Annotated in this window: 104 protein-coding genes, 1 tRNA gene and 1 pseudogene (2 of these 106 cut by a window edge); 53 read left to right on the top strand and 53 right to left on the bottom strand. The window is 63.0% G+C overall.

Annotated features, from left to right (window positions below):
• On the bottom strand, positions 1-430 hold the beginning of the coding sequence (locus ACVIW0_RS34290) for a coniferyl aldehyde dehydrogenase (RefSeq protein WP_461356369.1). 1,004 nt of this gene lie to the left of the window's left edge; the window shows 430 of its 1,434 coding nt (coding positions 1-430); its start codon is at positions 428-430; the stop codon falls past the left edge of the window.
• Between the two features lie 316 nt (positions 431-746).
• On the opposite strand from ACVIW0_RS34290, the gene ACVIW0_RS34285 reads away from it, so the two are divergent.
• Positions 747-823: transfer RNA gene (locus ACVIW0_RS34285), tRNA-Met, on the top strand.
• A 382-nt stretch (positions 824-1,205) separates the two neighbouring features.
• Here the strand turns inward: ACVIW0_RS34285 and ACVIW0_RS34280 are convergent.
• From ACVIW0_RS34280 to ACVIW0_RS34200, 17 genes are all read right to left on the bottom strand, one after another.
• Positions 1,206-1,613, bottom strand: coding sequence for a hypothetical protein (locus tag ACVIW0_RS34280; RefSeq protein ID WP_461356368.1), 408 nt, complete (start codon positions 1,611-1,613; stop codon positions 1,206-1,208).
• A gap of 272 nt (positions 1,614-1,885) precedes the next feature.
• Positions 1,886-2,515 (bottom strand): NUDIX domain-containing protein, encoded by a 630-nt coding sequence (locus tag ACVIW0_RS34275; protein WP_461356367.1) that lies wholly within the window; start codon positions 2,513-2,515, stop codon positions 1,886-1,888.
• On the bottom strand, positions 2,512-3,576 hold the full coding sequence (locus ACVIW0_RS34270) for a UDP-glucuronic acid decarboxylase family protein (protein WP_461356366.1): 1,065 nt from the start codon (positions 3,574-3,576) through the stop codon (positions 2,512-2,514). Before ACVIW0_RS34270 ends, ACVIW0_RS34275 begins: the two co-directional genes overlap by 4 nt.
• 9 nt (positions 3,577-3,585) lie before the next feature.
• Positions 3,586-4,707: a CgeB family protein gene (locus tag ACVIW0_RS34265; protein WP_461356365.1), complete on the bottom strand. Its 1,122-nt coding sequence runs from the start codon at positions 4,705-4,707 to the stop codon at positions 3,586-3,588.
• Positions 4,704-5,792 (bottom strand): CgeB family protein, encoded by a 1,089-nt coding sequence (locus ACVIW0_RS34260; RefSeq protein WP_461356364.1) that lies wholly within the window; start codon positions 5,790-5,792, stop codon positions 4,704-4,706. Before ACVIW0_RS34260 ends, ACVIW0_RS34265 begins: the two co-directional genes overlap by 4 nt.
• Positions 5,789-6,919 (bottom strand): CgeB family protein, encoded by a 1,131-nt coding sequence (locus ACVIW0_RS34255; RefSeq protein ID WP_461356363.1) that lies wholly within the window; start codon positions 6,917-6,919, stop codon positions 5,789-5,791. The genes ACVIW0_RS34260 and ACVIW0_RS34255 overlap by 4 nt, the downstream gene beginning before the upstream one ends.
• Positions 6,916-8,028: a glycosyltransferase family 4 protein gene (locus tag ACVIW0_RS34250; protein ID WP_461356362.1), complete on the bottom strand. Its 1,113-nt coding sequence runs from the start codon at positions 8,026-8,028 to the stop codon at positions 6,916-6,918. The genes ACVIW0_RS34255 and ACVIW0_RS34250 overlap by 4 nt, the downstream gene beginning before the upstream one ends.
• Complete coding sequence (locus tag ACVIW0_RS34245; RefSeq protein ID WP_461356361.1) at positions 8,025-9,311, bottom strand: TIGR04295 family B12-binding domain-containing radical SAM protein; 1,287 nt, start codon at positions 9,309-9,311, stop codon at positions 8,025-8,027. Before ACVIW0_RS34245 ends, ACVIW0_RS34250 begins: the two co-directional genes overlap by 4 nt.
• Positions 9,308-10,375 (bottom strand): NAD-dependent epimerase/dehydratase family protein, encoded by a 1,068-nt coding sequence (locus ACVIW0_RS34240; protein WP_461356360.1) that lies wholly within the window; start codon positions 10,373-10,375, stop codon positions 9,308-9,310. The genes ACVIW0_RS34245 and ACVIW0_RS34240 overlap by 4 nt, the downstream gene beginning before the upstream one ends.
• Entirely contained in the window at positions 10,372-11,484 is a 1,113-nt protein-coding gene (locus ACVIW0_RS34235; RefSeq protein WP_461356359.1) for an NAD-dependent epimerase/dehydratase family protein, read from the bottom strand. Before ACVIW0_RS34235 ends, ACVIW0_RS34240 begins: the two co-directional genes overlap by 4 nt.
• A 212-nt stretch (positions 11,485-11,696) precedes the next feature.
• Positions 11,697-12,905, bottom strand: coding sequence for a phosphopentomutase (locus ACVIW0_RS34230; protein ID WP_461356358.1), 1,209 nt, complete (start codon positions 12,903-12,905; stop codon positions 11,697-11,699).
• The gene (locus ACVIW0_RS34225) at positions 12,893-13,843 is read right to left on the bottom strand and encodes a glycoside hydrolase 5 family protein (RefSeq protein WP_461356357.1); all 951 of its coding nucleotides are present in this window, start codon (positions 13,841-13,843) and stop codon (positions 12,893-12,895) included. The genes ACVIW0_RS34230 and ACVIW0_RS34225 overlap by 13 nt, the downstream gene beginning before the upstream one ends.
• Positions 13,840-14,607 (bottom strand): TIGR04290 family methyltransferase, encoded by a 768-nt coding sequence (locus ACVIW0_RS34220; RefSeq protein WP_461356356.1) that lies wholly within the window; start codon positions 14,605-14,607, stop codon positions 13,840-13,842. Before ACVIW0_RS34220 ends, ACVIW0_RS34225 begins: the two co-directional genes overlap by 4 nt.
• Before the next feature lie 23 nt (positions 14,608-14,630).
• Positions 14,631-15,395 (bottom strand): sugar phosphate nucleotidyltransferase, encoded by a 765-nt coding sequence (locus ACVIW0_RS34215; RefSeq protein WP_461356355.1) that lies wholly within the window; start codon positions 15,393-15,395, stop codon positions 14,631-14,633.
• 1 nt (position 15,396) lies between these two features.
• The gene (locus ACVIW0_RS34210) at positions 15,397-16,494 is read right to left on the bottom strand and encodes a CgeB family protein (RefSeq protein WP_461356354.1); all 1,098 of its coding nucleotides are present in this window, start codon (positions 16,492-16,494) and stop codon (positions 15,397-15,399) included.
• The gene (locus ACVIW0_RS34205) at positions 16,491-17,087 is read right to left on the bottom strand and encodes a histidine phosphatase family protein (RefSeq protein ID WP_461356353.1); all 597 of its coding nucleotides are present in this window, start codon (positions 17,085-17,087) and stop codon (positions 16,491-16,493) included. Before ACVIW0_RS34205 ends, ACVIW0_RS34210 begins: the two co-directional genes overlap by 4 nt.
• 3 nt (positions 17,088-17,090) lie before the next feature.
• The gene (locus ACVIW0_RS34200; RefSeq protein WP_461356352.1) at positions 17,091-18,185 is read right to left on the bottom strand and encodes an inositol-3-phosphate synthase; all 1,095 of its coding nucleotides are present in this window, start codon (positions 18,183-18,185) and stop codon (positions 17,091-17,093) included.
• A gap of 333 nt (positions 18,186-18,518) precedes the next feature.
• On the opposite strand from ACVIW0_RS34200, the gene ACVIW0_RS34195 reads away from it, so the two are divergent.
• Together ACVIW0_RS34195 and ACVIW0_RS34190 are read left to right on the top strand one after the other, a co-directional pair.
• Positions 18,519-18,827 (top strand): hypothetical protein, encoded by a 309-nt coding sequence (locus ACVIW0_RS34195; protein WP_461357505.1) that lies wholly within the window; start codon positions 18,519-18,521, stop codon positions 18,825-18,827.
• A 62-nt stretch (positions 18,828-18,889) separates the two neighbouring features.
• Positions 18,890-19,876, top strand: coding sequence for a glycosyltransferase family 9 protein (locus ACVIW0_RS34190; RefSeq protein ID WP_461356351.1), 987 nt, complete (start codon positions 18,890-18,892; stop codon positions 19,874-19,876).
• Here ACVIW0_RS34190 and ACVIW0_RS34185 read toward each other — a convergent pair.
• The 4 genes from ACVIW0_RS34185 to ACVIW0_RS34170 all read right to left on the bottom strand — a co-directional run bounded on the left by ACVIW0_RS34185 (position 19,780) and on the right by ACVIW0_RS34170 (position 23,671).
• Entirely contained in the window at positions 19,780-20,577 is a 798-nt protein-coding gene (locus ACVIW0_RS34185) for a Crp/Fnr family transcriptional regulator (RefSeq protein WP_461356350.1), read from the bottom strand. The two genes, ACVIW0_RS34190 and ACVIW0_RS34185, sit on opposite strands and share 97 nt — an antisense overlap.
• A 186-nt stretch (positions 20,578-20,763) precedes the next feature.
• On the bottom strand, positions 20,764-21,834 hold the full coding sequence (locus tag ACVIW0_RS34180; protein WP_461356349.1) for a DUF305 domain-containing protein: 1,071 nt from the start codon (positions 21,832-21,834) through the stop codon (positions 20,764-20,766).
• A 102-nt stretch (positions 21,835-21,936) separates the two neighbouring features.
• On the bottom strand, positions 21,937-22,473 hold the full coding sequence (locus tag ACVIW0_RS34175) for a hypothetical protein (RefSeq protein WP_461356348.1): 537 nt from the start codon (positions 22,471-22,473) through the stop codon (positions 21,937-21,939).
• A gap of 22 nt (positions 22,474-22,495) precedes the next feature.
• Positions 22,496-23,671: a zinc-dependent alcohol dehydrogenase gene (locus ACVIW0_RS34170; RefSeq protein WP_461356347.1), complete on the bottom strand. Its 1,176-nt coding sequence runs from the start codon at positions 23,669-23,671 to the stop codon at positions 22,496-22,498.
• A gap of 167 nt (positions 23,672-23,838) precedes the next feature.
• Between ACVIW0_RS34170 and ACVIW0_RS34165 the strand changes: the two genes are divergently transcribed.
• A complete protein-coding gene (locus ACVIW0_RS34165; RefSeq protein ID WP_461356346.1) occupies positions 23,839-24,624 on the top strand; it encodes an SDR family NAD(P)-dependent oxidoreductase in 786 nt (261 codons plus the stop codon).
• Between the two features lie 95 nt (positions 24,625-24,719).
• On the opposite strand, the gene ACVIW0_RS34160 is transcribed toward ACVIW0_RS34165, so the two are convergent.
• On the bottom strand, positions 24,720-25,991 hold the full coding sequence (locus ACVIW0_RS34160; RefSeq protein WP_461356345.1) for an Nramp family divalent metal transporter: 1,272 nt from the start codon (positions 25,989-25,991) through the stop codon (positions 24,720-24,722).
• 443 nt (positions 25,992-26,434) lie between these two features.
• On the opposite strand from ACVIW0_RS34160, the gene ACVIW0_RS34155 reads away from it, so the two are divergent.
• The gene (locus tag ACVIW0_RS34155) at positions 26,435-26,848 is read left to right on the top strand and encodes an NUDIX hydrolase (protein ID WP_461356344.1); all 414 of its coding nucleotides are present in this window, start codon (positions 26,435-26,437) and stop codon (positions 26,846-26,848) included.
• 136 nt (positions 26,849-26,984) lie between these two features.
• On the opposite strand, the gene ACVIW0_RS34150 is transcribed toward ACVIW0_RS34155, so the two are convergent.
• Both ACVIW0_RS34150 and ACVIW0_RS34145 read right to left on the bottom strand, forming a co-directional pair.
• Positions 26,985-27,521: a DUF4142 domain-containing protein gene (locus tag ACVIW0_RS34150; protein WP_461356343.1), complete on the bottom strand. Its 537-nt coding sequence runs from the start codon at positions 27,519-27,521 to the stop codon at positions 26,985-26,987.
• An 11-nt stretch (positions 27,522-27,532) separates the two neighbouring features.
• Positions 27,533-28,021, bottom strand: a complete 489-nt coding sequence (locus ACVIW0_RS34145) for a YciE/YciF ferroxidase family protein (RefSeq protein ID WP_461356342.1) — start codon at positions 28,019-28,021, stop codon at positions 27,533-27,535.
• A gap of 656 nt (positions 28,022-28,677) precedes the next feature.
• Between ACVIW0_RS34145 and ACVIW0_RS34140 the strand changes: the two genes are divergently transcribed.
• From ACVIW0_RS34140 to ACVIW0_RS34130, 3 genes are all read left to right on the top strand, one after another.
• Positions 28,678-28,923, top strand: coding sequence for a DUF3551 domain-containing protein (locus ACVIW0_RS34140; RefSeq protein ID WP_461356341.1), 246 nt, complete (start codon positions 28,678-28,680; stop codon positions 28,921-28,923).
• 110 nt (positions 28,924-29,033) lie between these two features.
• Positions 29,034-29,387: a hypothetical protein gene (locus ACVIW0_RS34135; RefSeq protein ID WP_461356340.1), complete on the top strand. Its 354-nt coding sequence runs from the start codon at positions 29,034-29,036 to the stop codon at positions 29,385-29,387.
• Between the two features lie 411 nt (positions 29,388-29,798).
• Positions 29,799-30,023, top strand: a complete 225-nt coding sequence (locus ACVIW0_RS34130; protein ID WP_461356339.1) for a DUF6894 family protein — start codon at positions 29,799-29,801, stop codon at positions 30,021-30,023.
• 1,817 nt (positions 30,024-31,840) lie between these two features.
• On the opposite strand, the gene ACVIW0_RS34125 is transcribed toward ACVIW0_RS34130, so the two are convergent.
• On the bottom strand, positions 31,841-32,227 hold the full coding sequence (locus ACVIW0_RS34125) for a response regulator (protein WP_461356338.1): 387 nt from the start codon (positions 32,225-32,227) through the stop codon (positions 31,841-31,843).
• Between the two features lie 485 nt (positions 32,228-32,712).
• Here ACVIW0_RS34125 and ACVIW0_RS34120 point away from each other — a divergent pair, with 485 nt between their 5' ends.
• Positions 32,713-33,570 carry an SDR family oxidoreductase gene (locus tag ACVIW0_RS34120; RefSeq protein ID WP_461356337.1) on the top strand — a complete coding sequence of 286 codons (858 nt, stop codon included), beginning with the start codon at positions 32,713-32,715 and terminating at the stop codon, positions 33,568-33,570.
• Positions 33,571-33,643: 73 nt separating this feature from the next.
• Here ACVIW0_RS34120 and ACVIW0_RS34115 read toward each other — a convergent pair whose 3' ends face one another.
• The 12 genes from ACVIW0_RS34115 to ACVIW0_RS34060 all read right to left on the bottom strand — a co-directional run bounded on the left by ACVIW0_RS34115 (position 33,644) and on the right by ACVIW0_RS34060 (position 44,670).
• Positions 33,644-34,030: a c-type cytochrome gene (locus ACVIW0_RS34115; protein WP_461356336.1), complete on the bottom strand. Its 387-nt coding sequence runs from the start codon at positions 34,028-34,030 to the stop codon at positions 33,644-33,646.
• A gap of 20 nt (positions 34,031-34,050) precedes the next feature.
• The gene (locus ACVIW0_RS34110) at positions 34,051-34,674 is read right to left on the bottom strand and encodes a c-type cytochrome (RefSeq protein ID WP_461356335.1); all 624 of its coding nucleotides are present in this window, start codon (positions 34,672-34,674) and stop codon (positions 34,051-34,053) included.
• Between the two features lie 3 nt (positions 34,675-34,677).
• Complete coding sequence (locus ACVIW0_RS34105; RefSeq protein ID WP_461356334.1) at positions 34,678-35,505, bottom strand: substrate-binding domain-containing protein; 828 nt, start codon at positions 35,503-35,505, stop codon at positions 34,678-34,680.
• Positions 35,489-37,285, bottom strand: coding sequence for a methanol/ethanol family PQQ-dependent dehydrogenase (locus ACVIW0_RS34100; RefSeq protein ID WP_461357504.1), 1,797 nt, complete (start codon positions 37,283-37,285; stop codon positions 35,489-35,491). The genes ACVIW0_RS34105 and ACVIW0_RS34100 overlap by 17 nt, the downstream gene beginning before the upstream one ends.
• A gap of 164 nt (positions 37,286-37,449) precedes the next feature.
• Positions 37,450-38,205, bottom strand: coding sequence for a GlcG/HbpS family heme-binding protein (locus tag ACVIW0_RS34095; RefSeq protein WP_461357503.1), 756 nt, complete (start codon positions 38,203-38,205; stop codon positions 37,450-37,452).
• Positions 38,206-38,308: 103 nt separating this feature from the next.
• Complete coding sequence (locus ACVIW0_RS34090) at positions 38,309-39,241, bottom strand: cytochrome c oxidase assembly protein (RefSeq protein ID WP_461356333.1); 933 nt, start codon at positions 39,239-39,241, stop codon at positions 38,309-38,311.
• Positions 39,229-39,591, bottom strand: coding sequence for a hypothetical protein (locus ACVIW0_RS34085; RefSeq protein ID WP_461356332.1), 363 nt, complete (start codon positions 39,589-39,591; stop codon positions 39,229-39,231). The genes ACVIW0_RS34090 and ACVIW0_RS34085 overlap by 13 nt, the downstream gene beginning before the upstream one ends.
• Complete coding sequence (locus tag ACVIW0_RS34080) at positions 39,588-40,187, bottom strand: cytochrome c oxidase subunit 3 (RefSeq protein WP_461356331.1); 600 nt, start codon at positions 40,185-40,187, stop codon at positions 39,588-39,590. The genes ACVIW0_RS34085 and ACVIW0_RS34080 overlap by 4 nt, the downstream gene beginning before the upstream one ends.
• A complete protein-coding gene (ctaD, locus tag ACVIW0_RS34075) occupies positions 40,184-42,097 on the bottom strand; it encodes a cytochrome c oxidase subunit I (RefSeq protein ID WP_461356330.1) in 1,914 nt (637 codons plus the stop codon). The genes ACVIW0_RS34080 and ctaD overlap by 4 nt, the downstream gene beginning before the upstream one ends.
• On the bottom strand, positions 42,094-43,104 hold the full coding sequence (coxB, locus tag ACVIW0_RS34070) for a cytochrome c oxidase subunit II (protein ID WP_461357502.1): 1,011 nt from the start codon (positions 43,102-43,104) through the stop codon (positions 42,094-42,096). Before coxB ends, ctaD begins: the two co-directional genes overlap by 4 nt.
• Positions 43,105-43,188: 84 nt before the next feature.
• Positions 43,189-43,311 carry a hypothetical protein gene (locus tag ACVIW0_RS34065; RefSeq protein WP_461356329.1) on the bottom strand — a complete coding sequence of 41 codons (123 nt, stop codon included), beginning with the start codon at positions 43,309-43,311 and terminating at the stop codon, positions 43,189-43,191.
• An 87-nt stretch (positions 43,312-43,398) separates the two neighbouring features.
• Positions 43,399-44,670 carry a DUF892 family protein gene (locus ACVIW0_RS34060; protein ID WP_461356328.1) on the bottom strand — a complete coding sequence of 424 codons (1,272 nt, stop codon included), beginning with the start codon at positions 44,668-44,670 and terminating at the stop codon, positions 43,399-43,401.
• A 273-nt stretch (positions 44,671-44,943) separates the two neighbouring features.
• Here ACVIW0_RS34060 and ACVIW0_RS34055 point away from each other — a divergent pair, with 273 nt between their 5' ends.
• From ACVIW0_RS34055 to ACVIW0_RS34000, 12 genes are all read left to right on the top strand, one after another.
• Positions 44,944-45,180, top strand: coding sequence for a hypothetical protein (locus ACVIW0_RS34055; RefSeq protein ID WP_461356327.1), 237 nt, complete (start codon positions 44,944-44,946; stop codon positions 45,178-45,180).
• Positions 45,181-45,686: 506 nt separating this feature from the next.
• Positions 45,687-46,319 carry a phosphatase PAP2 family protein gene (locus ACVIW0_RS34050; protein WP_461356326.1) on the top strand — a complete coding sequence of 211 codons (633 nt, stop codon included), beginning with the start codon at positions 45,687-45,689 and terminating at the stop codon, positions 46,317-46,319.
• Positions 46,306-46,911 carry a cupin domain-containing protein gene (locus ACVIW0_RS34045; protein ID WP_461356325.1) on the top strand — a complete coding sequence of 202 codons (606 nt, stop codon included), beginning with the start codon at positions 46,306-46,308 and terminating at the stop codon, positions 46,909-46,911. Before ACVIW0_RS34050 ends, ACVIW0_RS34045 begins: the two co-directional genes overlap by 14 nt.
• The gene (locus tag ACVIW0_RS34040) at positions 46,908-47,255 is read left to right on the top strand and encodes a DUF3147 family protein (RefSeq protein ID WP_461356324.1); all 348 of its coding nucleotides are present in this window, start codon (positions 46,908-46,910) and stop codon (positions 47,253-47,255) included. The genes ACVIW0_RS34045 and ACVIW0_RS34040 overlap by 4 nt, the downstream gene beginning before the upstream one ends.
• Entirely contained in the window at positions 47,252-47,725 is a 474-nt protein-coding gene (locus tag ACVIW0_RS34035) for a DUF3147 family protein (protein WP_461356323.1), read from the top strand. Before ACVIW0_RS34040 ends, ACVIW0_RS34035 begins: the two co-directional genes overlap by 4 nt.
• 227 nt (positions 47,726-47,952) lie before the next feature.
• Positions 47,953-49,023, top strand: a complete 1,071-nt coding sequence (locus ACVIW0_RS34030) for an ROK family protein (RefSeq protein ID WP_461356322.1) — start codon at positions 47,953-47,955, stop codon at positions 49,021-49,023.
• A 380-nt stretch (positions 49,024-49,403) separates the two neighbouring features.
• Positions 49,404-49,565, top strand: a complete 162-nt coding sequence (locus tag ACVIW0_RS34025) for a DUF2934 domain-containing protein (RefSeq protein WP_075968978.1) — start codon at positions 49,404-49,406, stop codon at positions 49,563-49,565.
• 22 nt (positions 49,566-49,587) lie between these two features.
• On the top strand, positions 49,588-50,142 hold the full coding sequence (locus ACVIW0_RS34020) for a hypothetical protein (RefSeq protein WP_461356321.1): 555 nt from the start codon (positions 49,588-49,590) through the stop codon (positions 50,140-50,142).
• Positions 50,143-50,164: 22 nt separating this feature from the next.
• Positions 50,165-51,442, top strand: a complete 1,278-nt coding sequence (locus ACVIW0_RS34015; protein ID WP_461356320.1) for an SDR family oxidoreductase — start codon at positions 50,165-50,167, stop codon at positions 51,440-51,442.
• Positions 51,442-51,918: a DUF2269 family protein gene (locus ACVIW0_RS34010; protein ID WP_461356319.1), complete on the top strand. Its 477-nt coding sequence runs from the start codon at positions 51,442-51,444 to the stop codon at positions 51,916-51,918. The genes ACVIW0_RS34015 and ACVIW0_RS34010 overlap by 1 nt, the downstream gene beginning before the upstream one ends.
• A 405-nt stretch (positions 51,919-52,323) precedes the next feature.
• Positions 52,324-53,874 carry an alpha-amylase family glycosyl hydrolase gene (locus ACVIW0_RS34005; RefSeq protein WP_461356318.1) on the top strand — a complete coding sequence of 517 codons (1,551 nt, stop codon included), beginning with the start codon at positions 52,324-52,326 and terminating at the stop codon, positions 53,872-53,874.
• Between the two features lie 129 nt (positions 53,875-54,003).
• Positions 54,004-55,551, top strand: coding sequence for an FAD-dependent oxidoreductase (locus ACVIW0_RS34000; protein WP_461356317.1), 1,548 nt, complete (start codon positions 54,004-54,006; stop codon positions 55,549-55,551).
• Positions 55,552-55,612: 61 nt separating this feature from the next.
• On the opposite strand, the pseudogene ACVIW0_RS33995 reads toward ACVIW0_RS34000, so the two are convergent.
• Together ACVIW0_RS33995 and ACVIW0_RS33990 are read right to left on the bottom strand one after the other, a co-directional pair.
• Positions 55,613-56,089 (bottom strand): annotated as a pseudogene (locus ACVIW0_RS33995) (glycosyltransferase); the annotation flags it as partial.
• An 8-nt stretch (positions 56,090-56,097) separates the two neighbouring features.
• A complete protein-coding gene (locus ACVIW0_RS33990; RefSeq protein WP_461357501.1) occupies positions 56,098-57,717 on the bottom strand; it encodes an alpha-amylase family protein in 1,620 nt (539 codons plus the stop codon).
• Between the two features lie 713 nt (positions 57,718-58,430).
• On the opposite strand from ACVIW0_RS33990, the gene ACVIW0_RS33985 reads away from it, so the two are divergent.
• A complete protein-coding gene (locus ACVIW0_RS33985) occupies positions 58,431-60,053 on the top strand; it encodes an alpha-amylase family glycosyl hydrolase (RefSeq protein WP_461356316.1) in 1,623 nt (540 codons plus the stop codon).
• Between the two features lie 807 nt (positions 60,054-60,860).
• Here ACVIW0_RS33985 and ACVIW0_RS33980 read toward each other — a convergent pair.
• Positions 60,861-62,375, bottom strand: coding sequence for a helicase HerA domain-containing protein (locus ACVIW0_RS33980; RefSeq protein ID WP_461356315.1), 1,515 nt, complete (start codon positions 62,373-62,375; stop codon positions 60,861-60,863).
• Between the two features lie 284 nt (positions 62,376-62,659).
• Here ACVIW0_RS33980 and ACVIW0_RS33975 point away from each other — a divergent pair, with 284 nt between their 5' ends.
• Together ACVIW0_RS33975 and ACVIW0_RS33970 are read left to right on the top strand one after the other, a co-directional pair.
• Complete coding sequence (locus ACVIW0_RS33975) at positions 62,660-63,625, top strand: MFS transporter (protein WP_461356314.1); 966 nt, start codon at positions 62,660-62,662, stop codon at positions 63,623-63,625.
• Positions 63,579-63,947, top strand: a complete 369-nt coding sequence (locus ACVIW0_RS33970; RefSeq protein WP_461356313.1) for an MFS transporter — start codon at positions 63,579-63,581, stop codon at positions 63,945-63,947. Before ACVIW0_RS33975 ends, ACVIW0_RS33970 begins: the two co-directional genes overlap by 47 nt.
• Before the next feature lie 45 nt (positions 63,948-63,992).
• On the opposite strand, the gene ACVIW0_RS33965 is transcribed toward ACVIW0_RS33970, so the two are convergent.
• Complete coding sequence (locus tag ACVIW0_RS33965) at positions 63,993-65,165, bottom strand: OpgC domain-containing protein (protein ID WP_461356312.1); 1,173 nt, start codon at positions 65,163-65,165, stop codon at positions 63,993-63,995.
• Positions 65,166-65,580: 415 nt separating this feature from the next.
• On the opposite strand from ACVIW0_RS33965, the gene ACVIW0_RS33960 reads away from it, so the two are divergent.
• From ACVIW0_RS33960 to zigA, 4 genes are all read left to right on the top strand, one after another.
• The gene (locus ACVIW0_RS33960) at positions 65,581-66,678 is read left to right on the top strand and encodes an asparaginase (RefSeq protein WP_461356311.1); all 1,098 of its coding nucleotides are present in this window, start codon (positions 65,581-65,583) and stop codon (positions 66,676-66,678) included.
• Positions 66,679-66,690: 12 nt separating this feature from the next.
• Positions 66,691-67,497, top strand: a complete 807-nt coding sequence (locus tag ACVIW0_RS33955; RefSeq protein ID WP_461356310.1) for an MBL fold metallo-hydrolase — start codon at positions 66,691-66,693, stop codon at positions 67,495-67,497.
• A gap of 84 nt (positions 67,498-67,581) precedes the next feature.
• Positions 67,582-69,447 (top strand): molecular chaperone HtpG, encoded by a 1,866-nt coding sequence (gene htpG / locus ACVIW0_RS33950; protein ID WP_461356309.1) that lies wholly within the window; start codon positions 67,582-67,584, stop codon positions 69,445-69,447.
• A gap of 239 nt (positions 69,448-69,686) precedes the next feature.
• Complete coding sequence (gene zigA / locus ACVIW0_RS33945; protein WP_461356308.1) at positions 69,687-70,892, top strand: zinc metallochaperone GTPase ZigA; 1,206 nt, start codon at positions 69,687-69,689, stop codon at positions 70,890-70,892.
• A gap of 53 nt (positions 70,893-70,945) precedes the next feature.
• Here zigA and ACVIW0_RS33940 read toward each other — a convergent pair whose 3' ends face one another.
• Positions 70,946-71,782 (bottom strand): IS5 family transposase, encoded by an 837-nt coding sequence (locus tag ACVIW0_RS33940; RefSeq protein ID WP_461350771.1) that lies wholly within the window; start codon positions 71,780-71,782, stop codon positions 70,946-70,948.
• A gap of 269 nt (positions 71,783-72,051) precedes the next feature.
• On the opposite strand from ACVIW0_RS33940, the gene ACVIW0_RS33935 reads away from it, so the two are divergent.
• Entirely contained in the window at positions 72,052-73,203 is a 1,152-nt protein-coding gene (locus tag ACVIW0_RS33935; protein ID WP_461356307.1) for a DUF3095 domain-containing protein, read from the top strand.
• Positions 73,204-73,260: 57 nt separating this feature from the next.
• Here ACVIW0_RS33935 and ACVIW0_RS33930 read toward each other — a convergent pair whose 3' ends face one another.
• The 3 genes from ACVIW0_RS33930 to ACVIW0_RS33920 form a co-directional block, all read right to left on the bottom strand.
• Positions 73,261-73,701, bottom strand: a complete 441-nt coding sequence (locus ACVIW0_RS33930; RefSeq protein WP_461356306.1) for a DUF2147 domain-containing protein — start codon at positions 73,699-73,701, stop codon at positions 73,261-73,263.
• A gap of 265 nt (positions 73,702-73,966) precedes the next feature.
• On the bottom strand, positions 73,967-75,352 hold the full coding sequence (locus ACVIW0_RS33925) for an MATE family efflux transporter (RefSeq protein WP_461356305.1): 1,386 nt from the start codon (positions 75,350-75,352) through the stop codon (positions 73,967-73,969).
• Between the two features lie 257 nt (positions 75,353-75,609).
• A complete protein-coding gene (locus ACVIW0_RS33920) occupies positions 75,610-76,140 on the bottom strand; it encodes a GNAT family N-acetyltransferase (protein ID WP_461356304.1) in 531 nt (176 codons plus the stop codon).
• Between the two features lie 202 nt (positions 76,141-76,342).
• Between ACVIW0_RS33920 and ACVIW0_RS33915 the strand changes: the two genes are divergently transcribed.
• From ACVIW0_RS33915 to ACVIW0_RS33850, 14 genes are all read left to right on the top strand, one after another.
• Positions 76,343-76,942, top strand: a complete 600-nt coding sequence (locus ACVIW0_RS33915; RefSeq protein ID WP_163152911.1) for a superoxide dismutase — start codon at positions 76,343-76,345, stop codon at positions 76,940-76,942.
• A gap of 181 nt (positions 76,943-77,123) precedes the next feature.
• Positions 77,124-77,510, top strand: coding sequence for a fluoride efflux transporter CrcB (gene crcB, locus ACVIW0_RS33910; RefSeq protein ID WP_461356303.1), 387 nt, complete (start codon positions 77,124-77,126; stop codon positions 77,508-77,510).
• Between the two features lie 1,403 nt (positions 77,511-78,913).
• On the top strand, positions 78,914-79,627 hold the full coding sequence (gene tolQ, locus ACVIW0_RS33905) for a protein TolQ (RefSeq protein WP_016846954.1): 714 nt from the start codon (positions 78,914-78,916) through the stop codon (positions 79,625-79,627).
• A gap of 91 nt (positions 79,628-79,718) precedes the next feature.
• Positions 79,719-80,186 (top strand): biopolymer transporter ExbD, encoded by a 468-nt coding sequence (locus ACVIW0_RS33900; protein ID WP_028340645.1) that lies wholly within the window; start codon positions 79,719-79,721, stop codon positions 80,184-80,186.
• Between the two features lie 36 nt (positions 80,187-80,222).
• On the top strand, positions 80,223-81,158 hold the full coding sequence (locus tag ACVIW0_RS33895) for a cell envelope integrity TolA family protein (RefSeq protein WP_461356302.1): 936 nt from the start codon (positions 80,223-80,225) through the stop codon (positions 81,156-81,158).
• Positions 81,159-81,231: 73 nt separating this feature from the next.
• The gene (gene tolB / locus ACVIW0_RS33890; protein ID WP_461356301.1) at positions 81,232-82,569 is read left to right on the top strand and encodes a Tol-Pal system beta propeller repeat protein TolB; all 1,338 of its coding nucleotides are present in this window, start codon (positions 81,232-81,234) and stop codon (positions 82,567-82,569) included.
• A gap of 183 nt (positions 82,570-82,752) precedes the next feature.
• Positions 82,753-85,077, top strand: a complete 2,325-nt coding sequence (locus tag ACVIW0_RS33885; protein ID WP_461356300.1) for an EAL domain-containing protein — start codon at positions 82,753-82,755, stop codon at positions 85,075-85,077.
• A 172-nt stretch (positions 85,078-85,249) separates the two neighbouring features.
• Complete coding sequence (locus ACVIW0_RS33880; protein ID WP_461356299.1) at positions 85,250-85,984, top strand: N-acyl amino acid synthase FeeM domain-containing protein; 735 nt, start codon at positions 85,250-85,252, stop codon at positions 85,982-85,984.
• Between the two features lie 271 nt (positions 85,985-86,255).
• Complete coding sequence (gene pal, locus ACVIW0_RS33875; protein WP_461356298.1) at positions 86,256-86,738, top strand: peptidoglycan-associated lipoprotein Pal; 483 nt, start codon at positions 86,256-86,258, stop codon at positions 86,736-86,738.
• Positions 86,739-86,991: 253 nt separating this feature from the next.
• Entirely contained in the window at positions 86,992-88,014 is a 1,023-nt protein-coding gene (ybgF, locus tag ACVIW0_RS33870; protein ID WP_461356297.1) for a tol-pal system protein YbgF, read from the top strand.
• Between the two features lie 51 nt (positions 88,015-88,065).
• Complete coding sequence (tilS, locus tag ACVIW0_RS33865; RefSeq protein WP_461356296.1) at positions 88,066-89,100, top strand: tRNA lysidine(34) synthetase TilS; 1,035 nt, start codon at positions 88,066-88,068, stop codon at positions 89,098-89,100.
• Positions 89,101-89,357: 257 nt separating this feature from the next.
• On the top strand, positions 89,358-91,280 hold the full coding sequence (gene ftsH / locus ACVIW0_RS33860; RefSeq protein WP_461356295.1) for an ATP-dependent zinc metalloprotease FtsH: 1,923 nt from the start codon (positions 89,358-89,360) through the stop codon (positions 91,278-91,280).
• A 12-nt stretch (positions 91,281-91,292) separates the two neighbouring features.
• Positions 91,293-91,712 carry a DUF3052 domain-containing protein gene (locus tag ACVIW0_RS33855; RefSeq protein WP_461356294.1) on the top strand — a complete coding sequence of 140 codons (420 nt, stop codon included), beginning with the start codon at positions 91,293-91,295 and terminating at the stop codon, positions 91,710-91,712.
• Between the two features lie 201 nt (positions 91,713-91,913).
• Positions 91,914-93,113: an ABC transporter substrate-binding protein gene (locus ACVIW0_RS33850; protein ID WP_461356293.1), complete on the top strand. Its 1,200-nt coding sequence runs from the start codon at positions 91,914-91,916 to the stop codon at positions 93,111-93,113.
• Positions 93,114-93,291: 178 nt separating this feature from the next.
• Here the strand turns inward: ACVIW0_RS33850 and ACVIW0_RS33845 are convergent, their stop codons facing one another.
• The gene (locus ACVIW0_RS33845; protein WP_461356292.1) at positions 93,292-94,791 is read right to left on the bottom strand and encodes a hypothetical protein; all 1,500 of its coding nucleotides are present in this window, start codon (positions 94,789-94,791) and stop codon (positions 93,292-93,294) included.
• A 404-nt stretch (positions 94,792-95,195) separates the two neighbouring features.
• Between ACVIW0_RS33845 and ACVIW0_RS33840 the strand changes: the two genes are divergently transcribed.
• Both ACVIW0_RS33840 and ACVIW0_RS33835 read left to right on the top strand, forming a co-directional pair.
• Positions 95,196-95,870, top strand: a complete 675-nt coding sequence (locus ACVIW0_RS33840; RefSeq protein ID WP_461356291.1) for a TetR/AcrR family transcriptional regulator — start codon at positions 95,196-95,198, stop codon at positions 95,868-95,870.
• A 184-nt stretch (positions 95,871-96,054) separates the two neighbouring features.
• Positions 96,055-96,483, top strand: a complete 429-nt coding sequence (locus ACVIW0_RS33835; RefSeq protein ID WP_128971061.1) for an OsmC family protein — start codon at positions 96,055-96,057, stop codon at positions 96,481-96,483.
• A gap of 113 nt (positions 96,484-96,596) precedes the next feature.
• Here the strand turns inward: ACVIW0_RS33835 and pyk are convergent, their stop codons facing one another.
• Both pyk and ACVIW0_RS33825 read right to left on the bottom strand, forming a co-directional pair.
• Positions 96,597-98,033, bottom strand: a complete 1,437-nt coding sequence (gene pyk / locus ACVIW0_RS33830; protein WP_461356290.1) for a pyruvate kinase — start codon at positions 98,031-98,033, stop codon at positions 96,597-96,599.
• Positions 98,030-98,590: a DUF1036 domain-containing protein gene (locus tag ACVIW0_RS33825; RefSeq protein WP_461356289.1), complete on the bottom strand. Its 561-nt coding sequence runs from the start codon at positions 98,588-98,590 to the stop codon at positions 98,030-98,032. Before ACVIW0_RS33825 ends, pyk begins: the two co-directional genes overlap by 4 nt.
• Positions 98,591-98,835: 245 nt before the next feature.
• Between ACVIW0_RS33825 and ACVIW0_RS33820 the strand changes: the two genes are divergently transcribed.
• Both ACVIW0_RS33820 and ACVIW0_RS33815 read left to right on the top strand, forming a co-directional pair.
• A complete protein-coding gene (locus ACVIW0_RS33820) occupies positions 98,836-99,138 on the top strand; it encodes a DUF1244 domain-containing protein (RefSeq protein ID WP_461356288.1) in 303 nt (100 codons plus the stop codon).
• A 273-nt stretch (positions 99,139-99,411) separates the two neighbouring features.
• The gene (locus tag ACVIW0_RS33815) at positions 99,412-99,684 is read left to right on the top strand and encodes a DUF2312 domain-containing protein (RefSeq protein ID WP_212016808.1); all 273 of its coding nucleotides are present in this window, start codon (positions 99,412-99,414) and stop codon (positions 99,682-99,684) included.
• Between the two features lie 112 nt (positions 99,685-99,796).
• Here the strand turns inward: ACVIW0_RS33815 and ACVIW0_RS33810 are convergent, their stop codons facing one another.
• Positions 99,797-100,432: a LysE family translocator gene (locus ACVIW0_RS33810; RefSeq protein WP_461356287.1), complete on the bottom strand. Its 636-nt coding sequence runs from the start codon at positions 100,430-100,432 to the stop codon at positions 99,797-99,799.
• A gap of 218 nt (positions 100,433-100,650) precedes the next feature.
• On the opposite strand from ACVIW0_RS33810, the gene ACVIW0_RS33805 reads away from it, so the two are divergent.
• Positions 100,651-102,417: an adenylate/guanylate cyclase domain-containing protein gene (locus ACVIW0_RS33805; protein ID WP_461356286.1), complete on the top strand. Its 1,767-nt coding sequence runs from the start codon at positions 100,651-100,653 to the stop codon at positions 102,415-102,417.
• Positions 102,418-102,658: 241 nt separating this feature from the next.
• Here the strand turns inward: ACVIW0_RS33805 and ACVIW0_RS33800 are convergent, their stop codons facing one another.
• The 3 genes from ACVIW0_RS33800 to ACVIW0_RS33790 form a co-directional block, all read right to left on the bottom strand.
• A complete protein-coding gene (locus ACVIW0_RS33800; RefSeq protein WP_461356285.1) occupies positions 102,659-104,263 on the bottom strand; it encodes a DUF882 domain-containing protein in 1,605 nt (534 codons plus the stop codon).
• A gap of 267 nt (positions 104,264-104,530) precedes the next feature.
• Positions 104,531-106,831, bottom strand: coding sequence for a L,D-transpeptidase family protein (locus tag ACVIW0_RS33795; RefSeq protein WP_461356284.1), 2,301 nt, complete (start codon positions 106,829-106,831; stop codon positions 104,531-104,533).
• A gap of 314 nt (positions 106,832-107,145) precedes the next feature.
• The gene (locus tag ACVIW0_RS33790; RefSeq protein WP_461356283.1) at positions 107,146-108,636 is read right to left on the bottom strand and encodes a sigma-54-dependent transcriptional regulator; all 1,491 of its coding nucleotides are present in this window, start codon (positions 108,634-108,636) and stop codon (positions 107,146-107,148) included.
• Positions 108,637-108,778: 142 nt separating this feature from the next.
• Between ACVIW0_RS33790 and ACVIW0_RS33785 the strand changes: the two genes are divergently transcribed.
• The 5 genes from ACVIW0_RS33785 to ACVIW0_RS33765 all read left to right on the top strand — a co-directional run.
• Positions 108,779-110,710 (top strand): M3 family oligoendopeptidase, encoded by a 1,932-nt coding sequence (locus tag ACVIW0_RS33785; RefSeq protein ID WP_461356282.1) that lies wholly within the window; start codon positions 108,779-108,781, stop codon positions 110,708-110,710.
• A 254-nt stretch (positions 110,711-110,964) separates the two neighbouring features.
• Positions 110,965-111,117: an aa3-type cytochrome c oxidase subunit IV gene (locus ACVIW0_RS33780; RefSeq protein ID WP_021078552.1), complete on the top strand. Its 153-nt coding sequence runs from the start codon at positions 110,965-110,967 to the stop codon at positions 111,115-111,117.
• Between the two features lie 146 nt (positions 111,118-111,263).
• Positions 111,264-112,388 carry a Re/Si-specific NAD(P)(+) transhydrogenase subunit alpha gene (locus tag ACVIW0_RS33775; RefSeq protein ID WP_461356281.1) on the top strand — a complete coding sequence of 375 codons (1,125 nt, stop codon included), beginning with the start codon at positions 111,264-111,266 and terminating at the stop codon, positions 112,386-112,388.
• 11 nt (positions 112,389-112,399) lie between these two features.
• Positions 112,400-112,717 (top strand): proton-translocating transhydrogenase family protein, encoded by a 318-nt coding sequence (locus ACVIW0_RS33770; protein ID WP_016841609.1) that lies wholly within the window; start codon positions 112,400-112,402, stop codon positions 112,715-112,717.
• A gap of 44 nt (positions 112,718-112,761) precedes the next feature.
• Positions 112,762-113,140, top strand: the start of a protein-coding gene (locus ACVIW0_RS33765) for an NAD(P)(+) transhydrogenase (Re/Si-specific) subunit beta (RefSeq protein ID WP_461356280.1). It continues 1,022 nt past the right edge of the window; the window shows 379 of its 1,401 coding nt (coding positions 1-379); it begins with the start codon at positions 112,762-112,764; its stop codon lies beyond the right edge, outside the window.

The following is a 113,140-nucleotide window of genomic DNA, read 5'->3' as shown; positions in this document are numbered from 1 at the left end:
GGTTGCCGGCCGCGATCGCGGCGACCGCAGGCGCCAGCGTCAGCTGCAGCGGATAATTCCACGGCGCGATGATCCCGACCACGCCGAGCGGCTGCGGCATCAGCCGGTTCTTCGCCGGCGCGAACTGCATCGTGGTCGGCACCTTCTGTGGTGCCATCCACGATTTGAGGTGCTTGGCGGCATGCTTGATCTCGCCGAGCACCAGCATGATCTCGGCGATCGCGGTCTCGACCGTGGAGCGGTGGCCGAAATCGGCCGAGATCGCCGCCTCGAATCGCGCCTCGTTCTCGGTCAGGGCGGCGCGCAGGCGGCGCAGCCGGTCGAGCCGCGCCTGCAGTGTCGGCGCCGGCTCGCTCCGCGACAGCTCGATCTGGCGGTGAAAGGTCTCCTCAAGCGCGTACAGCCCCGGGCTCTTCAACAGCCGGTCCATGGCGTTCCCCCTCGGATGACATTTCCTTGACGGATTTTGTTGGGTGCCAGGCTCAGCTTTTGCGGCCGGTCTGGCAAGCCCCGGTTCCCGCCGGTAATTTTGTCAGGAAAACCGGTGATTTGGACGTCACAAAATCCTCAAAAACCCGCATCCGGGGCTTTCCAAACCGACCTCACATTGATACATACGCCCCGCGCCCGACGGCTTCGGCCCGGGTCGCCTTCTCAGGAAGCCCTCCGGACGGATCGATCGGCGCCGTTAGACGCGTTGGCCGGCAGGTTCGGGCACTCTTTCTGCAAGGCACGCAACGGTTTAACGCGGGGTGGAGCAGCCCGGTAGCTCGTCAGGCTCATAACCTGAAGGTCATAGGTTCAAATCCTATCCCCGCAACCAAATTAGTTAATAACCCCAGCAGTCTGAATGGCTTGCTGGGGTTATTTTTTGTGAGCGAAATCGGCCCCAACAACATCAATGACCTAGCTCATAGGTTCAAATCACCCCGCAACCACAGACATCGCGTCGTCACGGGGCGAATGTTCGTGCTCCGGCGGCGGCAAGCTTGGCCGTTCAATCAGAAGCTTAGCGCTTGCTGGCCGAGCACCGATTCTCTCGGCGATCTCTGGACATCGGTCATGAGGAAAAGGAACGAAGAGATCGCCGATCTGACACCCGCATTAATTCCATCTGCGCAGATAAGGCCCTCACGACGCTCGCTCGCCTGATCGGTCGTCACATGGCACACGAGCAGTTTGAAGTCCAAAGCGCTCAGGCGCCGTTATCTCCTTCGAGGGCCCGAGAACCGGAACAGCGATTGCCGCGGGTGAGCCGTCCTCGGGTGACGATCATGCAGGAACTCCGCGAGGGCGGTCGCGACGTTCCCATCGCCGACCGCCGCGGCGAACAGGCGTTCTTGCGCATCGCGCGGGAGATCCGCCCAAATCTTCAACGCCGCATGTCCAAGCAGATTGGCAAACCGGTTTTCATCGTCGGGTGATGACCCCAGCCCGGATGAGACGTTCTGCGCTGAAACGGATCGTTGCCCGAAAGTCAAATCCTCCGCTTCGGCGCCCGGCGCAGCATTGCCGGCGGCCTGACGTTCGCCTTCGCGAGCGAGCCTGCCATTACCCACTATTTCTGCGATGATTTGCTTGACCGTTCCGACGGCCGTGTTCTTGACACTCATCGCAATTCTCCTCACCAAAATGTCTTGGGGCGCTGTCGTCACTACTGATTTCGTATCCCGCCCCATGTCGCGGGGGCATGCCACGGTTATGAAACTGACAAAGCCGCCCAGTCGTTCCTGCTGGCGTGAGCCATCGTAGCCCGGGCGCGCTCCAGCATTCATTGCGGAAACTCGATCGCGGTTTGATCTCCCGCAGGCGCCGGACAGAGATTTGCCCGGATCGGGACACGCGATCCGCGCGGGGCACGCCAAGAGGCGCCGGCTTGCCGTGGTTATTTGATCGGGTCGTGGAGTGAAGAAAATGAGAGTTGCAGCCACTGCAGGGCGATGATCGTTGGAGCGCTTTGGATTTCATTCCGCTTCAGCAGCTCAACGGCTTGGGCAATCGGGCAGCAGATTACCTCGATCTCTTCGCCTTCATCCGGTGCTCCGGCGCGGACCGGTGCCGCAGCGGAATCGACGCGGGCTGCGAAGAGCATCATGACCTCATCCGACAGCGCCGGTGCTGGCAGGAAGTCGAACAGCTGCGTCATCGAAAGCGGCGCAAGCCCGATCTCTTCGATGCACTCGCGCCGCGCGGCCGCTTCGCACGTTTCGCCGGGATCGACTCGGCCGGCCACGATCTCGATCATCTCGCTGCGTCCGGTCGCGAGATGACCCCCGATCCGGAATTGGCGGGTCAGAACGACTTCATCACGCTCGAGATCGATTGCCAACACGCCAACGACGCGCCCGGAACGGAGCACGTCGCGTTCGAATGTCGCGCCGGCCTCGGCCCTTTGCCGGTCCGCTACGGCGAAACGATGGTAATCGCGGTAGCCGCGACCGATCAGCTGTGGAGGAGACACAGTGATCGATCGCGGTTCGCGGTCGCCGCAATCAACCATCTCTGGCGGCATCATTGCTGGCCGGCCAGGGTCAATTGAGCCCGCCTGCGTCGTGCCGACGTGGCCGACGGTCGTGCGCTCACCAGAGCGGGAGCAGGAGTTGATACGCGTAGTGAGAAGTAGGCGATTGTGGCCTCCAGGCCTTCCTGCAACGTGACGCGAGGACGCCAGCCAAGCAATCGCTCTGCGGTTTCAATGACGGGTTTCCGGCGTTTGGGATCGTCTTCCGGCAGTGACTCGAACCGCAGCGGCGACGCCGATTTCGTATATGCAAGAACCGCTCGTGCAATGGCCTCGATGGTGATCTCCTGGGGATTGCCGAGGTTGCAGGGCCCCGTGATCGCTGGTGGACTCTCCATCAGCATTTGGAGGCCCCTGACGAGATCGTCGACGAAGCAGAAACTTCTCGTCTGGCGCCCCTCACCATAGATCGTGATCGGTTCGCCACGCAGCGCCTGGACGATGAAGTTGGAGACGACGCGTCCGTCATTTTCGAGCATCCGGGGTCCATATGTATTAAAGATGCGGGCGACCTTCACTTCCACACCATGCGTCCGCTGGTAGTCGAACATCAACGTCTCCGCCGCGCGTTTCCCCTCGTCGTAACAGGCACGGGGGCCGATCATGTTGACATGACCGACATAGGTCTCCGGCTGCGGATGCACCTCGGGATCACCATAGACTTCGCTGGTCGAGGCCTGCAGGACGCGCGCCGCCTTCTGTCGGGCCAACTCAAGTACATTCATGGTGCCGATGACGCACGTCTTCATCGTGCCGATCGGATCCCGTTGGTAGTGCCGTGGAGAGGCCGGACAGGCTAGGCTGTAGATTTGGTCGACGGGTCCTGCAATGCTTAGGGGATCGCGGACGTCGTGCTGGAGGAAAGCGAACCTCGGATGGTTGAGAAGCGGCCGGATATTGTCAAGCGTTCCGGTGAGGAGATTGTCGACACAGATCACGCGATTGCCGCGCCGCAACAGTGCGTCACAAAGATGCGATCCGATGAAGCCGGCGCCGCCCGTGATCAGCACGACTCGCGGGGACCGGGTGCCCGGGATATGCGCTTGGTACGTCATTGATCCTCCTCAAATCTCTGCGGCTTGCTTGGTGCGCGCGGCCGGCCGGTCCACCGATTTCGGCCGCCGCCGGTCGATCACCTCCTGGACGTAGGATTCGAGCTGCCGTGCGCGATGCGCGGGCGTATGCTCGGCCAGAATCCGTTTACGGGCTCTTGCGCCGATCGATAGCCGACGTTCCTCAGGTATGTCGCGCAGGATCTCGATGACGTCGCTGCTGTCGTCGACCAGCAGTATTTCGGTCTGTGGCTCCAGGATCGTCTCGATACCCGGCCAGCGATCCGAGATGATCGGCGTTCCGCATGCGGCCGCCTCGAACAGTCGTACGCTGGGCGAAAAGCCCAGGGCGCGCATATCCGCACGCGTGACATTTAGCGTGTAGCGTTGCTCGGAGTAGAAACCCGGGTGCCGGGAGGGAGCGAGATGATCGATCCGCGCGACATTTTTCGGCCACGTCATTTCAGGATATTGCGAGCCGGCGACGATAAACTGCGATTCCGGCATAGCATGAGCCGGAGCGACCAAAAATCGTTCGATCGACGGCTGACGGTCATGGCTGTAGGTACCGAGATAACCCAATGCCCATTTGGGCTCGCCCTGCTGGCTCCGATAGAGGTTAATGTCGGCGCTGCAATGAAGGACTCGCGCGAGCGGGCTGCCATATTCGGTCTCAACGACCTTGGGCACGGGTCCGCCCGTGAATGACAGATAAAGATCAAATCGCGGGATGAGCGCCGCGGAAAGATATGGCAAGCCTCGATCGAGCCCTGCGAGTGTGACAGGCGTGTCAATATCGTAGAAAGCCGTTATGCCCCGCGCGTCGGTGGTCACCCAATCAGCAACTGCGACGCCATCGGGAACGTATGATCCGACGACCACGACGTCGGCGGTGCTGACGAGCTTGCCGAACCGGAGTGCAAGGTCTGGCAATGATTGATAGAGCTCAACCGACCAGGTCGATGGTTTGGCGAGGTCACGATGCTCGCGGTACCACGGCATGTCCCGTTCCAGGAACGTCACGCGATGGTCGCGCTGTGCCAAGGCCTCGATCAGGGCGCGGTAGGTGGTCGCGTGACCGTTGCCCCAGGACGAGGTGACCGATAGTCCGATGACGACAATGCTGAGAGTCATTCCGCTGCCTCGATTCTCGGCGTTCTTTCTGCGAACAGGATGTTGAACTGCTGCGCGCGCTGCCGGTAGGTGTGATTTGCGAGGATCCGGGCTCTTGCGCATGAGGCGATTGTGCGCGCCATTTCGTATGTCAGCGAATCCAGATGCTCGGCGACGGCGGCACCGCTCGATGCCACCAACACTTCGCGGCCCGGTTCCAAAAACGCGTCGATGCCCTTCCAATCGTCGGTAATCAGGCATGCTCCGCCGCCGGCCGCCTCGAAAACCCGCGTCGGCGGCGAAAAGCCATAGCGCGCCATGCTCTCGCGATTGACGTTCAGCGTTGCGAGGCCTGAGCAGAAGAACGCGTTGTGATCGCCGGTGCCGACATGACCGACGCGGCGGACATTGGCGGGCGTATCCTTGTCATCCCAGCCCGAGCCGCCCAGCACGAACTGCCTTGACGGCATGGCGCGCGCAACCTCGAGGAAGAAGCTGTCGATGCGTTGCTCACGATCGGGTAAGCGGTTCGCCAGTAGGCCGAGATCGCAGGCAAACCTGGGGCTGGCTGGTGCGGGAAAATGCGTCGAAGTGTCCAGTGCGTTGTAGATCGGAACGCAATCACGCGCGCCGGCAGCGCGGTAGGCTGCTACGACCGGGTCGCCACCGCCATAGGTCAGCACCACGTCATAGCGCGGGATCGCTTTGCGCAGATGATGCCGCGGTTGCTGCGAGATCGCATCGAGCGTCGCCGGCGCGTCGACATCCCAGTAGATGCGGACGGCGCGCGACGGAATCTCGACGACCGCATTCTCAAGCTCCTTATCGAAAACGCCGACCCCACTCGCCTTGATCAGCAAGTCTGCGGATTGAGCGGCCGTCTCCAGCGAACTCTGCCATCCGTCCGACGTCGGCGGATAGACCAGAACCTTGGCCCAGGGCGGGTCGGCGATATCGCGGTGCTGCTGGCGCTGGAAAGCGTCAGGCTCGAAGAACGTAATATCGTGACCAAGGGCTGCGAGCTCCTTGAGCATGCCGCGGTAGTAAGTCGCGGCGCCATTCCAATAGGAGGAGACCAGGCTGGAGCCAAAGAAGCAGATCTTCATGCGAGCACTCCTTCCTGCCGCGACTGGACTATCCTCCGCCGAGGCCCGCGGATTTGCTCGACAATATCGAGGAGCTGAAGGACCCGGTGGCGACAGGTATGACGTTCGGCAATCACGCCAAGGCCTGAGCTCACCGTTGCGTTCGCAAGCTCCGGATCGTGCAGAAGCGCTTGAAGTGCCGTCCGCATTTGTTCGCTATTGCCGGCCCGCAAGTAGGCGTTTTCCGGGAACAGGCCTTCGAGGTCGCTCCAGGGCGCGGATACAAGCGGGATGCCGCAGGCCAATGCCTCGAACATCCGGATGGTCGGTATGCCAGGGAGCGCTTGCACGTAGGGACCGCGCGGCACATGGACTGTCGCGCGTGCGGTGGCGAATGCCGCCGGCGCGCGATGCGCCGGCAACCAGCCGCAATAGTCGATGCCGGCGGCCTCGATCACGCGCAACGCGGCGCTCGAGTAGCGCACGCCGTGTATCTCGCCGCGCAGTCCGAGCTGGGATACCGGCGCGATCAGGAATTCGATGAGCTCGGCTGCCCGCTCGCCGTCTCCCCAATTGCCGATCCAAATCACATCGTTCTGCCGCGGGATGTGCGGCATCGGCCGATAGAGGCTGGTGTCCGCGGCCTCGTGCCAAGTGAAGGCCCGATCAGCCCAGCCCAGACCGAGATAGATCTCGCGCAGGACCTCGCCGAAGGCGAGCACGCCATCGAAGCCTGACAGGTCGAAGCGGGCGAGTTCCTGCGGGGCAGTAATTGCGCGGTGATGGGTGTCGTGAAACAGCAGGGTGTAGTCGCCCGACAGGACACGATGCCGACCGATGGCCTTGACCAGCTCGGGAGGATTCCACTCGTGGACGATCACGAGTCCCGCGCCGTCCAGGGCGCCTTCAAGATCGAAGTCGGATTGATACTGCCTGATATCGATCCCGGGCAGCAGGGTGGCGACCTCCTGGAGCGCCTGCTCGCCGCCGTCACGAAGCGCGTTCAGCCGGCTCCAGCCATCGGTCGGTTCGTAAATGACGACGTCGTGTCCAAGCGCATCGAGCTCGCGCGCGATGCCGCGAAGAAAATGGGCATTGCCATTGTTCCAGCACGAGGTGAACGCATGGTAGAACAAGACGCATTTCATGCCGTCATCTCCAACGCAGACGCGCGCGGTTGGGCAACGCGAGCCGCAGCCAGGGCGGCATAGAGACCGTGATAGGCACCGGCCGTTTGCGCCAATGAGTAACGTCGCGACCGCTCCACCGCAGCGTGTCGAAGCCGCTCACGCCACTCATAGTCGGTGCAAAGCCGTTGCACCGTGTGATTGAGCTCGCGCCCGTCTGCCGGATCGACGAAGACGGCGGCGTCATCCCAGAGTTCGCGAAACGTCGGAATATCCGAGAGGACCAGCGCGCAACCGGCCGATGCGGCTTCGAGCACGGCGAGGCCGAACGGTTCATAAAGCGCCAGGCTGACAAAGATCGCCGCCTGCCTCATGCGGGCCTGCAGCGCATCGTGATCAAGCGAACCGAGCCAGATGGGGCCGGCCGGAACATCCCCCGAAGCTGGGCCGGCCATCAGCACCGGCCATTGCAATCCTCGCGCGAGCTCCGCGATGGCAGAGACGTTCTTGGCACGGTCCCAAAGACGCCCGGCTGCAAGCAGAAAAGCACGTTTGGGTGTCGGCAGAGAACAAGGCAGCGTGCCATTCCAGATCACGATACCGGGTGCGTTCGGTTGATATAGCTCTTGGATGGCGTGCTGTAGCTTTCGGCTGGGGCTTACCCAGTAGTTTGTCGCATTGAGGCCGTCCCGGACTGCTGTGGTGTAGTGTTGCCAAGCCGGTTCATCGAGCCAAGCCGTATCGTTGCAAGCCCGCGCCCACGTGTTCGCGCAGGAATGCGCGACCACGATCGTTGGCGCCATCCATTCGAAGGAAGCCTCGCGGAAGCTGTTGAGGTGAATGACGTCAGGCCGAATATGCGATTCTAGACCCGCGAGTACGCGTCTGGCGTTAGGTACGTCGATTCCGCCCGGGTCTTGCCATTCAAGCGCGAGATCGGTCTCGGTCAGGTGAATCCGAAAATCGCGCAACATGCCGCGCTGTTCGGTATCCGGAGGCGGCCCCATCGTGACAAGATGAACATCCGCGCCCATGCTGACCAATGCCGTAGCGAGCGCGCACGAAAAGCTCCAGACACCGCCGACGGCATCGGTGGTCATCATAACCGTGAGGCGCGAAGTCTGAGTCATGGGCTAACCTGCAGCTCGAGCGCGGCGAGCGGGACCGGACGCTCTTCCTGGACGTCACTGAACTGATCGAATATCGCAAGGTAGTGCTGGTGCGCTCGCTCCCAGGCGACGTCGTCCGGCTCGCCCCAGAGCTTTCGGTAGTCCGGCGATCCCGGATAAGGATAAATCGGCACCGGATCGTTGGCCCAAACGCCTGCATCCTGCATCTGACGCCGCCAACGCTGCACGACCGGATCATCGTCTTCGGGCATCTCGATCAGGTTGGCCTGGACGAAGGGAACGTGCCGCCGCGCCTCGACCAGCCGGTCCGCCAGCTGCTCCGTCGTCATCTTGCAGTTCTTGGCCAGCGCTTCGCGGCCCTCCGGCGTCAGGCTCTCCACGCCAGCCTCGATCGATACGCAGCCGGCGCGGCCGAGCAGCGCCAGCATCTCGGGCTTCCAGAGATCGATTCGGGTCTGGATGCCGAACTTGATGCCGCGGGTGGTCAGCCCGTGCAGAAGTTCGGCGTTCGGCAGGAAGATCTCGTCAATGAAGTAGAGGTACTCGATGTCGTGTCGCCGCAGGCCATCGATCTCCTCGAGAACCGTCGCTGCAGGACGCCGGCGATAGGCATTGCGGAAATTCTCCTTGGCGCAGAACGTGCAGTTGTAGGGGCACCCCCGCGAGGCCTCGACCTCGGCGCCGGGGCCGGCGGGTTCCGCCTCGAACCGGTGATGATGGTGGTGGTGGCGACGGATCATCTCGGCCGGCCATTGCAACGCGGGCTGGTCCTTAAAGGCGACGGCCTGCGGCCCGCCGTTGACCCGAACGGTTCTGCCTTCAAAGAAGCAAAGCCCGGCGAAAGCGCGTTCGCCGTTGGCAAGGCGCAACAACGCTTGCTCGCACTCGCCCATGACGACGATATCGACGCCGAGCTTGCGCAGCGCCGTCCTGGGCGTCGTCGATCCGTGCGGGCCGACGGCCACCAGCGTTGGCGCCAGACCGACCAGCGACAGCAGCAGCTGCTGCGGGATACGCAGCTCGGGCGGCGCGCAGCGCCAGAACAGATAGGTCGGCGCAGTGGTGACCGCGATGAGATCGGGCCTGAAGGCGCGGAGCTCGGCCTCGATGTCACGATGCGAGAGGTCGAACATATGCGCGTCGAGCAGCAGCGTCGGATGCCCGGCTTCGCGCAGATAGTGCGCCGACACGCCGAATTCGATCGGCAAGTGGGGCTGCCGGCAGCCAAAATAGATGCTGCCGTCGAAATTCCAGTTTGGATTGATCAGAGCGACACGGGTCATGCCGAGGCTCCCTTGTGTGCAACGGATGGTCCGAATCGGCCGACGAGCCAGGCGTGCAGCGACTGCAGGCCCTCGCGCAGCGGGACCTTCGGCGTCCAACCCAGCGCCTTGGTGAGCGCGCTGGTGTCGGTGACGTACCAGGGCTGGTCGCCGGGTCGCCAGTCGGCGAACCCGTATGCCACTTCACGACCGGTCAGCCGTGCGACCTCGTCGATCAGTTCGAGCAGGCTTACTGCGTTGGAGGCGCCGCCGCCGAGGTTGAATACGCGGCCATGAGTGAGTGCGATCTGATCGAGCGCCGCCAGCCAGGCCTCGGCGGCATCGCCGACATGCAGCGCGTCGCGCACCTGGCATCCGTCGCCATAGATCGTCAGGGCCCGGTTCTCGATCGCACTCCTGAGGAAATGAGCGATCCAGCCCTGATCCTCGGTGCCGAACTGCCGGGGCCCGTAAATGCAGCTCATCCGCATCACGACAGTTTGCAACCCGAACACCCGCGCGTAGTCGTGGACATACTGGTCAGCGGTCCCCTTCGAGCAGCCATACGGACTATAGAAATCGAGCGGCGCGCCTTCGGAGATGCCTTGAGCCAGGCTGACCGCGACCGGCACGTAGCGCCGGTCGACGCGGGTAACGCCGCTGTCATCGCCAAGTCGGCCGTAGACCTTGTTCGTCGAGGCGAACAGGACCGGCGCCGCCGGGTTGTGCAGGCGGACCGCTTCGAGCACGTTGACGGTGCCCCGCGCGTTCGTCTCGAAATCGCCGGCTGGATCGGACAGGCTGTCGGTCACGGCTACCTGGGCTGCGAGGTGCAGCACGGCGCCTGCGTCCCGAACGGCATCGATGACGGGAATCGGATCGCGAATGTCGGCAACGACAATCTCGACCTGTCCACCATGTCTCGACTTGAGCCAGTGCGCGTTCTCGCGAACGCCGGCGCGGGCGAGATTGTCGAGCACGATCACGGAATCGCCGCGGGCGGCAAGCCGGTCGGCAAGGTTGCAGCCAATGAAGCCGCAGCCGCCGGTGACCAGCACGGGTCTGTTCTGGCTCGGGCTCATCATGCCACCAGACCCCGACGTGACAGTTCCTCGGCAGCCCGCTCGGCATGATCGTCGGCGATCTGGCCGGCAAGGTAGCCGGCAAGCTCGTCAAGGCCGTCCTCGAAGGTAACTCTTGGCGTGAAACCGAGTTCGGCAGCTGCTTTGCCGATATCGGCGAAGCAATGACGGATGTCGCCGACCCTATATTTTCCGGTGATCTCGGGCGCGATGTCGGTTCGCCCCATGACCTCGGCGAGGCTCTCTGCGACTGACAGGATTGTTCGGCTCTGACCTGAACCGATGTTGAAGACCGCGGACAGGTGGTTCGATTCGAGTGCAAGACAGCAAGCTCGCGCCACATCACTGACGTGGACAAAGTCGCGGCGTTGAAGGCCGTCCTCGAACACCAGGGGCGACTTGTTGTTCAGCAGCCTCGCGGCGAAGATCGCCAACACGCCGGTATAGGGATTTGACAGAGCCTGGCGCGGGCCGAACACGTTGAAGAAGCGGAGTGCGACGGTCGGGATGCTATAAGCGTTTCCCGTGATCAGGCACATCCGTTCCTGGGCATATTTGTTCAGAGCATAGATCGAGCTCAGGCATGGTGGCTTGGATTCCGGCGTGGGCAGCGGCTCCAGGCTCCGGCCCGCGCCGTCTCGCAGCTCCCATTCGGCGTCGCGAAGCTGATCGATCGAGCGGTCGCCGGCGGCATATGCGCCATGATCGATGGTCTGATACAATCCCTCGCCGTAGACGCTCATTGAGGAGGCGACGACGAGACGCTCTACACGGTGTCGCAAGAGGGCTTGGAGTAGCTGCGCCGTACCGAGATCGTTGGTCCGGACATAGGATGCGATGTCATACATGCTCTGGCCGACGCCGACCGAGGAGGCCAGATGCAGCACTTTGTCCACGCCGCGTAGCGCCCGCTCAATGGCGAGCTCGTCCGTGACGTCGCCGACAATTAGCTCAGCGTCCTTGTTCAGGTAGGATGGGCGCTCGCCACCCGGGCCATGGACCTGCGGCGACAGATTGTCCAGCAACCGGACCTGGTGGCCCGCGGCAAGCAGCGCGTCGGCAGCATGCGAGCCGATAAATCCTGCACCGCCAGTAATCAAAACACGAGTCATGCGCCCGGTGCTCCCTGTCCGAGATGAGGCCAGACCATGGGACTGGCCGGGAGATGAGAGTGGAAGCGCGCTACGAAAATGGTCGATTGACCGCGCGCCAATCACATTTGAAGAAATACGCGGGCGGAGGAATGTTCGTTCCTGCGAAATGTACAAACGATAATTTGCCTAACCTGGATCAATAACCTGAGTGAAACGCGTGGTGCGGAAGCTCAGAATGCCGTGCCGTGCGCGGGGGGCGGCAGGCCGAGATGCCGCGCAATGGTTGCTGCGATATCCGAGAAGCCGACGCGCTTGCCGATGGACCAGGTTTGACAGTTCGCTCGCGCCAGGATCGGCACCTGTTCGCGGGTATGGTCCGTTCCGCTCCAGGTGGGATCACAGCCGTGATCGGCAGTTATGATCAGGAGATCGTCGGCTTTCAGACGCGACAGCAATTCGGGAAGGCGACGGTCGAACTGCTCGAGCGCGGCAGCATATCCGGCGACGTCGCGTCGATGACCGTAGAGAGTGTCGAAGTCGATGAAATTTGCAAATAGCAGCCCGCCGTCATCGAGATCGTCGAGCGCCGCCAGCGTGCAGTCGAACAGGGCATCGTTGCCGTCGCCGCGCTTGTTGCCGCCGGTCCCGCGATGCGCGAAAATGTCGTCGATCTTGCCGATCGAAACGATGTCGCGGCCGTCATCAGCCGCCAGGTCGAGAATTGTCCGTTCGGGTGGTGGCACGGAAAAATCGCGGCGATGTGCTGTCCGCTTGAACTGTGCGGCTGTTGACCCGATGAAGGGGCGGGCAATGACGCGGCCGATGTTGAGTGGATCGACCAGGCGGCGCGCGATCGCGCATACGTGGTAGAGGCGTTCGAGCCCGAACGTCTGCTCGTGGGCGGCGATCTGGAATACGCTGTCGGCGGAGGTGTAGCAGATCGGCTCGCCGCTCCGCATGTGGCGTTCGCCAAGCTCGCGGATGATCTCCGTGCCAGAGGCATGACAGTTCCCAATAATGCCGGTAACGCCGGCTTGCTCGCAAAGGCGCTCGACGAGTTCTTTGGGGAAGCACGGCTTGGTCCTTGGAAAGTAGCCCCAGTCGAACGGGACCGGTACACCGGCGATCTCCCAATGTCCGGAGGGCGTATCCTTGCCTTTCGAAACTTCGCTGGCGCAGCCGAACATGGCGTGTGAATGCACCGGGCCGCCGAGTGCCGGTGGAATACGGCCAGTGGCGAGGCGACAAGCCTGACCCAATCCCAAGGCGACCAGATGCGGTATTGCAAGCGGGCCGTTGCGAGCATCGTTATCGCCCGCACCACGCGCGCAGGCTTCAGCGATGTGGCCGACCGTGTCGGCGCCGTGATCGCCATAGAAATCGGCATCGGGGCCCATACCGATTCCGACCGAATCCATGACAAGGATCAGAGCGCGCATATCGACTTGCTTTCCGGTTCAGGATCGGCTGGTGACGGCACCGCGCCGGTCCTCGCACAATAGCGCTCGACCATCTGCGCGCAGAAGTCGGCGAACTCGCTAGCATCCAGCGGCGGACTGGTGTGATGCGGTGCTATGCCACGATGTTCCGGCGTGAAGCAGAATGTCAGGGTCACGTCGAACTCGGCAAGGGTTTCCATCTGTCTGTCGAACCAGGCGAGCGCATCGGGGCGAAAGCTGTCGGCCCATGACAGCCCGGTTCGCAGATGTCTTACGCCGAGCCGGCGCATCCAGTCTGCCGCGTCCTGCAAGCGGTGGTCCTCGAAGTGGAACCACTGACACAAGCCCATGACGGGCGCGTATCGCTCGTAGAGCTTGAGGGCCTGTTTTGGCGATCCATCCTCGCGCAACAGGCCCATATGGAAATGCCTGTAATAGGAAGAGCCTTCCGCTTCCCTGTGACGGGTGGTCGCTTCCCAGGTCGATGGCAGATCGTACAGGCTGTACCAATGAATGCGTGGTGCGCGGCCTATGAGAAGATCGGCGGTGCGCTCGAGGCCCCATGCCTGGACCTGCTCGGCGCCAAATGACGATACGCCAACTTCCGTGACCCATACGGGAAGCGCGACCTCAGCTTGAATTTCGGCGAGCTTGCTCGGCCATTGGTCGATCTGCCAGAGATTCCAGTCCAGCGGGAAGCCGTGCACCGCCACCGCGTCGACGTGATCCAGCACGCCGTGCGTCTGCATGGTGCGCATGAAGGCCGGATCGATTGGTGAGATGCCGCCGAGAACCCGCGGCAGTGTAGGGTGCGCGCTGCGAATGGCTTTGCCGGCGGCGATGGCCAGCTCGGCAAATCGGGCCCAATCCGGGTCGAGCAAGATGTCCCAGTGCGATTTGTTGTTCGGCTCGTTCCAGATCTTGGCTGCTTCGATCATCGCGCGGCGACCTGTTCTGGAACGATGGATTTCGTGGGCTCGCGCTGCGCCAGTCGTTTGCAGAGATAGACCTCATCCTCGGGATGAGCGGTGATCGAAAAGCCGGAACTGCGCAGCATCGCCTCCACGCAGGCGCGGTTCGGTACCCACCAGTTGGTCGGGTCTTCGGCATATTTGTGCTCGATAAAGTGCAGCTTGGGGTAGCCGGGCGAGTCGAACTGGTCGGTGGTCCAGAAGTCGTAGTCGTTGTCGATATGGTCGACGCCGCTGTCGCCGCGTTGCATGGACTGGAACAGCAGCAGGTCGGCTGCGACGTGCTCATGAATCAGGTCGAGCGCGAGCAGCGGATGCCGCAAGTGATACAGGACCCCCATGAAGATCACGAGGTCGAATTTCTCGCGAAGCTGCCCGACATCGTAGGCGGAGAGCTTTCGGAATTCGATATCGAGGCCGGTCACTTCGGCGGCAAACCGCGCCTGCGCCAGGTATTCTTCGTCGGTATCAAGTCCGAGCACGCGCGCGGCGCCACGGCGCTTCATTTCGAGCGCGTAGAAGCCCGCATTGCAGCCAATGTCGAGGACGGTCTTGCCCTCAAGATTGGCGGGAATCACCTCGGCGAAGTGACGCCACTTCACGCGCGGATAGTCGCCGAGAAAGTGCGAAGGAGCGGTACTGATGCCGTTGAGATCGAGATTGTGGAACCACGGTCCAAGTGCGTCGACTCGCTGTCGAATTTCTTCTCGGGAGAGTGAAGCACTCGTCATGCGATTCCTCGTTTGTTGGTGTCCTAAAGATGTGCGCGAGACGGCCGGACGAGGTCCGCGGCCTCGACGGCGCTGCCGGATAGCAGCGCCATCGCCGTGCGGTAGCCATTGACGGTCCCGACGTCGACATAGGCGTCACCGGCTTTCACCCCGACGCCGCGGCCGCCGGCCGCGAGATAGGCGTTCACCAGCGTCCCGAAATATTCGTCGCCCCGGTCGGGCAACCTCCACAATTGCCGGAGGTCGCGAAAGCCTGCCGCCGACATTCGGAAGGCGCCCCAGATCCACTTTGTCGTCGCATCGGGGCGCTTGACCTGGATTTCCCGGACCTGCTCGCCTTCGAGCACCACTGCATCGAAGAATTCGGGATGTTCGACAGGAAACAAAAGGAACGAGAGATCGACCTCAGGAAGCTCGCGCAGGGCAGTCTTGGGAAACCAGATCGTGTCGGGTAAGCCCACTACGACGTCGTCGCGATCCCCGACCACGGTGCTTGCCCGGAAGACAGCGTCACACAGGCCGGATGCGTCGGGCTGGACGACATAGGCCAGTTGCGCAGTGTGGTAGTGGTCGCCAAAATATTCGAGGATGTCGGATTTGCCTGGCGAAATGACGAAGCAGATCTTGTCGGCGCCGCCTAGGATCAGCCGCTCAACCAGATATTCCGCTACTGCACAAGGGCGATCCGCGCCGTTGTCATGCCGGCTCCCGACCGGCAGCAACTCCTTGGAAAATGCCAGCGGCTGGATACGGCTGCCACGGCCGGCGGCCGGTATGATGCCCCACATGTCAGGCCTCCATGGGCTGGGTTCGATGGCTGTTGGCTGCGGCCTGTTCCAGCATTGCGATCAGCTCGCAGGCGCGCCGCCCCGACGAGTGCTGCTCCAGCACACGCGCTTGGGCGTTTCGGGCGATGCGCTGCAATTCGGAATCGTCCATTTCCAGGGCGGCAAGAACGTCGTCGGCAGTGTATCCCAGCAGGATCTCATGATCCGGGGTGAAGAACTCAGCGAGGCCTGCCCACGCATCGCTGATCAGGGGGACGCCGCAGGCTGCAGCCTCAAACAATCGTCCGGACGGACACCAGCCCATTTCGGCCATTGCGCTTCGCGTAACGTTGAGCGTGAGGCGCGAGGAGGCGAAGAACGGCGCGTGCTCGGAAGGTGGCAGGTGACGGACGAAGTAGACGTTCGGCGACCACGGAAAATCTTCAGGGTACTGCGCACCCGCAATCAGGAAGCGAAGATCTTGCCGCTCATGCCCCGGAGCGACAAACAGTTTCTCCAGGGCGCGCTGACGATCCTCCGAGTATGTGCCGAGGTAGGATAGCGCTGCCCGATAGTGCGGTTGTGGAGCGACTGGATGATGCACGTCGGCATCGACGTGACCATAGAGGGGACGAACATTTTCCGCACCCAGACCGCGAAATTCCTCCAGTATCCGCGGGCCGCCAGTGAAACTCAGCACCAGCTCGAATCCCGCGAGGCCTGATGTTCCAATGTAGGGAACGGACTCGCCTGACCTGAGATGGGCCAGCGTGATCGGTGTATCCAGGTCATAGAAGACCGGGAGCGCACGACCCCTTTCAAGGATCAGCTCGGTCGCGGCAATGGCATCGGGACAGTAGGATGTGACGATCGCAGCATCGGCGGCCAGCACGTCGGCGCGGGCCCGGTCCCGGATCTCAGGCCACGCCGTGAACAGCTCCAGGCGGCCGCCGGGCAGCTCGAAAAGGTCCCGTGTGCCGGCATAGTACTGGACATCGCGCTCATAGAAAACAATGCTGTGACCAAGCCGGGTGAGGTGCTTGCAGAGGCCGCGCCACAGGGTGGCGTGACCGTTTCCCCACGAGGACGAGATCGTCAGGCCAAAAATCACGATCTTCATGCCGCCACCCCACTGCTGCTGCGCGTGACCTTGATTCGGGGCCCGTCGAACGCCAGTGTGCTGATGCTGGCAGGCTCGACCTCGATCGAGAGAAAATCGTCGAGCGGGATGCCGTTGTAGTGGAGCAGGGCCGCGCGAATGGTTTCGGCATGGCTGACCAGGGCGATGGTCTTTCCTCCATCAGCGCCATGCAGCCGCTCAAGATGGGCGACGATCCGCCGCTGCAATGCTCCCATTGTCTCGCCGCTGGGCGGGCAACTGCTCGCACGCTGCGTGTTCCATTTCGACCAACTTGGATCGCCTTGAAGTTGGGCGAAGGGCAGACCGGTCCATTCCCCATAATCGATTTCGTCGATCTCGACGACAATCTGTACCGGTAGACACAACCCGTAACCCAAAATGTCAGCCGATTGCCGGGCGCGCAATTGCGGGCTGGATTGAATGACGTCGGGTGAAGGCTGCAGCAGCTCTGCGCAGCGTGCCATCTGCCGGCGGCCCAGCGCATCGAGCGACACGCCCGGCATCCGACCGCAGAGCCTATGCGGAAGCAGAGGGTGGTGGCCATGGCGGATCAGGTGAATTGTCCTCGCCATCAGTTACCGCTCGTCATCGATGAAGGCACGCGTGCGCCGACCGGCCTCGTCGTCGGTGAACTGCTGTGGAGGGGATTTCATGAAGTAGCTCGACGGACCGGTCAGGGCTCCGGCGATCCCGCGGTCCATCGCGAGCTTGGCGCAACGGACGGCATCGATCACCACGCCTGCGGAGTTTGGCGAGTCCCAGACCTCGAGTTTAACCTCGGCCGAAAGCGGAACTCCGCCGAAGGTCGTTCCCTCGAGGCGGATGAAAGCAAGCTTGCGGTCGGTGAGCCATGGCACGTGATCGCTCGGGCCAACGTGAACATTGTCAGCATCCATCGGCACGTCAAACTGGCTAGTGACTGCCTGGGTCTTCGAGATCTTCTTCGAGGTGAGGCGATCACGCTCCAGCATATTCTTGAAATCGGTGTTGCCGCCGACATTCAACTGGTACGTTCGGTCGAGCCGGACGCCCCGTTCGCGAAACAGATTGGCAAGAACGCGGTGGACGATCGTGGCGCCGACCTGGCTTTTAATGTCGTCGCCGATCAGCGGGAGGCCAGCCTCCTCGAATCGGCGTCGCCAGATTTGGTCGGACGCAATGAACACCGGAATGCAGTTGACGAATCCGCAGCCTGCTCCAATGGCCTGTTCGGCATACCATTCACCGGCCCGCTGCGAGCCGACCGGCAGATACGAGACCAGCACATCCGTTCGCGACTTCATCAGGGCGTCGACTACATCGACAGGTGGCGTATCATCCACCGGAATGTCGCTTTCGAGGTAGCGACCGACCCCGTCGAGCAGCGGGCCCTTCTGCACGACGACACCGGTCCGTTCGACATCGCAGAAGCGGTGCGTGTTATTCGGGGAGGCCCCGATCGCGTCGGCGACGTCGCGGCCGACCTTATTGATATTGACGTCGAAGGCGGAGCTGATTTCGATGTCGCTGATGTGATACCCACCCAGATTCGCGTTCATCAGACCCGGCACCGGCTCATTCGATTTGGCACTCCTGTAATAGGCGAGCCCTTGCACGAGTGAGCTCGCGCAATTGCCAACTCCAACGATGCCGACGCGAACGCGCCGCCGGTCCTGAAGGCGTGAATGCATCTGCTGTGATCCTCCGGATGTACGCACTGACGTAAGTACGTCGGCGAACGTACCGCAGGGTATGTTCGTTCCTGAGTAGATCCCGTCGGGACGGCCAACATCGCGGTTCATGCCGCATAAATCGAAATTGCTTAACTCAGGATAGTGTCGGGCGGCAGTTCGACGGAACGATCTTCATCCTGGATGAAGATGAAGAAGATGATGCTCCGGTGCGGATCTCAGCGACACCGCGTTCACGCCAAATCGCTAAGAACAAATCGGGCCAGGCGGCGTTTCGCCGAAGAGCCCGAATGGCTCGCCAATCAGAACCAGACAAACGCGCGAGATCAGACGATGACGCAAAGCCACACCAAGGTGGGAGAAGCCGAAGCCCACACCACCACCGATCACAACGCAATCCGGCATTGGGCCGAATCACGGCAAGGTCGTCCGGCAACGGTCGAAGCGACCGAGGAAGATGGCCATGCAGGAATTCTGCGGATCGACTTCGATCCCCCGGACGAGGGGCTCGACGGAATCGGTTGGGACGAATTCTTCCGCAAGTTCGATGAGGCCGACCTTGCGTTTCTCTATCAGGACCGCACCAAGGACGGAAAGACCAGCCGCTTCCATAAGTTCGTTCGGCGCTCCAGCGCCAAATGAGCGGGCGAGCCGTCGCCTCGCCGGATCGGTCGGCGGAGGCTGGACAGGACTGGATCGATGCAATGCGCGCCGGCGATCTCGACCGCGCATGGGCGATCAATGATCGCGATCTGGCGCGGCTGTGGGGACCGGGCGTCGACAAGCACAGGGGACCCCGCCATCTGCAGCGAATCTGGCGCGGCGAGGAGTTGCGAGGCAAGCGCGTCCTGGTTCGTTGCTATCACGGGCTCGGCGATACGATCCAGTTCATCCGCTTCATGCCCGCGTTGCGCGCGATTGCGCGTGAGGTAACGGTCTGGTGCCAGCCGCCGTTGCTTACGCTGATCGGTCGAGCCGCGGGTGTCGATCGTGCCATCCCGCTTCACGATGGTGTTCCTGACGTCGAATTCGATGTCGATATCGAGATCATGGAAGTGCCGCACGCGATCAGGGCTGACCGAAACCAGATCGCATTGCCAGGGCCGTATCTCAGCCTATCGCCGAGCACAACGCGGTTTCAGCGAAGCGATGGCGGCCGAGCGGCAGTAGGCCTGGTTTGGCAGGTGGGTGCCTGGGATAAGCGGAGAGAAATCCCGGTTGCCGAGTTGCAGCGCCTCAGCACGTCCGCCATTGACCTGTACTCCTTGCAACTCGGGCCGGGAGCCGCAATGGCGCGAACGATCGGCGCGCGGGATATCAGCACACCAGATGTCTGCTTGCTGGGCCAGCAAATGGCTCAACTGGATCTTGTCATCTGCGTGGACACGATGGTCGCGCATCTTGCCGGCGCACTCGGGCTCGAGGTGTGGGTCCTGCTGCATGCCGATTGCGACTGGCGCTGGCCGGCGTCTGGTGAATGCTCCCTTTGGTACGCGACGGCCCGGCTATTCCGCCAGACGGGGCCGGGCGATTGGAGGCCCGTCATCGAAGAAGTCCAAGAGGCGCTCCGTCAGCGCAGCGGGGAGGCGCTCCGTCAGCGCAGCGGGGCTGCGACGGCGACTGCATCGGTTGATCTTGCGGCCGGCAGCTCTGCCGGCTCGACCTCGTCCAGCGCGGGCAACCGCAGATAGGCTGGATCGAATCCGGCCAGACGGACCAGGCTGTGCCACTTCGTGATCGTGATGGTTTTCGAATGCCATTGCAGCAGGTTGCTGCGGCGAAGCTCCTGGACAGTGCGATTGGCGTGAACGGCCGATATGCCGCAGGCCGCCCCGAGCTCGGATTGGGTGAAAGGGGAGGGAATGCGTAGGTCTCTTGCCAGACCTACGGCGCGCAGCCGCATGGTTATTTCGCATATGAGATGCGCGACTCGTTCAAGCGCATCGCGGCTGCTCACGTTCAGGATCCAGTTCCTCGAGCTCGCGGCGTCGGTCAGGATGAGCTGCAAGAGAGAACGCGAGAGAGACGGCGAAAGCTCGGCCAAAGTCCGGAAGAAGTGGTGGGGGACCGATGCGACGACGGCGGGACCGACCGTCACGAGATCGTAGTCAACTTGCGGATCATGGACCGTGTAGAGATCCGGAAGGTCGCCGGGTACATGGATCGAAATGATCCTGCCATCGCGCCCCTTGGGATCCTGCCAGCTTAGATATCCCTGCAGCAGCAGATGACAATGCGTTGGAAGCTCACCTCGCCGCAGAAGATGATGGCGAGAGCTGTAATGGCTGATACTGCTTGGCATCTTTGCCAAGAAATCCAAATTATCTGATGACAACTTGCCCAGCGAGGCCAGGCGATCGGCAAACCTCGAGAATGGAAATCCTGCTTGCATGGCGGCGCCTGGAAATGGCTGACAGTGCATGCTAGCGAGTGCGGCCGCCGTGTCATTAACTTAAGACAGGTGGCATAGACGAGGGGGCCGGACTTTGAGCATCGTGCCGACTGGAGAGGCGAGAGTCATTCCTCAAAGAATGTTGATCGCTCGGCTGCCCAATGAACGCGGCTTATTGAGCGGAGCCTAGTTAACATTGTCAGAAAACATGTTGCGGTATGCGTCAGCGACCGCGGGTGCTCCGCTCACGCCATGCATCAAGGCGATTTCGCCTTGCTGCTCGTGACGGATGGCGTGCGCCATGATGCGAAGCCGCAGGTCGCCGCGGCTGCGCCATTCCTGGTCGGCCATCTTTACGGCGCCCTTGTGATGCAGCGTCATCATCCGCACGAACACTCCGTCGAACGCGTCGGATGTGGCGTTGCGAGCCTCTTGCAGCTGTTGGGCGGTCAGAAAGCCCGGCATCCGGCTGCGCTCGTCGTCCGTGCAGTCCGGCATCGAAGTCTCGAACCAGCTTTGCCACCAGCGCTCGAATATGCGGTTCTCGCCGGCCTGGCTCGCGACCATCAGCCCAGCAAGGGCCCGAAGATGGGGATCGCGGGCACGTTCGACACCGAGCCGCGCGAGCTCGATACCCTGGGTGTGATGCGCCGTCATGTGGCGGATGTAGAGCTGATCGGCATCGAGATCGCCCCCGGCCCACGGAAGCTCGCGACCGTTTGCGCCGGCCAGCGCCGAGGCGGAAAGCGCGGTGATCGCGATGATTGCTGCCGTGGCCCAGTTGCGGGCGAAGCGTGCATCGCAAGCCGGCGCATCGCCGGCCGGCCACCGCAGCCAGACGAACAGCGGATACATGACGGCCGAGGAGGTATGCACAAGCAACCCGATCCAGTAGGGCTGCTGCAGCGTGAACAGCGGCTGGAAGAACGGGAATAGCGGGACCAGGACAAACCATTCCATGGCGGACGACAGCACCGCCCATGGCAGCGCGACGAGCAGGATCTGCATCGGTGTCAGGCGCTCGGTCCACCGGCCGAGCAGACCAAAGAACAAGACGGCCCAGGAGAGATCTGCCCATTGATGGAAGGCAATGCCGATAAGGATCGCGCTCCATGACGGCTCCGCGCCGAGCACGGAGTCGCGTGCCGGGATCGCGGCGACCGTCATCCAGTCGACGGCTGCATCGCGGCCGATCCGCGCGGCGGCCAGCTGGCTGACGATGGTGGAGAAGCTGCTGCTGATCAGGCCGAGTTGCACCGCGGCGAGCCAGCGCGATTTGTGGCCCGCGATCGCCGTGGTTCGATCTGGCTCGGCTAATGCGGCCACCGGTCCGCTCTGCCTTGGCCCGCCGCATTGCCCTTAGGATGCGGCGGCGTTGCTGTGCGATAGCATCTTCCGCGCTGCGTCCTTTGCCGCCGCCAGCCCCTTCGGGAAGCCGCTGCGATCCGGATACAGTCGGCGCGGCCCGCTCTGCCGCTGCCGTGTCGTTTCCCGCGCGCCGCGATAGTCCAGCATGGCGATGCCGCCGATCATCAGCAAAGCGAGCGCGACGTTGTGTTTCTTCGGATTGTCCCGATTCATGGCGGACATCAATGCCGCGGCGTCGAGTCCGTCTCCGGCGACCCGGCTCCACAAGCCGGCATTGCGGTCGACCGACAACGACATGATGCCGCTGAAGATTTCCCGCAGACCGAAGGCGCGTACCAGGGTTTCGTCCCCCTGCATGCCAAGTGTCCGAGTAATGCGGCGCGGAGCGAGCAACTCAAAAGCGCCGAGCCCGATGCTGAACCAGCCGAGCGAGCGCGCCAGACGGTCCGCCGGAGGAACATGACGTGGTCCGCTGCGCACGATCTTCGGATCGCCCTTCGAACGCATGATGTTGGCAACATAGTACATGGGGTCAGCTCCCGCTTTGGGTTCAGGGCTTCAGCACGACCTTGACGCAGCTGTCCTGCTTGTCACGGAACAGCCTGTACATCTCGGGCCCGTGCTCGAGGTCCACGGTGTGGGTGATGACAAAGGATGGATCGATTTCGCCGTCGGCGATACGGCGCAGGAGATCGTCGGTCCAACGGTTGACATGGGTCTGGCCGGTGCGGACGGTGAGCCCCTTGTTCATCAAGGCGCCCATCGGAATTTTGTCCGAGAAGCCGCTATAAACACCGGGAATCGAGATCACCCCGCCGGGCCGGCACAGATAGATCATCTCGCGCAGCACGTGCGGGCGATCACTTTCCAGCATCAGCATCTGCTTGGCGCGATCGAGTATCGTGTCGGGCTGCGACGGCATCACATGGGATTCCATGCCCGTCGCATCGATGCACTTCTCCGGACCGCGCCCGTCGGTGAGCTCCTGCAACCGATCCATCACGCTTTCCGTCTTGAAGTCGATGATGGTCGCGCCGCCGGCCTCGGCCATGCTGAGCCGTTCAGGCAAACAATCAATGGCGATTACCTGGTTGGCACCGAGCAGGATTGCACTGCGGATCGCCATCTGCCCAACAGGACCGCAGCCCCAGATCGCAACCGTATCGGTCGGCTCGATGTCGCATTGCGCGGCGGCCTGCCAGCCGGTCGGGAAAATGTCGCTGAGGAACAGCACTTGTTCGTCGGACAGCCCCTCAGGAATCTTGATGTGCGTAGTGTCGGTGAAGGGAACGCGGAGATATTCCGCCTGGCCGCCCGGATACCCCCCGGTTAGATGCGTGTAGCCGAACAGGCCAGCCGTGGTGTGACCAAACACCTTCTCGGCCAAGTGACGCTTGCGGTTGGTGGTCTCGCATACCGAGAAGTTGCCGCGTTTGCATTGCTCGCATTGGCCGCAGATGATGGTGAAGGGCACCACGATGCGGTCGCCCTTTTTCAGCTTGCCGTCCATCGCCTCACCAGTCTCGACGACCTCACCCATCGTCTCGTGGCCCATGATGTCGCCGGGCAGCATGCCCGGGATGAAGTTGTGGAACAGATGCAGGTCAGAGCCGCAGATCGCGCAGCTCGTGACCCTGATGATGGCATCGCGCGGATCCTCGATCTGTGGATCGGTGACTTCGTCGCAGCGAATGTCTTCCTTGCCGTGCCAAACCAGCGCCTTCATCTCTGCCTCCGGCTCGAATGATGAATTCCAAGTCGAGCCGACAAAGTTGGTTGCTAACGCTGGAGAAGTTTTGCAGCCGCTGACGACACGGGCGGATCGGAAGCGGATAGGAACAAGCCGGACGCCGGCGATTTGAGCGAGCAACTCATTTGGTCGAGGATTTTCTCATGTCAGCCCCACGTCAATTTGCCATCGTCACCGGCGCATCGACCGGTATCGGCCTGGAACTTGCCCGATGCTGCGCGCGGGCAGGCTTCGATCTCCTGATCGCCGCCGACGAGAACGCGATCGAAACGGCAGCTGCGGAGCTGCGGGGCCTTGGCGGGCAGGTGGATGCCGTGCTGGCGGATCTCTCGACGACGGAAGGGGTCGATCGCCTCTGTGCCGCGACGCACGGTCGTCCGGTCGACGCTCTGCTGGCGAATGCCGGCGTCGGTCTCGGCCGGGCATTCCTGGATCAGGATTTCAACGGCATTCGCCGGGTCATCGACACCAATATCACCGGAACGGTCTATCTGCTCCATTGCGTGGGTAACGAAATGCGCCGGCGCGATTTCGGGCGCATTCTGATCACCGGCTCGATCGCCGGCTTCACCCCCGGTAGCTTCCAGGCTGTCTATAACGGCTCCAAGGCATTTCTCGATTCATTCTCCTTTGCACTCCGCGAAGAACTGCGTGATACCCGCGTCACAGTGACGTGCCTCATGCCCGGCGCAACCGAGACCGAGTTTTTCCGCCGCGCCGATATGATGGATACCAGCGTCGGCACGGGGAAGAAGGACGATGCCGCAGGTGTCGCCAGAGCCGGCTTCGATGCGATGATGAAGGGCGAGGGGGACGTCGTCACTGGCCTAAAAAATAAGCTGCAGTCGGCAGTCGCCAACATCACCCCCGCCGCCCTTCTTGCCAAGCAGCACCGCAAGATGGCGGAGCCGGGAACTGCAAAGAGGTAGCTGCCGATCGAGTGCCGACGCGAACTGGCCAAGCTATCCCGATCTCCCCGGAAGTTCGGTCCTTTCACGCAGCCGTTGCGGCGAACCCGCAACGCCTATAGCAACCAGGACAAACCGAGGCCGATGCTGGCCGCAAAGATCGCGGTCACAGTGACCCAGCTTAGGAGATTGAGCCAGAAACCGTTCGTCTTGTCTCCCATCAGCTCCCGATCGTTGGTGAGGAGCACGATCAACAAAAGCAACGGAGGCGTCGAGAAGCCTTGCACGATGCCGGCATAGACTAAAGCCTTCATCGGATTGAAGTTGAGACTGTTCAACAGAATGGCAATGGCGGTGAATCCGGCGATCAAGGCATAGAATGCCTTGGCTTCGCGAGGCTTGGCATGAAGGCTGCTCTTCCATCCGATCGCTTGAGCCAGATCGTACGCCGCCCCGGTCGTCATCACGGGAACGGCCAGGAAGCCGACCGCGATCACACCAGTGGCGAACAGCACGGTCGCACCGCTTCCCGCTAGCGGACGGAGCGCCTCCGCCGCCTGTGCTGCATCCTCGATGTTGGTCTGTCCAACAGAATGCAGAGTTGCGCCGGTCGACAGGATGATGAAGTACATGATGATGTTCGAGAATGCCATTCCTACGACGATATCGCGCTGCGAGCGCGCAAGTTCGGAATCGCTCGTGCCGCGTCGCTCGGCCGTCCTGGTCTTGCCGGCGGCAATCTTCTCCTCGACCTCGACGTTGGACTGCCAGGTATAGAGATAGGCCGACAGGGTCGTGCCAATGATGGCGACGAGGATCGAAAGAGAATCCTTTGTCAGCTCGATGTGGGGCAGGAAGGTGCCGCGCAGGATTTCGGTCGGATCGGGCCTGGCCAGGATCGCCGACCCGGCATACGCGAACAGCGAGAGCGCCAGCCATCGGAACACGTTGCGGATAAAGTCGTAGGAGCCGAACATCTGAAACAGCAGGATGGTGACGGCGATCGCGATCACGGTCAGGAACGGCGGTATCGGCATGAAGATGTTCAGGCAGGCCGCCATGCCGGCAATGTCGGCGGCCGCCTCAATGGTGTTTCCGATCAGCACGCCGATCAGCATCGGCCACAGCAGCCATTTCGGATAGCGTTCTCGGACAACCTGAAAGAGCCCTTTGCCGGTGACTTGTCCCAGCTTGGAGGAGAGATAGACGACCGAGAACATCATCGGAAACGTGACCGGCGCCATCCACAGCAGCGTAAGCCCGAATTGCGCGCCGGCACTGGCATAGGTCCCGATCGCAGAGCAATCGTCGTCGGCGGCGCCTGCCACAATGCCGAGCCCCAAGGTGCGGCGCCAACTTGAGCGCGGCTTCTCGCTGTTGTCAGTCACATCGGGTCGCCAGATTTCGACCGCCGACCTTCGGGCGGCTCATCAGGATCAGCGCGCGCGGCGCCCTGAAGTTCCTCGCGACGCGGACCGAAATTAATGCGCAATCGCAGCTACGAAGATCGAAATTCGGCGTGCTGCCTTAACATACTTGAAATCGCCTCGCGAGGTCTCACGCTATCATACGGCCCAATCCTCAAGGGCAGGGAGGCGGCGATGCTCGATGGCGAGACGGCGGCAGTTCTTCGCGCAGTGCTTGACGAGGTCTGCGGAGACGTGCCGCGGTCCGACACGACAAGGCGGACCAGCGTAGCTTCCGGATTGCTGCAAGCCGTGCGCGATGGGCGGTCGTCTCTTGACGAACTCCGGAGCGCCGGCAAGGCAGCTTTGCGCACAGCTCCGGCCAAGCGGCGCTGAACAGTATCTACGTTCACATTCCGGGCGGCATGGGCAACAAGCAATTCGCAGCACTTCCTTTCCGTCGACGCAATGCAGAACTGTGCATTCTGCTGATCACGACACGCGGCAAGCAGCGGTGGTCGGTGCCAAAGGGTTGGCCCAAACGTGGTGAGCCGCAGCGCACCGCCGAGATCGAAGCCTTCGAGGAGGCGGGTGTGCTGGGCAAGGCGAACGGAAAGGCGATCGGCCGTTACAGTCACAACAGCCGAAAGGGCAAGCGCAGGATTGCCTGCGACGTCCTGCTGTTCCCGATGAAGGTCCGTGCGCAAAAGCCTCGGTGGCCTGAGCACGGGCAGCGCGACACCAAATGGCTGCCAGTAAAGCAAGCCGCGGCGCTGGTTCACAAGCCTGAGCTGAGCCGGCTGATCGCACGATTCGCGCGCAGCAAACGACGTAAATAGCGGTGTGGATTCTGCGTACGGATCAAGCGTCGATCTCGACCCGCGTTCGGCAATCAGGAGACCCAGAGCGGAACTGGCTCCTTGCGGCGGGCGCAACCGAGTACGTGGTCAGCGGCGCTGCCCTGACGATGACGGGCTATTTCCGGTTCTTGTCGAGCTCCTGCGCCATCGCGAGATGGTGCTGGAGCGCGGGCAAGGTTTTGCCGGCCCAATCCTTCAGCTTTGGATCGTCGCCGCCCTTGGCGTAGCGCTCGAACAGCGACACGGCGTCCTTGTGCGCGCTGACCTGCATCGGATCGTACGTGCCGGCGAAATCCTCCGGTCTGGTGTTGCGCAGCCGCTCGAGCTTCTTCTCGGAGCTGTCGTCGAGGGCAGTCGGTATCGCCGACTTCATGTCCCCACCGACCATTTCCTTCAGCTGGGTACTGGTCTTGGTATGGTCCGTCACCATCTGATCGGCGAACTTCTTGTCGGCAGCGCTGCCCTTCTGCTGCGCGATCTTGGCCGCCTCGATCTCCAGCATGTCGCTCATTGCGGCTTCCTTGACGAAATCTTCGGTCTTCGGCGCGACGCCGAGGACCGAGTTGACGCCGGTCTTCTCGCTCACGGATTGGGCCAGCGTCGGCGAGGCCAATGTACAGCCGATGGCAATTGCCAGAACGGTTCGCTTCATCGCACGACCCCTCAGGCTGCTTTGGCGTTGACGGCGTTGACGGCAAGCTTGCTGAGCAATTCGTCGGTCTTCTTTTCCTCGGCCAGTGTCTGGTCGATGAGCTTGACGGCGTCCTTCATGCTGAGCCGGCCCGCCCAGGCCTTCAGGGTGCCGTAGCGGGCGATTTCGTAATGTTCAACTGCCTGGGCAGCCGAGAGTAGGCCGGCATCGAGCGCGGGCGTATCGGCATATTCGTCCATGATCTCCTTGCCTTCGTCGAGGATGCCCTCGATGGCATCGCACTTCTTGCCGCGCGGGGATTTACCCATTAGCTCGAAGATCTGATCGAGCCGTTCGATCTGTCCTTCGGTCTCGTCGTGATGCTTCTCGAAAGCCGCACGCAGATCGTCGGATTCGGCCGCCTTGGCCATACGCGGCAGGGCCTTGAGGATCTGCTTTTCGGCGTAGTAGATATCCTTGAGAGTGTCGAGGAAGAGGGCGCTGAGGTCTTTCTCCGGCATCGGCCGCTCCTACAATTGGGTAATTTGGGGCTCCAACGAGGGTGCCAAAGGTAAGTTCCTATCGTGCCGTCCGGTGGCAGCGACTGGCGCGTCAGAGGCGCCGCGGCTGTCAGCTCCGCGTAGCTGCGACAGCGAGCGTCGAAGGGAGGGCCGAGCGTCGCGCGGGATTCCAAGTAATCCAAGGAGGTTGTTTCCGAGCCTAACCTAGGTTGTGGCGGCGGCCGTCGCGACTTCGTACGATAATCGGACTGGTGAGCGCTGACGCTCCCGCTTCCTACAGGAGCGCGTCATGAAGAAACACGACGAAGGTTCAAGCAAACGGCGAGCCTTCAAGAGAGGCTTCCTGCATTCAAGAAAGATGTTCTCCGCGGGGCATCCAACTTGGAAGGCGATCAGCGGGATGAGCTGACGAGGAAACTTCGTTCTGCGGAGCTTGCGGCAAGCGTTGACAGCTGGGTCTCGACGCCTGGATATCCTCCCGCACCCAGTTGAAATTTGGGCCGTTCTCTTCCTGACCCGAAAAGTTCTCAGAGAAAGTTCTCAGAGGGTGTCCTGCTTGCTGGAGGCGTCGCAGCTCGATGAACTCGGCCACCGATCCGCTAGGAACGTGAGCCTTGAGGCTCCGTTGGTCGTGAGTCGCTTCGAAGGAGCAAAGCATGTGCAGTTATCTCACCACGACTACACTGGCGCTTGCGATTGCGGGACTGACGACCGTCACCGCCGCCAATGCACGCGACTATCCATGGTGCGTGCAGGGGCGAGGGGTCGGATATCCCGGGGACTGCATGTACCAGACTCGCGCCCAATGCCTTGCGTCGGCATCCGGAAGGAATGTGACATGCGGGGTCAATCCGCGCGCGGCCTTCGGTCAACAGCATCCGCGCGATCGAAATCGGTATTGACGGTCCGGTTGCGGTCGATCGGTCTGCGTGAGGTGCATCTTCCGCTTTAGTTGCGCGTCGCGAGGGCGAATGACCATGGTCATAGCCACTTCGCAGCAAAGGAAATCGCCATGCAGCTCATCGGTCGAGGACAGCTGGCCATCCTGGCAGTGCTGATCGGATTGCTCGTGCTGGCTGTCATACTTGCGGTCGCCGGATGGAATTCCGCTGGCTCGGCCGCCATGACCCGAGCCGGTTGGCTGGCAATGGGCTTCGGCATCTTCTTCTCCCTCGCGATTGGTTGTGGCCTCATGGCCCTCATGTTCTTCAGCAGCAGGAGCGGATACGATGAAGCGGCGGATCCGTTCCGAGCCCATGAGCTTTCAGAGGACAACTCTCCGGAGACGGTCACCGGTCCTGCTCGAAAACAGGCCGCCAATAAAACTGGCGAAGCGGAAGAGATAAGTCAACGCGCGGACCGGTGATGCTGCTTCAAGAGGTCGCATGCGGCGGCTCGACATTCACTTTTGTCATATACACGATGACTTTGTCATACACACGATGACGTGGCGTCCAGTCTCGCGTGCAAGGCGTCGGCGTTCACCACATTGACGATGAAGAAGATGCCTTCTGGCGCAAATACAGGGTCCTGAAACGCCCTGGCTTCTAGGGGTAAAGCCAGGGCTGCTTCCACGCGAGCCGCCCGCGCGGTTCGGGCGGCGCCACTACATTGCAACCGGAAGTCGGTTCCCGCTTTATACTATGTGAAGCGCTGCAAGCCTCAACGTCATGCGCTTCGGCCCAGAGTGCTGCGGGCCACCAAGGATGAATAGCGTCTGATTCTGCCGAGTCTGATCTGCCGGCAGGAGCGGGCCATCTGCACACGGTCTGTATCTATGAGCAAGTATTACTTCCATATCTCGAATGGCCACCCGTTTGACGACCGGGAAGGCGAGGAGCTGCCCAGCGACGCAGCGGCCTGGGAGGTCGCGGTTATGACTGTTCGAGATATTGATTCGAACCTGGATCTCGACCGATTCAACCAGTGGTCGGTTTCAGTCAAGCGGGAAGATACCCCGATCTTCAGGATCGACGTCAGTGCCAAGCGTATCAAACCCTAGTTTGATATTCGATCGACCATGAAGATAGGTCGGATCGAATCCAGCCAACGCCTGCAATTTGTGATGGGACGATCCGGTAGTCCGTAGGAACGCCGGTACCCACCAGATGTTACTCGAGCTGGTCCAGCACAGAGGAAGCGTTCAATGAAAGTAGCGAAGATCATCTTGGCAGCCGCATTCATCTTCGGGTCGATTGCAGCAGCAACCGCTCAGGGCGGTGGGGGCGGTGGTGGCGGCGGCGGTGCCGGCGGAGGTGGTGCAGGTGGCGGCGCCGGCGCTGGCGCAGGGGGCGCAGGTGCGGGAGGTGCAGGCGCCGGAAGCTCGGGGAGCGGCGCAGGCGGTGGAGACTCGCCGGCTGCAACTACAGGGCAGGGTGCCTCGAGCAGCCCGCGTTCCGCGAACCCCGGCGCAACCATGAACGACACGAAGGAGCGCCGCGGACGCTGACGGCGTTTGCCCCGGGGCCATTGTTAGGCCGGCCTCGGGGCTTCTCTCCCTATCCGCTCTGCGACGGCCATTCCGGGGGACGTTGCCGTGTTGACGCGTGATGCGGCTAAATGGCGAGGATGTCGGCGACAGGAACGGGATCTCAGCCCCTTAGGGCGCGCAAGGCCAAGTTCGACGAACAGCGCTGGCGTCGGAGGCCCAGCGCCCACGCCAATAAAGCTTGCGTCTCGACCGGGCTCAGGCGAGAATCCTCTGCCACGTCATGCACCTGGGCTGGGCCGCGTGCTACTTCATGAAGCTGGCTGGGCCGCGTCAAGACCCGCGCGCAAAATTTTGGCTGGCGATCGCACCCATGTGTGCGCGATGGGTGCGGGCGCGGGGGCTTAGAGACCGCCGTCGAGGTCAACCATCAACCATATTGACTCCAAAGCCAGGCACCGATGGCGAGCAACGGTACGATGGCTACCACGATCAGGATGATGGGAGAGGGCTCATTGCCTTCCTTGCGCTCGTCGGTCATCTGATTGTCCCTATTATCCCAATCAACCATCCCGCCGGACTCGCCAAGCGCAACCCGTCTTGCGGATTGACTTCTGTCGATCCGATTGTCCTGCGGCCGGCAACGGTATCTCGGCATGACATTGTAGTCCGGCACCCAGAACGGATCTCACCCGGCGTTCGGCACGTGCGCGGCGCGCTCCCGCGCGTAGCGCGCTGCAGCGTTCGCGCCAGCGACACACAAGGTTACCTAAATCATCGACGAAACGGATAATCTGATAATCTCATGCGCGGAGTCCTCCTGCCGTCAACCCCTTACGGCGCCACAGGTGCCGGGGCCGTTGGCTATTTCCCGGAGGCCAAACGCGGCTGAGGCTTTGGCAGGCGAAACCCCAGCCTACGTTGAGCGGCGAGCATGACGCGCGTAGCCGATGCTCTGCGCCAAATCCGACGGGCTATCTCCTATCGCCAGGTGACACTCGGGTGCCACCCTGGTCGCTGCCCGGGCCCGAGCCGCCTTGTCCCGATGCGTCCGGCCTTACGCCACCTCTCGCCATGCCGGTGGTCCCCGTGCTCATCGAGCCTCGCTGCCCGTGGTTGCCGGAGCTTCGCTCCATGTGGTTCACGCCCGGTTTCGTCGTGTTGGTCTGCGGCTGCGGGCCGGTGTTCTGCGCGAAGGCCGATCCGGCCGCCAGAGCCACCGCCGCTGCAATCAATACCGTTCTCATTTGCTGTCTCCTTTGGATCTGTACTTCGCGAGGAGCAACGGAGGCAAGCAAAGGACGTTCCTGAGAGAAAAGGCATTCGGTAAGAGCACGCCGGGGTTTACGTCTAGATCAATCGAGAGCGGAAGCGCTGCACGATTATCCGGATCACCCGGCGGCGAGGTCTTCGTTCCCGCGTTTCGGCGCATCGAGCATTTTGAAGATCAAGCTTCGTACCGCATCGATGCAGTCGCCGGGTTTGGTCACGATCGTCAGGCCGGAATACTGCGCGGGCAGATTCTGTGGCTCATATCCCGTGTAGATGGCCACGGGGATGGCCCGCGAGAGCAGCCTGTCCAGCAGCGGATAGACTTTCGAACCCTGCAGATTGACGTCCAGCAACGCCCCGTCGATATCATCCGGCATATTGCTGATTGCATCGATTATGCAGCCGAATGGGCCGATCACCTGAAAACCAGCGCCTTGTGCTGCTCGGGCGCAGTCGTCCGCGATGAAGTACTCGTCTTCGACAATGAGGATCTTGCGTTTCGCCATGGATCACCCTTCAAGATTGCCATGGATCACTCCAGAGAAAGAACGTCTCCAGCCGCTATCAGGTCCTCACCAGGGAACCATCAATGATGTCAATCCCCTGCCTTTCAGATCCCTTGCCTTTCAGGATGTGTGGTGGACGGGTGCAAAGCGAGGGGGAACGGTCTTTCAAAGCTCAACGGTCGCGTCGGACGCGCTCGCGTTGCTGCTCGACTTCCTCCACGTCCTCGTCATCGACTTCCGTTAGGTGCGGATGTCCGCTCGCCTTCAACAGTGCGTCGAGCTTGGCGTGAATGCGCGCCTATTGCGATGCTCGTCCCGTTGCATGGGAAGCGTCATGCTCCACGTCGCCACTGCCAAATGAATGCCATTCAAGCCTCCAATGCCGCGTGGATCGGGTTCTGTCACCAGACGCAGTTGCCGAGCAGTCGACGTGTAGGAACGACCGAGGGAGCCCACGATTGGTTGGTTCTACCTTGGAGCGCGCCATGACCGATTTTCCCAAACCGCCGTTTCCTTCCCAGAAGCAACCGATGCCTGGCTTGACTAGCAAAATGGATCCAAGACCCGACCATGGCGAAGAGACCTACCGGGGATCGGGCCGGCTTACCGGCCTCAAGGCGATCATCACCGGCGGCGATAGCGGGATTGGCCGTGCGGTAGCGATCGCCTATGCGCGGGAGGGGGCGGATCTGGTACTTGCCTATCTCGACGAAGATGAGGATGCAAACGAGGTCAAGACCTTGATCGAAAAAGAAGGACGCAAGGCCGTCCTGATATCCGGTGACATTCGCAATGCCGAGCATTGCCGCGGCATCATCCGCCGTGCCGTCGATGAATTGGGCGGGATCGACATTCTCGTCAACAACGCTGCGCACCAGGCGACATTCAAGGATATCGGCGACATCAGCGACGAAGAGTGGCAGCGCACGTTTGAGACCAATATCCACGCCATGTTCTACCTGAGCAAGGCGGCTGTGCCCCACATGAAGCCCGGAGGCGCGATCATCAATACGGCATCCGTCAATTCCGATATGCCAAATCCGATTCTGCTGGCCTATGCGACGACAAAGGGCGCCATTCAGAACTTCACCGGTGGGCTTGCGCAGATGCTTGCGGCTAAAGGAATTCGCGTGAACGCGGTCGCGCCAGGGCCGATCTGGACGCCGCTCATCCCATCCACGATGCCGGAAGAGGCGGTCAAGACATTCGGGCAGCAAGTGCCAATGAAGCGCGCGGGGCAGCCTGCCGAACTCGCGACTGCATACGTCATGCTCGCCGACCCTCTGTCGAGTTACACGTCGGGAACGACGGTTGCCGTGACCGGCGGGAAGCCGTTCATCTAGGCTAAATCGCGCTGGATGGTGACGTGAGGAGCTGATGTGACCGCCGCGACGATGAGATCGACCACCCGGCCGGTTACTTCAATGTATACAAGAATGCGCTGATATCGCGCGCATCGTCCTGCGACATACCCGAGCTTGGCATGGCGTTGCCCGGCAGCATCCTTTGCGGATCTTCGATCCAGAACATCATGTTGTCAGGCGAATTCTGGATGAAGCCGGCAATGTAGGTCCGAGTGGCAATCCGCCGCAAGGAAGGCCCGACATTGCCGTCGGCATGGGCGATGCCGGGAATTTCGTGGCAGCCGCCGCATCCGTAGGACTTCACCAGATCGGCACCGCGGCGAGAATTGCCGTTGGAGTTTTGGACATCCGACGCGGCATTGCCGTAGCCGGTCAAGACCAACGCAAGGCAAGGTACGACGAGCAAGCGGCGCGTCCATAAGGCGACCCTGCCGCTCATCGGATGCTCCGCTCGCGCCCTCACGGCTTCTGACCCGAGCCGAATTTCTTAGTGCTGGACCAGGGATCGCTGGTCGAGACCTGTTCGGTCGGAACCTGCTCGATCTCGGGTGACAACGGCTCGGCCGAGAACGTGCGTCCCCACTGGCGGCTCGGTTCGTTGCTGATCTTGCCGATATAGGTGACGAGGTCCCAGATCACCGTATCCGGCAACACCGCGCCCCACGCCGGCATGCCGTTCGGCCGCCCCTGGTAGATGGAGAGATAGATGTTCTCCGGTTGCGAGCCGTAAGTGAAGATGTTGTTGCTCAGCGACGGGCCCATGCCGCCGCCGCCGTTTGCGGCATGGCAGCCGACGCAGTTGAAGTTGACGAAATAAGTCATGCCGCGCTGCGCGGCCTGCGGATCACCCTGCACGGGGTTCTTGATCGTCGGGTTGCTCGGCTGAGCGCCCGGAAACAGATGGCTGACGGGGACCTGCATGAACACGCCAGGTCGGCCGTTGCCGACGCTTTGTCCGAAATCCGGGCGCGGAGAGAGCGTGGGCGTTTGCGCTTCCTGCGATTGCGGCAGGCTCTGCTGGCCGATCGCGGCTTGGCTACCGGCGAACAGCAGGAATGCACCGACTGCGAGGATCATCCGCATCAGCTAACCGCCTCCGGCGGAGGGTTGCGTCTCGACCAGGGGTACGCCGTAGCTATGCAGCAGCGAGGCGATCTCCGATCGATGCCCGTCGATGAAATCGTCGAGGCGATCACGCAACGCATGATCGCCTTTGCGTACACCCATCGAAATCGAAAACTGGAACTGCTGCGGCGCAAATCGTTCGCCGTCCTGGATGGGGGTGACCACGAGGTGGACTGGAGATCGCCTGGCAAAGTAGCCGCCGAGCGGTCCCCACGCTGCGGCGACATCGATCTCGCCGCTTTCGACTGCTCCGATCAGACGCGCCGGGGGATCAGGCTCGCGATAGTCGCCATAGATCGAGTAGCCGCGGACATTGTCGACGATGCCCTGTTCACCGAGTGCCTCCGCCGGAGGGGCATTGTTTCCGTCATCGCCGATCAGGTGGACGCCGATCCTCAATCGGTGCAGTTGTGGATCGAGCAACGATGCGATCTCGAGATGGCGGTCCTGTCGCGTCACGAAGACGTAGGTCGAGCGGTAATACGGCTTCGTCGTCTCCGTCATTTCGAAGTGGTCCGGAACGCCGATCACGACGTCGCATTTTCCGGCCTTGAGCGTATTGCGGATGAAGCCGCGGCGCTGCGCCCACCAGATGTAGGAGAGCCGCATCCCGAATTGCTCGGCCATCATTGCGGCGAGCCTGTTCTCGAAGCCTTGTTCTGCCCTGTTGGAGAACGGCATGTTATTCGGATCGGCACACACGCGAAGCTCGCCGGCCGGCTCCGCGGCGGCGGCCGGGCCGAGCGTGATAGCCACGATGGTGCAAACGCACTTAACGAGCCGGCGCATGACCGTTGTCCTGACCATCTGTACCGCCAAGTTTGAAGACGAGTAATTCGCTGCCGCCTGCGGTGTAGAACGGCAAATCTTGCGTCGCCCCCGTGAAGCCGAGCGCGCTGTTGCGGACCCGGGGATCGACTTCTGCGTTCGCGACCACCCCGGGCCAGCCGCCGACACCGGATAGGATCGCAATATATTGCTGTCCATCGGAGCCGCGGTACGAGATCGGCTGGCCGATGAAGCCGGAGCCGGCACGGAACTGCCAAAGCACGTGGCCGTCCTTCGCATCCACGGCTTTGAAGAGCCGATCCATGGTGCCGTAGAAAGCGACGTCGCCGGCGGTGACGAGCGCGCCGCTCCATACCGGGAGACGTTCATGGATCTCCCAGACCTTCTTCCGCGCAACGGGGTCCCAGGCCATGAACTCGCCGCGATAGCCGCCGGGGCCGGCATACATGTCGACATCGGCACCGACATAAGGCGTGCCGGCGATGTACCCGACCTGGGACGCCTTGAAGTTCATGCAGAGATGTTGATGCGGAACGTAGAGCAGCCTGGTTCGGGGCGACCAGGCGGTGGGCTGCCAATCCTTGGCGCCCGGCGACGCCGGGCAGATATCCTCAATGGTCTTGCCGAGCAGCGGCGTCTTGTCTTCGTTCGGTATGATCCGTCCCGACTTGAGGTCGACGCCCTTGTAGGCGTTGATGAGTTCATAGGCGTCGGCGGAAATCACCTCACCCGTGCTGCGGTCGATCACGTACATGTAGCCGTTGCGGCCGGGGTGAATCAGCACCTTGCGCGCCTGCCCATTGATAGCGAGGTCGACCAGAACGTTCTCGTTGATCTCGTCGTGATCGAACAGGTCATGGGGATTGAGTTGATAGGCCCATTTGGCGTGCCCGGTGTCTGCATCGCGCGCGAAGATCGTGCTGCTCCAGAGATTGTCACCGCTGCGCTGGTTGGCATTCCACGGGCTCGGGTTGGCGGTTCCGTAGTAGACCAGGTTGAGCTCCGGATCGTAGGAAACCCAGCCCCACACCGTGCCGCCGCCGACCTGCCAGCGGTCCGCCGGCCAGCTCTTCACGCCGAGGTCCTTGTCCTTGAGATTGGCGTAGAATGGCTTGAAGTCGTCGCCGATCAGCACGTCTTTATCCGGGCCGGTGGAGTAGGCGCGCCAGAAGATTGCGCCTGTGCTTTCGTCGAGCGCTGTGAGCCAGCCGCGCACACCCATTTCGCCGCCGCTGTTGCCGACCAGGATCTTTCCCTTGGCGACGATCGGCGCCATCGTGATGGTCTCGCCCTTGTTGATTTCGCCGAGCTTCGTATGCCAAAGCTCTTTTCCGGTCTTGGCATCGATGGCGACGGTGTGGTTGTCGAGCGTGTTGAGGAAAATCTTGCCATTGTCGTAGGCGAGGCCACGGTTGACGACATCGCAGCAGGCAACACCGGCCGCCGCCGGCTCAGGCTTCGGGGCATAGGACCATTTCAGCTCTCCGCTGGTCGCATCCAGCGCGAAGACGCGATTGGGGTAGGGGCCGGCATAGGGACCAACCACATACATCGTATTGTCGATGACAAGCGGAGCCGCCTCCTGGCCGCGGTCAGCTCCCACCGAAAAGGTCCAGGCAAGCTGCAGGCGCGATGCGTTGCCGGCATTGATCTGATCGAGATCGCTATAGCGCGTGTTGGCGTAATCGCGCGCCGCCATCGGCCATTGTCCGGGATCCCTCATCCGGTTCTGCAAGTCGCTTTGCGCGAACGCAAATGAGGTCCAGACGGCAGAGACCATGCTCGCCGTCGCGACCAACGCGCGCCGGTAGTTCCGGTTTAACATAGGTGAAAGTCTCCACGGGCAATGGAGGCCGGTGCCGCGTCGCGTTGCCGGTCACCGACGTACAAACGTTGCGCTTCGGCTTGGTTCCAAAAGGTTGCCGGCACGCGTGTCGCGCGCGTTTACCGAACGACGTTGCCCGACACGCCTGCGCCGAGATCGACTGCGATCTGGTCTTCCTTGCCGTTACACTTCGGATGACCAAATCCGGAGGGGCTTTTCCCGTCCGGTCCGATATCGTAGATGATCGCGTCCTTCATGTTGGGACTGACGCCGGCTGGCACGTGGTCGAGGCCGAGCAGGTGGCGCACGCGCCAGGCGACGTTATGGTCTGCACACGAGCTGTCGCCGCTGACGCCGAGCGCACCTACAATGCCGTTGCCGTCGTAGAGCGGCAATCCGCCGCCGAAGACGATGATGCCGCCGACCGGCTTGCCGATCATGGGATCGTGCTGCGTCCCGAAATCCTGGCCCTGGCCCGCGTAGATCGTGTCCGGAATCGGCGGGTTGCTCGACGCCGCACCGAACAGAAAGCCGCCGGGTTGCGCTCCGCTGTAGAGATTTGCGGTCGCCATCGCCTTGTCCTTCAGGCTGAACGCATTCGCGGTGTTGGCCTTCTCTGCGGCGATGGCGCGGCTGCCCGGCCATTGATCGTCGGCCTTGCTGCCGCTGAATGCGATGGCGCAGACAACGCCCTGCCGGTTGACCACCGCGGCCCATTCATGATTGTCGAACCCGCCATTGCTGGGGCCGCCCGAAGGCTTGACGCTTTTCTTCAGGATATCGGCCAGATGGTCATGGTCGATAGGGCAGGATGTGCCGGCCCCTTGGGACGGATCTTGTGCGGCCGACTGTCGCGAGAGCAGCAGAGCGGCGATTGATAGGGCCAATGCCCCTGTCCAGAGCTTGTTCACGTATCCTCCGCGAGAGAAGACGTTGTAGGGATCGCGACCCCGAACGTTCGAAGGAAAGTTGCGGTTCCTAACCGGCCGGGCGCATATCGCGGAGTGTGCCGGCGCCGCTCGCCGACTGGAATGCGTTGAGCCAGCGATAGGCGAACAACAGGGCCGCGCCGGTATAGAGAAGACCCATCGGGACCCACATCAGAATTCCGGCCAGTTGCTGATCCTCGAGCGGCGACAGGCCGAAATCGCCGGCGAGCGCGCCCTGGCTCGGCACCCAGACGCGGGTCGACAGCGTCAGCAGCGCGCCCAGCACGCCGGAATGCAGAACCGTCACGAAGAGACAGGCGACGCCGATGCCGTCACGCACCCGTTCGCTGCGCCCTCTCCCGCGTCCATAAAACAGCACCGACCAGAACAGCAGTGCCGTGGCAAAGAAGCTGAGGTGTTGGAGGCGGTGGATCGCAATATTCTCGAGCGCAAGCGTATAGAGCGGTGGCGTGTGCCAAATCCACAAAGCCAGCCCGTGCAGGGCGGTTGCGCTGATCGGATGACCGAAAAGCGCCCACATCGCCGCCAACGGCGCCGTGCTCACCAGTCGCCCGGCGCGCCGAAACGAGGGCGGCAGGCTCCACAGCAGCGGACCGTTGGTGCGCGCATAGGCGATCAGCGGAGCGGCAACCAGCATCAGGAGCTCATGCTCGATCATGTGCGCCGTGAACAGCCGTTCGCCGAGCCAGTGCAGTGGAGAGGTCAAGGCGAGCGCCACGACCAGCCATCCGACCCAGAATGCCGCCACCCGCCGGTACGTGACGCCGCGTCCACCGCCGGCGCTCCGCCACAGCCGCTGCGTTCCGACATAGAATGCAATACCCATCACGTAGAGCGGGACCAGCAGCCAGGGATCGTAGCTCCACAGCGCCGCCGGGTCGGACACGTCCGACAGCCCATGTGCCGAAGCGGACGACGGCAGCAGCGCGGCAAGCAGCAGCAGGAGGTTCAACGCAAGCATGGGCTGATCATGAGTGCGGCAAGAAGTTGATCGGCGATGACAAGCGCGAACAGCACGCCGCTGCCCACCCCGAGCCAGGCCGTGAATGCTCTGGGACCACCGCCTGCGGCGTCGCTCCATTCGGAGCCGGCACCGCGGCGGACCGCGCGAGCCGAGATCACGGTGCCGGCCAGCGATGCGAGCACCAGGAGGGCGCTCAAGGCGATGCCGCCCCACTTCGCCTTCTCGCATGCGAGATGGGTGATGGCGTAAACGCCCTGCAAATTGGCGGCCCAGGCGACGGGGCCGAGCGCTACCCCTGCCCAATAGAGCAGCCTGGCACGCCTGGCACTGCCTTCATGGACGGTCATAGTCGCGGCACCCAATCGAGCAACACATAGAGCGGCAGCCAGGCGATCACGACAAAGTTCCAGTAGAACACGTTGTCGGTCACGTCACTGAAGCGGCGTGGCTTGGCGTGCGACGTGAACATCAGGACGGCAAGCACGATCGTGTCGCCGAGGTCGGTCGCAAGATGCGTGGTGTGTAGGCCCAGGATCAGCCAGACCACCGAGCCATAGGCGGAGTTGTCCCAGCGGGTGTTGAGGTGCGCGAACTCAAAGCCGCGCAGGATCAGCAGCGCGATGCCAATGAGCGACATGACAACGAGCCAGACACGGACCTTGTGGAGATCCTGCCGATGCGCGACGCGATTGGTATACTGGTTGGGGATGATGCTGAGCAGAAAGATGATGGTCTCCGCGGTTCCGGGCCAGAGATCGGGCGGTGAAGCGCCGATCGGCCAGGTCGGATTGACGGCATAGAGATAGAGATAGGCGCCGATCGCGATGGCGAAGCCCATGCCCTCCAACGCCATGAAGCTGATCGCTCCCCACCACGGCCCGCTTTGCGGGCCGAAGCCGAAGGTCGGCAGCTCTCCGACGTTGCGGACGATGGTCTGCCTCATTCCTCGTCCTCCTTGCTGCCGGACGGCCAGAACCAGCCGATCAGGGTGATCGCCATCGGCGGCGTCCCCCACAATACGGCCCACGGCGTGAAGATTGAGCCGATGAAAAAAATCGTCGTTGCGATAGCGGTGAGCAATGGCCAGATGCTCGGTTCGGGCGACGCTTCACGTGTTTGCGGCTCGGCCTCGGCGAGGGAGGTCAGCAGCACTTCGCGGCGTTCCGCGCTCAGGCCAGCGATAACCGGCAACGTGTCGGTGTCCGCCCACAGTGGGTCGCGATGGGTAACGACAGGTATACGGTCAAAGTTCTGGGGGGGCGGGGGAGATGCCGTTGCCCACTCCAGCGTGGATGCACCCCACGGATTGGCGTTCGCCGGCGTTCCCCTGCGAAGACTGTAGATCGCATTCGCTAGCAAAACCGCAAAACTGATCGCGAAGATCGCGGCGCCTATGCTGGACACCAAATTCAGCCGATCCCAGCCCATCTCGGGCGTGTAGGTGTAGACCCGTCGGGGCATCCCCATTAGCCCGAGGATGTGCATCGGAAAAAATGCGATATTGAAGCCGAAGAAGGCCAGCCAGAAGTTCCAGCGGCCGAGCCGCTCGCTCAACATCCGGCCGCAGATCTTGGGAAACCAGTAGTAGACCGCTCCAACGAGCGGAAAAACTGCGCCGCCGATCAGGACGTAGTGGAAGTGAGCGACGACGAAATAAGTGTCATGGACCTGCGTATCGATCGGCACCGACGCCACCATGACGCCGGACAGGCCGCCGATCACGAAGATCACGATGAATCCGAGCACGAACAGCAGTGGCGTCCGATACACCGGGCGACCGTCCCACAATGTGGCGATCCAGCAGAATATCTGCAGGCCGCTCGGCACGGCGATCAACATGCTTGACGCGGTGAAAAGGCCGGCCCCGAGCTGGGGCAGCCCCGTCACGAACATGTGGTGAACCCAAAGTCCGAACGACAGGAATCCGGTTGCGATCAGCGAGAGAACGATCGCGGGATAACCGATCACCGGCCGGCGCGCGAAGGTGGCGAGGATCATCGACACCATGCCCGTTGCCGGAATGAAGATGATGTAGACCTCCGGATGTCCGAAGAACCAGAACAAGTGCTGCCACAGCAGCACATTGCCGCCCGACGAAGGATCGAAGAAGCGCGTGCTGACCAGTCGATCCAGGATGAGCGAGGTGGATGCGATCATGATCGACGGCATCGCAAACATCACCAGAAACGCCGTAACCAGCATCGACCAGACAAACAGCGGGATGCGGTCAAGCGTCATGCCAGGAGCGCGCTGCTTGAAGACCGTGACGATGATTTCGACTGCGACTGCGAGCGCCGCGACTTCCGTGAAGGTGATCATCTGGGCCCAGACGTCCGCGCGCTTGGACGGGGTGAACTGCAGGCTGGAGAGGGGCGTGTAGGCGAACCAGCCGACGTCAGGCCCGACGTTGAACGCGAAGGAGATCCAGAGAAAGCACCCACCGAACAAGAACATCCAGTAGCTGAAGGCGTTGAGGCGCGGAAAAGCAATATTGCGCGTGCCGACCATCAGCGGCACCAGGTAAACCGCGAAGGCTTCCATGACCGGCACGGCGAACAGGAACATCATCGTCGAGCCGTGCATCGTGAAGACCTGGTTGTACAGATCCGGCGAAAGCACACGTTGCTCTGCACCTGCCAGCTGGATCCGCATCAGGATCGCGAGGAGTCCGCCGAGCAGCAGGAAGGCGAACGCCGTCATGATGTAGCGACGTCCAATGATCTTGTGATCGACCGACATCAGGGCGCCGATCAGCCCCGATGGCGTCCGCCAGATGCGCTCCAGTCGCGCTGCAAGCTGCAGCCCATCCAGGGCGTCGTCCCGCAACTCTCTTTGCTCGGCGGCGATACTCACTTGAGCTGCTCCAGATAATGAATGATCGCGATCAGCTCTCCCGATTGCAGCGGCATGCGAGGCATCAGATTGCCGGGCTTGATGTGCTGCGGATCGGCAATCCAGGCCCCCAGCGCCGCCGGCGTTTGCGGCAGCGTGCCCGCGGCGATCGTCGTGCGGCTTCGGACATGGGTGAGGTCCGGACCCAGCTGGCCGCCCGCCAGGGTGCCGCGGACGGTGTGGCACAGCGCGCATCCGCGGCCGCGAAATAGCTCCTCTCCCTGCTTGGCGAGGGTGTCGGTCGGGCTCGTTGCGCTCTGGTTCTCGTGCTCTCGCCAGCGCTCGAATTCATCGGGCCGGAGCGCGATTGCCGCGAACGCCATATGGGCGTGTTGCAAGCCGCAGAATTCAGCGCATTGGCCGCGATAGATGCCGGGATTCTTCGCCGTAAACTGGATCTCGTTGGTTTGTCCGGTGATCAGGTCCATCTTGCCGGTAAGGCTGGGGACCCAGAAGCTGTGGATGACGTCGGCGGATTCGAGCTCTACCTTGACCGGCTTGCCAACCGGAATGCGGATTTCGTTTGCCGTGGCGAAGCTGTTGTGTGGTCTGTCGGCCTCGTAATGGACTTCCCACCACCATTGATGGCCGACGATCCTGAGCGTCAGGGCGTCTGGATCCTTGGCAAACAGCGTGCGCTGGCCGGCATAGCTCACGAACGACAGGACGAGGACGATCAACGTGGTGGCTGCGCCAAAGCCGAGAATGATACGCCCCGCTCGTGTCTCGAAAGGCGGATGAAGTTCGAGCGGCGCGTCTGCGATGCGCTTTTGCCGCAACAGCCCGATGCCGAGAACGACAGTGACGCAGCTCCAGATGATTCCGGACACCGCAAGGAATATGATGAACGTTTGACGGATCTGCTCGGATTGAAGAGCTTGCGGGTCAAGTGCCGATTGCGAGCCGGCGCAAGCTACGAGCGGCAACGTGACTGATAAGAGGAGGCCGGATCGGACCCAGGCAGGCATGGGTGCTCGTTGAGCTTGGTTGCCCGGGCCGAACCGCCGGCTCCTACAAAGGTTCCTATGCCAGCCCAACAGTATGGTATGCGGTCAGATGGGCCAGCCCTTTACTGCAACGATGATTGCTGCATCCGATGCCGCCAACAGCAGCAACACGAGCAGGATTGCGACGATCGCGCCCGGCTGGGTTATCGCCCGGAGTTCCTCGAGCATCGCGCCGTCTCCTCGATATGCCCCCGCGGCCCGGGCTCCTCGGAGCCCCCGGCCGCAGCGGCGTCGTTGCAAGAACTGGCGTGCTCTCTAATCCGCCGGCTCGACCGCCGCCGGCATCTTGGCGACCGACATCAGCGAACGCGCCACCTGATTCAGCAACTGGTCGGCATTCTCCTCCTCCGCCAGCGACTTCGAGAGAAGACTGACGACCGCGCTGTGGCGAAGTTGCTGGGCGAGATTGCGCGCTGTGGTATAGCCCGCCATCTCATAGTGCTCGACCCGTTGCGCGGCGCCGATCAGCGCAAGGTCGGCAGCGGCACTTTCCTTCTTTTCGCCTTCGCCAATGATCTCCTCGCCCTCCTCGATCAGGCCCATCATGCCCTTGCACGGCTTGGGACGGACCGACTTGCCGAGCAGCTCGAAGCACTCGTTGATGCGCTCGATCTGGGTTTCGGTCTCGGCGAGATGCTGTTCGAACAGCTCACGCAGCTGGTCGTAGCGGGCTGCCTCCGCCATCTTTGGCAGCGCCTTGGTCAACTGCTTTTCGGCGTGGAGAATGTCACGAAGCTCCTGGATCAGGAGATCGCCGAGGCCGGCCTCGTCTGCCGGCGGCGAGCTCTCCGCGACGATGGAGCTGGCAGAACCCGGCTCGCCAGGCTGGGTGGCGGGCGACTCCGTGAACACCCAGTCTCCGCCCTCGTTCCAGGGCCCGCGGGTATCGATCTCGCCATGGTCGCCCGTACCGGTCGAATCATTGAAGTACTGATTGACCAGACCAGGCGTCGGCGCGATACGGCCAATGCTGAACGGCGGCTTGCTCAAGCTTTCAAGCGCGAGCGAGAACGCCTTCATGTGGGTGATCTCGCGGGTCATCAGAAACTGCAGAGCGTCCTTGGTGCCGGCATCGTCGGTGAAATTGATCAACCGCTCATAGACGATCTTGGCGCGCGCCTCGGCGGCGATGTTGCTGCGCAAATCGACGTCCAGTTCGCCGGTGATCTTGAGATAGTCGGCGGTCCAGGCATTGCCCTGCGAGTTGAACAGGTTCACCCCGCCGCCACCGGCGATCGCGATCAGCGGATCGGCCTCGGCCGCCTCGCGGTCGAATTTCGATGGCTTGAGATGCATGCGTGCGAGCGTGCCGACCACTTCCAGGTGGCTGAGCTCCTCGGTGCCAATGTCCATGAGGAGATCCTTGCGGTCCGGATCTTCGCAGTTCAGGCCTTGAATGGAATATTGCATGGCCGCTGCGAGTTCGCCGTTCGCGCCACCGAACTGTTCTAGGAGCATGTTGCCAAAGCGCGGGTCCGGCTCGTCGACACGAACGGTGAACATAAGTTTCTTGACGTGGTGATACATTGAGAACTCCGATTTCCTGACGCGGGATCGGCTCCTGAAACGGTCCCGCCGCGGCGTCGTTCCTATGGGATCGATGCGGCCGGATCGCGATTGCCCGCCATATCGGCTCCGCTAGGTACGCACCGGCGGAGGTTCACCGTATAGAAGGGTCTCCTCTAGCAACCTACGACCCCTTAGCGCATTGTACGGCCCATCGCTGATCAAGGTTCCGACCCAGCATCGGTGACTGAGAGACCGACCATGCTCCCACCCTCAAAGGATGGAGCCCTCGCCATGGCGAGCCAACTTCGATCGCATTATCGTGAGATGCAGCGTCATCACCTGGAATTGGCTGAGAGACACGTTGCTCAAGGCGAGCGACGGATCGTTGAGCAGCAGGATCGGGTCGAAAAGCTCGTCAGCCGCGGCCTAGGCGTAGCGCAGGCGGAGAAGGTCCTGGACAGCTTCTACGCCAGTCAGGAGCTGTTCATCCGCCACCGGGATGAAATTCGCAAAGAGCTGGAACGATAGGGTAAGGTCGCCTCGCTCTCGGTTCAGCGTTGGCGAGTGCTTCGCGCCGACTAGAAGCGACCTTACGGGAAGAACCGGCCGCCGACTGGCCGTGCCTTCGGCCCGGCGCGGGTAGCGCCGGGCTTTCATGAGCGCAAATGGTCTGGGCTCACCAGTAGGGGGAGGCAACCGCGCCGTGGCGTAGCTGCTGGCCCTGTAATAGTGCATCGCGGGAGCGAGCTCGCCATTGGCGCCACCGAATTTCAAGAAGCATGTTGGAGACGGCGGTCCGGTTCCTCGACGCGAACGGTGAACATCAGCTTCTCGACCGCTGGTAGATCAAAAAGACCCTTCGGGAGGGATGGTCATTGCGTATGGAACTCAGCCCGTTTGTTCCTATTGGCCGGAGGGTTTCTGCCCGGACGCCGAATCGCTGCGCTTCGTGTCTGGCGCCCGGATTCGATGAGGGGAGGACCTCAGCGGCACGCGGAGCGTTGAAAGGTACTTACCTTTTTGGGCGTTGAGACATGTTCAAAGTCGCTCGATTGTCAGCAAGGCGCCTTGGCCGCCGGCCAAGCTTTCCGGTGACTGTCCGACCGACCACAGCGGACGTCGCGGTGGCACATTCCATCGCCCGCAACACCGCGCCAGCCCCGGAGCAGGCGGCCCGCGCCCTGACCTGGGGCGCTGACGAGAAGCTTCTTCTGGTCCTGGCAGCCGCCGGCTGGCTTGCTTCCCGTAGGCGCGATGCGCCGCTGCGGCGCGCGGGCAACCACGCCCTGCTCGTGACGGTCGCTGCGTCGCTGCTGCCCCATGGCTTAAAAATCGTGTTCGACCAAACTCGGCCGGACCGTCGAACGGTGATTGGGCACATCCACGGCATCCCGCTTTCTGGCGAACGAAGGGATGCATTTCCCTCAGGCCACGCGCTGCACATGGGTGCGCTGGCATCGGCTGCGAGCGCGTTGCCGGCCGGCCCCCGGCGGGCGATCCGCACGCTTGCGGTCGGGCTGTCGCTCACGCGCATAGTGATTCTAGCCCATTGGGCAAGCGATGTCGTTGCCGGCTTCGCGCTTGGGGCGGTCCTTGAACGGGTCCTTCGACTTTGGACCGGGTACCCGAACGGCATTTCAGCGGAGGACGATCATGCCGGCTCTTGAATACCTGAAGGGATACATCGAGCACGCAACCGGTCTGCAGCGCCCAGGCAAGCAGAAGGCGGTGGGTCTCGCGCGAGCGCGAAAACCTTACACGGTTCGCTTCCAGGACGACGGTCTCATCCCAAATCATCCGCGATGGCCGCTCATTATCTATCGAAGCGCCGTCGCTTTCGGTAAGGGCCTGGACGCCGCGGCCGTGATCGAAGACCTGTTTGAAGCGAACGGATGGGGAGACACCTGGCGGAACGGCATCTACGACTACGTCCATTACCACTCCAGGATTCATGAGGTGCTCGGCATCGCGCGCGGCAAGGGCCGGGTTCGGTTCGGCGGCAAAAAGGGAAGGATCTTTACGCTGAAGGCTGGAGACGTCGTAGTCCTTCCCGCCGGCACAGGCCATCAGTGCCTTTACGCAGACGATGACTTCCTCGTTGTCGGGGCCTACCCGCCGACCGGCACATACGACGAGTGCACAAGCGTCGAAGACCGTCAGTGGGCGCTGAAGGCCATTCCGAAGGTGTCGGTGCCGCGCAAGGATCCGGTCTTTGGTGCCAGCGGGCCGCTCTCGAAAATCTGGAAGAAAGCGAAATGACCGAGTACGTCATCCGCTTCCTTGTCGGGGGTGCCGTCGTATCAGCCTTTGCAATGCTGGGAGATATTCTGCGTCCAAAGAGTTTCGCCGGCCTGTTCGGAGCAGCGCCCTCGGTCGCGCTCGCCACGCTTGGCATCGCACTGTATCAGCACGGGGTCAACTACGCCGCCTTGCAAGCCCAAGCGATGATTGCGGGAGCGATTGCGCTGGCCATTTACAGTGTCGTCGTCTGCCACCTGCTTGTCCGCGCAAAGCTGCGAGCGGTGACGGCTACGTTGCTGTCAATGGTCGTTTGGCTGGTCGCCGCGTTTGGGCTGCTCATGCTCGCTGGAGGTCAGACGTGAGCCCGATCCGGTTTTCGCCGTCATCTCTCAAGGAAGGCCGCTGGTACGAATATCTGATCCGGTTCGCGCTCGGCGGCGCTGCGACCGTCTTTACTGGCCTCGTCAGCAGCCGCCATGGAGCGGTTATCGGTGGTGCTTTTCTTGCCCTTCCAGCCATATTCTGCGCGAGCGCGACGCTGATTGAGAAACACGAAATCCGCCGCAAGCGTGAAGCGGGTCTCGCCGGCGAGCGCCGCGGGCAAATGGCGGCCGCCGTCGATGCCGCTGGCGCCGCGCTCGGTGCGCTGGGCATGCTGGCCTTTGCGGTGGGGTTTGCGATGCTGGTTCTACGCAGCAACATCTTTGCCGCTTTCGTCGGCGCATCCCTCGCCTGGCTGATTATCGCGGTCTTGGCTTGGTACGTGCGCCGGAAAATGCGATCGATGCGAACAGTGCAACAGAACAGCGGCTCCGGTTCGCGAACGCGATAGGACTGACCGTGGCGGCCTTTTCATCATGAGGAGGCGGATGATCCCGCTCGCTAGCTCTGGAGCCTCATTTTGGCGAGACCGGATTGCGACAGGGGCCGAGCAGCGGGGATCGCTGCAGATCATCCCATGACCTGCCGGCGAAAAGGAGACGCGAGGAACCGCGATCAGCAGCGCGTGTTGAAAAGAAAGCCGCCCGTTTGGTGCCTACGGTTTTTGCAAGGTTCAGGATGGCTGACGAAACGATCACAACCAGTGGCATAGCCGCGCACGGCGCCTCTCGCCTCCCGTGGGTTGAGATCGACAGTTTCAATCTTGAACTGAAAGATGAGGACGAATTCCTCGGGGACCGCGCCAGCAAGGGCGCCTTCCGGGAAACCCTCGAAAAGTGGCGAAAGCCGCTGCGCAAATCTGGCGAAGACCCTTTCGGCAAGGAGCTTTCCGAAGACATCAGCAAGAAGGAGCTCGACGCCGTCCTTGGCGGCGACGATCCTGAAGCCTCGGTCGTCGTCCACAGTGCCATCGAGGACTTCGCACAGGAGCTTGCGCGCGTAACGCGTCGGTTCCTAAAAACCAAGGCCTGGGAGAAGACCGAGCGCATCGTGGTGGGCGGCGGCTTTCGGGACAGCCGACTGGGCGAACTCGCCATCGCGCGCGCCGAAATCCTCCTCAAGGCAGATAGCCTCAAGGTTGAGATGCGCCCGATCCATTCTCACCCGGACGACGCCGGCCTTATCGGGGCGCTATATCTCGCTCCTTCCTGGATCTTCGAAGCTCACGACTCCATCCTTGCCGTGGACATCGGAGGCACGAACATCCGCTGCGGCGCCATGGAAACGCGTCGCAAGAAGGCGTCGGACCTCTCCAAAGCATGCGTGTGGAAGTTCGAGCTATGGCGTCATGCCGAGGACGAGCCCTCGCGGGAGAACGCCGTAAAGCGCCTGGTCAAGATGCTCAAAGAACTGGTCGCGAAGGCGGAAGACGAGGGATTCAAGCTCGCGCCATTCATCGGCATCGCATGCCCAGGCGTCATCGAGAGCGACGGCTCGATCAAAAAGGGTGCGCAGAACCTGCCCGGTAACTGGGAGAGCAGCAAGTTCAATTTGCCGGTGAGTCTCGTCGAAGCGATCCCACGGATCGGGGAGAACGACACAGCCGTCGTCATGCACAACGATGGTGTCGTGCAGGGACTTTCTGAGGTCCCCTTCATGCAGGACGTGAAGCGCTGGGGCGTACTGACGATCGGCACCGGTCTCGGCAACGCCCGCTTTACCAATCGCAATGGCAAGGGCGGACGCTGAGTTATTGAGAGAAGGTGACCCGATCTCGGCTCAAATGAGCGCCGATTTGGCCAGGTTGTGAATCGCCGTCTCGGAGGAGGCCAAGATCAGCATCTCAGGATGCAGCCCGAATTTCCTTCCTGGGCGGCGTAAGTAGCGGTCAGCACTGCGATTTCGTTCGGCCCCCAGGGCGACTTTTTGCCGCTTCTGAGGCGAGGTTTCAACCGAGGAACCTCGCAGACTTCGCAGCTTTATCAACGCAGGAAGGATTCAAGCCGGCGAGTGCAAATATCGGCTGTGGTCGCAGGCGGGTCAGCGAGTCGCTGACGGCAAACGGTTGGAGAGGCCGCGATTAGCCGACGCTCACCCCACAATCCCTGCAGATTTGAAGGAGGCACGTGGTGACCCAACCGACTGAAAAGGAAATCGAGAAGCGCGCCTATGAGATATGGGAGCGGAGCGGCAAACCCGAAGGCAGGGAGGAGGAATTCTGGCGGTTGGCGGAGCAGGAGTTGCGAAATGAGGATAAGTCATCTCCCCTCCGTACTCCAGACAGCCTGTAAACAGAGAAGAAGCGCTTACCGGATGTCTCATACCGTAGCAGCTGAAACCGTATTGCTGTACTTTGTGCTGCCCCTTTGGTTATTGGCCGGCTTTGCTGATTACCTTTGCCATCGCGCTTCTCGGATTGAGACGACAAGCGGCTACAAGGAATCTCTGCTTCACCTGTTGATGTTGATCGAGCTGGCGATACCACTGCTGGCGGCGATTTTTTTGGAGATCAACGCTCTTATCATCGCGGTTATGATTGCCGCTTTTGTTGTGCATCAGCTGACAGCCCTCTGGGACACAACATTCGCCAGCCATAAGCGGCTTATTACGCCCATCGAACAGCAGGTCCATAGCTTTCTTGAACTGATGCCCCTCATGGCGATGGTTATCGTCATTATATTAAACTGGCCGCAATTCCTTAGCCTCTGGGGCATGGGGTCTGAGCCCGCACGTTACGAACTCGTCCTGAAGCAAGAGCAATTGCCCTGGACCTACGTGGCTGCATTCTTATTCGCTGTCCTGCTGTTTGAAGTCCTTCCCTATATAGAGGAATTCGTTCGAGGCTTACGGTCGCGGAAGAGGGCTTAGCTCCGAACGCGGAGGTCCATCAATGAAGGTTGCCGTTATCGGAGGGACAGGACTGTTGGGTTCCGCGATTGCGGCTGACCTATCCTCGCACGGCCATTCAGTTGTTTCCATGAGTAGAAGCGCCGGCAATGGGTGTCCGGGCGCGATCTCGGTCGATCTCAACGAGGCGACGTCACCATCCTATTGGCTGCCCCATCTCGATGGCATAGAGGCCGTCGTGAATTGCGCCGGGGTACTCCAAGATAGCCCAAACGATTCCACGTCAATGGTTCATCATCAGGGCATTGCGACTCTTTTCGCCGCCTGCGAGCAACTCAAAATCCGCCGCGTCATCCATTTTTCGGCAATCGGCGTAGACCGCCTAACTCCTACCGCGTTTTCAGAAACGAAATTATCTGGCGACAAGGCTCTGATTGGGCGTGACCTCGACTGGATCATCTTGCGTCCGTCTGTCGTGATCGGTCGGGCGGCCTATGGCGCCAGCGCGCTCATGCGAGGCTTGGCGGCCCTCTCGGCTCTGCCGGTGATGCCGAACACGGGACAGCTCCAGATCGTCGTGCTCGATGACGTCGTGCAAACCGTGCGGCATTTTCTAGAGCCCGGTGCGCCCACACGGACAGTTGTCGAACTGGTCGGCCCGCATCGCCATTCCTTCCCCGAAGTTATTGCGTTGATCCGCCGTTGGTACCGTTGGCCACCGGCGCACGAGATCCGCTTGCCGAACTTTGTCTCGATCGTGATGTACAAATTCGGTGACACGATTTCGCTGTTGGGCTGGCGGCCTCCCGTACGAAGCACTGCCGAGCGGGAGATCGGGCGAGGCGCAGTTGGCGATCTTGAAGACATGCAACGGCTTGGGCTACATCCAAAAAGCCTGCCGGAGTTCTTCGCCTCCGAACCAGCTTCAGTGCAGGAACGTTGGTTTGCGCGCATGTACTTGCTCAAGCCAGCGATATTTATCGTGCTGTCTCTATTCTGGATCTCGACCGCCTTTGTCTCACTGGGGCCGGGCTGGGGTTACGGTATGGGCCTCATGGGCGAGGGCGGCGTCGAAGGAACGAGTGCGGCGCTCACGGTGATCGCCGGCGCATTATCCGACTTGGTAATTGGGCTCGCGATTGCCTATCGACCAACCAGCCGGTACGGGCTCTATGCGGCCATCGGTATCTCCTTCACTTACGCGATCATCGGGACCGTGCTAGTGCCTCGCCTATGGGCCGATCCGCTCGGACCAATGCTGAAAATTTGGCCGATTATCGTCCTGCATTTCGTAGCGCTGGCTGTTCTTGAAGATCGATGATGCTGTACCTCGTTCTCAAGTACTTACATATCGTCGGCGCTGCCGTCTTGCTCGGCACAGGATCCGGCATTGCGTTCTTCATGCTTCTAGCTCACCTCGGCGGAAAGCCCGCCGTCATCGCGGGTATCGCCCGAATTGTTGTGATTGCGGACTTTATCTTCACAGCCACCGCTGTCGTTGCTCAGCCCATCACTGGCTCGCTGCTTGTGCTGCACGTCGGTTACTCCTTCTGGGAAGGATGGATCGTTTGGTCGATCGTGCTGTACCTCATCACGGGGGCGCTGTGGCTGCCCGTTGTTTGGATGCAAATGCGCCTGAGGGATATTGCCTCAGTCGCAGTGGCAAAAGGCTCGCCTTTGCCTCCTGAATATCACCAAATTTTCTGGCTGTGGTTTGCCTTCGGCATTCCAGCGTTCATGGCGGTGGCCGCTATACTCTGGCTGATGATAGCCAAACCTCAACTTGCGGTGTTTTGAAGTGTGGTCGCAACTGCCGAACATACGAGCTACTTCGCTCGTTCGCCTACGCGAGGCCATGCCCAGTTTGCAGGAGTTACCGGGTCAACGCGCAGACCCTTCGCGCGTGTGTTCGCCTCACGCAAAATGAATACGCCCGTGCAATCCCGACAAAACCACCGTGTGACCTGCAATGCGACAGAGCGCGCGCTACTGGAGCAAACTGGCTCACCGTTGCCCCTCGCTATGCCTGAGAGCGCAGTGCTTGGTACTCGTAGGAACTAACCTCTCTCGCCGGAGGTTGAGGACCAGCTAGCTCGGGCGGCGCTGGTGTCAACAAGGGAGTCTACTTTCCGCGTGAGCAGGAACGCACCGCCAAGGAAATCCGCACCTGCTTCCAATGATACGTGGTGGCGTGACGTGGTCGTGTACGAGATCGCCGTGGCGTCATTTCAGGACAGCAACGGCGACGGACAGGGGGACCTGGTCGGCCTTCTGCAACGTATCGACTATCTCACTTGGCTTGGCGTCGGCGCGGTATGGCTGACGCCCATCTACAAGAGCCCCAATCATGACTTCGGCTATGACATTGCCGATTTCTGCTCGGTCGATCCGCGTTTCGGCAGCCTGGAAGATTTCGATCACCTGCTACGTGCTTTGCACGATTCAGGCATCCGGCTCATTCTCGATCTCGTTCCCAATCATACCTCCGATCAGCACGCCTGGTTTGGGGAAAGTCGCGCCTCGCGAAACAACCCGAAGACCGATTGGTATCTGTGGACGGAAGCCGGTGCCAACGGTGGTCCGCCGAACAACTGGCTCAGCCGTTTCGGAGGCAGTGCCTGGGAGTGGTGTGAGGAGCGCCGGCAGTTCTACTATCATTCATTTCTGCCGAGCCAGCCGGACCTCAACTGGCGAAACCCCGAAGTCCGAGAAGCCATCGCAGCCGTGATGCGGTTCTGGCTCGAGCGCGGCGTCGACGGTTTCCGGGTTGATGCGAGCGCTGTGTTGATCAAGGATGATCTGCTGCGCGACAATCCGCCGGACCCGGAGGCCAGCGACAAGACGCCACCTCCTCAGGCCTTCATGCCCGTGTTTACGGACGACAGGCCGGAAGCCATGCGCTGTATCGAATACATCAGGGAAGTTCTGAACCGGTATGACGGAAAACTTCTCTGCGGCGAGGTGCAGGGCAAGACTGATCGGATCGGCCATTTCTACGGAAACAGCAAGCCGCGCCTTCACCTGCCGCTGAACTTCGCATTGCTCGATTCGGAATGGAATGCGATCTCGCTTCAGGCGACGATCGATGCCTATTTCAATGCGCTTCCGCAAGGTGCCTGGCCGGACTTCGTGATCGGCGGACATGACAAGCACCGGGTCGCCAGCAAAGTGGGTCAATCTCAGGCACGTGTTCTTGCGATGCTGCTGATGACGATCAGGGGCACACCGTTCCTGTTCGCCGGCGATGAGATCGGTTCGGAACAGGTCCCGATTCCATCGGACCACGTCCAGGACCCGTTTGAAAAACTCATGAAGGGCTTTGACCTCGGTCGCGATCCTGAGCGGGCGCCCTTGCGTTGGGACGACACGGAGGGAGGCGGGTTCACCAGTGGCGAACCCTGGCTTCCGCTGAGCCGGGACCGCACCCGCAATATCAAAGCCCAACAGGGCGATCGGAATTCGCTCTTGAACCTCTATCGTGAACTCATTGCATTGCGCCGGGAGGAGCCCTGCCTGTTGCAGGGAGAGTATCTGCCGCGCCGGGCACAGAACGACGTCTTCTCGTTCGGGCGCAGGATGAACGATACGGAAATCCTCGTTGGACTCAATTTTTCCGGAGAACCACGGCTTTGGGTGTGGGAAGGCTGCGGCGTCCGATTGTTATCGACTGGTCTAGACCGCAAACAGGAAAAAGTCGCGGGACCAATCCACCTGAAGCCGAACGAGGGAGTCATCGTCAAAGTAAGTCGTTGAGTGCGCCGCGAAAAGAGCGGGCAAAGAGTTGGGCAGACCGCGGTCTGGCCGAAGGGTGCAGCCCCGCCGACCCATACCGATGGAACCCTTTTTCCGCCCTCCCGTTGGCCCTCTTTGAGAGGGTGCGTCATGAACGTGCGGGATGAGTATACGCAATCGCTCTGGATGGATGTCCCGGTGGTCGAAGCCCCGACTCTGTCGGGATCCGAGCGGGCGGACGTGGTCGTGGTGGGTTCTGGGATCGCAGGGCTATCGGTGGCCTATGAGCTTGTTAGCCGCGGACGCTCCGTGATCGTGCTAGATCGCGGCAGCATCGGCAGCGGCATGACGGCGCGCACGACCGCGCATCTCGCCACGGCGCTTGACGACTATTACAAGGAGCTGGTGAGCGTGCGCGGCGAGGAATGTGCGCGGCTCTACTACCAGAGCGTCATGGCCTCGATCAGCCGCGCCGAAGCGATCCAGGATCTCGAAAATATCGATTGCAATTTCTGCAGGGTTGACGGCTTCTGGGTGCCAGCGCCGGAGACCCCGAGCTCCCTACTGGACGAGGAACTCGAGTGCTGTCAGCGGCTGGGCATTCCCGTCGAGAACCGCGACACGGCGACGCCCTTCAACTCCGAGGGCATAGTGCGATCGTTGCGATTCCCCGGCCAGGCGCGCTTTCATCCGACGAAATATCTCGCCGGGCTCGCAAATGCGCTGCAGCGCGCCGGCGCAAAACTTTACGCCGACAGCTGTGTCGAGAGCATCGAGCATAAGCTGGATGAGGTCGTGGTGAAAGTTTCGTCAGGGCACGAGGTCCGGGCCACCGACGTGGTCGTCGCAACCAACTCTCCGGTCAACCTTGAAGTCGCCATCCACACCAAACAGGCGCCCTATCGCACTTATGTCATCGCGGCGAAGCTGCCGGGCGGCGTGCTGGCCGACGCGCTCTATTGGGACACGCTCGATCCCTACCATTATGTCCGCCTGCAGCCGCTCTCTACCGACGAGGTGCTCGTGATCATCGGCGGTGAAGACCACAAGTCCGGCGAGGCCGATGACGGCGAAGAACGCTTTGCGGCGCTGGAGCACTGGGCGCGCGCACGATTGCCAGACATGGGCGCGATAACCCATCGCTGGTCGGGACAAGTGCTGGAGCCGACAGATTTCGTCGGGTTCATCGGCCGCTCGCCGGACGAAGAGCATGTTTTCATGGTCAGCGGCGATTCCGGACAAGGCATCACCAACGGCCTCGTTGCCGGCATCCTGATCGCGGACCTGATCACGACGGGCTCCAGTGCGTGGGAGGACATCTATTCGCCGGCACGGAAAGTCCACAAGAACATCGGTGAATACATCAGCGAGAACATCACACCGTTGAAGAATTTCGCGGAGTATCTTTCGGCGGACGAAATCGCTTCCGTCGAGCGGTTGCGGCCAGGCGAGGGCTGCCTGGTGCGTAGCGGACTGCAAAAGGTCGCCGCATGCCGGGACCAGAAAGGACAGCTGCATCTCCATTCCGCAAGCTGCACACATCTGGGGTGTGTTGTGCACTGGAATTCGGTGGAGCAATGTTGGGATTGTCCGTGTCACGGATCGCAGTTCGCGCCCGATGGCACCGCGCTCAATGGACCGGCAGTATCCCCGCTTGCAGACGTCGAGAAGCCGGCGCACCACCAGGCCGCGGAATAGCGCCGATTGGCCGCCGTATACGGCACGTTGATTGCGTGGGCTGAACAATTGGGCATGAAGTAGGCAGTCCATGATACACCGTGCCGCGCCAGTTGGCGCCGGCCAGCGGCATGCGCTGGTCATCCGAAATCGAAACGAGGCGGGCTTGCGGAAATTCGCGAAGAACGGCCGGCAAGCCCGGTAGATCCAGCCGGCCATGCATCGTCGTCACGAAGGGGACGCCCAACCGGCCGAGCAACGGCAAATGCAACCAATCGATATGCGTGTATCACGTCGAACTCATGCGCTCGCTGCGAGACGGCTTGCAGCATGACCGCCAAGGCCGCATTGGGATCTGCCCGCGGCCGGCCGAGACGAAGCGCACGAGGCCAAACGGAGTGGAGAGCACCGCGTGTCTTCGAGTCGCCGCTCGCAACAACGTGACTTCGTGCCCAAGCTCGACGAGCTCATCGACGAGCCAGGCGACCACTCTCTCCGTGCCGCCATAGAGTTTGGGCGGAACGCTTTCAGCTAGCGGCGCAATCTGAGCTATTTGCAAGCAAGCACCTAGTCGATCCTGAACCACCGGTAGCCGAAACCATCGAGTTCGATCGCGGCGTCGGGTTTCGCCTTCGACGCATAGATCCGGTTACCGAAGACATCGGTCAGCCGTCGTCCGCCTGGAAGATCGTTGATTCTGGGATTGCATTGGGCTTGCGACAGGTTATGCACGGTGATCATCGACTTTCCTTCCCAGGTGAAGCGCTGTACCAGCACGGCCGGGCAATCGCTTTCAGGAAGGGTTAGCGTGCCCCATCCGATTTCCGGGCAGGACTGGCGCATTTCGACCAAGCGCCGTAGCCAGTTGAATAACGAGTCTGGATCACGCTGCTGCGCGATGACATTCACCTTCGCCGGGCCGTATTCGCCGTCGTCGATCATGTGATGCAGCAAACGGCCCGGCGAAGCGGAGAATCCGCCATTCTTGGCGTCGCTCCATTGCATGCATGTCCGCACAGGCCAACGTTCCGGCAGCATGAGGTCGTCGCCCATCCCGAGTTCGTCGCCATAGTAAACAACGGGAGTGCCGGGAAGGCTGAACATCAGGCTGAATGCCAGCTCGATCCGCCGCCGATCATTGTTCAACATGCAAGCAAGGCGACGACGAATTCCGCGCCCGTAGAGCTGCATCTCGCGGCGAGGGGCGAACGTCGCATAGACGTCGTCGCGCTCCTCACGCGTCAAACGTCCCAGGTCCAGCTCATCATGGTTGCGGAGAAACTGTGCCCATTGCGCGAACTGCGGCAATTGTGGGAGTGCGGCCAGACAGCTCCGCAAGGGCTCGGCAGTTTCGCGCGCAAGTGCGAGGAACAGGTGCTGGTTCAGCAGGAACGCGAACAGGAGATGGATGCGGGATCCGTTTCCGAAATAATGGTCGAACTCCCCTGGAGCAACGTTGGCTTCGGCCAGCAAAACCGAGTCGCCCTTACGCCACGACAGGAAATCGCGAAGCTCGCCGAAGAACTCGTATCGGTGCTTCGCCGGTCGATCGGGGCGTATCTCCTCGACAACAAACGGCGCGGCGTCAATCCGGAATCCGGATACTCCGAGTTCGAGCCAGAAGCCCAGTATCTTGAAGATCTCGTCACGAACCGCCGGGCAGCCGATGTTGAGATCAGGCTGATGCTGATAAAATCTGTGATAGTACCAGGCCTGCGCGGAGAGATCGTAAGTCCATACGCTGTGCTGGAATCCGGGAAACACGAGATCCGCGGTACTGCTTTCCGGCTCCGTCTTTGACCAGACGTAATAGTCCCAATACGGCGAAGTGGGATCCGCGCGTGCTTGCTGAAACCACGGGTGTTGTTCGGAGGTGTGGTTGATGGGCAGATCGACGATCAACCGCAGACCGCGCAATCTCGCCTGATGGCTGAATTCGACGAAGTCGCCGAGAGTGCCGAGCGACGGGGCTACATTGTAATAGTCGGTGACATCATAGCCATGGTCGAGCCCGGGACTTGGATAGAATGGAAGAAGCCATAGGCAGTTCACGCCGAGCTGAGCCATGTGGTCGATTTGCTCGGTCAATCCCTTGAAGTCGCCAATTCCATCGCCGTTGCCGTCCTTGTAGGTGGCCACGTTGAGGCTATAGATGACAGCATTTTTGTACCAGAGATCGAGCATGATCTGTTGTCCGGACGACGCGTCACCACAAGTCACTGGCTGCCGCTATCGGTCCGGCTAGCATCCAGCCACGGCAAGTTGCGCTGCAGCCGGCAGCTTCACTAACGCCGCGAAGACGTGGAAGTTGCTTCTGTCGCTCACCGCAGTTGAGGCGGGCAGCCTGCCGTTCCGGGCTGATGATCTATGCTTCAGTTGGTCGCGTGATCTCGATCTGTCGATGGGGTTGCTGGTTGAACCCGAGAAAGTCTCGATGAACGTTCGCTGCCGCGTCAATCCTGCCGTGTTGCGTTGCGAAGGCCAGAGATCTCGGCTGCCGGCAGCAATCCCCAGAGAGTTGCCGATGGCAGTGCCGTCAGCGAAGCATTTTCCGCAAAATCGCCGCACGCGATAACTCGCCGCCCGCGGAAGAACAACGTAGATCAATTAGGAACCGCCGCTGGCGTATCAAGTTCTTTGCGGATCGAATCCGAGCCGGAGCGGAGAGCTGATGGACAGGCGGCTCCGGCATTTTGTCGTGCCAGTGTCCGACATTCTGCAGCAGCAAGTTTTGGAAGCTTGTGCATGTCCACTTTCGTACCCTGCTCCGCTCTGCCGTCGCTTATGTATGGCGATCCTGCCTGTGGCGTCCGTCCAAACAGGAGGCTCGTTCGAACAACGATCACTCGGAAACCGCAAGTCAAAACAGGCCTGAGAACGGCCGGAGGGCACGGTTCATTATGAGACTGGAGCGCCAAACAGACGCACGCTGGTGGCAGTGCGGCGTAATTTACCAGATCTACCCGCGTTCATTTCACGACATGAATGGGGACGGTGTTGGCGATTTGGCCGGCCTGATCCACCGACTTCCATATCTCGCGGAATTGGGCGTCGATGCCATATGGCTGTCGCCGATCTTCCGTTCACCCATGGCCGATTTCGGCTATGACATTTCGGATTACAAGACGATCGATCCGCTGTTCGGAACTTTGGAGGATTGCGACAGGCTTGTCGAGGCCGCGCATGCGCAGGGACTTAAGGTGATTCTCGATCTCGTCCCGAACCACACGTCTGACCAGCATCCGTGGTTCACCGAGAGCCGGGCGGGGCGCGCGAATCCGAAGCGAGACTGGTACATCTGGAGAGATGGAGCGCCGGATGGCGGAGCACCAAACAATTGGCTGTCAGATTTCGGCGGCAGCGCTTGGCAGTACGATCCGGCTTCCGATCAGTACTATTATCACGCGTTTCTAGCGTCTCAGCCCGACCTGAATTGGCGCAATGCAGAGGTCCGCGCGGCGATATACGATGTGATGCGGTTCTGGCTCGCACGTGGAATCGACGGCTTCCGCGTCGATGTGATCTGGCACCTCATCAAGGATGATCAATTTCGCGACAATCCTGTCAACCCTGCGTTCGGGCCGGGGAGTCCGCCGCACAACGCCGTCATCCCGCTCTATACCGCCGACAGACCGGAAGTGCACGACGTGATTGCAGAGATGCGTGGCGTGATCGATGAGTTTGCCGGACGTCTCTTGATTGGCGAAATCTATCTACCGATCGAAAAGCTCGTGGCCTATTATGGCCGTGACCTTTCCGGGGTACATCTTCCGTTTAATTTCGCGCTGCTCAGCGCGCCATGGGAGGCCAACTCGCTCGCAAAGCTGATCGCCGATTACGAGGCGGCATTGCCCTCCGGTGGATGGCCCAACTGGGTTTTAGGCAATCACGACCGGCCGCGGATTGCGGGACGCATCGGCCCTCGGCAGGCGCGGCTCGGGGCGATGCTGCTGTTGACGTTGCGCGGGACGCCGACGATCTACTACGGAGACGAAATCGGACTGGAGCAGGTGAATATTCCACTCGATCGGCTGCACGATCCGGTCGCGACCAACATGCCGGGGCATGCCCTCGGTCGGGATGGTTGTCGCACGCCGATGCAATGGGACGAGAGTGCCTATGCGGGTTTCTCGGCAGTTGAACCATGGCTTCCGTTGAGCGATGATTGGCGGGAACGGAATGCGGCCGAGCAGAAGCGTGACAAAAGTTCGATCTATTGGCTCTACCGGCGGCTGATCGAACTTCGGCGCAGTAACCAGGTGCTGCTTCAGGGCTCTTATCGGACTATATTGGCGCGTGGGGACCTGCTGCTGTTCATTCGCGAGTACTCCGGACATCGGCTTCTGGTTGCGCTCAATCTGGGCAACGACCCGGCGTCGCTCAATTTTGAAGAGGGGACGCTCAGGGGGCGTCTCATGCTTTCATCGAGTCTTGATCGCGAGGACGAGGATGTGGATGGCCGACTTGATCTGCGTGATGCCGAAGGCGTGATCATCTCGCTTTCCCAGGACGGAGAGGTGTGATGCCGCCTCGGCGGCGCAAGCCTGGTGGTGCTGTCATCATTTCTCCACGCAGCGACGGTCGAATCCTTCAGCAAGGCCCTGCGGAATACGAAGTAATTAAAGCTGATGCGGATCTATAGCGATGGTGTCTGGCGCCTGAAGCGGTAAGGTTCCGCTAGTCGCCCTAGAGTCCGCAGCCGCAACCGGCTTGCTTTATCTACCGGCCCGCCGGAAAGCAGGCAATCCGGGAGCCATTTATGAATCGGATCGTGCTCCGATTTTTCTTGAAACATAAGACGGCTGCGGTCCGGCGCGTTCCTCGCCGAGGCTATTTCGATTACTCTTCATGCGATCGTTGTGAAACTGTCGATTGGACCTCTTGCCGTCAAATCCATTCAGAAGCGTTTGCCGTATTTGCATTCGTACAGGTCCTGCCGCCCTGACTGGACAAATGGCGGATAGTGGCCGCCTCCACCTCAATTGCAGCGCGGCGGGATACCTGCCCGTTGTACCGCCCGCGGTTCACCGCCGTTCCTGCCAGCGCCGCGGCGGCGCCGTCCGAATCGTGAGGACTGGGTGCGCCAGCCGCTCGAAGCAAGCCGGTGCCCGTAATTGAAGGGCTACTCGGGAAGAGAAGTCAAAAATTTAGGAGGGGCTCACTACGTTCGAGGCGCAAGCCGCCCGGTCAGATCGCAACTTGAACCGAATGTCGGTATCGGTGGTTGCGCCTCCCCGCAACCAAATCTCTTTAACCGGCAGAGATGAAAAGCCCGCCTTTCGGCGGGCTTTTTCGTGTTGGGCTATATCTCTATCCTGCGCTTCGCTGCATCACGGCGTTGAGCAGCTCGCGGCCGTCTCCGCCGACACATCATCGACATTCGGATCGGCCGCCGCGGTCGCCCAGGCGAGTTCGACGAGGGTCACGATCCGCCGGCCGGCGCCGTCGAGCTGGCAGACGATCAGCCCCTGATCTTCGATGTAGGTCAGAAGATGCCGGGCGCGACGCAGCGAGTGGGTGCCGTAGGCGCGGGCGATGGCGGCGTCGCCCGGGCAGGGCCAGCCCTCCTTCGCGGCGCGGGCGATCATCATGAAGACGCCCTGCATGTCCTCGGGCAGGACGGCGGCGCGCAGCGCAACCTCCTGCCAGGCATCGTCTTCCGTCATCTCGGCGCCGAGCCCGGCGCGGGCGCGCGTCAGCATGCGGCGGAAATCGGTCAACTCCGGCACCACGGCGCCGAGTCCCTCGATTCGGCAGCGCACCACGAATTCCTGATAGAGCACGCCGATGGCGCGGAAGCCCGCGTCGGGCTCGGCAAGAATGGCGCGCAGGATCCGGTCCAGCCGCTCACGCCGCTCGGCCAATTGCTCGGCGCTCGGCGGTGGCTCCGCGGTTTCTGGATCCGGCTCCGGTGCTGCGGGCTTGGCGGCCATCAATTGGCTGAGCAGGTCCGGCGCCGGCGCCCGGCGCGGCGGCCGCATCGTTTCGGGCGGCGGGGCTGCGAGGATGATGGCGCGTGCGTCCTCCAGTGCCGCCTCCGGCAGCGGCATCAGCCGCGGCGCTGCGTTGCGCGGCTGGGTGTCGGTTGGACCGATGCGCAGGCCGAGCGGACGGCGCGAGAGCGCCGGTCCCAGCGCCATGAACTGTCCGCGTTCGAGATCGCGGAAGGCCTCCGCTTGCCGCCGCTCCATGCCGAGCAGGTCGGCGGCGCGCGCCATGTCGATATCGAGGAAGGTGCGGCCCATCAGGAAGTTCGACGCTTCGGCGGCGACATTCTTGGCGAGTTTCGCCAGCCGCTGGGTTGCGATGATCCCGGCCAGGCCGCGCTTGCGGCCGCGGCACATCAGATTGGTCATCGCGCCGAGCGAGAGCTTGCGCGCCTCGTCGGTCACTTCGCCAGCGACGGCCGGCGCGAACAGCTGCGCCTCGTCCACCACCACCAGCATCGGATACCAGTGGTCGCGAGGAACCTCGAACATTCCGCCGAGGAACGCCGCGGCGCGCCGCATCTGGTTCTCGGCGTCGAGCCCTTCGAGGTTGAGCACAATGGAGACGCGATGGATGCGCACGCGCTCGCCGGCGACCTGCAGGCTGCGCTCGGTGTGGTCCTCTGCGTCGATCACCAGGTGGCCGAATCGCTCGGCCAGGGTGACGAAGTCGCCTTCGGGATCGATGATGGCCTGCTGCACCCAGGGGGCGCTCTGCTCCAGCAGCCGCCGCAGCAGATGGGATTTTCCGGAGCCCGAATTGCCTTGCACCAGCAGCCGCGTGGCCAGCAGCTCCTCGAGGTCGATGGCCGCCGAAGCGCCGGCCGTCGTCTGTCCCATCTCGATTGCTACGGTCATGTGTCTCGACTCAAATTGTCCTTGCGGAGACGCGGCTTAACAAGTCGATCGCGCCCCGTCGAGCCGGCCGCAGCATCATCCCCAGAGACGGCGCGGGACAATATGGACATCATTCACCGTGAAGCGCCGCCGAATCTGCGAGCAACGTTCGCGCCGCGCAGGAATGTCGAAGCCAAAACGGCGTTGCTATTCTCGTGCCGGATACCTCCGTCCCGTTTGCCGGAGGTGTCGCCTCGCGCAAACCTCGGCATAGTCCGCGCACACAAGAAACGTGCGAGGAAACAATGACTGAGAGCATCGTTGATGCCGTCGCGCCGTCGGTCGCGGCGCCTGGTGCGGTGTCGCCGCGAAAAGTGTTCTGGGCGACCTGGTTCGGCTGGATGCTCGATGGCTTCGATTCCTCGATGTACGGCTACATCCTGGTCAGCGCGCTGAGCGAACTATTGCCTGCGAGCGGCATCGAGCCGAGCAAGGCCAATATCGGCATCTATGGCGGGCTGTTGTTCTCGATCTTCATGCTGGGCTGGGCCTGCTCGATGGTCTGGGGCTGGGCCGCCGACCGTTACGGGCGGGTCAGGATCATGTGCTGGACGGTGCTGGTCTACTCGCTGTTCACGGCGTTGTGCGGGCTTGCGACCGGAATCGTGATGTTTGCCTTGTTTCGGTTCGTTGCCGGCTTCGGCATCGGCGGCGAATGGGCCGCCGGCACGCCGCTGCTCCAGGAATCCGTGCCGGAGAACACGCGGGTGCGGCTCGCCGGATGGCTGCATACGGCTACGCCGACCGGATTATTCCTCGCCGCCGCCGTGACGCTGGCGATCGGCAGCACGCTTGGCTGGCGCGGCATGTTCCTGCTCGGCATCCTGCCCGCGCTTTTGATTGCGTACCTGCGCAGCAACATTCCCGAGCCGGAACACAGCGTTGCGCGCGCAGCCGCGGGTCTCGGCCTTGTTTGCCGGCGACCAGGCGCGCACCACCTGGGCGGCCGCGCTGATGATGGCCTGCATCATCTTCGGCCTGTGGTCCTCGAACTTCTGGGCGCCGACCGTGATCTCGACCAAGCTGGTAGCAGCCGGCGCCACGCCTGCGCACGCGCAGGAGATGGGCGCGGTGGCGGGCTTGATCACCAATGTCGGCACCTTGATCGGCTGCCTCCTCGTGCCATGGCTCACCAATTGGTTCGGCAGCCGGCGCCGCACCGCGGTGCTGTTCTTCATCGGCGGGCTGGTCTCCGTCGCGGTCTGCTATGAGATCGCAATCGAATGGCTCGACAGCCTGACGCTGTTCATGGTGCTACTGCCGGTGCTTGGCTTCTTCACCAACGGTGTGTTCGGCCTGTTCACGATCTGGCTGCCGGAGATGTTTCCGTCCGCACTGCGCGGCTCGGGTTCCGGCTTCGCCTTCAGCATGGGCCGCGTGCTCGGTGCCGCCGGCCCGTCGCTGATCGGCGCGCTCGCCGCCCGCACCGGGAGTTTTCCGCTGGCGATCTCGATGCTGTCGCTGATCTATGTGATCGGCCTGCCGCTGATCGCCCTGGCGCCGGAGACGGCCGGCAAGCCGCTGGCGAAATAGCGAACGCGTCGGCTCTCAGGCGCGGCCGTGCCCGTCACGCAGGGGCTATTCCGCCGGCTTCGCGGCCGTTACAGCCTGCGCAGCCGCGGGCGCTTTCGCCGGCGCCTTGTCGACCTTCTTCGACCAGGAGCGGTAGTAGGCGAGGGCGGTCATCAGCACGATGCCGACAATGCTGACCAGGATTTGCATCCAGAGGCTGCCGGAGACCTCGACCAGCAGCACATGAGCGATGACCGCGAGGAAAACGCCGGTACAAAACACTTCCAGTGACTGCTGGCCGCATTTGAGCATCGGCTGGAAGATCGGCCATTCATATCCGGGCCATTCCCGCGGCAGGAATCGGGTGACGAAGAAGGCGAGCACAACGAAATGCAGCACGCGATAGGGCGCGAGGTTGGTCTTGTCGTTCGGATTGAAGGCATCATAGAGCCAGCCCGGCATTGCCTGTCCGAGCTCCGGGAAGCGGCCCGCCAGCGTCATCACCAGCGCGAACAAGAGATAGGCGCCACCGAGCCAGAGGAAGGCGCGCGAACGGATGAACGAGATCGATTCGCTGGCGCCGCCGAGCGCGAACCAGCCGCCGAACACGAACAGGAACTGCCAGCAGAACGGATTGAAATACCATGTACCGGACGGATAGGCCGGCAGGTTCCAGCCGAAATGCCGTGCGGCGAGATAGAGCAGGAACGACGCTGCCAGCGTCAGATTGAGCTTGCGCAGCATCGCCCACAGCACCAGCGGATAGCAGAGCATCAACGTGATATAGAGCGGCAGCACGTCCATGTTGACCGGCTTGAACGCCAGCAGCAGGCCCTGATAGAGCGTCTCGGCCGGGTTGTTCATGAAGCCCGCGACGTTGAATTCGTTCTCCAGGTTCGGGTCGTGATAGCGCTGGGCGAGATAGCCGATTTCGGCGATGTAGATCACGAACAGCAGGACGTGCGCGACGTAGATCTGCCAGGCCCGCTTGATCAGGCGGGTGGCGCCGATCACCGTGCCGCGCTCGAGCATCATTCGCGCATAGACAAAGGACGCGGTGTAGCCGGAGATGAAGACGAACAGATCGGCGGCGTCGCTGAAGCCGAAATTCTTCTGCGTGATCCAGTTCACCGCGTTGTTCGGGATATGATCGAGATAGATCGCCCAGTTGGCGAACCCGCGCAGCAGATCGAGCCGGTAGTCGCGGCCACGCGGCGGCAGAACAGCCTTGACGTCCATCGGTTCGCTCCCATCCCCGGTGCCCGCGCGTCCGGCCGCGGGTCCTCGATGTCATACTAGAACAGGATTTCGACGGCTATGTATCGGTTTCTGGAAACAGATCGCCCCGACAACCGCTCAAACAACGTTGAATTTGGATCAAATCATTTGGGCCGCGGGCCGTGGCAACGCGTAGCAACCATTAGATATGTGTTGTGTGCGATCGGGTTGTCCGATGCCGTTGAGATTGACGCCGTGCTCGCGGCCATTAACCTCGGGCCACCACGGTGTTGATGAAGATGAGCAGCTTCCTGGCGCAGGCAGTCAGCGCACCTTGTGCCCCTTGCCGGCGGCGTTTCCGCCGCAAGTTTGTCCATTTCTTGCGCGACAAAACCATGAGTTGTGGGCAGATAGCTTGTCACTGGGGGAAGAAATGATGCAGCAGTATTCGCTTCGATCGACCCGCTCCGCACGCACGATCATCGGGCTCGCCGCAGCCCTCATGCTTGGGCTTGCGTCGCCGGCTATCGCACAGCAGTCGCCCGCCGGCAGCACGCTGCCCAAGGTGCTTGTGCTCGGCACCGGCGGCACCATCGCGGGCCAGGCCAACGCGCGCGCCGGCAATGCCTACGATTCGGGCAAGGTCAGCGCGGCAAACCTGATCGCGGCGATTCCGGGCATCGACCAGCTCGCCCAGATCTCGGCCGAGCAGATTTCCTCGATCGGCTCGCAGGACATGAACGACAAGGTTTGGTTCGACCTCGTCAAGCGCATTCGCGCCGCCATCGACAACAAGGAAGTCGACGGCGTCGTCATCACCCACGGCACCGATACGATGGAGGAGACGGCGTTCTTCCTGCAAAACGTGCTGGACACCGATATCCCGGTGGTGCTGGTCGGCTCGATGCGGCCGTCGACCGCGATCGGCGCCGACGGGCCGGCCAATCTTTACGACGCGATGCGGGTCGCCTCGGCGCCGGAATCCCGCGGCCGCGGCGTGCTCGTGGTGCTCAACGACACCATCCATGCGGCGCGCTGGGTGCAGAAGACCAATACCACCAGCGTCCAGACCTTCCGCTCGCCCGATGCCGGGCCGGTCGGTTACGTCGACACCGGCTCGCTGCGCTTCCTGGCGGCAGCCCCAGCCAAGGGTGCCAAGCTGAAGCTGCCGGACGCACCGCCGCTGCCGCGGGTCGACATCATCTATTCGCACGCCAACATGGACGCTGCCGAGGTCGAGGATGCGGTCAAGCGTGGCGCCAAGGGCATCGTGCTGGCCGGCGTCGGCGACGGCAATTCATCGAAGGGCGCAATCGACGCGCTGGCGGCGGCGGCGAAGCAGGGCGTCGTGGTGGTGCGTTCGACCCGCGTCGGCTCGGGCTATGTCAACCGCAACGTCGAGGTCGAGGACGACAAGCTCGGCTTTGCGGTCTCGCTCGATCTCAATCCGCAGAAGGCGCGCGTCCTGCTCGAACTCCTGATCGCCAACGGCATCACCGATCCCAAGGCCGTGCAGCAGGCCTTCGCCCAATGACAGGTGGTCTCAATGCCCCTCTGGACCTGCGAGCAATGCGGCGCGCAATTTCCTGAAACCACGGTGCCGCCGGCAACCTGCCCGATCTGCGAGGACGAGCGGCAATATGTGAACTGGAAAGGGCAGACGTGGCTGACGCGCGAGGAACTCGCCGCGCGATATCGGCTGGTCTGGCGCGACGATCTCGGTCTCATCGGACTGGCGGTCGAGCCGTCCTTTGCGATCGGGCAGCGCGCGCTGCTGGTGCCGGATCGCGGCGGCTGCGTGATGTGGGACTGCGTGCCGCTGGCCACGGCCGAGGCGATCACGCATGTCAAATCGCTCGGCGGCCTGAACGCGATCGCGATCTCGCATCCGCATTATTATGGCGCGGTCGCCGACTGGAGCGCGGCGTTCGGCGACGCGCCGGTCTATCTGCACGGCGACGACGCGCAATGGGTGACGCGGCCCTATCGGTCGATCGTGCCGTGGCAGGGCGACAGCCACCGCATCTCCGACGACATCCTCTTGGTGCGCGCCGGCGGACATTTCGCCGGCGCCACCGTGCTGCATTGGCGCGACGGCGCCGACGGGCGCGGAGCGCTGCTCACCGGCGATATCGCGATGGTGGCGATGGACCGCCGCTCGGTCAGCTTCATGTATTCCTATCCGAACTACATCCCGCTCGATGCCACAGCGGTCCGCCGCATCGCGCACGCGGTCGCGCCGCTGGCGTATGACCGGATCTACGGCGCCTGGTGGGGCAAGAACATCGCCGCCGATGCCAAGGCGGCGTTCGACCGTTCGGTCGAGCGCTACATCGCGGCGATCTCGGGCTGACGGTTCCCCCGCTTGGCTTGCCAGCCGGCGCGATCGCGCTATATCAGGGCTTTCCCGCCACCTGAGGTTTGTCCGAGTTTCCGCATGACCAGCACTGCCGCCGCCGAATCCCAGCCGTTCCAGGCCGAGGTTGCCGAATTGCTGCACCTGATGGTGCATTCGGTCTATTCCGAGACCGAAATCTTCCTGCGCGAATTGATCTCGAACGCGTCGGATGCCTGCGACAAGCTGCGCTACGAGGCGATCGCCAATCCCGGCCTGATCACCGACGGCACGCCGCCGGAGATCCGGATCGTCCCGAACAAGGCCGCCAACACGCTCGCCGTGGTCGATACCGGCATCGGCATGGAGCGGGCCGAGCTGATCGACAATCTCGGCACCATCGCGCGCTCCGGCACCAAATCGTTCCTGTCGAAGCTGACGGAAGCCAAGGATGGCGCCAATTTGATCGGCCAGTTCGGCGTCGGCTTCTATGCCGCGTTCATGGTCGCCGAGAAGATCGTCGTGACCAGCCGCCGCGCCGGCTCTGACGAAGTGTGGGTGTGGTCGTCGGAAGGCGGCAGCGGTTTCGAGATCGCTCCCGCCAGCGAGGAGGCGGCCAAGCGCGTCGCGCGCGGCACCGAGATCGTGCTGCATCTGAAAAAGGACGCCGCCAAATATCTCGAAGCTTACGAGATCGAGCGCATCGTCCGCGAATATTCCGACAACATCCAGTTCCCGATCCTGCTGGTGCCGGAGGAGGGCGAACCGCGCCAGATCAATTCGGCGAGCGCGCTGTGGCAGCGCTCGAAATCCGAGCTCAAGCCGGAGGACTACGCGCAGGCCTACAAGCAGATCGCGGGCGCGTTCGACGAGCCGGCGATGACGCTGCATTACCGCGCCGAGGGGCGGCAGTCCTATGCCGTGCTGCTGTTCGCGCCGTCGCAAAAGCCGTTCGACCTGTTCCAGGTCGAGCGCAAAGGCAAGGTCAAGCTCTACGTCCGCCGCGTCTTCATCGCCGACGACGCCGAACTGCTGCCGGCTTACTTGCGCTTCATCCGCGGCGTGATCGACAGCGAGGATCTGCCGCTCAACATCTCGCGCGAGATGTTGCAGAACAATCCGCAGCTCGCGCAGATCCGCAAAGCGGTCACCGGTCGCGTCGTCGGCGAGCTCGAGACGCTCGGCGAGAAGGAGCCGGAGGCATTTGCAAAGATCTGGGACGCGTTCGGCCCGATCATCAAGGAAGGCCTGTGGGAGGACTTCGAGCGCCGCGAGAAGCTGCTGGCGTTGGCGCGCTTCACCACGACGTCGGGCGAGAAGCGCTCGCTGAAGCAAATTGTCGACGACTTCAAGCCGAACCAGACCGAGATCTACTATCTGGTCGGCGACAGCGTCGAGCGGCTGAAGTCGAACCCGAAGCTGGAATCGGCGCGCGCCCGCGGCATCGAAGTGCTGCTCTTGACCGATCCGGTCGATGCGTTCTGGACCTCGGCGCCAATCGATTTCGGCGGCAAGCCGCTGAAGTCGCTGAGCCAGGGCGATATCGACTTCGGCCTGATTCCGCTCGTCGACGACAAGGCCGATGAGAAAAAGGACCAGCCCGAGGCCGATGCCGCGACCACGATCGCGGTGATCAAGGATGCGCTCGGCGAGCGCGTCTCCGATGTCCGCGCCTCGCAGCGGCTGACCGCGAGCGCATCGTGCCTCGTCGCCGGCGGCGACGCGCGCGACCGCGCGCTGGAGCGGCTGCTGGCCCAACAGAATCGCGGCGAGATCACCAAGCCGGTGCTGGAGATCAACCTGCGCCATCCGCTGGTCGCTGCGCTCGCGACCGACACGGCGCAGGCCAGGGACCTGTCGCTGCTGCTGTTCGAGCAGGCGCAGATCCTCGACGGCGAGATGCCCGACGATCCCGCCGCTTTCGCCGGCCGTATCAACCAGCTCGTGCTGCGCGGATTGGCGAAGTAGGGCAACCGTAGCCCGGATGGAGCGAAGCGCAATCCGGGGGGCCCATCCGCGGATCACGCCGCCTCCGGATTGCGCTGCGCTCCATCCGGGCTTCGCATCTGTGAGAATGGCAAAGCTGACCGCGCGCCGCACTTCGGCGCTTGACAGGCTGCGGCCCATTGATGTTATGTTATAACATAACATAAAGCGATGCCGCATGTCCCGCCGCCGTCCATCCCTCCAGCAACTGTTTGATCTCGATGCAAAAACTCCCCGTCACCATCTTGTCCGGCTTCCTCGGGGCTGGAAAGACCACTTTGCTGAACCACGTCCTGAACAACCGCCACGGCCTGAAGGTTGCGGTGATTGTGAACGACATGAGCGAGGTGAACATCGACGCCGACCGCGTGCGCGATGGCGGTGCGAACCTGTCGCGGACCGATGAGAAGCTGGTCGAGATGAGCAATGGCTGCATCTGCTGCACCCTGCGCGACGATCTCCTGAAAGAGGTGCGCGCGCTCGCGGAGAGCGGCCGGTTCGACTATCTGCTGATCGAATCGACCGGGATTTCCGAGCCGCTGCCGGTCGCCGCGACCTTCGAGTTTCGCGATCAAGATGGCCAGAGTCTGTCGGATGTCGCGCGTCTCGACACCATGGTCACGGTGGTCGACGCCGCCAATCTCTTGAAGGACTACGCCTCGACCGATTTCCTCAGCCAGCGCGGCGAGGCGCTCGACGGCGACAGGCGCACGCTGGTCGACCTTTTGGTCGAGCAGATCGAGTTCGCCGACGTCGTCGTGCTGAACAAGATCGACGCCGCGACGCCGGCCGAGCGCGAGGCCGCGGCGACGATCGTGCGCGCGCTCAATCCTGAGGCCGACCTCGTCGAGGCGAATTTTGCGCAAGTCCCGTTCGACCGCGTGCTCGATACCGGCCGCTTCGCCTATGAGCGCGCGCAGCAGCATCCGCTCTGGCACAAGGAGCTGTACGGCTTTGCCGAGCATGTGCCGGAGACGGAGCAATACGGCGTCACCAGCTTCGTCTATCGCGCGCGGCGCCCGTTTGATCCGGTGCGCTTCCACGGCTTCCTGCGCGAGAGCTGGGGCGGGGTGATCCGCGCCAAGGGCCATTTCTGGATCGCGACGCGCCCGGACTGGTGCGGCGAGCTGAGCCAGGCCGGCGCCATCGTCCGCACCGAAGGCCTCGGATCCTGGTGGGCCGCGATCCCGCGCGAGCGCTGGCCGGATCATCCGGACTGGCGGCTGATGATGCAGCGAAGCTGGAACGAGCTCTATGGCGACCGCCGGCAGGAGCTGGTCTTCATCGGCTCCGGGATGAACGAGAGCGACATTCGCCGTCGGCTCGACGCTTGCCTCATCACCGGCAAACCGGGCATGGACCCACAGGCCTGGGCAGGATTGCGCGATCCGTTTCCGCCGTGGCGAAGGGCAGGCGAGGCGGCGTGATGTGATAGAGATGCGCCCTTTATCCCCGTCATCCTGAGAGTCTGACTCATAAATCACCCAACCTTAGCTGCAGCCGCGATTCTGCGGGTCAGGAGCCTGATGTGTGCAATCAGCAGCCAGGCAGCTTCGGTTGCCACCGTCGCCTCGAAGTCCTTGGCGAGACGGCGGCATCTGCCGAACCAAGCGAATGTGCGTTCAACCACCCACCGCCTCGGCAGAAGCTGGAAGCCTTTGACGCCGTGAGGCCGCTCGACGATCTCGATAGTCCATGGACCGCAGTCTGAGAGCGCGTCGAGGAGTTGATTTCCGCGGTAGATCCGGTCGGCAAAGACGTGGCGCAGCCGGGGGAAGTTCATCCGCACGTTCTTCAGCAGCGGTACGGCGCCATGGCAGTCCTGAACGTTGGCCGGATGAACATGAACCCCAAGGAGGAGGCCATTGGTATCCGTCACGATATGCCGCTTGCGGCCGTAGATGCGCTTGCCTGCATCGTAGCCGCGCGGTCCGCCAGCTTGCGTGGTTGGCGCACTTTGACTGTCGATCACGGCTGCCGTCGGCTTCGGTGTCCGTCCAAGCTTTTTTCGCGCCCGTCGGACAAGCACGCTGACAATCCTCTGCCACCGGCCTGTATCCCGCCATCTATAAAAATAGCCCTGCACCGTCGAATAGGGCGGGAACTCCTGCGGCAACGCCCGCCACTGGCAGCCGGTCGAAACGATATAGAGGATCGCTTCGATCACACGACGCAGCTCCGTCTTACGCGGCCGGCCGCGCCGGTTCGCTCGCGGCAACAGGCGTCTGATCACCGCCCACTCCGCATCGGTCATATCGCTTGCATAACGCAGATCGTCCCGCCGATATTGCTCCCGAGTGATCTTGGTCCAGGGCATCGTGCTCTCCCTCGAATCTTTGCAAATCCGATGGAATCACACCCACTGAGATCACTCACCCATTTTTCAGTCAGGCTCTGAGGAGCCGCGAAGCGGCGTCTCGAAGGATGCACGGCCCGGCTGGTGGCCGATTCATCCTTCGAGACGGCCGCGTTGCGGCCTCCTCAGGATGACGGGCCTCCTCCGGGCTGCGGTTCAAAACCGAGTCGCAAACGGCCGCGTATCTGCTAGAGAACCCTTCAACCGGGCAGAAACAACACGGCGTTGCGATGGCTGGCGGCAGCGAGATCTTCTACGGCGGCATTCCGGTGTTTCGCGGCTTCGCGCGGCTGATGGATCCGGCGCTGTATGCGCCGCTGCCCGATGACTGGACGGTTGGCGTCGCCGATATCGTCGAATCGACCAAGGCGATCGCGGCGCAGCGCTACAAGGCGGTCAACATGGCCGGCGCCGCGGTGGTCGCTTCCGTCACCAATGCGCTGGACGGCCGCGAATTCCCTTTCGTGTTCGGCGGCGATGGCGCAAGCTTCGCGGTCGCTCCCGCCGATCTCGACAAAGCGCGCGAGGCGCTGGCGGCGACCGCGCGCTGGGTTCGCGACGACCTCGATCTCGTATTGCGGGTAGCGCTGGTGCCGGTGGCCGCGATCCGCGCCGCGGGTGCCGATGTCCGCGTTGCACGGTTCGGGCCGTCGGCCAATCTATCCTACGCGATGTTCTCCGGCGGCGGTCTCGCCTATGCCGACGCCGCGATGAAGCGCGGCGAGTTCGCGGTCGACCCGGCGCCGCCGGGCACGCAGCCCGATCTGTCCGGCCTGTCCTGCCGCTTCGAGGTGATGCCGTCCGCGCGCGGCGTCATCCTGTCGGTGCTGGTGCTGCCGGCGAAGGATGGCGATCCCGCAGCCTTCCGCAAGGTGATCGAGGATATCGTCGTCCGCACCGAGAAGAGCCCCGATGCCGGACGGCCGGTGCCGTCGGGGGGCCCGCCGCTGCGCTTTCCGCCACAGGGCATCGACTACGAAGCGCGCGCCAAACGGTTCGGCGGTCCGCTCGTGTTGCGGCGCGCCGCGGTGCTCACCTTCGCGCTGTGGGCCTACACGCTGATGCGATTCAACATCCCGGTCGGCAAGTTCGCGCCGAAACGTTATCTGCAACAGGTGGTCGAGAATTCAGACTTCCGCAAATTCGACGACGGCCTGCGCATGATCCTGGATTGCACGCCGGAGCTTGCCGCCGAGCTCGAGCAGCGGCTCGTCGCCGCCGCCGTGCAGGGCGTGGTGCGCTACGGCCTGCACGAGCAGGATGCGGCGATGATGACCTGCTTCACCCCGTCGGTGATGCGCGCCGACCACGTCCACTTCATCGACGGCGCAAGCGGCGGCTACGCCTCGGCCGCCACCGTGCTGAAAGCGCGCGCGGCGTAGATTCGATCAAGCGGGAGAGGGGACGCCGTCCCTTTGCTGTCAGAGTTCGGTCAGAGATTACTTCCCGACCCGCGTCCAGGTCTCGCCGCCGCACAGCGCGCCGACGCAGCCTTCGACGCGCAGTGTGCTCTCGCCGGTCACCGAGATGCTGCTCGCATAGGTGCCGCCGTCGTCGGCATTGTAGATATGGCCCGACCATTTGCCCGCAGCCACCGGCTGCATGCCGGAAAACAGCGGCAGCCCGATGATCGGGCGGTTGGCCAGCGAGGGATTGGGATTCTTGTTGTCGACCTGCGGCTTGCCGGTCATCGGATCGATCGGGTCGCGCAGGCTCACCACCACGCCGCAGATGCCGCCGCCGCATTTGCTGATCTTGACGCGGGCGTCGCCCGCCTGGGTCTGCCAGACGCCGACAGGCTCAGGCGCGCTTTGTGCCCCGGCAGGCGCGGCAAGTGCCGTCGCGATGATTGCGATCACAAATCCGAGTCTGCAGGCCATGGCTGTTCCCCCCGAGCATGATCCGGACCGGTACGGCCGCGTTAGCGCAAAGTGCGAAGCGGTTTTCCGAAAAGATCATGATCAAACAAAGAGCTAAAGCGCGATGACGATTCGACCCAATCTCATCGCGCTTTAGAGGTCGGCCTGCATAACAAGTCGAAAGATTTCTGCAATGTCATATTCGCGCGAGCAGGCGCGTGTGACCCGGAAAATTTTGTTGTGTATTCCGGCGGCCGTCATGCTCAGGCAACGCGCGTCGCGATGCTTATCCCCAGCGGGTCAGCCGAATCGACATGATGGTGGCGAGACCGAACGCCGCCATCGCAGCCCCGACCAGTGCAAACAGCGTCCATGCCGGCGCGCTCACGGTGGCAAGCCACCAGCCGCCGAGGCCGACCAGCAGCAGGCGGATGGTGCCGGCCAGCACCGGTCCTCCGACCTTGGCCGCGCCTTGCGAGGAGAAGTACAGGCAGACGCCGACGCCGAAGAAGCCGAACGCCGGGCCCGCCAGTGCGAAATAGGACGAGGCGGCCGCAGTCACGCCGGGATCGGTGGTGAACAGCGCAATCCACAGTGTTGGTTTCAGTGCGACCACAAGCCCGACGAGCCCGACGACAAGTCCGGCGACTGTACCCGCGGTCCACGCCACCTTGCGGGCCCGCGCCACCAGCCCGGCGCCGATCGCCATGCCGACCATCGGCACCGAGGCGACGCCGACCGCGAACGCGATCGGGATCAGCAGGAATTCCAGCCGCGAGCCCATGCCGTATCCGGCCAGCGTCTCGGTGCCGAAGCCAGCCAGGATCTTGGTGAAGATCAGGATGGTCAGCACGCTCTGCAGCGGCGACAGGCAGGAGACCGCGCCGACTTTCAGGATGTCCAGGAACATCGCGCGCTGGAAGCTGAACGCCGCGAAGTCGAGTTTGAGCCGGCTGCGGCCGGAGGCGAGATACCAGGCGAGGAAGATCGCACCACACGTGAAAGCCGTGAGCTGGCCCGCGGCGACGCCGCGCATGCCGAGACTCGGCACCCCGAACAGGCCGAGACCAAGCACGCCGCCGACCGCGATCTGGATCAGCGACGTGGTGATCAGCGTCATTGAGGGAATCCGCATGTCGCCGGTGCCGCGCACGACGGAGGCGAGCGTGTTGACCAGCCAGATCGAGATCGCGCCGGAGAACAGCACCTGCGAATAGTGCATCGACTGCTCGAGCACACCGCCGCGGCCGCCGAGCAACGCATAGAAGTCGCGGCCGAAGCCCAGCATCATCACTGTGAAGAACAATCCGGCACAGGCTCCGATGATCGCCGCATGCAGCGCCAGATCGGCAGCGCGGTCGCGGTCGCCGGCGCCGAGCGCGCGGCTGATCGCCGACGACACGCCGCCGCCCATCGCACCGGCCGACATCATCTGGGTCAGCATTGCGAACGGAAATACCAGCGCGATGCCGGCCAGCGGTTCGGTGCCGAGCCGGCCGATGTAAGAGGTCTCGGCGACCGCAACCAGCGTCGAGCCGAACATCGCGATTGTGTTGGGGAGGGCGAGCCTGAGCAGCGTCGGCAGGATCGGCGCCGCCAGCAAATGATCGACCGGCACCGCGGGCGCGGCCGCCGCGGGGCTGATGTCGTCGAGCGAGGCATCAATGGTCATGCGTCACGGCCTTCGCTTCGCCTCTCCCGCTTGCGGGGGAGGCCGACGCGCGCCCAGCGCGCGGCGGGTGGGGGCTCTCTCCACGAAATGACGCGCGGAGAGAGCCCCACCCCAGCCCTCCCCCGCAAGCGGGAGAGGGGGCGCAGTTTGCTCGCGGCCGCAGTTCGAGATCACTTTGTGAAGGCCCGCCATCAATAAATGACGGGCGACATCCTACGGTCTGCACGGCCCGCAAGCCACCCGCGCTCGCGCAGGGGTCACCACGGCAGGCCGCATAGGTCGATCTTGCCTTGGCGCGGCGCGCGGACGATGTCGTTGACGAACGGCGCCATCGCCTCGAAGCGGATCTGTCCCGAGGGCTGTTCGCACATGACTTCGCCGGCGAAGGGATGCCAGCCGCGCGCCTGATAGAATGCGAAATTGTGCGGCTCGCAGAATAAGATTGCAAATTTCACCGCATCATTGGCACGAATCGTATGCACGGCGGCGTCGAGCGCGAGTGACGCATAGCCGCGCCGCCGGCAGTCCTCGCGGGTCGAGACTCCGCCGATACCGCCGACATGCACCTTGTGGCCATTCCAGGTGATGGTCCGGAAATAGATACCGACGTGGCAGGCCAGTCCGCTGTCATCGGGCGCGTCGAGCAGCACGCGCAAATCCGCGTGAGCCCATTTGATATCGGCCCAGTCCTTGTTCGCCATGACTTCAGGGCTCCAGACCGTCCGAAGCAGCGGCTCGGCGCGCTGCCATGACGCATCTCCGTTGAGAATGTCGATCTCGATGCTCATCGTCGCCGTCCTGGATGTCGCCTTGGGATGTAGCCTTGGGATGTAGCCTTGGGATGTAGCCTTGGGGTGTGCCCTTGGGAGTGACCTTGGGCCGTGCCGATCCGTCATACACGATCTGAAAATGCGGTGTTTCTCCGCCGTGGAACCTTCTATAAGGGGGACCCGTTAAGTGTAGTCTTCCACCTCTGTTGGACATCACCCCATGACCTTCACGCTACCCGATCTGCCCTACGCCCACGACGCCCTTGCGCCCTACATGTCCAAGGAAACGCTGGAGTTTCACCACGACAAGCATCACCAGGCCTACGTCACCAACGGCAACAACGCGATCAAGGGGACCGAATTCGAAGGCAAGTCCCTCGAGGAGATCGTGAAGGGCTCGTTCGGCAAGAACGCGGCCGTCTTCAACAATGCCGGTCAGCACTACAACCACATCCACTTCTGGAAGTGGATGAAGCCGAATGGCGGTGGCAGCAAGCTGCCCGGCCGGCTGGAGAAGAAGATCAACGAGGACCTCGGCGGCTTCGAGAAGTTCAAGGCCGACTTCGCTGCCGCCGGCGTCGGCCAGTTCGGCTCCGGCTGGGCCTGGCTGCAGGTCAAGGGCGGCAAGCTCGAGATCGCCAAGACCCCGAACGGCGAGAACCCGCTGGTTCACGGCGCGGTGCCGATCCTCGGCGTCGACGTCTGGGAGCACTCCTACTACATCGACTACCGCAACCGCCGCCCGGATTATCTGAAGGCGTTCGTCGACAGCCTGGTCAACTGGGACTATGTCGACGAGCTGTTCGGCAAAGCCGGCTGAGCATACTGGCCGTCATTCCGGGGCGATGCGTTAGCATCGAACCCGGAATCTCGAGATTCCGGGTTCGGTCCTGCGGACCGCCCCGGAATGACGAGAGGAGAAGCTTCGAAAGGGCGGCAGCATCAATTGCCGCCCTTTTTGTTTTCTTGCGACACCGGCCGCTATGCGGCACAAAGTTCACATGGGGCAACTGACCAGCTATCTCCTCGTCTTCTTCGGCGGCGGTCTCGGCGCGACGCTGCGCCACCTGATCAACGTCACCTGCGCGCGCTGCATCGGCACCGCGTTTCCCTACGGCACCTTCATCATCAACATCACGGGCTCGACTGTGATGGGCCTGATCGCCGGCTACCTCGCCTTCAAGGGCGAGGCCTCGCAGCCCTGGCGGCTGTTCCTGATGACCGGCATCCTCGGCGGCTACACCACCTTCTCCGCGTTCTCGCTCGACGCCGCGCTGCTCTATGAGCGCGGCGAGCTCGGGCTGGCGGCGCTGTATGTGGCGGGCTCGGTGGCGCTGTCGATCGGAGGCCTGTTCGCCGGGCTCGCAATCGTGCGGCATTTGACGTGAGTCGACGTGAGCGAGGCGATCACTCCCCGTCGTTATTCGGGAGCTCGCCGACGCGTGCGACAGGGCGTGCCCCGAAAAGCGTAAGGTGAGTACGCTTTCAGGCTCCCTCTCCCCTTGCGGGAGAGGGTGGGGAGAGGGGTGGCCCCGGGAGTGATTCTCGAGGTGCGATCCCACTGCTTCAACCTGCGGAGCGAGCATCGCCCTTTCTAACGGAGAGTAGAGCAAGGGGCACCCCTCTCCCCAACCCTCCCCCGCAAGGGGGGAGGGAGCCCTTCCGCCAGTGCTCACCTCACGCGCGCGTGCCACTGAGTTGCCCGACGGGCAACTCAGCAAAAACCCGTCAAGCCTCGGCAGCAAAAATATTTCGCTTTATCCGAAGAGCAACTCAGTGTATGAATTTCCCCGTCTCACCCGACACGAGGGGCGCTTCGCGGTCGTCACGAACGCGGGTCGAGATGCGGTGGACGCGGATTGCGCAGTCGACGAATGCGCATGAGGCGGACGGCGAAGTCGTGCAGGCCTGACGCCCTAGTGGTAGGTGTCTTTTCGGATTGCGCAGATGCGCGTCGCGAAGACGGTGACAACAAAGCCCAGTCTCGCCGGGGAGAGCACGTATAAGCCGTAGCCCATCGCGCAGGGAAAGCCGGATTGCTCCGGTTACACCTGTGGTCCTACCCCCGAGCTTTCTACCCCATTGCTCGGGGCCCATGGGTGCGATCGGCACCCGGCTTTCCCTGCGCCCTCTGTTCAAGAGAGGGCGGAAACGACAATCAAGACTCGGACAATCATGTCGCGAGAATGTGGATGTGTGACTCACAGACCGCGCCACACACTCACCGTCGTCCCGGCGAAGGCCGGGACCCATAACCCCAAATGCTGCTTGTCGCGCGATGCTGGTACGACGAGTCCCTTCAACAACGTCCGCCGCGGTGTATGGGTCCCGGCCTTCGCCGGGACGACGAGTGAGGATCAGGCAAGCCAGATATTCACCGTCGTCCTGGGCCGCGATCCGGCTCATCACTGAATGCGGTGGTTATGGGTCCTGGCTTTCGCCAGGACGACGCGCGGGAGGAGTCGTCTGCTACCCCTCCCCTCCGGCGGCATCCCGTTCATCTCCGGAACCCGCCAACCGGCTCCGCCAACGGCACTTCCGGCCTTCAAATTTCCCTTTGGTAACCTCGCCTTAACCATGATTAGCGTTTGGTTAGGGTCGGAATGCCGCGTGAAAAGCCCTCGTTTTGACATGTTGGCAGGGGAAGCAGGGCCCGGCTTTGGACGGGCCCCCCATGCGACAGATGTAAGAGGCTCTCGCGCAGTTTTGCCGCGCCGGGTGCGCGGCCGTGGAAGGGGTGCCGATTGGCGGCCCGCCGAACTGGGACACTTGCGTTGAGAGGATATTGCCGATGAATCCCGCCGACGTGGCGCAGTCAACTCTGCCACTGGCATCGAGCGATGTGTCGCTCATCGCGTTGTTTTGGCAGGCCCATTGGGTCGTCAAATGCGTGATGCTGGGACTTCTGTCCTGCTCGGTCTGGGTCTGGGCGATCGCGATCGACAAGATCCTGCTGTACGCCCGCACCAAGCGGGCGATGGACAAGTTCGAGCAGGCCTTCTGGTCCGGCCAGTCGATCGAGGAGCTCTACCGGGCGCTCTCGGCCAAGCCGACCCAGTCGATGGCGGCCTGTTTCGTGGCGGCGATGCGGGAGTGGAAGCGCTCCTTCGAGAGCCAGTCACGGTCCTTTGCCGGTCTGCAGGCCCGAATCGAGAAGGTCATGAACGTTTCGATCGCCCGGGAGGTGGAGCGGCTGGAACGCCGGCTGCTGGTGCTGGCGACCGTCGGCTCGGCCGGCCCCTTTGTCGGCCTGTTCGGCACCGTCTGGGGCATCATGTCGAGCTTCCAGTCGATCGCGGCTTCGAAAAACACCTCGCTGGCGGTGGTGGCGCCCGGTATCGCGGAAGCGCTGTTTGCCACCGCAATCGGCCTGATTGCCGCAATTCCGGCGACTATTTTCTACAATAAGTTCACTTCGGAGGTGAACCGGCAGGCCGCCCGCCTGGAGGGGTTCGCCGACGAGTTCTCCGCCATCCTGTCGCGTCAGATCGACGAGCGGGGCTGAGGAGCATGATCCGGAAAAGTGGGTACCAGTTTTCCGAAAAGATCATGCTCAATAAAGAGAGTGTGATGGTCACTGTTGTGAGCGCGCGATCATGGCGATGAGCATGGCAGGGTCCGGCGGTGGTGGCAGACGCCGCCGCGGGCGCAAGCCGGTCATGGCCGAGATCAACGTCACGCCGATGGTCGACGTGATGCTGGTGCTCTTGATCATCTTCATGGTCGCGGCGCCGCTGATGACGTCGAACATCGACATCGACCTGCCGGTCGCGAGCGGCGGCAAGTCGATCTCGTCCAACCAGCCGCCGCTGACACTGTCGGTCAAGCGCACCGGCGGCGGCTGCAACTCGAATGTCGAGCTCTATCTGGGCGACGCGCCGGTCACGGCCGCCGATTTTCCGGCCAAGATCAAGGCGATCGGCGATGCCCGGTCGGATGCCGAAAAAGTGGTCTATCTGCGTGGCGACAAGGACGTCTGTTACACGGATATGATGAAGTTGCTCGGCGAGGTCCGGGCCGCGGGGTTCAAGGCGAATATCGTCATCATCCCGGAGGGTGGCTAACGACCATGTACGGCAAGCGGCACGGGGAAGCCTGATTTGAAGGTCAAGGTCGACAAGACTCTGGCGGCGTCGATTGTCCTGCACGTCCTCGTGATCGGGTGGGGCCTCGTGTCGTTTTCGACCCGGGCCTTCGTGATGCCGGAAGAGGAATCCGTCGCCGTTGACGTGATCTCCTCCGACCAGCTCTCGCACGTGATGTCCGGCCAGAAGGACGGCAAGAAGGAAAATCCCAAGCCGCTGGTCGACAAGGTCGCCGCGGCCAAGCCGGTCGACGACATGGTCGGCAAGGTCGAGGAAAAGAAGCCGCCGGTCGTGACCGAAACCGCGCCGCAGCCGACACCGAAGGTGGAGAAGCCGGAAGACAAGAAGCCGGATCCGCCGAAGAAGGTCGAGAACAAGCCGAAGGAAGAGCCGAAGCCGGTCGAGAAGAAGCCCGATCCGGAGAAGCCCGACCCGATCGCGGAAGCGATCAAGAAGGAAGAGAAGAAGCCGCCGCCGAAGCCGGTTCAGCAGGCCGCCAAGCCGCCGCCGGAGCAGAAGCCGAAGGATCGCGTGTTCGACCAGAGCAAGATCGCAGCGCTGCTCGACAAACGCGACCCGACGCGCGCCGCGGCGACCGGCGATACACTCAATGCCAACGCCGCGCTCGGCACGGCGAAAGGCAAGGCTGCGGACAACTCCGCGACCTGGGGCGCGATGTTCCGGCAGCAGGTCGAACGGTGCTGGAAGAACAAGCCCTACGGCAGCATCGAGGAGCAGCGGACCCAGGTGGTGATCGACGTCGATCTGAAGCGCGACGGCACGCTCGCGCGCATGCCGGTCGCGGAAGGCTCGCCGAGCACGCCCTATATGCGCGTCTATCAGGAGAGCGCCTTGCGCGCGATCATCGCATGTCAGCCCTACAACCTGCCCGCGGGCTGGTTCGACGAATGGAAGGCATTCGCACCGGTGTTCAAAGAGAACAATACTTGAGATCAGACGCGACGCTTTGGCCAATAGCAGACAAAGTCTACCGACAATGACCGACAACAATGATTTGCGTGCAATGATGTTTCGCCTCGACCGACGACAGATGATTTCCGGCATGGCCGCGCTTGGTGCGCTCGCGGCGGCGCCGCAAGCCTTCGGACAGGAAGGCGGGCGCAAACAGATTCCGGTCCCGGGCGGCGAGTTCGCGCCGGTGCCGATCGCGATCCCGAATTTCTCGGCCGGCACGCCCGGCGACACCGAAGTCGGCGTCGGCGTTGCGCAGGTCATCACCAACAATCTGAAGCGCAGCGGCTTGTTCGCACCGATCGATCAGGCCGCTTATCTCGAGAAGCAGGTCAACATCGACGCGCCGCCGAACCTGAACAACTGGGCCAGCATCAAGGCGCAGGCGCTGGTGGTCGGGCGCATGACCCGGCAGGGCAACGGCCGGGTCAAAGCGGAGTTCCGGCTCTGGGACGTCGGCACGGGACAGCAGCTCGCCGGCCAGTCCTACGACACCTCGGCCGAATACTGGCGCCGCATCGCGCACATCATCTCCGACCAGATCTACGAGCGCATGACCGGCGAGAAGGGTTATTTCGATACCCGCGTCGTGTTCGTCGACGAGAGCGGCTCGGCGGACCGCCGCGTCAAGCGCCTGGCGCTGATGGACCAGGACGGCGCCAATGTGCGCTATCTGACCCGCGGCTCGGATCTCGTGCTGACGCCGCGCTTCTCGCCGTCGACCCAGGAAATCACCTATATGGAGTTCGGGCAGGGCGACCCGCGCGTCTACCTGCTCAACATCGAGACCGGCCAGCGCGAGATCGTCGGCAACTTCCCGGGCATGTCGTTCTCGCCGCGCTTCTCGCCCGATGGCCAGCGCGTCATCATGAGCCTGCAGCAGGGCGGCAACTCCAATTTGTTCGTGATGGATCTGCGCTCGAAGTCGATGACGCGGCTGACCGACACGCCGGCGATCGACACCTCGCCCTCCTACGCGCCTGACGGCACGCGGCTCTGCTTCGAGTCCGACCGCGGCGGCAAGCCGCAGATCTACGTGATGCCGGCAACCGGCGGCGCCGCGCAGCGCATCTCGTTCGGCGACGGCACCTATTCGACGCCGGTGTGGTCGCCGCGCGGCGACTACATCGCGTTCACCAAGCAGGGCGGCGGGCAGTTCGCGATCGGCATCATGAAGCCGGACGGCTCCGGCGAGCGCATCCTGACCTCGGGCTTCCACAATGAAGGCCCGACCTTTGCGCCGAACGGACGCGTCGTGATGTTCTTCCGGGATCCCGGCGGCAACAGCGGTCCGTCGCTGTTCACCATCGACGTCTCCGGGCGCAACGAACTGAGGGTGCCGACCCCGGGATTCGCCTCCGACCCGGCCTGGTCGCCGCTGCTGTCGTAAGCCGCTGCATAGCTGCCCCGGCGTGTCCGAGGCAGGTCGGCAGCTCTTGCCTAGTGCACTGAATTGTCTGGCGAATTTCCTTCTCTCGGCGGCCGCGGCAAGGACTCGGTAACGATATTCCCTCAGAAAGACTTCACCTGCCATCGGTAAGAGTGCGAGTTGAAAAGGACGCGCGCTCTCACAATGCAGTTTGCAAGTCAGACGGGAGAACCGGACCAGTCGATGTCGCCGACGATCTCCGCGGCGCTCGTCGATTCCCTGTTCATGAACCCTGCGCCCATGATCTTCGGCGCCTTCGGCCCCGCCATTGCGGGCGCCGTGATTGCGTTCGTCACCGGCAATCTGTTGTCCTGGCTCTGCGTGCCGCTGTTCATCGTGGTGGGCCTGGCGCGCGCGTGGCAGATGTACCGCTACCAGCAGCGCAGCTCCCGTCTCACCGTCGAAGAATCCGTGACCTGGGAGAAGCGCTACCGGATCGGCAGCCTCGCCTACGGCATTGCGCTCGGCCTGTGGGGCGCCGCCGTCCTGGTCACGACCAACGATGCCGCAGCCCACATGCTCTGCGTGACCACGGTGGTCGCCTATACCTCGGCGGGGGTCGGGCGCACGTTCGGCCGGCCGCAGATCTTCCACCTGCATCTGTTGATGTCGATCGGTCCCCTGATCGCGGCGCTGATGTATGTCGGCGGTCCCTACCACATCGCGCTGGCGCTGCTCAGCCTGGTGTTCTTCAGCGCCATCCGCCACCTCACCACGAGCCTGCAGCGGATCTACGTCAACGCCTGGATCGCCAAGGAGCGCGAGGCGGCGCTGGCGGGCCAGTTCGATACCGCGCTCAACAACATGCCGCACGGCCTGTGCATGTTCTCGGCCGACGGCCGCCTTGCGGTGATGAACCACCGCTTCATCGAGATGATGGCGCTGTCGGACGATTTCGTGCAGCGCGGCGCCAGCGCGACCGATATCTGCAATGCCTGCGTGCTGTCCGGCGCGATCTCGGCCGCCGCCGCGCAGCAGATCCTCTACGAGATCGAGAGTTCGCAGCGCGGCGACATCGTCACCAGCGACCCCGATCCGGCGCAGAACCGTTCGCTCGACTGGACGTTCCAGCCGATGGCCGGCGGCGGCACGGTGGTGCTGGTCGAGGACATCACCGAGCGCAAGGACGCCGAGGCCCGGATCAGCCATCTCGCGCGCTACGACGAGCTGACCGCGCTGCCCAACCGCGTCAATTTCCGCGACGAGATTGGCCGGCTGCTCGCCATGCAGCACGGCGACCATCGCTCCGCGCTGCTGTTCGTCGACCTCGACCAGTTCAAGCAGGTCAACGACACGCTCGGCCATCCCTGCGGCGACCAGCTGCTTTGCGCGGTCGCCGAGCGGCTGCGCGAGATGCTGCGGCCGGAGGATTTCGTGGCACGGTTCGGCGGCGACGAGTTCGTCGTGTTCCAGCAGAACATCCACTCGCATGAGGACGCCGCCGCGCTGGCGCGGCGCATCGTCGACCGCCTCAGCGAGCGCTACAAGATCGACAACCATCTGGTCGAGATCGGCGCCAGCGTCGGCATCGCGATGACCGCGCCCGGGGTCGGCGCCGACACGCTGTTGAAGAACGCCGACATGGCGCTCTACCGCGCCAAGGCGGACGGCCGCGGCACCTTCTGCTTCTTCCGCGACGAGATGGCGCAAACCGTCGAGGCCCGCCGCATCCTCGAGCTCGACCTGCGCAAGGCGCTGGCCAACGAGGAATTCGAGCTGTTCTACCAGCCCCTGATCAATTTGAGGTCCGGCAAGGTCTCGACCTGCGAGGCGCTGCTGCGCTGGAACCACCCGGCGCGCGGCACGGTCTCTCCGGTCGACATCATTCCGGTCGCCGAGGACATGGGCCTGATCGTCGATCTCGGCCGCTGGATCCTGCGCAAGGCCTGCATGGAATGCATGAAGTGGCCCGAGGCGGTCAGCGTCGCGGTCAACTTCTCGCCGCAGCAGTTCCATCAGCGCGACGTGCTGAGCGAGGTTCGCTACGCGCTCGAGGTCTCCGGCCTGCCGGCGCACCGGCTCGAGATCGAGATCACCGAGTCCTCGCTGCTGCACAACACAGAGCTGACTCACGACGTGCTGTCGCAGCTGCGCTCGCTCGGCGTGCGGATCTCGCTGGATGATTTCGGCACCGGCTACTCGTCGCTCAGTTACCTGCACAATTTCCCGCTGCAGAAGGTCAAGATCGACCGCTCCTTCCTCGAAGGCATCGACAGCGATCGCCCGCTGACCCTGCTGCGCGGGGTGGCGCGGCTGTCGGCCGATCTCGGCATGTCGGTCGTGGTCGAGGGCATCGAGACCAATGAGCAGCTCGAGCTGATCAGCGCCGACGGTGCGGTGACCGAAGCACAGGGATACCTGTTCAGCCGGCCGGTTCCCGCGGTGCGGATCCGTCAGCTGCTCAATGCCTCGCACGGCCGGCGGACCGACGAGCAGCTGCACGTGGTTCCCTCGCGCTCGATTGCTTGATCCAGCGCAATAACCTCAATCGATAGTTGTGATAGCCTCGACTGCACGATTTGAAGTGCACGCTTGCGGTCGGAGGTTAACTGTATTGCTTCGATTGCTTTGACGAAAATTAAGAAGCTGTTAATCTTTTGGCACGCGCGTTGAAGTTGTTGGGTTGTAAGGGGAGTACTGCATGAGGTCCGCGGCCGAAGTCATCAAGCCCGCGACCGGAAGGCTTGCGGACCCTCTCGATCAAGTCGACTACCGCCTCGCTCAGACCCCGGAACAGAAAGACGAGATTTACCGGCTCCGCTATCGCGCCTATCTGCGCGAAGGCGCGATCCGGCCCTCGGCGGACGAGCGCGTCGTCGACGCGTTCGATGATGCGCCGAATGCCTGGGTGTTCGGCGTCTATCTGCACGGCGAGCTCTGCAGCTCGATCCGCATCACGGTGGCGACGCCGGAGTGGCGCTCCTCGCCGACGATCGACGTGTTTGGCGACATATTGCTGCCGAAGCTCGATCAGGGTCTCGTCTTCATTGATTCGACGCGCTTCGTGGCGGATCCCGAAAAGGCGCGGAACAATCCGGAACTGCCCTATGTCACGGTGCGGCTTGGTTCGACTGCGGGCGTGCATTTCAATGCCGATTATGGCCTGGCGCCGGTCCGGCCGGAACACATGGCGTTCTACCGGCGCGTGTTCCTGCACGAGACCTGGTCGGAACCGCGGCTCTATCCCGGGCTCGTCAAGCCGGTCGGCTTGATGGCGTCGCATCTGCCGACGGTGCGGGATCGCGTGCTTGCCCGCTATCCATTCCTGCGCTCGAGTGCCTTCGAGCGACGGATGCTGTTCGACCGCGAGGGCCAGCTGCAGCCCGATGGTATTGTCCGGCCGTTCGAGCGTGCCTCGATCGTGCCGAATCCCTGAGAAAACCCGCGTTCTGATCGATCTGGCGCCAACCGGATGTTGCGCGCACGTCAAATTGCCCTGCAAAAGCGGCCGGTTCCCGCGAACCTTGCCTTCCTTTCACCATCGCGCCACATTTGCCACCCATTAACCATCGGGGGCGCTTTTCGCCATTGCCTGGCATTTGATGGGGTCGAGCAAGGTCTCGTCAAGGTTGACGGAACGTTCGCTTAACCATCGCCCTGTAGACCGATTGGGTAGTACGAAGAGCGTGAGCGTGGAGGCTCCGGGAATGAATTATCTCCAGGGTATGAAGCTGGTTGCGGTTCTGGCGGTGGCGCTGTCGATGGGCGCCTGCGCCAACAAGAACCCGTTGGACGCCAATGGCGCGATCGGGGGCGCCGCGGCCCCGGGCAGTCAGCAGGATTTCGTGGTCAATGTCGGCGATCGGGTGTTCTTCGAGAGCGATCAGACCGATCTCAGCCCGCAGGCGACGGCGACCCTCGACAAGCAGGCGCAGTGGCTGCAGACCTACAACCGTTATTCCTTCACCATCGAAGGTCATGCCGACGAGCGCGGCACGCGCGAATACAACATCGCGCTGGGTGCTCGCCGTGCCCAGTCGGTTCGCTCCTATCTGGCGTCCCGCGGCATCGATCCGAGCCGCATGCGTACCATCTCCTACGGCAAGGAGCGCCCGGTCGCGGTCTGTAACGACATCTCGTGCTGGTCGCAGAACCGCCGCGCCGTCACCGTGCTGAACGCCAGCTCCTGACGCGTTCGCTGGATCGATTTTTCCGAGCCGGCGCCTTCGGGCGCCGGCTTTGTTTTGGCCGCGCGAAAGCCTGGCACGCCGCCGTCATCAAGATGAACGAAGCTGCGCGCAATTGGCCGTTTGCTTGTTCCCGCGTCCGTACTAAACCGGTGTCCGCGACGCTGTAGCGGATTTGAACGGCCAGTCACAATTCCGGCGTACTCCGTCCCTCAATGTCGCTCGCTTTTCACGTCGATGTCGTCGTCAGGGCAAAATGTCATCCAGGCTTCATTTTCTTTCTTCCGCCGCAGCGATCGCGGCGCTATTCGCCGTTTCAACACCGGTGTTTGCCCAATCCGACGATTCCGATGCGGAGATGCGGATCGAGCGGCTCGAAAATCAGCTGCGGCAGCTGACCGGCCAGAACGAGGAGCTGCAGTACCGCAACCGCCAGCTCGAGGAGCGGCTGCGCCAGCTTGGCGGCCAGCCGCCCGGCGCTCCCGGACAGGCTCCGGCCGCCCAGCCCAACGTCGCGGCGGTGCCGCCGGCGCAACAGCCGCAGGCCTACCCGCAAGCTCAGCCCGGCTACAGCCAGCCGCAGCAAGGCTATGGCCGGCAGCCGCAGGGCGGCTATGACCAGCAGCAGATCGCCGCGCCTGTACCGATCGTGCAGGAGCCGGCGCCGGCAGCTTCTCCCGGCCGCCGCAGTCGCGGCGACGCCTTCGATCCGAATCAGAACCCGAATGCCCCGGGCGCGCCGCGCGCGCTCGGCGGCGGCCAGATGCCGATGCCAGGCGATGCGGCGGGAGGTGCGCCGGGCGGCCGCGGCGCGGGCGAACCGCTCAATCTCGGCGATACCAGCCCGCAGCGCGCCCCCGGCGCGAGCGCGGCGCTGACCACATTGCCGCCGTCGGCGACGTCGAAGGACGAGTTCGATCTCGGCATCGGCTACATGCAGCGCAAGGACTATGCGCTCGCCGAAGAGACCATGAAGAACTTCGCGCAGAAATATCCGAGCGATCCGCTGGTGGCGGACTCGCAATACTGGCTTGGCGAAAGCTATTTCCAGCGTCAGCAATATCGCGACGCGGCGGAAACCTTCCTCGGCGTGACCACCAAATACGACAAGTCCGCGAAGGCGCCCGACGCCCTGCTGCGGCTCGGCCAGTCGCTGGCGGCGCTGAAGGAGAAGGAGGCCGCCTGCGCGGCGTTCGGCGAGATCACGCGGAAATACCCGCGCGCGTCCGGCGGGGTCAAAGCCGCGGTTGACCGCGAGCAGAAGCGCGTGAAGTGCTAAACCAGCAACGGAAGGCCGCTTCCGGCCTTTCCGCGACATGCTGGTTCTGCGATGCCCGACGACCAAACCGCCATCTCGGCCAAGGACGCCAAGCGCTTGTTCGCAGGCCTTGCGTCTGCGCCGGCGATTGTGCTCGCGGTGTCCGGCGGTCCCGATTCAGTCGCGCTGATGTGGCTCGTCGCGCGCTGGCGCCGTGCGCTGACGCGAGGACCATATCTGGTGGCGGTCACCGTCGATCACGGCCTGCGTCCGGAAGCGGCACGCGAGGCGCGCGACGTCAAGCGCCTCGCGTGCCGCCTCGACCTGCCGCATCACACGTTGCGCTGGAACGGGCCGAAGCCCGTGACCGGCGTGCCGGCAGCCGCGCGCGAGGCGCGCTATCGCCTGCTCGCGCAAGCCGCGCGCAAGCATGGCGCCACGCACATTCTGACCGCGCACACCCGTGACGACCAGGCCGAGACGCTGTTGATGCGGATGCTGCGTGGCAGCGGCGTCGCGGGCCTTTCGGCGATGGCGCGCGAGACCGAGCGCGACGGCGTTGTGCTGACGCGGCCGCTGCTCGATATCTCCAAGGCGCGACTGATCGCAACGTTGAAGAAAGCGCGGATCGGCTTTGTCGACGATCCGACCAACCGCGATGCGTCCTTCACGCGGCCACGGCTGCGCGCACTGATGCCGCTGCTGGCGGAGGAGGGCGGTGATGCGCGGAACCTGGCGCGGCTTGCCGCGCGGATCGCGCGCGCCAACGCCGCACTGGAGGTGCTGGTCGACGGCGCCGAGCGCTATCTTGCGTTGAAAAGCGAGGATAACCCTGGTGCCGGTTACGACGCTGCACTGTTCGCGGTGATGCCCGACGAAATTCGGCTCCGCCTGCTGAAGCGCGCCATCGACCGCACCGGACATGAGGGGCCGGCCGAACTCGGCAAGGTGGAAACCCTGCTCGCGGCCGTCGATCAGGCCTTGAACGGGGCCTCAGGACAACGCGAATTCAGGCTGAAACAGACCCTTGCCGGAGCGGTCATCAGCGTCGCCTCCGGCCGTATCAGGATCAGCCCGGCGCCGCCCCGCCGAGGGCGTTCCGGCTAGGCCGCGTTTGAATGGTTCAATCGCTGTCATAATCGGGCAGGGTGGCTTAACCACCCCGGAAAAACACCGGATTCTGCGTCATTTTTTGACCGGGAATCGGGCTAGGATGCGGTAAATAGTCGTGCGCAGTTCCCTTGGCATCGACCCCTGCGGCACCTAGATTGTATGCCATCACGGGATGGATTCCCTGGGGATTCCCACAGAGCCTGCCCAAGGATAGAGAGAGGCCGCGATCCGCGCGACCACGAAGGAAGACCATGAACGCCAATCTGCGGAATTTCGCCCTCTGGGTCATCATTGTCCTGCTGCTGCTGGCGTTGTTCACGCTTTTCCAGAATCCCGGCCAGCGCTCGTCGTCCTCGGAGATCTCGTTCTCGCAGCTTCTGACTGAAGTCGATCAGGGCCATGTCCGCGACGTCGTGATTCAGGGGCCGGATATTCACGGCACCTTCAACAACGGCACCAGCTTCCAGACCTACGCGCCGAGCGATCCGACGCTCGTGAAGCGGCTCTATGACGCCAAGGTGCAGATCTCCGCGAAGGCGCCCGGCGACAACGTGCCGTGGTTCGTTTCGCTGCTCGTCTCCTGGTTGCCGTTCATCGCGCTGATCGGCGTCTGGATATTCCTGTCGCGACAGATGCAGGGCGGCGCCGGCAAGGCGATGGGCTTCGGCAAGTCGCGCGCCAAGATGCTGACCGAAGCGCATGGCCGCGTCACCTTCGAGGACGTTGCCGGCGTCGACGAGGCCAAGCAGGACCTGCAGGAGATCGTCGAATTCCTCCGTGATCCCGGCAAATTCCAGCGGCTCGGCGGACGCATTCCGCGCGGCGTGCTGCTGGTCGGCCCCCCCGGCACCGGCAAGACGCTGATCGCGCGCGCGGTGGCGGGCGAAGCCAACGTGCCGTTCTTCACCATCTCCGGTTCTGACTTCGTCGAAATGTTCGTCGGCGTCGGTGCGAGCCGCGTCCGCGACATGTTCGAGCAGGCCAAGAAGAACGCGCCCTGCATCATCTTCATCGACGAAATCGATGCGGTCGGCCGTCATCGCGGCGCCGGTCTCGGCGGCGGCAATGACGAGCGCGAGCAGACGCTGAACCAGTTGCTGGTCGAGATGGACGGCTTCGAGGCCAATGAAGGCGTGATCCTGATCGCGGCGACCAACCGTCCCGACGTGCTCGATCCCGCGCTGTTGCGTCCCGGCCGCTTCGACCGTCAGGTCGTGGTGCCCAATCCGGACGTCGTCGGCCGCGAGCAGATCCTCAAGGTGCACGTCCGCAAGGTGCCGCTGGCGCCGGATATCAACCTCAAGACCATCGCGCGCGGCACCCCGGGCTTCTCCGGCGCCGACCTGATGAACCTCGTCAACGAGGCTGCGCTGACCGCCGCCCGCCGCAACAAGCGGATGGTGACGCAGGCCGAGTTCGAAGAGGCCAAGGACAAGGTGATGATGGGCGCCGAGCGCAAGTCGCTTGTCATGACCGAGGAAGAGAAGCTGCTGACGGCCTATCACGAGGGCGGCCACGCCATCGTCGGCCTCAACGTCGTCGCGACCGATCCGATCCACAAGGCGACCATCATTCCGCGCGGCCGTGCGCTGGGCATGGTGATGCAGCTGCCGGAGCGCGACAAGCTGTCGATGTCGCTGGAGCAGATGACCTCGCGCCTCGCCATCATGATGGGTGGCCGCGTCGCGGAAGAGCTGATCTTCGGTCGCGAGAAGGTGACCTCGGGTGCCGCTTCCGACATCGAGCAGGCGACCCGTCTGGCTCGCATGATGGTGACGCGCTGGGGCCTTTCGGAGGAGCTCGGCACCGTTTCCTATGGCGAGAACCAGGACGAGGTGTTCTTGGGCATGTCGGTCTCGCGCACGCAAAATGCGTCCGAGGCGACGGTCCAGAAGATCGACTCCGAGATCAAGCGCCTGGTCGAGGAAGGCTACAAGGAAGCGACCCGGATCCTGACCGAGAAGCACGAGGATCTCGAAACGCTCGCCAAGGGCCTGCTCGAGTTCGAGACGCTGACCGGCGACGAGATCACGGACCTCTTGAAGGGCAAGAAGCCCAACCGCGAGTCGGTGCTGGAGCCGTCGACTCCGCGCGCCTCCGCCGTGCCGCCGGCCGGCAAGCCGCGCCCGCGTCCCGATCCGGACACCGGCCTGGAGCCGCAGCCGCAGGCGTAAGCCTCGCCTGCCATGGCCGGCTATTCCGGCAAACCGATTGTGCAAAAGCTCGGCCTCAAGCCGGGCTTTTGCATTTTTGTCGACGGCTTGTCCGTGCCCTATTCCGACATCGTCGGCCAACTGCCCGCCGATGTACGGATCGTGAAGACCGCGCGGGCGCCGCTCGATGTGGTGCATCTGTTCGCCGCCGAGGCCAGGGGCCTCGCCACCAAGCTTGAGCGTTACCGGGAGGCGATCGCGCCCGATGGCATGATTTGGGTGTCCTGGCCGAAGAAGAGCTCGGGCCTCGTGACCGATCTCACCGACATTGCGGTCCGCAAGGCCGGGCTTGCCTCCGGCCTGGTCGACATCAAGGTCTGCGCCGTGGATGCCACATGGTCGGGACTGAAATTCGTGATCCCCGTCAAGGAGCGCGGCAAACGCCCGACATAATGTAGGGTGGGCAAAGGCGCGCTTGCGCCGTGCCCATCATCCAGAGCGCTGTGCGTCAGGGTGGGCACGCTTCGCCTTGCCCCCTACCACGTCGTCGCTATTGGCATTCGGATAAACCCCGTGGCATCCTCGCGCCAAGCCGTCAAACGGCACCGCCGCGTCGTCCTGGACGCGCGGCAGAAAAAGGGGGGGGGGAGGCCGATGCGCAAGGCATTCGGCGCGCTTGGCGCCATTTCATTCCTGCTGTTGCCCGCCGTTTCGTTCGCCGCCGAGATGCGCGGCGTCACATCAACCGAAATCAGGATCGGCCAGACCATGCCCTATAGCGGGCCGGTGTCGGCGTTCGGGGCGCTCGGCAAGGGCGAGGCCGGCTATTTCAGGATGCTGAACGAGCGTGGCGGCATCAATGGCCGCAAGATCAACTTCATCTCGCTCGACGATTCCTACGCGCCGCCGAAGACGGTGGAGCAGACCCGCCGCCTCGTCGAGAGCGACGAGGTGGCGCTGATCTTCTCCTCGATCGGCACCGCACACAACACCGCGATCGCAAAGTACCTGCAGGGCAAGAATATCCCGCAGCTGTTTCTGGCCTCCGGGGCCTCGAAATTCGGCGACATCGCGCAATTCCCGCAGGCGACCATGGGCGTGCAGGCGCCGTTCCGCTACGAGGCGCGGCTTTACGCGCGCTATGCGCTGGCGAAGAATCCGAATGCGAGATTCGCGGTGATCTCGCAGAACGACGATTACGGCCGCGACTATCTCGCGGGCCTCAAGGACGTGCTCGGCGAGAAATATGATTCTGTCGTCACGGTTGCGACCTACGAGATATCGGACCCGACGATCGACTCGCAGATCGTCAAGCTGAAGGCGACCAATGCCGACGTCTTCGTGATCGCGGCGACGCCGAAATTCGCGGCGCAGTCGATCCGCAAGGCCTATGAGATCGGCTGGCGGCCGATGACCTTCCTGTCCAACACCGCGGTGTGGATTTCGACCGTGATGCAGCCGGCCGGCTTGGAAGCCGGGACCGGCATCATCTCGACCGCCTATGTGAAGGATCCTGACGATCCGGCCTGGAAGGACGATCCCGGCATGAAGGGATGGCGCGACTTCATGACCAGATATTTGCCCGACAGCGATCAGCACGACACCAACTATGTCAACGCCTACAACAGCGCGATGGCGCTCGAGGCCGTGCTGAAGGCCTGCGGCGACGATCTCTCGACCGAGAACATCCTGCGGCAGGCGTTCGCGATCAAGCAGCTGGAGCTGCCGATGCTGCTGCCGGGCATCAAGGTCAACACCTCGCCGTCCGACCACGTGCCGGTCGACCAGATGCAGCTGATGCGCTTCAACGGCAAGACCTGGGACCGCTTCGGCGAGCTGCAGACGGGGAATTGAGCTGAGACCGATCCCGGGCCTAAACCCGTCATCCTGAGGAGCGCGCTCTCGCGCGCGTCTCGAAGGATCGACGGCCACCGGCCGGGCCGTACATCCTTCGAGACGCCTGCTGCGCAGGCTCCTCAGGATGACGGAACAGATGGCGTCGCTGCGATTCAGAGAAACGCTCTGGCGCAGCCTACTTCGAACCTGCAGCCGCCTGCGCTGCGTCGGCCCTCTCGTCCGATCGCACATGGATGACGGCGACGTCGTCCTTGTAGAGCCGCTTCCAGCCCTTGAGGTGATCCAGTGCATTTCCGGCCGGCGAGTCCGAGCTCAGCAGCGTGGCGTCGATGCGGTATTTGTCGAGCAGGGCCAAGAGCTGGCCGACGTCACGGGCATCGAGCGCGTCGTAATAGTCGAGCACGAATTGCTCGCCATAGAGCTCGGCGCGGCCGTCGATGAACACCTTCATGTCGCGGCTCACCATGTAGCCGCCGAACGGCGCCGTGCTGAACACGCGCTCTGCCTTGTGCTGCTGCAGCACGTCGACCGCGGCAACCGGCGAGAACATCGGCAGGAACTTGAACTGATGCTGCGCGACGAAGGCCGTCGTCGTCACCCACGCGCCGATCACCATCGCGATCGCAGCCAGGATCGTGACGGTTGGGAGCGAGCGGGTTTGCTCGAAGCGGGAGGCGGGAGCGCCTGCCGTCCCCCATTGTTCTGATATCGGCTTGGCGAGCACCAATGGCGCGATGAACGCGAACACCTCGATGTTGCGGACATGGCTCAGCGCCATCCAGATCAGGCCGAGTAGCAGCAGGATCCGCGGCACCGACAGCGTCAGCCTGCGATAGCAGATCAGGCCGATCAGGCCGAGCAGCGTGGCCTCGAAGAAACTGGGCTTGCTGAAATCCGCGGGCTTCCATTCGCCGATCAGCGTCAGCAGCTTGCCAAGGCTGAGGATCTTGGTCGCGCCGAGCAGGCTGTTCCAGCCATACGGAGTCACACAGCTGGCGGCGATTGCCGCGACGCCGAACAGTCCCCATCGCACGATGAGCTGACGGCGGCGGCCTGGCTCAGCATTCCAGATAGCTTCCAGTCCGATCGGTCCGATCAGCGCCAGGCCGAGAACGAAGCCGCCGTGCAGATTGGCCCACAGCGTCATCAGCGGCAGCAGCCACCATGACGGTGAGGTGCGGCGATCCGCGGCCACAAGCAGTCCGCCGACGAACGCCAGCAACACCGGCAACGCCAGCATGTGCGGCCGCGCCAGGAAGTGGATCGTCGACAACAATAGCGCCAGCGCCGCGATCAGCAGTGCGCGCGCCGGATCGAAATACGGGCTCAGCAGATGCAGGAAGACCGCAACCGTCGCACCGATCGCGATCGAGGTCAGGATCACCGGCCCGGCCCAATTGCCGCCATACACGAGGGCATAGGCCACCTGCGACAGCCACGAGCTCGAAATCCAGGGCTCACCGAAACGGGTGAACGAAAACACGTCAGTGGTCGGCATCGCGCCGTGCTCGAGGATCCACTGTCCGACCCTGATCTGCCACATCGTGTCAGTGTCGCGCAGCTGGATCTCGCCGGCCGAGAGATAGAACAGATAGGCGCCGACGGCAGCGCAGAGCGGCAGCAATCCGCGCGCCGCATTGCGGCTGGTCACGCTGCTGGCGATGGAGAGTGACATGCGCTTTCGGGTTTCGGTCGGAGACATCGAGAGGCAACGCCACGCGTGACGCCTGGTGCGCACTCGACCACGGCTTCCGATAAAATCGGGTAAATGCGGCCGCGACATCGCGGGCCACCGGACGGCTCGACTCGAGCGATCTGGTTAGCTGGCCATTCACCATCGAAAACCTAGGCCCGTCGTCGGTCCGGCCCCGGCCGGCTGGCGCTCTGGCCGCAGCGGCCCGGCTCAATCGGAGGTGGAACCGAGGCTGTCGCAAAATCCTTGCAATTCCAGCTTGTCATTCAGTCTGAATAGTTGTTCACTTCTTCACGCGTTTGCGGGATCAATCGTACAAAACATTGAAGTCGCGTGTGTTCTGCCGGTGGGCGCCGGTTGGGGCGCACGGTGGGGGACGGAACGCCATGGTCTATCGGCGAACTCATCAGGTTGTGAAACGGCTGGCTGCTCGACGGAGCGCCATCCTGTCGGCTGCACGCGACGCGGCAGCGGCGGGCGGCATGGCGGCGGTCCAGATTGCACCGGTCGCGGTGCGGGCCAATGTCGCGGCAGGCACCGTCTATCGCTACTTCCCGTCGAAGGCCGAGTTGATCTCGGAACTGATCACGGAGGTCTCGCGCGACGAGCTGACGGCGATTCGACGCGCCGCCGATGCCGCACCAGGGCCCTCATCGGCGCTGGCCGCCGCGGTGACGACGATTGCGACCCACGTGCTGTCGCAACGCAAGCTCGCCTGGGGCATCTTGGCCGAGCCTGTCGATGTCGACGTCACCGCCTCGCGCCTGGCGAGCCGCCGCGATATCTCCGGCGAACTCGCCACCCGCATCGATGCCGCCGTGCGCGCCGGCCATCTGCCGGCGCAGGATACCGCGCTCGCCGCCACCGCCTTGCTCGGCGCGCTGCACGAGGCGCTGGTCGGCCCGCTGGCACCAAGCAATCTCGACGATCCGATCAAGCTGCGTGATGCGGTGCAGACCGTGACGCTGCTTGCGCTGCGCGCGGTCGGCGTGATGGACGCGCGCGCGCGTGGTCTCGTGGTGCAGGCGACCACCCCGGCAAAGGCGCTGGTCGGCGCTTAGATCATGATGCGTTTACACGGAATCGCATCATGATCTCATCTCTTTGTTTGAGCATGATCTTTTCGGAAAACCGGTTTCCACTTTTCCGGATCATGCTCTAGCATCCAAGCGCGCGGCGAACGCTTCCGTCGCATTGGCGTTGTAAGCTTGTGGCTGGGTTCAACCCATCTCAGGGAGCAACAACATGACGACGACCCATGGCTCGGCCAAATGGCAGGGCGGCATCAAGGACGGCAAGGGCGCGATCTCGACCAAGAGCGGCGCGCTCGCGGATTACCCCTATGGCTTCGCCAGCCGCTTCGAGGGCAAGCCGGGTTCGAACCCCGAAGAATTGATCGGTGCGGCGCATGCCGCCTGCTTCACGATGGCGCTGTCGCTGATCCTCGGCGAAGCCAAGCTCACCGCCGAACACATGGAGACCAAGGCCGACGTGACGCTGGAGAAGGTCGCCGACGGCTTCGCCATCACCGCCGTGCACCTGACGCTGTCGGCGAAGATCCCGGGCGCCGATAACGCGGCATTCCAGGAACTGGCGGGCAAGGCCAAGGCCGGGTGCCCCGTGTCGAAATTGCTCAACACCAAGATCACGCTCGACGCGTCGTTGCAGGGCTGATCGCTCTAAAGCATGATCCGGAAAAGTGCGACGCGGTTTTCCGAAAAGATCGTGCTCAAGCAAAGAGCTAAAGCGCGATGATCGCGCTTTAGCCGGACGTGGCGGCCTGATCGTCAGGCTTGCGCGTCGCCGCTCGGACCGACCGAGGCGATGCGCAGCATGTTGGTGGTGCCGGGCGCGCGCAGCGGCACGCCGGCGACGATGATGACGCGCTGGCCGGCCCTGGCGAAGCCGTCGCGGAAGGCAATCGAGCCGGCGCGGTCGACCATGTCGTCGAGATCGTGCGCATCCTCGGCGACCACGCAATGCACGCCCCATACGACGGCCAGCTTGCGACCGGTGACGAGATTCGGCGTGATCGCGACCACCGGTACCTTCGGGCGCTCGCGCGCCACCCGGATTGCGGTCGAGCCCGACGACGTCCAGCAGATGATCGCCGATAGATCCAGCGTCTCGGCGATCTGCCGCGCGGCATCGGCAATGGCGTCGCCCACCGTCGGCTCCGGATCGGCGCGCTGCGCGTTGAGCACGCCGCGATAGGTCGGGTCGCGCTCCACTTCCTCGCCGATGCGGTTCATGGTCGAGACCGCTTCCACGGGGAATTTGCCGGCGGCGGATTCCGCCGACAGCATGATGGCATCGGCGCCTTCGTACACGGCAGTGGCGACGTCGGAGACCTCGGCGCGGGTCGGCACCGGGGCCTGGATCATCGACTCCAGCATCTGGGTCGCGACCACCACCGGCTTGCCGGCGCGGCGCGCCATCCGGGTCATCTGCTTCTGCAGGCTCGGCACCCGCTCCAGCGGCAGCTCGACGCCGAGATCGCCGCGCGCCACCATCAGCGCATCCGATGCATCGATGATGTCGGCGAGGCGGTCGATCGCCTGCGGCTTCTCGATCTTGGCCATCACGGCGGCGCGGCCGCGGATCATCTTCTTGGCCTCGAGCACGTCCTCGGCCCGCTGCACAAAGGACAGTGCGACCCAGTCGATCCCCTCCGGCAGCGCGGCTTCGAGATCGGCGCGGTCCTTCGGGGTCATCGCCGAGACCGGCAGATCGGTGTCGGGCAGGCTGACGCCCTTGCGGTCCGACATCTTGCCGCCGATCACCACGCGCGTCACCGCGCGGTCGGACGAGGTCTCCTCGGCGATCAGCCGCACCTTGCCGTCGTCGAGCAGCAGCGCGTGGCCGGGACGGAGCGCTGCGAGGATTTCCGGATGCGGTAGCTGGACGCGGCTGTTGTCGCCCGGCGTCTTGTCGGAATCCAGAACGAAGCTCTGGCCGTTCTTGAGCTGGGTCGAGCCTTCCGCGAAGGCGCCGAGCCGCAGCTTCGGCCCCTGCAGGTCGACCAGGATGCCGATCGGCCGGCCGTAGCTCGATTCGACATTGCGGATGGTCTTGACCAGCTCCCGCATCTTGTCATGCGGGGTGTGACTCATGTTGATGCGGAACACGTCGGCGCCCGCCTCGAACAGCTTGCGGATCATCGCGCTGTCTGAGGAGGCCGGTCCGAGCGTTGCAAGGATCTTGATTCGGCGCAGTCGTCTCATGGTTTGTTTCCGGGTGGTGCGGCTGGTGGCAGACCAGACGCGCCCGGAGGCGCTGCGCCCGGTGGCGGGTTGGGCAGGCCCGGCATCGCGCCGGGGCTTCCCGGGGCCACGCCGCCCGGCATTCCCGGTACTTTCTGCGGCTGTTGTTCGTTGGCTTCGGTCAGTTGGACGGTCCATGCACGCTGCTCGCCGGTGTCGACCTCGAAGAAGCCGGTGCGGTCAAAACCGCGGGCTAGGCAATTCTCGGTACCCTTGATGGTGAATTCCTTGTCGCGCGAGCACATGAAGGCCTGGCCGGACCATTCGCCGCCGCGATCGTAGTCAAGAGCGTAGATGTAGTAATAGCGCGCGACAAGGTTGCCGCGCAGCAGGGTCTCGCAGGTCCGCGACGACACGTTCCACCAGCCTTCGGTGGTCCAGCCCTCGGCGTCCTTGTAGCCGAGCGCGATCCCGACCCGGCTCGACGTATTGTTGCAGAGCCGGAAATCGGCCGCCGCCGGGCTCGTCCACAGGCATGCCGCGAAAAGCGCCAGCACCGGCAGGAGGCCGGCGAGCATCAGTCGGATGGCGCGGGGAACTGAGGCGAGAGAATCTATTGGGCTCATGCGGCGAAGCTATATCAAATCATTGACGATTTCGCGTGCCGGGCAGGCACTATCAACGGGCGGGCGCCCATCTCCCACGCCGTGGGCCCATGGCAGGGGTGGCCGGACCGGCCCGTATTGCGCGCGGATATGGCAAAATCTGTGACAATTCCCACCTGATATCAACATGGTGAGCGCCATTCATCGGGATCACAATCATGAGCATTGACGACAAAACCAGAACAGAACTAGAGGCCGCGGTGTTCCGGCGCCTCGTCGATCATCTGCGCAACCGGACCGATGTGCAGAACATCGACCTGATGAATCTGGCCGGCTTCTGCCGCAATTGCCTGTCCAACTGGATGAAGGAAGAGGCCGACGCCAAGGGCCTTGCGGTGAGCAAGGACGAGAGCCGCGAGGCGGTCTACGGCATGCCCTACGAGGAATGGAAGGCCAAGTATCAGGGCAGCGCCACGCCGGAGCAGCTTGTGGCGATGAAGAAGGCCCAAAGCGGGCATTAAGCAAACCCAGCAACGTCATTCCGGGGCGATGCGGGAGCATCGAACCTCAGGGTCGCAATTGCGCCCCGGGGAATTTCGAGATTCCGGGTTCGTCCTTCGGACGCCCCCGAATGACAATTGTTCCGTGGCGATCCGCATCTCCTGTGGGCGCGCTGTGGATGAGCGCGATGTTTCCTTGACGGAACGCGCGCTAAAATCGAGGGTCGCCCGCAGCAAGCGGTGCGCGTGGCGCGTATTCGCGCGACGTTTCAAATGCCATTTCAGGAGTACGCGATGGCCACCGCATCTGCCGCCGTTCAGGACGAGCCCGCAACGCGCTTCGCCAAGGACCAGCTCAGGTCCATCATCGAGCGCATCGAGCGGCTCGAAGAAGAAAAGAAGACCATCTCGGACGACATCCGCGACGTCTATGCCGAGGCCAAGGGCAACGGCTTCGACGTCAAGGCGCTGCGCACCATCGTGCGGCTGCGCAAGCAGGATGCCAATGAGCGCCAGGAGCAGGAAACAATCCTGGAGACCTATATGCAGGCGCTCGGGATGCTCTGAGGCCGGCAGGCGGCCATTCAGTTCTGGACAGTCGGGCGCGCGGAGCTGCTGGCTGGGATTGTCCTTCGCACGCCCAGCCGAGGGACGCGCTGATATCGCACGCCGCGCCGTCCTACGTGCCTGCGCGACGATACAGGGCCAGCGATCCGGCGAGCGCGAGCAGCGCGCCGCCGCAGATTCGGTCGAGCCACAGCGCTCCCGACCTTTGCAGGACCTTCACGGCGCGCGAGCCCAGCAGCGCGTAGCCGAACATCACGATGAAATCCAGCGCGGCAAATACCAGGGCAAGCAGCGCATACTGCCCGATCTGAGGTGATGTGGGATCGATAAATTGGGGAAGAAAGGCCGAAAAGAACAAATAGCCCTTTGGATTTGTCACGGCCACCAGGAAGCTCTTGAGAAAGATCGACCGGGCCGATGCATGGCGGCCGGGCTCCGTGGTGCGCAATGATTGGTCGAGGCTGCCCTTTGAACGTAGCAGCATGGCGCCGAGGAAAGCCAGATAGGCGACGCCGATCCATTTGATGACAACGAAGCAGAGTTCTGACGCGGCGAGCAACGCGCCGAGACCGACCGCGACCGCGCCGATCAGTACGAAATCAGAGACGATCGCGCCAAACATCCCGGCACAGGCGCGGCGCAATCCGAAGCGAGAACCGTTCGCCAGGGCGAGCAGGACCGTCGGGCCGGGAGTCGCGATGCCGACGAACGCAACGAGTGCAAAGGCAAGAACAGTCGCGTTTGACAAGGCCACTCACCTGGATTCGAGCCGCGATCATACACGGAATCCGCCGCAGTGCATCCGCTCCAGATCGACGGAGACTTTCGCCGACCTTCGCGGCGCCGTCGCTCCGCTTGATTGCTGACCGGGCCTGTCCACGCCATGGCGGCGGGCCTGGAGATATGGCTTGGCGACATCCCGGGATTTGCTAGACTGCGCGCGAGGTACCCAGGCAGATCGTTCACATGGACGTGCCAGGACCAGAGCGCCGGCTCGCTGCGGTCCTCGCCGCCGACATGGTCGGCTTTAGCCGACTCATGGAGGCTGACGAGACGGGTACCCTTGCGCGTCTGAAGACCCATCGGATCGAGTTGATCGATCCGGCTATTGCCAAAAATCGCGGCCGCATCATCAAGACCACCGGCGACGGCTTGCTGGTCGAATTCCACAGCGTCGTCGACGCGGTGCTGTGCGCGGCCGAGGTCCAGCGCCGGATGGCCAAGCGCAACACCGACGTCGCGCCGGCGCGCTGGATGCAGTTTCGTATCGGCGTCAACCTTGGCGATGTGATCGTCGACGGCGCCGATATCTTCGGCGACGGCGTCAATGTCGCGTCCCGCCTGGAGACGCTGGCCGAACCCGGAGGTATCTGCATTTCCGGCGCGGTCCGCGATCAGGTCGGCGATCGCCTGGAAGACCTCAGCTTCGAGGATCTCGGCGATCAGACCGTCAAGAACATCGCGCGCCCGATCAGGGTCTTCCGCATCCACTTCGAATCGGATTCGGGGAGCACTCCCGAGCAGGCGAAGAGCGCAACAGCGACCTCCGTCGTCGCCAAGAAGCCTTCGATTGCGGTGCTGCCGCTCGCCAACATGAGCGGCGATCCCGAGCAGGAGTTCTTCGCCGACGGTCTTACCGAGGACATTATCACCGAGCTGTCGCGCTTCCACGATCTGCTCGTGATCTCGCGCAACTCGACCTTCGTGTACAAGGGCAAGGCCGTGAAGGTGCAGGACGTCGCGAAGGAATTCGCGGTCGACTACGTGCTGGAGGGCAGCGTGCGCAAGGCCGGCGGCCGGATCCGCGTGACCGTGCAGCTGATCGATGCCGAGGCCGACCGGCACGTCTGGGCCGAGCGCTATGACCGCGAGCTTGCCGATATCTTCGCCATCCAGGACGAGATGACGCGCGCGATCGTGTCGACCTTGCCGGGGCGGGTCGAAGCCGCCGCCCATGACCGCGTCAAGCGTAAGCCGACCGACAACATGGCCGCCTATGAGTGCGTGCTCGCCGCCAAGGTGTTGCATCACCGCTCCGCTCGGGACGACAATATGGAGGCACAGCGGTTGCTGGAGCGGGCCATCCTGCTTGATCCCAACTATGCCCACGCCCACGCCTGGCGCGCCTGCGTGCTCGGGCAGACCTGGGTCTACAATTGGTGCGAAGACCGCGACGCGACCTTCGCGCAGGTGGCGTCGGAGCTCGAGATCGCGCTCAAGCTCGACGACAATGACAGCGACGTGCACCGGATCCTCGCCGCGCTGAACCTCAACCGCGACGACCATGACAAGGCAATGTTCCACCAGGAACGCGCGCTCGCGCTCAATCCGAACTACGACCTCGTCGTCGTGCAGCAGGGCGAGCTCCTGACCTGGCTCGGGCGGCCGGAGGAGGGCATCGACTGGATCAAGCGGGCGATGCGGCTCAATCCGTTCCATCCGGAGCGGTTCTGGAACCATCTCGGCCGGGCCTGCTATTGCGCCGAGAAATACGCCGACGCGGCCGAGGCGTTCTCGCGGATCACGCGGCCCGACCACACCCATCACGCCTTCCTGGCGGCGACCCTGGCGCAGATGGGCAATTCGGTTGCGGCCTCGGCGCATGCCGCCGAGGTGCTGAAGCGCGAGCCGGCCTTCACAGTCGCTGCGCATCTTTCAACCCAGCACTACAAGCGCGAACCCGACCGGGCGCGCTATGAGGCCGGCCTGCTCAAGGCAGGATTACCGGCCTGACCGGCTGGATTAAAGAGGGATGAGTTTTGGTTGGACCGGCTTGGCGCGGCCTTGGTTCACCTCTCCCGTCGGGGAGAGGTCGGATTGCAAAGCAATCCGGATGAGGGCTCTTGCTCTCTCGATGGACCGTAACCTCCGATTTGCAGCGCAAATCGACCTCTCCCAAGGGAGAGGTGAACCTTCGAGGCCGTTGCAGCTGAACCTGATCTCATCAGGCCTTGGAGGGCATCCGGGGGAAAGGTCAGCGCAGCGAGGCGGTGCGCAGCACGAAGGATTGGGTGGTCAGGAGCGTGGTCGCTGAACCCGAGAAACGGTCGCAGGTCATACCCATCATCGGGTCTTCCGAGAAGGTCATCGCGACGGCTGCCTGCGGCTTCACGAAGTGGGCCCGCATCATGTTCATGTCGGTGTCGCCGAGCACCGTGGTCAGCATGCCGGTGCTTGCGCTCGGCGCCAGCATTACCACGCGCATCCAGATGTCGTTGCCCTTGGCGGCGGAGATGCGCGCCGACGTGGTGATCACGCCCGGTGTGCCCTTGGCAACGACGGTGTTGATTTCGGTGGCCGGCGCCGCCGCATTGCGGGTCGGGCGCATATTGCGCGGGATCGGCGCCGTTGCGGCGACGATGTTGGCGCGATCGACCGGCGAGGACGCGGCCGGCGCATAGGCCAGCGCCTTGTTGAAGTTCTGGGTCGCGCTGGCGGTGGTCTGCGGATCGGCGCCGCCGACCGATTCACGGGCCTTCAGCGCGGCGATCTGTGCGTCCGATGCCTGCTTCGGCGCGGCGTCGTCACCCCAGAAGCCGCGGGCATTGATGATATCGGCGGGCGATTGCGGCGCGGTATTCTCGGCCGTCTGCACCACTTCCACGGCCGGCTTGGCCTTCGGCATCGGGACGATCTGCGCGTCGGCGGCGGCGAGCTGGATCGCGGCCGCGAACTGCTGCGGCTTGGCGCGCGGCAGCGGAATCGGATCGGCGGATTTGGTGTCGGCGGGTTTGGCGGGCGCTGCGGCCGCAACCACGGTATTGGCGGCGGGCTTGTCGTTCACGGCAGCGCCGCCTTCGTCTTCATCGTCACTCGACTTGCCACCGCCGAATAGCTTCGCGAACAGGCTGGGCTTGCTGATCACAGCGGCATCGTCGCCGTTGCTGCGGCGCTCGATGTCGGCCTTGGCGAGTTCATAGCCCTTCAGCGGCGTGCCGTCGGTCGGGACATGGACGGTGCGGCCGTCGGGGAACACCCGGACCAGCTGCTCGCGGGTCATGCGCGGCCAGTGGCGAATGCCGCCGGTGTCGAGATGCACGAATGGCGAGCCGGAGGTCGGATAGAAGCCGACGCCGCCGCGCTGCAGGCGCAGGCCGGCGTAACGGATCTGCTCCAGCGGCACGCCCGGAATGAAGAAGTCCATCGCATGCCCCAGCATGTGCTGGCTGTGGCGCGCAACGCCCGAGGAGCGGCGGCGGAGCATGGCGTTGGTAGCGGGCGCGCGATAGGCGGAGATGATCTGGATCGGCTGCTTGCCGCCGACATCGTTGTAGACCTCCCAGAGGATATCGAACAAATGACGGTCCATCACCGTCTCGTCCTGGGAGCGCCAGTCGCGCAGGAAGTGATTGAGCTGCTTCAGCGCGGCTTCGTCGTAACGGCCATCGCGCTTGAAGGTGATGGTGAGGTCTTCGTTGGAATGGGTGTGGTGGAACGAGAGGGTGCGGGTCTGGTTCAGCGCTGTCGCGTCGTGCACCGATCCCGCGCCTGCCAACAGCAATAGCGCGGTCAGGCCGACTTGGTACCCGGCCTTAGGTAGTGACAGCAGATTGTAGCGGCGTGCGAGGACAGCCAGCACTATGAGCCCACCCAAGTCGACGAGCGTTCGGTCGGCACCTTTCGCAGACCCCCCGCGAAAGACGGTGAACGCTTTCTTAAAGCGGGACGGTTAACCGAGGTTTACCGACCCGCCCCCAAGTTAGGCTTAACTAACTGGGGGACTGTGGCAAAAGATAGCCATGTTCCCCGGCGGGCACCGGAAATGGTTAACGTAAACGATCTCGCTTTTTTGAGCGAGATCGTTGATTTTACTTCAAAATTTAGGCCAATCGGACCGAGAGGGAGATTAGCGGGTGATCACCCGGCGCTGCTGCTGGGCCTGGCCGCGGCGGACCGGCTGCGGCTCCGGCTGTCCGAATCCTCCGAACAGGCGCTCGAAGAAGTTCGGTCCTGAGGAGCCAAAGCCGCTGTTGTTGCCGGCGACATTGACGCCCGGAGGCAGGCTGCTGCTCGGCGGCCGCGAATAGCTCGGCTGGGCGTGTGCCACCACCGTCTCGAGATCTTTGCCGCGGCTGTTCTTGAGCAGCGACAGCATGGTGGCGTCGCGGCCGTAGACGTCCCGGCGGATCTGCAGCTTGCCGGCATCGTCCACGAACGCGGTCTGGTAGGTGATGTTGACCGGGATCGGCGTCGGGAATTTCAGGTCGACTTCGCTCGAGCCGTACATGCTGCGGATCCGCTCCGGCGTGTAATGCTGGTTCGGCTCGGTGATGTTGAGCAGCACGGAGGCGTACTGATCCGGGTTCTGCACGCGCATGCAGCCGTGGCTGAAGGCGCGCTCGTCCTTCGCGAATAGGTACTTGTCCGGCGTGTCGTGCTGATAGACCAGGAACTTGTTCGGGAAATTGAAGCGGATGCGGCCGAGCGCGTTGGCTTCACCGGGCGGCTGCGAGATGTGGATCGAGCCATCGCGGTTGTGCTCGAGCCTGAGGCCCATGCGCTGCAGCACCGTCGGATCCTGCTGCAGGGCCGGCAGATACTCGTTGTAGATGATCGACGGCGGCACGTTCCAGGTCGGGTTGACCGTGATGTACTTCATCGTCTCGGTCAGAAGCGGCGTGGCGTGCTGGCCGGGCTTGCCGGTGACGACGCGCGTGGTCCAGACCTGCGCGCCGTTCTGCATCACCTTCAGTGTGTAGTCGGGGATGTTGAGGATCACATAGGCGTTGCCGACGCTGGCGGCGCCGAGCTGGCGCGGCAGCCAGCGCCAGCGTTCCATGTTGACGAGCACGGTGTCGATCTGACGATCGCGCTTCGGATTGTTCAGCGCCTTGACCGTGCGCTCGTCGAGCACGCCGGTCGGCTTGAGATCGACGCTGCTCTGGAATTTCTCCACCGCGCGCGCGACCGTCGCATCATACTTGGTGCTGCCGGCATCCTCGGTGATGCCGAGCTTGTTGCGCAGGTCCGGCACCCGCGGATCGTCCATCTCGACCGCGGCCTGCTTCTTGCGCGCCGGCACGTACTTCAACGTCGGGCCGTCCGCGATCGTGATGACCGGGCCGTCGCCCTGGCCGCGCAGCTCGGCGAGCTTTTTCTTCAGCTCCTTGTAGAGCTTCTGCGGCGGGTTATAGCCGTCGAGCGCGGCCGAGGCGTCCTTGGCGGAGGTCACGTTCGCGAACACTTCCGCCGGATCGGTCGGATGCTCCGGGTAGAGGATGTCGGCCGACACCTGCGACCAGTGCATGCGACCGCTCTGCGCCTGGCGCGCATAGTCCAGCATGCTGGCGGCGAGCTTCAGCTCGGCGTCGGCCAGCGCATCCGGCGTGGTCGCCGCGGCGAAATCCGGCACCGGATAGTCCGATGCATCGAGGCCGTCGGCGGCGGCATCCTTCAGGCGGGCGATGACGCCCTTGCCGGTGTCGGTGAGCTTGCCCGCCTTGGTGAAGACAGGCGCATAGTCTCGCGCCGAATAGAACTTCTCGGCAGCGGCGCGCTCGTTCTTGCGGTCGAAGGTACGCAGGGTCTTGCTGGCGAGCTGCTCGCGCAGTCTGTCGGCGACCGGCTGATCCTCGGAAGCGACATTGCTCGCGGCCTTCGCGGGCTCGCTCGCCGGAGCGGCTGCCGTCGCGGGCGCAGGTACTGCGGCGGGCGCCGTGGCCGTTGCCGGCGCCGGGCTCGAAGACGGCGCGGTGGCGGTGGCCGGCGCGGGCGGAGTAGCAGATGGCGCGACCGCGGTGTCGGACTTCGGTGCGTCCGCCTTCGGAGCGTCAGCAGGCTTCGTTGCGACATCGGCGGGCTTCGGTTCGACGGCCTTCGCCGTGACCGGTTCCTCCGGCTTTGCGTCGGCAGGCTTTGCCTCGACCGGTTTTGCCTCCGTGGCCTGCACGTCGGCGGGCTTCACGTCGGCCGATTTGGCGGCGTCGGGCAGCGCAGCAGTGGTGTCGGCCTTGAAATCGCTTGCAGTCGGTGGCGGCACATTGGCCGGCTCGGGACGCGGGATCGCGGCGTCGATCGCGAGTTCGGAGGTGCTGGAGCGGGGCGTGTCCTGCGCGAAGGCCGAGGTCGCGGACACCGTGAGGAAGGTTGCCGCGACGGCCGTCAATACGCGGTCAAATCCCCGACGGTTGTTCGAACAGTCACGCATTGTCACACCCCCTGGGTGGAACTGCCCTTGGTCAAACTGGAACAGTTCAAATCAGAATTGTTTCATAGCTTGCGCGAAAGCGCCGGCTTCTCGATCGACTCGCACGCCTGCACGCAACGAACGCAGACGATACATTTGCCCCTCTTATGCAGCCAGCGCCATGCGGGGCAACTCACGACAAACTGACCCCGAAGCAGCTGATTTCTCGCGGGCTGTGCGTTTTTGCCACGCGGCACAGCCTTTGTCTGTCACCGCCACGACACGGTTCAAAAGGTTCCCTGGTATGTCTGGCCGGTCCCAAGGAGCAGGTCGACCTACGTGGCGTCGCTTGCGCGCGTGCTCGCCGCAGCTTCGTCGAGCTTGCGGTAGAGGGTCGAACGGCCGATCTTGAGACGGCGCGCGACCTCCGACATCTGTCCGCGATAATGCGAAATCGCGAAGCGGATGATCTCGTTCTCGAGATCTTCCAGCGGGCGGACCTCGCCTGCGGCATTGAGCATCGACAAACCGCCGGCGGTGGGAAGGACGGTTGGTGTCGGTATTTCATTACCAGGAATCATGGCGGGTGCCGTGGATGGCGACACCACCAGCGGCTCGCCCTGCAAGGATTTGCTGTCCGGCACCGGATGCGCCGACCCTTGCGGGAAATCGGCCAGTCCGAGCTGGTCGCCGTCGCTCATCACCACGGCGCGATACACCGTGTTCTCAAGCTGACGGATGTTGCCCGGCCAATCGAGCTGGGACAGATGGGCCATCGCATCGCCGCTGATGCCGGTGATGTTGCGGTTCTCCTCGGCGCAGAACCGCGCCAGGAAATGCCGTAGCAGATGCGGAATGTCTTCGCGCCGCTGCCGCAGCGCCGGGATGGTCAGCGGCAGCACGTGCAGGCGATAGAACAGGTCCTCGCGGAACTGGCCGGCCTTCACGAGGTCGAGCAGCCTGCGGTTGGTCGCCGAAATGATGCGGACATCGACCTTGACCGGCTTGCGGCCGCCGACCGCCTCGACGGTGCCTTCCTGCAGCGCGCGCAGGAGTTTCACCTGTGTGGCCAGCGGCAATTCGCCGACCTCGTCGAGGAACAGCGTGCCGCCATGGGCCTCGACGAACTTGCCCTGATGACGCTCGGTGGCGCCGGTGAAGGCGCCCTTCTCGTGGCCGAACAGGATCGATTCGACGAGATTGTCGGGGATCGCGCCGCAGTTCACCGCGACGAACGGCTTGGCCTTGCGCTCGCTGCTGCCATGGATGGCGCGCGCGAACAGTTCCTTGCCGACGCCGGACTCGCCCTCGATCAGCACGGGAATCGTCGAGGATGCGGCCTTCTGCGCGGTACGCAGCACGCCGGCCATCGCCTCGCTGCGGGTGATGATGTCGGAGAAGGTCAGCCGGCCCTCGCGGCTGTGGCGGATGCGCTGCAATTCGCCCTTCAGCGCCGAGGCGTTGAGGGCGTTGCGCAGCGACACCTGCAGCCGCTCGAAGCCGACCGGCTTGACGACGAAATCTTGGGCACCGGCGCGCATCGCCGACACCACATTGTCGATGCCGCCATGCGCGGTCTGGACGATGACCGGAACGGTCAAACCAGCTTCACGAATCTTTGCGAGGACTCCAAGTCCGTCGAGGCCCGGCATCACGAGGTCGAGCACGACGGCGTCAATCGCCTGCGTCTCGGATGCGGTCAGGGCCGCTATCGCCGCGTCGCCACTGTCCACGACGAGGGGCTCATAGCCGCACTTCTGCACCATGTTTTCAACCAAACGACGCTGTACTGCGTCGTCATCGGCGATCAAAATGGTGGCAGCCATGGTTTTCCCCGCACGCTACGATTATTTGTCTCGAATCGGGGCACTGTCGCCGATGCCGATTAACGCACTCTTAAACCTTGCAAACCCGCCTTCATTCCGCCGCCGCCGACATCTTTCCGACTGAACTAAGGTTACGAACAAGATGACCTCGCGCTCCAAAACTGCCTCCTCCAAATCCGCTCCCAGCAAATCCGCTCCCAGCAAGGCTGCTCTCCGCAAGGAGGCCGCGCTGCGCAAGTCGGCGGCCCAACGCAAATCGACTGCGGCTGGCCCGGTGGCGAAAAAGGCAGCCAGCAAGACCGGCAAGCTTCCGGAATGGAATCTGGCAGATCTTTACGCCGGCATCGACGCACCGGAGGTCGCACGCGACTTGCAGAAAATGGATGCAGATTGCGTCGCGTTTGAGACCGACTACAAGGGCAAACTGGCCGAAAATACCGCCAAGGAAGGCGGCGGAAAGTGGCTCGCCGAGGCGATCCGGCGCTATGAGGCGATCGACGACCTGGCCGGCCGTCTCGGCTCCTATGCCGGCCTGATCCATGCCGGCGACAGCGTCGATCCCGCGATTTCGAAATTCTATGGCGATATTTCCGAGCGGCTGACCGCCGCCTCGGTGCATCTCCTGTTCTTCTCGCTCGAGCTCAATCGGGTTGACGATGACGTGATCGAGCGCGCGATGGCCGAGCCGGAGCTCGGGCATTACCGGCCGTGGATCGAGGATCTGCGCAAGGACAAGCCGTACCAGCTCGAGGATCGCGTCGAGCAGCTCTTCCACGAGAAGGCGCAGAGCGGCTACGCGGCCTGGAACCGGCTGTTTGACCAGACCATCTCCGGCCTGCGCTTCAAGGTCGCGGGCAAGGAGCTCGCGATCGAGCCGACGCTGAACCTGCTGCAGGACAAGGCGGGCGACAAGCGCAAGGCGGCGGCGCAGGCGCTTTCCAAGACCTTCAAGGACAATGAGCGCACCTTCGCGCTGATCACCAACACGCTCGCCAAGGACAAGGAAATCTCCGACCGCTGGCGCGGCTTTCAGGATGTCGCGGATTCCCGCCATCTCAACAACCGTGTCGAGCGCGAGGTTGTCGATGCGCTGGTGGCTTCGGTGCGCGCGGCCTATCCGAAGTTGTCGCATCGCTATTACGCGCTGAAGGCCGGCTGGTTCAAGAAGAAGAAACTGCCGCACTGGGACCGCAACGCGCCGCTGCCGTTCGCCGCGACCGGCACGATCGCCTGGCCCGAGGCGCGCAACATGGTGCTGTCGGCCTATAACGGCTTCTCGCCGAAGATGGCCGAGATCGCCGAGCGCTTCTTCGACGATCGCTGGATCGACGCGCCGGTCCGTCCCGGCAAGGCGCCCGGCGCGTTCTCGCATCCGACCACGCCGTCGGCGCATCCCTATGTGCTGATGAACTACCAGGGCAAGCCGCGCGACGTGATGACGCTGGCGCACGAGCTCGGCCATGGCGTGCATCAGGTGCTGGCGGCGAAGAACGGCGCGCTGATGGCGCCGACGCCGCTGACGCTGGCGGAGACCGCCAGCGTGTTCGGCGAAATGCTGACCTTCAAGCGGCTGTTGTCGCAGACCAAAAACGCCAAGCAGCGCCAGGCGCTGCTGGCGGGCAAGGTCGAGGACATGATCAACACGGTGGTGCGGCAGATCGCGTTCTATTCGTTCGAGCGCGCGGTGCATACCGAGCGCAAGAATGGCGAACTCACCGCCGAGCGGATCGGCCAGCTCTGGCTCAGCGTGCAGGGCGAGAGCCTCGGCCCCGCGATCGAGATCAAGCCGGGCTACGAGACGTTCTGGATGTACATCCCGCACTTCATCCACTCGCCGTTCTATGTCTACGCCTACGCGTTCGGCGACTGCCTGGTGAACTCGCTCTATGCGGTCTACGAGCACGCCTCCGAGGGCTTCGCCGAGCGCTATCTCGACATGCTCGCCGCCGGCGGCACCAAGCACTATTCCGAGCTGCTGCGGCCGTTCGGGCTCGACGCCAAGGATCCGACATTCTGGGACGGCGGCCTGTCCGTGATCGCCGGCATGATCGACGAGCTGGAGGCGATGGGCTAAGGCCCATCGGCGTTCCGCTGCGCGGTCGGCTGGGCGGGCACGCCCTGCTTTTTTGCGCCGGGCGGTATGGAGCGTTCCATCCACCGGCGTTTCGGGGATCAATCCCGCCCGAGCGCGAGCGGCGGACCGTCGCAGCACGACCCGGACCGGGGACAATTTGCGCTTCACATCGCCCGATCGGGACCGCGCCGTTGCCCTGCCAAGCCGTTTGCGGTAATGGCTCGCGGAACGCGAATTTCTGACTGGGGATAGCGATGGCAGACCATAGCGAAGTGGCCTACACGACCGCCGACGGCAACGATTACGTGGCGCATGAGCAGACCTATGAAGGGTTTCTCATGCTGGTCAAATGGGGCACCATCAGCGTCGCCATCCTCCTCGCTCTGATGGCCTATTTCCTGGTCTGATCCCTGACCTGATAGCGGTGCCGCCGTCCTGCTGCGGTGCCGGAATTTTCTGACCGAGCCCGGCTGCAAATACCGGGTATCCAATCTGGCGAAAATAACGCTAGTTTGAAGACGCGTGCGGTGCTTGCGCCGCCGGGGGAGGGCCCATGAAGATTGCCGTTGCCAAGGAAATCGATCCGTCCGAGCCGCGGGTTGCGATTTCGCCCGATACGATCAAGAAGTTCAAGGCGATCGGCGCCGAAGTGGCCGTCGAGCCCGGCGCGGGCGTCAAATCGGGTCTGCCCGATTCGGAGCTGACCGCTGCCGGCGCCACCGTCTCGGCCGACGCGCTCAAGGACGCCGACATCGTCATCAAGGTGAAGCGGCCCGAGGCCTCCGAGCTGTCGAAATACAAGCGCGGCGCGCTGGTCATCGCGATCATGGACCCCTATGGCAACGAGGCCGCGCTGAAGGCGATGGCCGATGCCGGCGTCTCCGCCTTCGCGATGGAATTGATGCCGCGCATCACACGCGCCCAGGTGATGGACGTGCTGTCGTCGCAGGCCAACCTCGCCGGCTACCGCGCTGTGATCGAGGGCGCCGAGGCGTTCGGCCGTGCGTTCCCGATGATGATGACCGCCGCCGGCACCGTTCCGGCCGCCAAGGTGTTCGTGATGGGCGTCGGCGTCGCCGGCCTGCAGGCGATCGCGACCGCGCGGCGGTTAGGTGCCGTCGTCACCGCGACCGACGTGCGCCCGGCCACCAAGGAGCAGGTGGAATCGCTCGGTGCGAAATTCCTCGCGGTAGAGGACGAGGAGTTCAAGAACGCGCAGACCGCGGGCGGCTATGCCAAGGAAATGTCTAGGGAGTATCAGGCCAAGCAGGCCGCGCTCACCGCGGAGCACATCAAGAAGCAGGACATCGTGATCACCACCGCGCTGATCCCGGGCCGTCCGGCGCCGAAGCTGGTGTCGGGCGAGATGGTGAAATCGATGAAGCCCGGTTCGGTGCTGGTCGACCTCGCGGTCGAGCGCGGCGGCAATGTCGAAGGCGCCAAGCCCGGCGAGGTGGTCGAGACCGACGGCGTCAAGATCGTCGGCTACACCAATGTCGCCGGCCGCGTCGCGGCCTCGGCCTCGAGCCTGTACGCGCGCAACCTGTTCTCTTTTATCGAGACGATGGTCGACAAGGCCAGCAAGGCGCTCGCGGTCAATTGGGACGACGAGCTGGTGAAGGCCACCGCGCTGACCAAGGACGGCGCCGTCATCCATCCCAACTTCCAGCCGAAGTAAGGAGAGAAGCCATGGAGCATCTCGCGCAGGCCGTTGATCCCTTCGTGTTCCGGCTGTCGATTTTCGTCCTCGCCGTGTTCGTCGGCTATTTCGTGGTGTGGTCGGTGACGCCCGCGCTGCACACGCCGCTGATGAGCGTGACCAACGCGATCTCGTCGGTGATCGTGGTCGGCGCGCTGCTCGCGGTCGGCGTCGGCATGGTGTCGAGCGGCTCGGGCTGGGCCCGCGGCTTCGGCTTCGTTGCGCTGATCTTCGCCTGCGTGAACATCTTCGGCGGCTTCCTGGTCACCCAGCGCATGCTGGCGATGTACAAGAAGAAAGCCAAGTGAACGGCAACCACCTCGGGGTGATGTAAGAATTGGGGGGACCTGAGATGAGCGCCAATCTCTCTGCACTGTTGTATCTCGTGGCGGGGGTGCTGTTCATCCTGTCGCTGCGCGGCCTGTCGAGCCCGGCGTCGTCGCGCCAGGGCAACATGTTCGGCATGATCGGCATGGCGATCGCGGTCGCCACCACGCTGGCGAGCCATCCGCCGGCCGACGGCGTGGCCTGGATCTTGGTCATCCTCGGCATCGCGATCGGCGGCAGCATCGGCGCCGTGATCGCGCGCCGGGTTCCGATGACCTCGATGCCCGAACTGGTCGCCGCGTTCCACTCGCTGGTCGGCATGGCCGCGGTGCTGGTCGCCGCCGGCGCGTTCTATGCGCCCGAGGCGTTCGACATCGGCACGCCCGGCAACATCCATCCGCAGA

This window comes from Bradyrhizobium sp. USDA 4454, assembly GCF_054822705.1.
The sequence above is the reverse complement of the archived record's forward strand: the minus strand, read 5'-3'. Positions and strand labels throughout refer to the sequence as shown.

Excerpts from the sequence above, each read along its gene's own strand:
- ACVIW0_RS34280 (WP_461356368.1), bottom strand. The coding sequence starts at position 1,613 with ATGAGTGTCAAGAACACGGCCGTCGGAACGGTCAAGCAAATCATCGCA.
- ACVIW0_RS34275 (WP_461356367.1), bottom strand. The coding sequence starts at position 2,515 with ATGATGCCGCCAGAGATGGTTGATTGCGGCGACCGCGAACCGCGATCG.
- ACVIW0_RS34270 (WP_461356366.1), bottom strand. The coding sequence starts at position 3,576 with ATGACGTACCAAGCGCATATCCCGGGCACCCGGTCCCCGCGAGTCGTG.
- ACVIW0_RS34265 (WP_461356365.1), bottom strand. The coding sequence starts at position 4,707 with ATGACTCTCAGCATTGTCGTCATCGGACTATCGGTCACCTCGTCCTGG.
- ACVIW0_RS34260 (WP_461356364.1), bottom strand. The coding sequence starts at position 5,792 with ATGAAGATCTGCTTCTTTGGCTCCAGCCTGGTCTCCTCCTATTGGAAT.
- ACVIW0_RS34255 (WP_461356363.1), bottom strand. The coding sequence starts at position 6,919 with ATGAAATGCGTCTTGTTCTACCATGCGTTCACCTCGTGCTGGAACAAT.
- ACVIW0_RS34250 (WP_461356362.1), bottom strand. The coding sequence starts at position 8,028 with ATGACTCAGACTTCGCGCCTCACGGTTATGATGACCACCGATGCCGTC.
- ACVIW0_RS34245 (WP_461356361.1), bottom strand. The coding sequence starts at position 9,311 with ATGACCCGTGTCGCTCTGATCAATCCAAACTGGAATTTCGACGGCAGC.
- ACVIW0_RS34240 (WP_461356360.1), bottom strand. The coding sequence starts at position 10,375 with ATGATGAGCCCGAGCCAGAACAGACCCGTGCTGGTCACCGGCGGCTGC.
- ACVIW0_RS34235 (WP_461356359.1), bottom strand. The coding sequence starts at position 11,484 with ATGACTCGTGTTTTGATTACTGGCGGTGCAGGATTTATCGGCTCGCAT.
- ACVIW0_RS34230 (WP_461356358.1), bottom strand. The coding sequence starts at position 12,905 with ATGCGCGCTCTGATCCTTGTCATGGATTCGGTCGGAATCGGTATGGGC.
- ACVIW0_RS34225 (WP_461356357.1), bottom strand. The coding sequence starts at position 13,843 with ATGATCGAAGCAGCCAAGATCTGGAACGAGCCGAACAACAAATCGCAC.
- ACVIW0_RS34220 (WP_461356356.1), bottom strand. The coding sequence starts at position 14,607 with ATGACGAGTGCTTCACTCTCCCGAGAAGAAATTCGACAGCGAGTCGAC.
- ACVIW0_RS34215 (WP_461356355.1), bottom strand. The coding sequence starts at position 15,395 with ATGTGGGGCATCATACCGGCCGCCGGCCGTGGCAGCCGTATCCAGCCG.
- ACVIW0_RS34210 (WP_461356354.1), bottom strand. The coding sequence starts at position 16,494 with ATGAAGATCGTGATTTTTGGCCTGACGATCTCGTCCTCGTGGGGAAAC.
- ACVIW0_RS34205 (WP_461356353.1), bottom strand. The coding sequence starts at position 17,087 with ATGGCGAGGACAATTCACCTGATCCGCCATGGCCACCACCCTCTGCTT.
- ACVIW0_RS34200 (WP_461356352.1), bottom strand. The coding sequence starts at position 18,185 with ATGCATTCACGCCTTCAGGACCGGCGGCGCGTTCGCGTCGGCATCGTT.
- ACVIW0_RS34195 (WP_461357505.1), top strand. The coding sequence starts at position 18,519 with ATGACGCAAAGCCACACCAAGGTGGGAGAAGCCGAAGCCCACACCACC.
- ACVIW0_RS34190 (WP_461356351.1), top strand. The coding sequence starts at position 18,890 with ATGCGCGCCGGCGATCTCGACCGCGCATGGGCGATCAATGATCGCGAT.
- ACVIW0_RS34185 (WP_461356350.1), bottom strand. The coding sequence starts at position 20,577 with ATGCAAGCAGGATTTCCATTCTCGAGGTTTGCCGATCGCCTGGCCTCG.
- ACVIW0_RS34175 (WP_461356348.1), bottom strand. The coding sequence starts at position 22,473 with ATGTACTATGTTGCCAACATCATGCGTTCGAAGGGCGATCCGAAGATC.
- ACVIW0_RS34170 (WP_461356347.1), bottom strand. The coding sequence starts at position 23,671 with ATGAAGGCGCTGGTTTGGCACGGCAAGGAAGACATTCGCTGCGACGAA.
- ACVIW0_RS34165 (WP_461356346.1), top strand. The coding sequence starts at position 23,839 with ATGTCAGCCCCACGTCAATTTGCCATCGTCACCGGCGCATCGACCGGT.
- ACVIW0_RS34155 (WP_461356344.1), top strand. The coding sequence starts at position 26,435 with ATGGGCAACAAGCAATTCGCAGCACTTCCTTTCCGTCGACGCAATGCA.
- ACVIW0_RS34150 (WP_461356343.1), bottom strand. The coding sequence starts at position 27,521 with ATGAAGCGAACCGTTCTGGCAATTGCCATCGGCTGTACATTGGCCTCG.
- ACVIW0_RS34145 (WP_461356342.1), bottom strand. The coding sequence starts at position 28,021 with ATGCCGGAGAAAGACCTCAGCGCCCTCTTCCTCGACACTCTCAAGGAT.
- ACVIW0_RS34140 (WP_461356341.1), top strand. The coding sequence starts at position 28,678 with ATGTGCAGTTATCTCACCACGACTACACTGGCGCTTGCGATTGCGGGA.
- ACVIW0_RS34135 (WP_461356340.1), top strand. The coding sequence starts at position 29,034 with ATGCAGCTCATCGGTCGAGGACAGCTGGCCATCCTGGCAGTGCTGATC.
- ACVIW0_RS34130 (WP_461356339.1), top strand. The coding sequence starts at position 29,799 with ATGAGCAAGTATTACTTCCATATCTCGAATGGCCACCCGTTTGACGAC.
- ACVIW0_RS34125 (WP_461356338.1), bottom strand. The coding sequence starts at position 32,227 with ATGGCGAAACGCAAGATCCTCATTGTCGAAGACGAGTACTTCATCGCG.
- ACVIW0_RS34120 (WP_461356337.1), top strand. The coding sequence starts at position 32,713 with ATGACCGATTTTCCCAAACCGCCGTTTCCTTCCCAGAAGCAACCGATG.
- ACVIW0_RS34115 (WP_461356336.1), bottom strand. The coding sequence starts at position 34,030 with ATGAGCGGCAGGGTCGCCTTATGGACGCGCCGCTTGCTCGTCGTACCT.
- ACVIW0_RS34110 (WP_461356335.1), bottom strand. The coding sequence starts at position 34,674 with ATGCGGATGATCCTCGCAGTCGGTGCATTCCTGCTGTTCGCCGGTAGC.
- ACVIW0_RS34105 (WP_461356334.1), bottom strand. The coding sequence starts at position 35,505 with ATGCGCCGGCTCGTTAAGTGCGTTTGCACCATCGTGGCTATCACGCTC.
- ACVIW0_RS34100 (WP_461357504.1), bottom strand. The coding sequence starts at position 37,285 with ATGGTCTCTGCCGTCTGGACCTCATTTGCGTTCGCGCAAAGCGACTTG.
- ACVIW0_RS34090 (WP_461356333.1), bottom strand. The coding sequence starts at position 39,241 with ATGCTTGCGTTGAACCTCCTGCTGCTGCTTGCCGCGCTGCTGCCGTCG.
- ACVIW0_RS34085 (WP_461356332.1), bottom strand. The coding sequence starts at position 39,591 with ATGACCGTCCATGAAGGCAGTGCCAGGCGTGCCAGGCTGCTCTATTGG.
- ACVIW0_RS34080 (WP_461356331.1), bottom strand. The coding sequence starts at position 40,187 with ATGAGGCAGACCATCGTCCGCAACGTCGGAGAGCTGCCGACCTTCGGC.
- coxB (WP_461357502.1), bottom strand. The coding sequence starts at position 43,104 with ATGCCTGCCTGGGTCCGATCCGGCCTCCTCTTATCAGTCACGTTGCCG.
- ACVIW0_RS34065 (WP_461356329.1), bottom strand. The coding sequence starts at position 43,311 with ATGCTCGAGGAACTCCGGGCGATAACCCAGCCGGGCGCGATCGTCGCA.
- ACVIW0_RS34060 (WP_461356328.1), bottom strand. The coding sequence starts at position 44,670 with ATGTATCACCACGTCAAGAAACTTATGTTCACCGTTCGTGTCGACGAG.
- ACVIW0_RS34055 (WP_461356327.1), top strand. The coding sequence starts at position 44,944 with ATGGCGAGCCAACTTCGATCGCATTATCGTGAGATGCAGCGTCATCAC.
- ACVIW0_RS34050 (WP_461356326.1), top strand. The coding sequence starts at position 45,687 with ATGTTCAAAGTCGCTCGATTGTCAGCAAGGCGCCTTGGCCGCCGGCCA.
- ACVIW0_RS34045 (WP_461356325.1), top strand. The coding sequence starts at position 46,306 with ATGCCGGCTCTTGAATACCTGAAGGGATACATCGAGCACGCAACCGGT.
- ACVIW0_RS34040 (WP_461356324.1), top strand. The coding sequence starts at position 46,908 with ATGACCGAGTACGTCATCCGCTTCCTTGTCGGGGGTGCCGTCGTATCA.
- ACVIW0_RS34030 (WP_461356322.1), top strand. The coding sequence starts at position 47,953 with ATGGCTGACGAAACGATCACAACCAGTGGCATAGCCGCGCACGGCGCC.
- ACVIW0_RS34020 (WP_461356321.1), top strand. The coding sequence starts at position 49,588 with ATGTCTCATACCGTAGCAGCTGAAACCGTATTGCTGTACTTTGTGCTG.
- ACVIW0_RS34015 (WP_461356320.1), top strand. The coding sequence starts at position 50,165 with ATGAAGGTTGCCGTTATCGGAGGGACAGGACTGTTGGGTTCCGCGATT.
- ACVIW0_RS34010 (WP_461356319.1), top strand. The coding sequence starts at position 51,442 with ATGCTGTACCTCGTTCTCAAGTACTTACATATCGTCGGCGCTGCCGTC.
- ACVIW0_RS34000 (WP_461356317.1), top strand. The coding sequence starts at position 54,004 with ATGAACGTGCGGGATGAGTATACGCAATCGCTCTGGATGGATGTCCCG.
- ACVIW0_RS33985 (WP_461356316.1), top strand. The coding sequence starts at position 58,431 with ATGAGACTGGAGCGCCAAACAGACGCACGCTGGTGGCAGTGCGGCGTA.
- ACVIW0_RS33980 (WP_461356315.1), bottom strand. The coding sequence starts at position 62,375 with ATGACCGTAGCAATCGAGATGGGACAGACGACGGCCGGCGCTTCGGCG.
- ACVIW0_RS33975 (WP_461356314.1), top strand. The coding sequence starts at position 62,660 with ATGACTGAGAGCATCGTTGATGCCGTCGCGCCGTCGGTCGCGGCGCCT.
- ACVIW0_RS33965 (WP_461356312.1), bottom strand. The coding sequence starts at position 65,165 with ATGGACGTCAAGGCTGTTCTGCCGCCGCGTGGCCGCGACTACCGGCTC.
- ACVIW0_RS33960 (WP_461356311.1), top strand. The coding sequence starts at position 65,581 with ATGCAGCAGTATTCGCTTCGATCGACCCGCTCCGCACGCACGATCATC.
- ACVIW0_RS33955 (WP_461356310.1), top strand. The coding sequence starts at position 66,691 with ATGCCCCTCTGGACCTGCGAGCAATGCGGCGCGCAATTTCCTGAAACC.
- htpG (WP_461356309.1), top strand. The coding sequence starts at position 67,582 with ATGACCAGCACTGCCGCCGCCGAATCCCAGCCGTTCCAGGCCGAGGTT.
- zigA (WP_461356308.1), top strand. The coding sequence starts at position 69,687 with ATGCAAAAACTCCCCGTCACCATCTTGTCCGGCTTCCTCGGGGCTGGA.
- ACVIW0_RS33940 (WP_461350771.1), bottom strand. The coding sequence starts at position 71,782 with ATGCCCTGGACCAAGATCACTCGGGAGCAATATCGGCGGGACGATCTG.
- ACVIW0_RS33935 (WP_461356307.1), top strand. The coding sequence starts at position 72,052 with ATGGCTGGCGGCAGCGAGATCTTCTACGGCGGCATTCCGGTGTTTCGC.
- ACVIW0_RS33930 (WP_461356306.1), bottom strand. The coding sequence starts at position 73,701 with ATGGCCTGCAGACTCGGATTTGTGATCGCAATCATCGCGACGGCACTT.
- ACVIW0_RS33925 (WP_461356305.1), bottom strand. The coding sequence starts at position 75,352 with ATGACCATTGATGCCTCGCTCGACGACATCAGCCCCGCGGCGGCCGCG.
- ACVIW0_RS33920 (WP_461356304.1), bottom strand. The coding sequence starts at position 76,140 with ATGAGCATCGAGATCGACATTCTCAACGGAGATGCGTCATGGCAGCGC.
- ACVIW0_RS33915 (WP_163152911.1), top strand. The coding sequence starts at position 76,343 with ATGACCTTCACGCTACCCGATCTGCCCTACGCCCACGACGCCCTTGCG.
- crcB (WP_461356303.1), top strand. The coding sequence starts at position 77,124 with ATGGGGCAACTGACCAGCTATCTCCTCGTCTTCTTCGGCGGCGGTCTC.
- tolQ (WP_016846954.1), top strand. The coding sequence starts at position 78,914 with ATGAATCCCGCCGACGTGGCGCAGTCAACTCTGCCACTGGCATCGAGC.
- ACVIW0_RS33900 (WP_028340645.1), top strand. The coding sequence starts at position 79,719 with ATGGCGATGAGCATGGCAGGGTCCGGCGGTGGTGGCAGACGCCGCCGC.
- tolB (WP_461356301.1), top strand. The coding sequence starts at position 81,232 with ATGATGTTTCGCCTCGACCGACGACAGATGATTTCCGGCATGGCCGCG.
- ACVIW0_RS33885 (WP_461356300.1), top strand. The coding sequence starts at position 82,753 with ATGCAGTTTGCAAGTCAGACGGGAGAACCGGACCAGTCGATGTCGCCG.
- ACVIW0_RS33880 (WP_461356299.1), top strand. The coding sequence starts at position 85,250 with ATGAGGTCCGCGGCCGAAGTCATCAAGCCCGCGACCGGAAGGCTTGCG.
- pal (WP_461356298.1), top strand. The coding sequence starts at position 86,256 with ATGAATTATCTCCAGGGTATGAAGCTGGTTGCGGTTCTGGCGGTGGCG.
- ybgF (WP_461356297.1), top strand. The coding sequence starts at position 86,992 with ATGTCATCCAGGCTTCATTTTCTTTCTTCCGCCGCAGCGATCGCGGCG.
- tilS (WP_461356296.1), top strand. The coding sequence starts at position 88,066 with ATGCCCGACGACCAAACCGCCATCTCGGCCAAGGACGCCAAGCGCTTG.
- ftsH (WP_461356295.1), top strand. The coding sequence starts at position 89,358 with ATGAACGCCAATCTGCGGAATTTCGCCCTCTGGGTCATCATTGTCCTG.
- ACVIW0_RS33855 (WP_461356294.1), top strand. The coding sequence starts at position 91,293 with ATGGCCGGCTATTCCGGCAAACCGATTGTGCAAAAGCTCGGCCTCAAG.
- ACVIW0_RS33850 (WP_461356293.1), top strand. The coding sequence starts at position 91,914 with ATGCGCAAGGCATTCGGCGCGCTTGGCGCCATTTCATTCCTGCTGTTG.
- ACVIW0_RS33845 (WP_461356292.1), bottom strand. The coding sequence starts at position 94,791 with ATGTCACTCTCCATCGCCAGCAGCGTGACCAGCCGCAATGCGGCGCGC.
- ACVIW0_RS33840 (WP_461356291.1), top strand. The coding sequence starts at position 95,196 with ATGGTCTATCGGCGAACTCATCAGGTTGTGAAACGGCTGGCTGCTCGA.
- ACVIW0_RS33835 (WP_128971061.1), top strand. The coding sequence starts at position 96,055 with ATGACGACGACCCATGGCTCGGCCAAATGGCAGGGCGGCATCAAGGAC.
- pyk (WP_461356290.1), bottom strand. The coding sequence starts at position 98,033 with ATGAGACGACTGCGCCGAATCAAGATCCTTGCAACGCTCGGACCGGCC.
- ACVIW0_RS33825 (WP_461356289.1), bottom strand. The coding sequence starts at position 98,590 with ATGCTCGCCGGCCTCCTGCCGGTGCTGGCGCTTTTCGCGGCATGCCTG.
- ACVIW0_RS33820 (WP_461356288.1), top strand. The coding sequence starts at position 98,836 with ATGAGCATTGACGACAAAACCAGAACAGAACTAGAGGCCGCGGTGTTC.
- ACVIW0_RS33815 (WP_212016808.1), top strand. The coding sequence starts at position 99,412 with ATGGCCACCGCATCTGCCGCCGTTCAGGACGAGCCCGCAACGCGCTTC.
- ACVIW0_RS33805 (WP_461356286.1), top strand. The coding sequence starts at position 100,651 with ATGGACGTGCCAGGACCAGAGCGCCGGCTCGCTGCGGTCCTCGCCGCC.
- ACVIW0_RS33795 (WP_461356284.1), bottom strand. The coding sequence starts at position 106,831 with ATGCGTGACTGTTCGAACAACCGTCGGGGATTTGACCGCGTATTGACG.
- ACVIW0_RS33790 (WP_461356283.1), bottom strand. The coding sequence starts at position 108,636 with ATGGCTGCCACCATTTTGATCGCCGATGACGACGCAGTACAGCGTCGT.
- ACVIW0_RS33785 (WP_461356282.1), top strand. The coding sequence starts at position 108,779 with ATGACCTCGCGCTCCAAAACTGCCTCCTCCAAATCCGCTCCCAGCAAA.
- ACVIW0_RS33780 (WP_021078552.1), top strand. The coding sequence starts at position 110,965 with ATGGCAGACCATAGCGAAGTGGCCTACACGACCGCCGACGGCAACGAT.
- ACVIW0_RS33775 (WP_461356281.1), top strand. The coding sequence starts at position 111,264 with ATGAAGATTGCCGTTGCCAAGGAAATCGATCCGTCCGAGCCGCGGGTT.
- ACVIW0_RS33770 (WP_016841609.1), top strand. The coding sequence starts at position 112,400 with ATGGAGCATCTCGCGCAGGCCGTTGATCCCTTCGTGTTCCGGCTGTCG.